Source organism: Vampirovibrio chlorellavorus (genome assembly GCF_003149375.1).
GTDB lineage: Bacteria > Cyanobacteriota > Vampirovibrionia > Vampirovibrionales > Vampirovibrionaceae > Vampirovibrio > Vampirovibrio chlorellavorus_B.
The window spans coordinates 115,344-228,990 of record NZ_QFWH01000004.1; the positions used below are offsets into that span (position 1 = coordinate 115,344).

The 113,647-nt window shown below is 54.7% G+C and carries 112 protein-coding genes and 5 tRNA genes (1 of these 117 running past the window's edge); 50 read left to right on the top strand and 67 right to left on the bottom strand.

The window, feature by feature from the left end; genetic code table 11:
* The first annotated feature begins 237 nt into the window (after nt 1-237).
* A complete protein-coding gene (locus DF283_RS06660) occupies nt 238-1,488 on the top strand; it encodes a trypsin-like peptidase domain-containing protein (protein ID WP_303673956.1) in 1,251 nt (416 codons plus the stop codon).
* Between the two features lie 31 nt (nt 1,489-1,519).
* Here DF283_RS06660 and nadE read toward each other — a convergent pair whose 3' ends face one another.
* Together nadE and DF283_RS06670 are read right to left on the bottom strand one after the other, a co-directional pair.
* Complete coding sequence (nadE, locus tag DF283_RS06665; protein WP_303673957.1) at nt 1,520-3,520, bottom strand: NAD(+) synthase; 2,001 nt, start codon at nt 3,518-3,520, stop codon at nt 1,520-1,522.
* Between the two features lie 29 nt (nt 3,521-3,549).
* Nucleotides 3,550-4,218: a phosphomannose isomerase type II C-terminal cupin domain gene (locus DF283_RS06670; protein WP_303673958.1), complete on the bottom strand. Its 669-nt coding sequence runs from the start codon at nt 4,216-4,218 to the stop codon at nt 3,550-3,552.
* 227 nt (nt 4,219-4,445) lie between these two features.
* Here DF283_RS06670 and DF283_RS06675 point away from each other — a divergent pair, with 227 nt between their 5' ends.
* The 3 genes from DF283_RS06675 to DF283_RS06685 all read left to right on the top strand — a co-directional run bounded on the left by DF283_RS06675 (nt 4,446) and on the right by DF283_RS06685 (nt 7,810).
* Entirely contained in the window at nt 4,446-5,162 is a 717-nt protein-coding gene (locus tag DF283_RS06675; protein WP_303673959.1) for a M23 family metallopeptidase, read from the top strand.
* 153 nt (nt 5,163-5,315) lie between these two features.
* Nucleotides 5,316-6,938, top strand: a complete 1,623-nt coding sequence (locus DF283_RS06680; RefSeq protein ID WP_303673960.1) for a hypothetical protein — start codon at nt 5,316-5,318, stop codon at nt 6,936-6,938.
* Between the two features lie 146 nt (nt 6,939-7,084).
* Nucleotides 7,085-7,810 carry a class I SAM-dependent methyltransferase gene (locus DF283_RS06685; protein ID WP_303673961.1) on the top strand — a complete coding sequence of 242 codons (726 nt, stop codon included), beginning with the start codon at nt 7,085-7,087 and terminating at the stop codon, nt 7,808-7,810.
* A 181-nt stretch (nt 7,811-7,991) separates the two neighbouring features.
* Here the strand turns inward: DF283_RS06685 and DF283_RS06690 are convergent, their stop codons facing one another.
* The 6 genes from DF283_RS06690 to rpsF form a co-directional block, all read right to left on the bottom strand.
* Nucleotides 7,992-8,510, bottom strand: a complete 519-nt coding sequence (locus tag DF283_RS06690) for a hypothetical protein (RefSeq protein ID WP_303673962.1) — start codon at nt 8,508-8,510, stop codon at nt 7,992-7,994.
* A complete protein-coding gene (locus tag DF283_RS06695; protein WP_303673963.1) occupies nt 8,467-10,395 on the bottom strand; it encodes an HsdM family class I SAM-dependent methyltransferase in 1,929 nt (642 codons plus the stop codon). Before DF283_RS06695 ends, DF283_RS06690 begins: the two co-directional genes overlap by 44 nt.
* A gap of 170 nt (nt 10,396-10,565) precedes the next feature.
* Nucleotides 10,566-11,057 carry a hypothetical protein gene (locus DF283_RS06700; protein ID WP_303673964.1) on the bottom strand — a complete coding sequence of 164 codons (492 nt, stop codon included), beginning with the start codon at nt 11,055-11,057 and terminating at the stop codon, nt 10,566-10,568.
* 364 nt (nt 11,058-11,421) lie between these two features.
* The gene (gene rpsR, locus DF283_RS06705) at nt 11,422-11,646 is read right to left on the bottom strand and encodes a 30S ribosomal protein S18 (RefSeq protein WP_303673965.1); all 225 of its coding nucleotides are present in this window, start codon (nt 11,644-11,646) and stop codon (nt 11,422-11,424) included.
* 53 nt (nt 11,647-11,699) lie between these two features.
* Entirely contained in the window at nt 11,700-12,188 is a 489-nt protein-coding gene (ssb, locus tag DF283_RS06710; RefSeq protein WP_303673966.1) for a single-stranded DNA-binding protein, read from the bottom strand.
* 41 nt (nt 12,189-12,229) lie between these two features.
* On the bottom strand, nt 12,230-12,640 hold the full coding sequence (gene rpsF / locus DF283_RS06715) for a 30S ribosomal protein S6 (protein WP_303673967.1): 411 nt from the start codon (nt 12,638-12,640) through the stop codon (nt 12,230-12,232).
* A gap of 480 nt (nt 12,641-13,120) precedes the next feature.
* On the opposite strand from rpsF, the gene DF283_RS06720 reads away from it, so the two are divergent.
* Complete coding sequence (locus tag DF283_RS06720) at nt 13,121-14,251, top strand: zinc metalloprotease (protein WP_303673968.1); 1,131 nt, start codon at nt 13,121-13,123, stop codon at nt 14,249-14,251.
* An 85-nt stretch (nt 14,252-14,336) separates the two neighbouring features.
* Here the strand turns inward: DF283_RS06720 and pckA are convergent, their stop codons facing one another.
* Together pckA and DF283_RS06730 are read right to left on the bottom strand one after the other, a co-directional pair.
* Complete coding sequence (gene pckA / locus DF283_RS06725) at nt 14,337-15,920, bottom strand: phosphoenolpyruvate carboxykinase (ATP) (protein ID WP_303673969.1); 1,584 nt, start codon at nt 15,918-15,920, stop codon at nt 14,337-14,339.
* Nucleotides 15,921-16,046: 126 nt separating this feature from the next.
* Nucleotides 16,047-16,424 (bottom strand): flagellar basal body protein, encoded by a 378-nt coding sequence (locus DF283_RS06730; RefSeq protein ID WP_303673970.1) that lies wholly within the window; start codon nt 16,422-16,424, stop codon nt 16,047-16,049.
* 203 nt (nt 16,425-16,627) lie between these two features.
* On the opposite strand from DF283_RS06730, the gene DF283_RS06735 reads away from it, so the two are divergent.
* Nucleotides 16,628-16,891, top strand: coding sequence for a hypothetical protein (locus DF283_RS06735; protein ID WP_303673971.1), 264 nt, complete (start codon nt 16,628-16,630; stop codon nt 16,889-16,891).
* A 37-nt stretch (nt 16,892-16,928) separates the two neighbouring features.
* Here the strand turns inward: DF283_RS06735 and DF283_RS06740 are convergent, their stop codons facing one another.
* Entirely contained in the window at nt 16,929-17,471 is a 543-nt protein-coding gene (locus DF283_RS06740) for a hypothetical protein (RefSeq protein WP_303673972.1), read from the bottom strand.
* A gap of 149 nt (nt 17,472-17,620) precedes the next feature.
* Here DF283_RS06740 and bioB point away from each other — a divergent pair, with 149 nt between their 5' ends.
* Nucleotides 17,621-18,595 carry a biotin synthase BioB gene (gene bioB / locus DF283_RS06745; RefSeq protein ID WP_443083000.1) on the top strand — a complete coding sequence of 325 codons (975 nt, stop codon included), beginning with the start codon at nt 17,621-17,623 and terminating at the stop codon, nt 18,593-18,595.
* 183 nt (nt 18,596-18,778) lie between these two features.
* Nucleotides 18,779-19,672 (top strand): hypothetical protein, encoded by an 894-nt coding sequence (locus DF283_RS06750; protein WP_303673974.1) that lies wholly within the window; start codon nt 18,779-18,781, stop codon nt 19,670-19,672.
* A gap of 112 nt (nt 19,673-19,784) precedes the next feature.
* Here the strand turns inward: DF283_RS06750 and DF283_RS06755 are convergent.
* Nucleotides 19,785-19,859, bottom strand: a tRNA-Lys gene (locus DF283_RS06755).
* Nucleotides 19,860-19,949: 90 nt separating this feature from the next.
* The gene (locus DF283_RS06760) at nt 19,950-21,290 is read right to left on the bottom strand and encodes an adenylosuccinate synthase (protein ID WP_303673975.1); all 1,341 of its coding nucleotides are present in this window, start codon (nt 21,288-21,290) and stop codon (nt 19,950-19,952) included.
* Between the two features lie 324 nt (nt 21,291-21,614).
* On the opposite strand from DF283_RS06760, the gene DF283_RS06765 reads away from it, so the two are divergent.
* A tRNA-Ser gene (locus DF283_RS06765) sits at nt 21,615-21,705 on the top strand.
* A 74-nt stretch (nt 21,706-21,779) separates the two neighbouring features.
* Here the strand turns inward: DF283_RS06765 and DF283_RS06770 are convergent.
* The 4 genes from DF283_RS06770 to DF283_RS06785 form a co-directional block, all read right to left on the bottom strand.
* Nucleotides 21,780-22,139, bottom strand: a complete 360-nt coding sequence (locus DF283_RS06770; RefSeq protein ID WP_303673976.1) for a phage holin family protein — start codon at nt 22,137-22,139, stop codon at nt 21,780-21,782.
* A 436-nt stretch (nt 22,140-22,575) separates the two neighbouring features.
* The gene (locus DF283_RS06775; protein ID WP_303673977.1) at nt 22,576-22,761 is read right to left on the bottom strand and encodes a hypothetical protein; all 186 of its coding nucleotides are present in this window, start codon (nt 22,759-22,761) and stop codon (nt 22,576-22,578) included.
* A 152-nt stretch (nt 22,762-22,913) separates the two neighbouring features.
* Nucleotides 22,914-24,005, bottom strand: a complete 1,092-nt coding sequence (locus tag DF283_RS06780) for a zinc-dependent alcohol dehydrogenase (protein WP_303673978.1) — start codon at nt 24,003-24,005, stop codon at nt 22,914-22,916.
* A 2-nt stretch (nt 24,006-24,007) separates the two neighbouring features.
* Nucleotides 24,008-25,042 (bottom strand): alcohol dehydrogenase catalytic domain-containing protein, encoded by a 1,035-nt coding sequence (locus tag DF283_RS06785; RefSeq protein WP_303673979.1) that lies wholly within the window; start codon nt 25,040-25,042, stop codon nt 24,008-24,010.
* 143 nt (nt 25,043-25,185) lie between these two features.
* Between DF283_RS06785 and DF283_RS06790 the strand changes: the two genes are divergently transcribed.
* The 9 genes from DF283_RS06790 (at nt 25,186) to DF283_RS06825 (ending at nt 32,523) form a co-directional block, all read left to right on the top strand.
* Nucleotides 25,186-25,644: a YceD family protein gene (locus DF283_RS06790; RefSeq protein WP_303673980.1), complete on the top strand. Its 459-nt coding sequence runs from the start codon at nt 25,186-25,188 to the stop codon at nt 25,642-25,644.
* 107 nt (nt 25,645-25,751) lie between these two features.
* Nucleotides 25,752-25,946, top strand: a complete 195-nt coding sequence (gene rpmF, locus DF283_RS12790; protein ID WP_443082993.1) for a 50S ribosomal protein L32 — start codon at nt 25,752-25,754, stop codon at nt 25,944-25,946.
* 46 nt (nt 25,947-25,992) lie between these two features.
* A complete protein-coding gene (gene plsX / locus DF283_RS06795; RefSeq protein ID WP_303673981.1) occupies nt 25,993-27,024 on the top strand; it encodes a phosphate acyltransferase PlsX in 1,032 nt (343 codons plus the stop codon).
* Nucleotides 27,011-28,150 (top strand): beta-ketoacyl-ACP synthase III, encoded by a 1,140-nt coding sequence (locus DF283_RS06800; protein ID WP_303673982.1) that lies wholly within the window; start codon nt 27,011-27,013, stop codon nt 28,148-28,150. Before plsX ends, DF283_RS06800 begins: the two co-directional genes overlap by 14 nt.
* Before the next feature lie 21 nt (nt 28,151-28,171).
* Entirely contained in the window at nt 28,172-29,122 is a 951-nt protein-coding gene (gene fabD, locus DF283_RS06805; RefSeq protein WP_303673983.1) for an ACP S-malonyltransferase, read from the top strand.
* 53 nt (nt 29,123-29,175) lie between these two features.
* Nucleotides 29,176-29,910: a 3-oxoacyl-[acyl-carrier-protein] reductase gene (gene fabG / locus DF283_RS06810; RefSeq protein ID WP_303673984.1), complete on the top strand. Its 735-nt coding sequence runs from the start codon at nt 29,176-29,178 to the stop codon at nt 29,908-29,910.
* A gap of 124 nt (nt 29,911-30,034) precedes the next feature.
* Complete coding sequence (locus DF283_RS06815; protein WP_303673985.1) at nt 30,035-30,283, top strand: acyl carrier protein; 249 nt, start codon at nt 30,035-30,037, stop codon at nt 30,281-30,283.
* Between the two features lie 82 nt (nt 30,284-30,365).
* Entirely contained in the window at nt 30,366-31,628 is a 1,263-nt protein-coding gene (fabF, locus tag DF283_RS06820) for a beta-ketoacyl-ACP synthase II (RefSeq protein ID WP_303673986.1), read from the top strand.
* 169 nt (nt 31,629-31,797) lie between these two features.
* The gene (locus DF283_RS06825; protein ID WP_303673987.1) at nt 31,798-32,523 is read left to right on the top strand and encodes a class I SAM-dependent methyltransferase; all 726 of its coding nucleotides are present in this window, start codon (nt 31,798-31,800) and stop codon (nt 32,521-32,523) included.
* On the opposite strand, the gene DF283_RS06830 is transcribed toward DF283_RS06825, so the two are convergent.
* From DF283_RS06830 to DF283_RS06840, 3 genes are read right to left on the bottom strand one after another with little or no spacing between them, the layout of a single operon-like run.
* Entirely contained in the window at nt 32,510-33,064 is a 555-nt protein-coding gene (locus DF283_RS06830; RefSeq protein ID WP_303673988.1) for a hypothetical protein, read from the bottom strand. The genes DF283_RS06825 and DF283_RS06830 overlap by 14 nt on opposite strands.
* 9 nt (nt 33,065-33,073) lie before the next feature.
* Nucleotides 33,074-33,859 (bottom strand): MlaE family ABC transporter permease, encoded by a 786-nt coding sequence (locus DF283_RS06835; RefSeq protein ID WP_303673989.1) that lies wholly within the window; start codon nt 33,857-33,859, stop codon nt 33,074-33,076.
* Nucleotides 33,860-33,899: 40 nt separating this feature from the next.
* Nucleotides 33,900-34,874 (bottom strand): branched-chain amino acid transaminase, encoded by a 975-nt coding sequence (locus tag DF283_RS06840; protein WP_303673990.1) that lies wholly within the window; start codon nt 34,872-34,874, stop codon nt 33,900-33,902.
* Between the two features lie 38 nt (nt 34,875-34,912).
* Here DF283_RS06840 and gpmI point away from each other — a divergent pair, with 38 nt between their 5' ends.
* Complete coding sequence (gene gpmI, locus DF283_RS06845) at nt 34,913-36,472, top strand: 2,3-bisphosphoglycerate-independent phosphoglycerate mutase (RefSeq protein ID WP_303673991.1); 1,560 nt, start codon at nt 34,913-34,915, stop codon at nt 36,470-36,472.
* Between the two features lie 133 nt (nt 36,473-36,605).
* Here gpmI and DF283_RS06850 read toward each other — a convergent pair whose 3' ends face one another.
* The 3 genes from DF283_RS06850 to prmC all read right to left on the bottom strand — a co-directional run bounded on the left by DF283_RS06850 (nt 36,606) and on the right by prmC (nt 41,900).
* Nucleotides 36,606-38,906, bottom strand: coding sequence for a ComEC/Rec2 family competence protein (locus DF283_RS06850; RefSeq protein ID WP_303673992.1), 2,301 nt, complete (start codon nt 38,904-38,906; stop codon nt 36,606-36,608).
* A 163-nt stretch (nt 38,907-39,069) separates the two neighbouring features.
* Nucleotides 39,070-40,917: a molecular chaperone DnaK gene (gene dnaK, locus DF283_RS06855; RefSeq protein WP_303673993.1), complete on the bottom strand. Its 1,848-nt coding sequence runs from the start codon at nt 40,915-40,917 to the stop codon at nt 39,070-39,072.
* 125 nt (nt 40,918-41,042) lie between these two features.
* Nucleotides 41,043-41,900 (bottom strand): peptide chain release factor N(5)-glutamine methyltransferase, encoded by an 858-nt coding sequence (prmC, locus tag DF283_RS06860; protein ID WP_303673994.1) that lies wholly within the window; start codon nt 41,898-41,900, stop codon nt 41,043-41,045.
* A gap of 208 nt (nt 41,901-42,108) precedes the next feature.
* On the opposite strand from prmC, the gene DF283_RS06865 reads away from it, so the two are divergent.
* Both DF283_RS06865 and DF283_RS06870 read left to right on the top strand, forming a co-directional pair.
* Nucleotides 42,109-43,905 (top strand): GspE/PulE family protein, encoded by a 1,797-nt coding sequence (locus DF283_RS06865; protein WP_303673995.1) that lies wholly within the window; start codon nt 42,109-42,111, stop codon nt 43,903-43,905.
* A gap of 3 nt (nt 43,906-43,908) precedes the next feature.
* Nucleotides 43,909-45,150: a type II secretion system F family protein gene (locus tag DF283_RS06870; protein WP_303673996.1), complete on the top strand. Its 1,242-nt coding sequence runs from the start codon at nt 43,909-43,911 to the stop codon at nt 45,148-45,150.
* Here DF283_RS06870 and DF283_RS06875 read toward each other — a convergent pair.
* From DF283_RS06875 to DF283_RS06885, 3 genes are all read right to left on the bottom strand, one after another.
* Nucleotides 45,147-46,175 (bottom strand): glycosyltransferase family 9 protein, encoded by a 1,029-nt coding sequence (locus DF283_RS06875; RefSeq protein WP_303673997.1) that lies wholly within the window; start codon nt 46,173-46,175, stop codon nt 45,147-45,149. The two genes, DF283_RS06870 and DF283_RS06875, sit on opposite strands and share 4 nt — an antisense overlap.
* A 12-nt stretch (nt 46,176-46,187) precedes the next feature.
* Nucleotides 46,188-46,631, bottom strand: coding sequence for a J domain-containing protein (locus tag DF283_RS06880; protein WP_303673998.1), 444 nt, complete (start codon nt 46,629-46,631; stop codon nt 46,188-46,190).
* Between the two features lie 78 nt (nt 46,632-46,709).
* A complete protein-coding gene (locus DF283_RS06885) occupies nt 46,710-47,552 on the bottom strand; it encodes a M23 family metallopeptidase (protein ID WP_303673999.1) in 843 nt (280 codons plus the stop codon).
* A 319-nt stretch (nt 47,553-47,871) separates the two neighbouring features.
* Between DF283_RS06885 and DF283_RS06890 the strand changes: the two genes are divergently transcribed.
* The 3 genes from DF283_RS06890 to thyX all read left to right on the top strand — a co-directional run bounded on the left by DF283_RS06890 (nt 47,872) and on the right by thyX (nt 50,578).
* Complete coding sequence (locus DF283_RS06890; RefSeq protein WP_303674000.1) at nt 47,872-48,585, top strand: pyridoxine 5'-phosphate synthase; 714 nt, start codon at nt 47,872-47,874, stop codon at nt 48,583-48,585.
* A gap of 187 nt (nt 48,586-48,772) precedes the next feature.
* Entirely contained in the window at nt 48,773-49,645 is an 873-nt protein-coding gene (locus DF283_RS06895; RefSeq protein ID WP_303674001.1) for a tetratricopeptide repeat protein, read from the top strand.
* A 198-nt stretch (nt 49,646-49,843) separates the two neighbouring features.
* Nucleotides 49,844-50,578, top strand: coding sequence for an FAD-dependent thymidylate synthase (gene thyX, locus DF283_RS06900; RefSeq protein WP_303674002.1), 735 nt, complete (start codon nt 49,844-49,846; stop codon nt 50,576-50,578).
* Between the two features lie 86 nt (nt 50,579-50,664).
* On the opposite strand, the gene DF283_RS06905 is transcribed toward thyX, so the two are convergent.
* The 16 genes from DF283_RS06905 to DF283_RS06980 form a co-directional block, all read right to left on the bottom strand.
* Nucleotides 50,665-51,333, bottom strand: a complete 669-nt coding sequence (locus DF283_RS06905; protein ID WP_303674003.1) for a RibD family protein — start codon at nt 51,331-51,333, stop codon at nt 50,665-50,667.
* 504 nt (nt 51,334-51,837) lie between these two features.
* The gene (locus tag DF283_RS06910) at nt 51,838-53,967 is read right to left on the bottom strand and encodes a flagellar biosynthesis protein FlhA (RefSeq protein ID WP_303674004.1); all 2,130 of its coding nucleotides are present in this window, start codon (nt 53,965-53,967) and stop codon (nt 51,838-51,840) included.
* Nucleotides 53,967-54,689 (bottom strand): FliH/SctL family protein, encoded by a 723-nt coding sequence (locus tag DF283_RS06915; protein ID WP_303674005.1) that lies wholly within the window; start codon nt 54,687-54,689, stop codon nt 53,967-53,969. The genes DF283_RS06910 and DF283_RS06915 overlap by 1 nt, the downstream gene beginning before the upstream one ends.
* Before the next feature lie 3 nt (nt 54,690-54,692).
* Entirely contained in the window at nt 54,693-55,814 is a 1,122-nt protein-coding gene (locus DF283_RS06920) for a hypothetical protein (protein ID WP_303674006.1), read from the bottom strand.
* Between the two features lie 120 nt (nt 55,815-55,934).
* Nucleotides 55,935-56,447 (bottom strand): hypothetical protein, encoded by a 513-nt coding sequence (locus DF283_RS06925; RefSeq protein ID WP_303674007.1) that lies wholly within the window; start codon nt 56,445-56,447, stop codon nt 55,935-55,937.
* Nucleotides 56,448-56,538: 91 nt separating this feature from the next.
* Nucleotides 56,539-58,221, bottom strand: a complete 1,683-nt coding sequence (locus DF283_RS06930) for a flagellar M-ring protein FliF C-terminal domain-containing protein (protein ID WP_303674008.1) — start codon at nt 58,219-58,221, stop codon at nt 56,539-56,541.
* A 145-nt stretch (nt 58,222-58,366) separates the two neighbouring features.
* Entirely contained in the window at nt 58,367-58,687 is a 321-nt protein-coding gene (gene fliE / locus DF283_RS06935) for a flagellar hook-basal body complex protein FliE (protein ID WP_303674009.1), read from the bottom strand.
* Nucleotides 58,688-58,749: 62 nt separating this feature from the next.
* Nucleotides 58,750-59,406 (bottom strand): lytic transglycosylase domain-containing protein, encoded by a 657-nt coding sequence (locus DF283_RS06940; protein WP_303674010.1) that lies wholly within the window; start codon nt 59,404-59,406, stop codon nt 58,750-58,752.
* 81 nt (nt 59,407-59,487) lie between these two features.
* Nucleotides 59,488-59,934: a flagellar basal body rod protein FlgC gene (gene flgC, locus DF283_RS06945; RefSeq protein ID WP_303674011.1), complete on the bottom strand. Its 447-nt coding sequence runs from the start codon at nt 59,932-59,934 to the stop codon at nt 59,488-59,490.
* A 23-nt stretch (nt 59,935-59,957) separates the two neighbouring features.
* Nucleotides 59,958-60,467: an RDD family protein gene (locus DF283_RS06950; RefSeq protein ID WP_303674012.1), complete on the bottom strand. Its 510-nt coding sequence runs from the start codon at nt 60,465-60,467 to the stop codon at nt 59,958-59,960.
* Nucleotides 60,468-60,497: 30 nt separating this feature from the next.
* Nucleotides 60,498-60,845, bottom strand: a complete 348-nt coding sequence (locus DF283_RS06955; protein ID WP_303674013.1) for a flagellar basal body rod protein FlgB — start codon at nt 60,843-60,845, stop codon at nt 60,498-60,500.
* Between the two features lie 30 nt (nt 60,846-60,875).
* Complete coding sequence (locus tag DF283_RS06960) at nt 60,876-61,580, bottom strand: flagellar hook-basal body protein (protein WP_303674014.1); 705 nt, start codon at nt 61,578-61,580, stop codon at nt 60,876-60,878.
* Nucleotides 61,581-61,677: 97 nt separating this feature from the next.
* On the bottom strand, nt 61,678-62,379 hold the full coding sequence (locus tag DF283_RS06965; RefSeq protein WP_303674015.1) for a flagellar basal body rod C-terminal domain-containing protein: 702 nt from the start codon (nt 62,377-62,379) through the stop codon (nt 61,678-61,680).
* A 179-nt stretch (nt 62,380-62,558) separates the two neighbouring features.
* Nucleotides 62,559-62,975: a hypothetical protein gene (locus DF283_RS06970; RefSeq protein ID WP_303674016.1), complete on the bottom strand. Its 417-nt coding sequence runs from the start codon at nt 62,973-62,975 to the stop codon at nt 62,559-62,561.
* A 213-nt stretch (nt 62,976-63,188) separates the two neighbouring features.
* Entirely contained in the window at nt 63,189-63,563 is a 375-nt protein-coding gene (locus DF283_RS06975) for a hypothetical protein (protein ID WP_303674017.1), read from the bottom strand.
* Nucleotides 63,564-63,660: 97 nt separating this feature from the next.
* The gene (locus tag DF283_RS06980; RefSeq protein ID WP_303674018.1) at nt 63,661-64,761 is read right to left on the bottom strand and encodes a hypothetical protein; all 1,101 of its coding nucleotides are present in this window, start codon (nt 64,759-64,761) and stop codon (nt 63,661-63,663) included.
* A gap of 347 nt (nt 64,762-65,108) precedes the next feature.
* On the opposite strand from DF283_RS06980, the gene DF283_RS06985 reads away from it, so the two are divergent.
* Together DF283_RS06985 and DF283_RS06990 are read left to right on the top strand one after the other, a co-directional pair.
* Nucleotides 65,109-65,993, top strand: a complete 885-nt coding sequence (locus tag DF283_RS06985) for a ferredoxin reductase domain-containing protein (RefSeq protein WP_303674019.1) — start codon at nt 65,109-65,111, stop codon at nt 65,991-65,993.
* Nucleotides 65,994-66,029: 36 nt separating this feature from the next.
* A complete protein-coding gene (locus DF283_RS06990) occupies nt 66,030-67,763 on the top strand; it encodes a 4Fe-4S dicluster domain-containing protein (RefSeq protein WP_303674020.1) in 1,734 nt (577 codons plus the stop codon).
* Nucleotides 67,764-68,374: 611 nt separating this feature from the next.
* Here DF283_RS06990 and DF283_RS06995 read toward each other — a convergent pair.
* The 3 genes from DF283_RS06995 to DF283_RS07005 are packed head-to-tail and all read right to left on the bottom strand — an operon-like array spanning nt 68,375 to nt 71,697.
* A complete protein-coding gene (locus DF283_RS06995) occupies nt 68,375-68,818 on the bottom strand; it encodes a diacylglycerol kinase (RefSeq protein WP_303674021.1) in 444 nt (147 codons plus the stop codon).
* A 37-nt stretch (nt 68,819-68,855) separates the two neighbouring features.
* The gene (ybeY, locus tag DF283_RS07000) at nt 68,856-69,413 is read right to left on the bottom strand and encodes an rRNA maturation RNase YbeY (RefSeq protein ID WP_303674022.1); all 558 of its coding nucleotides are present in this window, start codon (nt 69,411-69,413) and stop codon (nt 68,856-68,858) included.
* Nucleotides 69,406-71,697 carry an HD family phosphohydrolase gene (locus tag DF283_RS07005; RefSeq protein ID WP_303674023.1) on the bottom strand — a complete coding sequence of 764 codons (2,292 nt, stop codon included), beginning with the start codon at nt 71,695-71,697 and terminating at the stop codon, nt 69,406-69,408. The genes ybeY and DF283_RS07005 overlap by 8 nt, the downstream gene beginning before the upstream one ends.
* Nucleotides 71,698-72,052: 355 nt before the next feature.
* Between DF283_RS07005 and DF283_RS07010 the strand changes: the two genes are divergently transcribed.
* Nucleotides 72,053-72,271 (top strand): hypothetical protein, encoded by a 219-nt coding sequence (locus tag DF283_RS07010; RefSeq protein WP_303674024.1) that lies wholly within the window; start codon nt 72,053-72,055, stop codon nt 72,269-72,271.
* A gap of 53 nt (nt 72,272-72,324) precedes the next feature.
* On the opposite strand, the gene DF283_RS07015 is transcribed toward DF283_RS07010, so the two are convergent.
* The 4 genes from DF283_RS07015 to DF283_RS07030 form a co-directional block, all read right to left on the bottom strand.
* Nucleotides 72,325-73,284, bottom strand: coding sequence for a hypothetical protein (locus tag DF283_RS07015; RefSeq protein ID WP_303674025.1), 960 nt, complete (start codon nt 73,282-73,284; stop codon nt 72,325-72,327).
* A gap of 172 nt (nt 73,285-73,456) precedes the next feature.
* Nucleotides 73,457-73,540 (bottom strand) — tRNA-Leu (locus DF283_RS07020).
* Nucleotides 73,541-73,612: 72 nt separating this feature from the next.
* Nucleotides 73,613-74,002, bottom strand: coding sequence for an HNH endonuclease (locus DF283_RS07025; RefSeq protein ID WP_303674026.1), 390 nt, complete (start codon nt 74,000-74,002; stop codon nt 73,613-73,615).
* Nucleotides 74,003-74,014: 12 nt separating this feature from the next.
* Nucleotides 74,015-75,160, bottom strand: a complete 1,146-nt coding sequence (locus DF283_RS07030) for a helicase HerA domain-containing protein (protein ID WP_303674027.1) — start codon at nt 75,158-75,160, stop codon at nt 74,015-74,017.
* A 151-nt stretch (nt 75,161-75,311) separates the two neighbouring features.
* Between DF283_RS07030 and DF283_RS07035 the strand changes: the two genes are divergently transcribed.
* The 4 genes from DF283_RS07035 (at nt 75,312) to DF283_RS07050 (ending at nt 79,198) form a co-directional block, all read left to right on the top strand.
* Nucleotides 75,312-75,578, top strand: a complete 267-nt coding sequence (locus DF283_RS07035) for a DUF5069 domain-containing protein (RefSeq protein WP_303674028.1) — start codon at nt 75,312-75,314, stop codon at nt 75,576-75,578.
* Nucleotides 75,579-75,725: 147 nt separating this feature from the next.
* Entirely contained in the window at nt 75,726-76,595 is an 870-nt protein-coding gene (locus DF283_RS07040; protein WP_303674029.1) for a hypothetical protein, read from the top strand.
* The gene (locus tag DF283_RS07045; protein WP_303674030.1) at nt 76,596-78,413 is read left to right on the top strand and encodes a fumarate reductase/succinate dehydrogenase flavoprotein subunit; all 1,818 of its coding nucleotides are present in this window, start codon (nt 76,596-76,598) and stop codon (nt 78,411-78,413) included. It abuts the gene before it with no gap.
* Nucleotides 78,413-79,198, top strand: coding sequence for a succinate dehydrogenase/fumarate reductase iron-sulfur subunit (locus DF283_RS07050; protein ID WP_303674031.1), 786 nt, complete (start codon nt 78,413-78,415; stop codon nt 79,196-79,198). The genes DF283_RS07045 and DF283_RS07050 overlap by 1 nt, the downstream gene beginning before the upstream one ends.
* A gap of 114 nt (nt 79,199-79,312) precedes the next feature.
* On the opposite strand, the gene DF283_RS07055 is transcribed toward DF283_RS07050, so the two are convergent.
* From DF283_RS07055 to DF283_RS07070, 4 genes are all read right to left on the bottom strand, one after another.
* Nucleotides 79,313-80,653 (bottom strand): 2-oxoglutarate and iron-dependent oxygenase domain-containing protein, encoded by a 1,341-nt coding sequence (locus DF283_RS07055; RefSeq protein WP_303674032.1) that lies wholly within the window; start codon nt 80,651-80,653, stop codon nt 79,313-79,315.
* A 181-nt stretch (nt 80,654-80,834) separates the two neighbouring features.
* Nucleotides 80,835-82,103: a glucose-1-phosphate adenylyltransferase gene (glgC, locus tag DF283_RS07060; protein WP_303674033.1), complete on the bottom strand. Its 1,269-nt coding sequence runs from the start codon at nt 82,101-82,103 to the stop codon at nt 80,835-80,837.
* Nucleotides 82,104-82,241: 138 nt separating this feature from the next.
* Complete coding sequence (locus DF283_RS07065; RefSeq protein WP_303674034.1) at nt 82,242-82,934, bottom strand: hypothetical protein; 693 nt, start codon at nt 82,932-82,934, stop codon at nt 82,242-82,244.
* Entirely contained in the window at nt 82,882-83,463 is a 582-nt protein-coding gene (locus DF283_RS07070; RefSeq protein WP_303674035.1) for a lysophospholipid acyltransferase family protein, read from the bottom strand. Before DF283_RS07070 ends, DF283_RS07065 begins: the two co-directional genes overlap by 53 nt.
* A 388-nt stretch (nt 83,464-83,851) precedes the next feature.
* On the opposite strand from DF283_RS07070, the gene DF283_RS07075 reads away from it, so the two are divergent.
* The 3 genes from DF283_RS07075 (at nt 83,852) to DF283_RS07085 (ending at nt 85,817) form a co-directional block, all read left to right on the top strand.
* Complete coding sequence (locus DF283_RS07075; RefSeq protein WP_303674036.1) at nt 83,852-84,409, top strand: KdsC family phosphatase; 558 nt, start codon at nt 83,852-83,854, stop codon at nt 84,407-84,409.
* A 150-nt stretch (nt 84,410-84,559) separates the two neighbouring features.
* Complete coding sequence (locus DF283_RS07080) at nt 84,560-85,408, top strand: alpha/beta hydrolase (protein ID WP_303674037.1); 849 nt, start codon at nt 84,560-84,562, stop codon at nt 85,406-85,408.
* Between the two features lie 115 nt (nt 85,409-85,523).
* Nucleotides 85,524-85,817, top strand: coding sequence for a peptidylprolyl isomerase (locus tag DF283_RS07085; protein ID WP_303674038.1), 294 nt, complete (start codon nt 85,524-85,526; stop codon nt 85,815-85,817).
* A 77-nt stretch (nt 85,818-85,894) separates the two neighbouring features.
* Here the strand turns inward: DF283_RS07085 and DF283_RS07090 are convergent, their stop codons facing one another.
* The 3 genes from DF283_RS07090 to alr form a co-directional block, all read right to left on the bottom strand.
* Nucleotides 85,895-86,680: an ABC transporter permease gene (locus tag DF283_RS07090; RefSeq protein ID WP_303674039.1), complete on the bottom strand. Its 786-nt coding sequence runs from the start codon at nt 86,678-86,680 to the stop codon at nt 85,895-85,897.
* Nucleotides 86,681-86,802: 122 nt separating this feature from the next.
* A complete protein-coding gene (locus DF283_RS07095; protein ID WP_303674040.1) occupies nt 86,803-87,729 on the bottom strand; it encodes an ABC transporter permease in 927 nt (308 codons plus the stop codon).
* Between the two features lie 78 nt (nt 87,730-87,807).
* Nucleotides 87,808-88,965 (bottom strand): alanine racemase, encoded by a 1,158-nt coding sequence (gene alr / locus DF283_RS07100; RefSeq protein ID WP_303674041.1) that lies wholly within the window; start codon nt 88,963-88,965, stop codon nt 87,808-87,810.
* 184 nt (nt 88,966-89,149) lie between these two features.
* On the opposite strand from alr, the gene DF283_RS07105 reads away from it, so the two are divergent.
* From DF283_RS07105 to DF283_RS07145, 9 genes are all read left to right on the top strand, one after another.
* Entirely contained in the window at nt 89,150-90,130 is a 981-nt protein-coding gene (locus DF283_RS07105) for a Gfo/Idh/MocA family protein (RefSeq protein ID WP_303674042.1), read from the top strand.
* Between the two features lie 150 nt (nt 90,131-90,280).
* Nucleotides 90,281-91,276: a hypothetical protein gene (locus tag DF283_RS07110; protein WP_303674043.1), complete on the top strand. Its 996-nt coding sequence runs from the start codon at nt 90,281-90,283 to the stop codon at nt 91,274-91,276.
* A 122-nt stretch (nt 91,277-91,398) separates the two neighbouring features.
* A tRNA-Gly gene (locus DF283_RS07115) sits at nt 91,399-91,470 on the top strand.
* A 180-nt stretch (nt 91,471-91,650) separates the two neighbouring features.
* Nucleotides 91,651-93,051, top strand: coding sequence for a trigger factor (gene tig, locus DF283_RS07120; RefSeq protein ID WP_303674044.1), 1,401 nt, complete (start codon nt 91,651-91,653; stop codon nt 93,049-93,051).
* 111 nt (nt 93,052-93,162) lie between these two features.
* Entirely contained in the window at nt 93,163-93,792 is a 630-nt protein-coding gene (gene clpP / locus DF283_RS07125) for an ATP-dependent Clp endopeptidase proteolytic subunit ClpP (protein WP_303674045.1), read from the top strand.
* Nucleotides 93,793-93,878: 86 nt separating this feature from the next.
* Complete coding sequence (gene clpX / locus DF283_RS07130; RefSeq protein WP_443083001.1) at nt 93,879-95,186, top strand: ATP-dependent protease ATP-binding subunit ClpX; 1,308 nt, start codon at nt 93,879-93,881, stop codon at nt 95,184-95,186.
* Between the two features lie 131 nt (nt 95,187-95,317).
* Nucleotides 95,318-96,061 carry a WecB/TagA/CpsF family glycosyltransferase gene (locus DF283_RS07135; RefSeq protein ID WP_303674047.1) on the top strand — a complete coding sequence of 248 codons (744 nt, stop codon included), beginning with the start codon at nt 95,318-95,320 and terminating at the stop codon, nt 96,059-96,061.
* A gap of 81 nt (nt 96,062-96,142) precedes the next feature.
* Nucleotides 96,143-97,033: a transketolase gene (locus tag DF283_RS07140; protein ID WP_303674048.1), complete on the top strand. Its 891-nt coding sequence runs from the start codon at nt 96,143-96,145 to the stop codon at nt 97,031-97,033.
* A gap of 32 nt (nt 97,034-97,065) precedes the next feature.
* Nucleotides 97,066-98,037 (top strand): transketolase family protein, encoded by a 972-nt coding sequence (locus DF283_RS07145; protein WP_303674049.1) that lies wholly within the window; start codon nt 97,066-97,068, stop codon nt 98,035-98,037.
* A 653-nt stretch (nt 98,038-98,690) separates the two neighbouring features.
* Here the strand turns inward: DF283_RS07145 and DF283_RS07150 are convergent.
* From DF283_RS07150 to holA, 6 genes are all read right to left on the bottom strand, one after another.
* Nucleotides 98,691-98,774: transfer RNA gene (locus DF283_RS07150), tRNA-Leu, on the bottom strand.
* 98 nt (nt 98,775-98,872) lie between these two features.
* The gene (locus tag DF283_RS07155) at nt 98,873-99,058 is read right to left on the bottom strand and encodes a Flp family type IVb pilin (RefSeq protein ID WP_303674050.1); all 186 of its coding nucleotides are present in this window, start codon (nt 99,056-99,058) and stop codon (nt 98,873-98,875) included.
* Between the two features lie 120 nt (nt 99,059-99,178).
* Nucleotides 99,179-99,385, bottom strand: coding sequence for a Flp family type IVb pilin (locus DF283_RS07160; protein WP_303674051.1), 207 nt, complete (start codon nt 99,383-99,385; stop codon nt 99,179-99,181).
* A gap of 298 nt (nt 99,386-99,683) precedes the next feature.
* A complete protein-coding gene (locus DF283_RS07165) occupies nt 99,684-100,157 on the bottom strand; it encodes a hypothetical protein (protein WP_303674052.1) in 474 nt (157 codons plus the stop codon).
* A gap of 165 nt (nt 100,158-100,322) precedes the next feature.
* Entirely contained in the window at nt 100,323-101,387 is a 1,065-nt protein-coding gene (locus DF283_RS07170) for a hypothetical protein (RefSeq protein ID WP_303674053.1), read from the bottom strand.
* A 5-nt stretch (nt 101,388-101,392) separates the two neighbouring features.
* Complete coding sequence (gene holA / locus DF283_RS07175) at nt 101,393-102,358, bottom strand: DNA polymerase III subunit delta (protein WP_303674054.1); 966 nt, start codon at nt 102,356-102,358, stop codon at nt 101,393-101,395.
* Nucleotides 102,359-102,855: 497 nt separating this feature from the next.
* Here holA and DF283_RS07180 point away from each other — a divergent pair, with 497 nt between their 5' ends.
* The 3 genes from DF283_RS07180 (at nt 102,856) to dapA (ending at nt 105,612) form a co-directional block, all read left to right on the top strand.
* Nucleotides 102,856-103,320: a HEAT repeat domain-containing protein gene (locus DF283_RS07180; RefSeq protein WP_303674055.1), complete on the top strand. Its 465-nt coding sequence runs from the start codon at nt 102,856-102,858 to the stop codon at nt 103,318-103,320.
* A gap of 234 nt (nt 103,321-103,554) precedes the next feature.
* Complete coding sequence (locus DF283_RS07185) at nt 103,555-104,646, top strand: aspartate-semialdehyde dehydrogenase (RefSeq protein WP_303674056.1); 1,092 nt, start codon at nt 103,555-103,557, stop codon at nt 104,644-104,646.
* 57 nt (nt 104,647-104,703) lie between these two features.
* Nucleotides 104,704-105,612, top strand: a complete 909-nt coding sequence (gene dapA, locus DF283_RS07190) for a 4-hydroxy-tetrahydrodipicolinate synthase (RefSeq protein ID WP_303674057.1) — start codon at nt 104,704-104,706, stop codon at nt 105,610-105,612.
* Between the two features lie 84 nt (nt 105,613-105,696).
* Here dapA and DF283_RS07195 read toward each other — a convergent pair whose 3' ends face one another.
* The 3 genes from DF283_RS07195 to DF283_RS07205 all read right to left on the bottom strand — a co-directional run bounded on the left by DF283_RS07195 (nt 105,697) and on the right by DF283_RS07205 (nt 107,827).
* Nucleotides 105,697-106,593 carry an SseB family protein gene (locus DF283_RS07195; protein ID WP_303674058.1) on the bottom strand — a complete coding sequence of 299 codons (897 nt, stop codon included), beginning with the start codon at nt 106,591-106,593 and terminating at the stop codon, nt 105,697-105,699.
* 189 nt (nt 106,594-106,782) lie between these two features.
* Nucleotides 106,783-107,232, bottom strand: coding sequence for a hypothetical protein (locus DF283_RS07200; RefSeq protein WP_303674059.1), 450 nt, complete (start codon nt 107,230-107,232; stop codon nt 106,783-106,785).
* 175 nt (nt 107,233-107,407) lie between these two features.
* Entirely contained in the window at nt 107,408-107,827 is a 420-nt protein-coding gene (locus DF283_RS07205) for a Crp/Fnr family transcriptional regulator (protein WP_303674060.1), read from the bottom strand.
* Nucleotides 107,828-108,232: 405 nt separating this feature from the next.
* Between DF283_RS07205 and DF283_RS07210 the strand changes: the two genes are divergently transcribed.
* Complete coding sequence (locus DF283_RS07210; RefSeq protein WP_443083002.1) at nt 108,233-108,730, top strand: HNH endonuclease; 498 nt, start codon at nt 108,233-108,235, stop codon at nt 108,728-108,730.
* 53 nt (nt 108,731-108,783) lie between these two features.
* Here DF283_RS07210 and DF283_RS07215 read toward each other — a convergent pair whose 3' ends face one another.
* Nucleotides 108,784-109,209: a hypothetical protein gene (locus DF283_RS07215; protein ID WP_303674062.1), complete on the bottom strand. Its 426-nt coding sequence runs from the start codon at nt 109,207-109,209 to the stop codon at nt 108,784-108,786.
* A gap of 117 nt (nt 109,210-109,326) precedes the next feature.
* On the opposite strand from DF283_RS07215, the gene DF283_RS07220 reads away from it, so the two are divergent.
* Nucleotides 109,327-109,794, top strand: coding sequence for a nucleoside deaminase (locus DF283_RS07220; RefSeq protein ID WP_303674063.1), 468 nt, complete (start codon nt 109,327-109,329; stop codon nt 109,792-109,794).
* A 97-nt stretch (nt 109,795-109,891) separates the two neighbouring features.
* On the opposite strand, the gene DF283_RS07225 is transcribed toward DF283_RS07220, so the two are convergent.
* Nucleotides 109,892-111,091 (bottom strand): peptidylprolyl isomerase, encoded by a 1,200-nt coding sequence (locus DF283_RS07225; RefSeq protein WP_303674064.1) that lies wholly within the window; start codon nt 111,089-111,091, stop codon nt 109,892-109,894.
* A 303-nt stretch (nt 111,092-111,394) separates the two neighbouring features.
* Here DF283_RS07225 and DF283_RS07230 point away from each other — a divergent pair, with 303 nt between their 5' ends.
* Nucleotides 111,395-112,369: a DnaJ C-terminal domain-containing protein gene (locus tag DF283_RS07230; protein ID WP_303674065.1), complete on the top strand. Its 975-nt coding sequence runs from the start codon at nt 111,395-111,397 to the stop codon at nt 112,367-112,369.
* 43 nt (nt 112,370-112,412) lie between these two features.
* On the top strand, nt 112,413-113,647 hold the 5' portion of the coding sequence (gene mutL, locus DF283_RS07235) for a DNA mismatch repair endonuclease MutL (RefSeq protein WP_303674066.1). Its footprint extends 793 nt past the window's final position; only the first 1,235 of its 2,028 coding nucleotides appear in the window; its start codon is at nt 112,413-112,415; its stop codon lies beyond the right edge, outside the window.

The following is a 113,647-nucleotide window of genomic DNA, read 5'->3' on the forward strand; positions in this document are numbered from 1 at the left end:
GAGATGGACCCAGTGCAGTCTACTTTTTCCAAGGATTCCCGATATGGTAAACTTTACTTCAAATCGGGCCTTTTCTCAAGCGAATCATCCCCAAAGGCATCGATGGTGTTGGAAAAAGCCCTGAGAACTGAAATCCTGAGAACCGGAACCCTGAGAACCGGACTCCGTGGGCTCAGGATACTGGCGGTCATTCCGCCAAAGATTGATTCAGTTGCATATTTGGAGGAGGTTTTGACCATGTTGACCCGTTGGCAGGTTTTCGGTTCAAACGGAAGCCGCTCAAAAGGAACCCAATTGGCCGCTTCGGTCATGGTAACGGCCTTGCTGGCGTCCGGTGCGTTGGCTGGACTGGAAGCGGCTCCGGCCATGGCGCGCACCCTGAACTTTATGCCGCAAACGTTTTCTCCCAATCTGGTGGCCGATGTGGCCGAGCTGGTGGCTCCCTCGGTGGTGAATATCGACATTGAGAAAAACGCCTCGGTCGTGGCCCCCAATTTGTCCGGCTTGCCCTTCAGCGATGACCTATTGCGCCGCTTTTTCGGGTTTGACGCAGGCAGCGGCAGCCCCTTTACCCCCTTTGGCGGGGGCGGGACACAATCTCAGGTCATCACCGGCAACGGCTCCGGGATGATTCTGAGCAAGGACGGCTATATCCTCACCAACAATCACGTGGTGTCCACGGCGGATAAAATGACAGTGACACTGAACGACGGACGTCAGTTCCCGGCCCGATTGATCGGTCGGGATGCGGTGTCCGATGTGGCGGTGATCAAGATTGACGCCCCCAATCTGGTGCCGGTGAGCTTGGGAACCTCCGATAAGCTGCGTCCCGGCGAGTGGGTGATTGCCATTGGCAGCCCCTTGGGCTTTGATCATACGGTGACCCTGGGCATCGTTAGCGCCCTGTCCCGGCGCGTCCCGGATCTGAATACCAACATGTCTTTTATCCAGACGGATGCGGCCATCAACCCCGGCAACTCCGGCGGCCCGCTTGTCAATCTCAAAGGGGAGGTCATCGGCATCAATACCGCCATCTCCGGCCGGGGGCAGAACATTGGCTTTGCCATCCCCGTGGATACGGTGAAGCCCATTGCCGACACCCTGATCGCCGGGAAGCAGGTCATTCGCCCGTGGGTGGGCATCTCCATGGTGGATTTGAACCCCGATTTGGCCAAGCACGTGGGCTTACCGCCGGAAACCCAAGGCGTGGTCATTGCTCAGGTCATGCAAAACTCCCCGGCCTACAAGGCGGGCCTCATGCAGGGCGATGTCATCCAGAAAATTGACGGCAAGCTGGCCACCAAGGCCGATGTGGTGCAGGAAAGCATTCGGCAGAAGCCCATTAGCACCAAAATTAATCTGGAGATTTTGCGCAACGGGCACCGTATTCAGGTGGGGGTTCTCAGTGAGCCGCTTCCCACCAATACGGACGAGGCTTTGGTTCCGGCTAAACTGCGAGTGAAGCCCTTGTATCCCGGCAAGCCATAGTTTTTCGACTCCGCTTGGCTCTGGAATCCGATTATTTTTCTGTATTTTCGCTCAGGAAGGTCCTGATTTCCCTTGGGCTGTGCCCTTGCCAGTGAATGCGATTGGCCACAATGGGGTGGTGATAGTCGCTTTTGGCGATGGAGCCGCCACCTTCCACTATTAAAATGGGCGGGGCCACAAACCACTTGAACACGGCCTTGGACATGCGGTCAAAAAACTTGTCCAGCCATTCTGCTTTTTGGGCGGGAGGCAATGGGTTTTGCTGCTCATAGTAAAACGGAGTGTTCAGTAGCTGGGCATGGCTCTGGTTCAGGGTTTCCAGCCGCCAGATCACTTCATCGGCAAATTCGTAGGGCATCAACTCCGCTTCGGCGGTGATTAGTTCGCCGGTGGTAGGATCTCGCTTGAGATCCGCCCCGGAGGGCTTCGTGATGACACTGAGTGGCAATACGTTTTTGGGCGTTTTGACCGTTTCTGGGCGGTGTTCGTTCAACCATCGGGCCAGGGCCCGCACTTTGGTCTTGCACACATCGCCAATGGGGGCCAAGGCCCCCGACATATCCCCGTTGACTGTGGCGTAGCCCATGTAAAACTCGGACTTATCGGAGGTGGCCACCGGCAGGGCCCGAAATTCGTTGCCCAGTTGGCGCAAAAGGGTGGCTCGGGAGATGGCCTGCACGTTGTCCGCGGCGTTGGAACGGGCATCCACAGCCCCCCAAATGCCTTCCACAGACGCTCGAATCGTACTCAGCTCTTGGGTAAAAGCCTCGGTGATCGTTCCAATGGGGATTTCAATCCAGGGACAGCCCAAATTTTTGGCGATGGTTTGGGTGTCCGAGCGGTTTTCATCCGGGGTAATGGCTGAGGGCATGCTGACGGTCAGTAAATTCTCCGGGCCCAGGGCATCGGCCACCAATACGGCTACCACGGCGGAATCTAGCCCACCAGAGAGGCCCAGGACGGCCTTTTGAAATCCGGTTTTGGCAAAGTAATCCCGAATCCCTTGCAGCAGGGACTGGTAAGTGCGGGCCAGATCGCTGGTGTCATTGGCTTGAAACGCAGGCGCAGCCGGTGAGGCCTCTGATGGCTGGCCCGGCAATGGGGCGATGTGGCCCTGACCTTTGAAGGGGTTGAGGATTAGCAGCTGCTCCTGAAAACTCTCCGCTCGGGCCAGTAGTTGGCCGTGGCCGTCATAGGCCCGACTGCCCCCGTCAAAGGACAGTTCATCCACGGTGCCCACCTGATTGACGTAAACCAGCGGCGTGCCATGCTTTTTGGCCACAAAACCGCACAACTGATGTCGCACAGACTCCTTGTGAGCGCGACTGGGCGAGGAGGACAGGTTGATCAAGACCTCCGGGCGTTGGGCCAGTAGGCCCGCAATGGGATTGTGCGGGTAGTGGGGATGTTCAAAAAATTCGGGATCGTTCCACAAATCTTCGCAGATAGAAACGGCGTAGCGGTGTCCGTGTACCGTGATCAGCCCGTGCCCGTCTTGTAAGGGGGGATGCAGGGTCACGTCCGTTAGCCATTCCGGGGCAATAGCCCCACTGACCGGTGAGGATTCAAACTGGCGATAATCCTCAAACTCGTTGTAGCCGGGAATCAGGCTTTTGCGAAAGATGGCCTGAATTTTTCCCTCGCCCAGTAAGGCGGCGGCGTTAAAGGCGGCCTTGCCAATGCGTTGTTCCGAGGGCTTGGGTAGGAGGGGCTCCACAAAACCCACCAAGGCATAGGTTTTTCCAGTGGCTTCGGCAATCCCCCTCAGCCATTTCAGGTTTTCCGCCACCAAAAACGGATGCCGCACAATGACATCCCGGGGGGGATAGCCCATCAGGGCCAATTCCGGGAAAATCACCAAATCTACCTGCTGTTGCTCAGCCAAGCGCAAGGCGGCTATGATTTTGCGGGCGTTTCCGGCCAAATCCCCGGGGGAGGGATTGATTTGGGCCAAGGCCAGGTTCCCCTGACCGTAGCCGGGGACAAACCCGGAAGGGATGCAGAGGGGGAGAGATTGGCTGTTCTGGGTCATGGACGGGAGTCCCCTATGAAAAGGCGGGCTTAGCGGCGTCCGTAGTCATCCTGACGACGCTCAATGTCATCTTCCCCAAAGTAGTCGCCCAGTTGTAGTTCAATAATCTCAACAGGGACGCTATTTTCCGCCGGGTTGGTAATGCGGTGCCAGTGGTGCAGGGGAATGTGAATATATTCGCCCGGGGAAAGCTGGATAATACGGTCTTCCAGGGTGACGGCTGGTTGCCCTGCAGTCACGAACCAGTGTTCCTCCCGCTTTTGGTGACGTTGCAGGCTCAGGCGGTTTCCGGGCTTGACGGCCAGTTGCTTCAGCTTGTAATCGGGCTCGTCCTTCAGCACCGTAAAGCTGCCCCAAGGACGTTCTTCGGTAATTTCGGCCAACGGGACCGGGGTGAGGTCATTGGCCCACCGGATCTCCAAGACCAAAGCCGGTTGCTCACCGGGATTGGAAAGGCTGATGGATTGCTGGTTGCTGAGGGTCAGGCGCTGGCCTTTATGCAGCGTTTTAGATTTTTGAGCGTGGCTATTCACTTGCAAGGTGCCGTTAACCACTATGAGATCAGCCTTGCTGAACGCTGCTTGGGGAGCTTCGGGCAGGCAGGCGCCCGGCATCAACTGAGACAGTCGCACCTGATAGGTGTCTGTGCCGTATAAAACTTCGGTGAGGACAGCGGTGGAGGAATGTGGGGAAGTCACGGACGTGGGGATCTTGCTTGCGGGTTGCTAAAGTTCTGCGATTATACCCCAGACCCCGGCCATGTGCAGTGGGTTTGGCCGTAATTTCTGAAAGCGGCGCTGGGTGGCATGCCCTGGCCTGCTCCTTGGGCATCAGCGGAATGCCAACTGAATAAAGGATTCAATGCCCGGCCAGAGGGGTTATAACCAAAGAAGCGGTCCTGTCCCGGTCAACCTTGAGTGAAGCCATGCGCCATATCCTGAACATTGTCCCTTCCCGGTCGGGTCGAAATCGATCCCGGGCTTGGCTTGCCTTGGCCTTGTTTTTAGTCTGTTCTTGGGGAACACAGGCCGGTTGGGCGGTGGAATATGGTTTTGCCCCGGTCAGTGGGCAATTAACCTCCCATTTTGGCTGGCGGGTAGATCCCCTGACCGGTTCCCAGCGCTTTCACGGGGGAATTGATCTGGCGGCGGCCAGCGGTACACCGGTCTATGCCCCGCAGGCCGGGCTGGTCATGTTCAGCGGCTATTACGGCGGCTATGGCAATGTGGTGGTGCTTAGTCACGGCAATTCCCTGTTTACCCTGTACGGTCACAATTCCCAGTTGTTGGTCAGACCGGGGGATGTGGTGTATCGGGGGCAGGTGATTTCCAAGGTGGGCTCCACAGGCCGTTCCACCGGGCCGCATTTGCATTTTGAGGTGCATCACAACGGGCAGTACGTAAATCCCGTGACCTACCTGAGTTATTTACAACCGGGCTCCGGGGCGCCTCTTATGGCACAGGCCCGCCCTTTACAAACGAGTAGGGTCGTCGCCTCAACGGCCGCCCAGCCCATGGATTCCGATAGCGGGGTGCAGACCCTGACGGTCAAGCATGTTAACCGTAAGTCTCACAGGAATTACACCACCGGGAAGTCCGTGGAGCTGGTGAGCGGTAACCGGGTACAAACGGTTCAGTTTTAAGGCGTTTCTGGCCGTACGTAGGCAATCCGGAGGTGGGGCTTGCATACCCCGATTGCATGATTTCTGCTATGATCGGCTATGCTTGGCTGAATTAATAATGTCAACGCGCATGCACTGGAATTATGCAATGGAATAAGGGATAGAGTTTAGCAGATGGCGGATTCGGGAAGACCGTTTCACCAGGAAACCTGGTTTGAGGTCGTATTTGTGGCAGCTTGCTTTGTGGCCGGCTATTTCCTGTTTAAATACCTGATGCCTGCCGTGGAGATGGATCCCAATGCCATTCAGGCGGTGTCCATGGCCAAGCTGTTTTCGGAAGGCCGCATTCTGGAAGCCTTTTCCCGTTTTAATTTGCCCCCGGTGTATCCCGCTTTAATGGCCCTGGTCATCAAGCTGAAGCGCACCACCGAATTGCCCCGGCTCATTGAGGGGTTTCACATCCTGAATCTGGTGCTGTACTTCCTGTCCACGGGGTTGGTCTACTTCTTTGTGCGTCGGCAAATTCCCAAGCCCTATACCTTTATTATTACGGCCTTGTACGTGGTGGCCCCCGCCACTTTGGGGATGGCCTGGGCCATTAACCCGCAAATGATTTACGTGGTTTTGTCTTTGGCCAGCCTGATTGCCATTGACATCAGCCTGAGCAAAGAGTCCGCCCTGGGGGGACAGCTGTCCCGGGGAGAGATTATTCTGTGCGGGACCCTGATGGGGCTCAGTATTTTGAGCTGGCAGGTGGGTTACACCCTGCTGTTTGCTTTTTTCTTTGTGACGGTGAAGCGGTTCGGGCTGAAAAAGAGCGCCACCATTTTGTCTGTCATTATCCTGTGTTTAAGTCCCTTTGTGGGACGAGACCTGTTTTACGTGGTGCGCAGCCCCCAGCCTTATGTAGGGCCTTCCACCACCATTGTGCAGAACATTGCCGAGCAAGGTTTTTTCCGTACTTTTGAGGCCTACGCCGATCGCATCATCCTCAATATTACCGATCACACGCTGGGCGATCTGAACCTGGCCTCCGTGGATCGGTTGGCGCAAACCCCCAGTGCCAGTGGGCCTGCCCGCATTGATGTGGAGAAAAAGCCCTGGGTTCGCTGGTTGATTGCCTTTGTGGCCATTGTGGGCGCTGTTTACGGATTGTACCAGTACACCGGCATTGGTACCCTGTACCTGTGTACCTATGTCATCACCGCTCTGGCCCTGCTGCCCAGTGCCGGGCTCAGTTTATCGCCGGTGATGCCCCTGTTGCTGTTTTACCTGTATTTTGGGCTTTTGCGGACGGGCCAGTGGTTCCAGCGTCTGGATATGCCCTTGCTGACCCGGGTGGCGGTGCCCATCCTGACCGGCTGGATTTTACTGGCCACCCTGACCAGTCATCTGGGCATGGCCCGGGGGCTGGGGAAAGCATCGTCGGTGGAAAAGTCCCGCAAGCCCAAAATTATGTACATGAGTACGGCCAAGGAACCCGAGAGCCGTCTGGAGGGCGCCCAAACCGTTAGCGCCCACCGGCGGGCCATGGACTGGCTGAAGGAGCATACTGAGCCCGGCGACAAGATTGCCACCCCCAAGCCCGGTGCTTTAAATCGTCTGAATGACGGGAGCGGAAGCGATGGCCCTGCCCAGGAGCAACTGACCAGCGAGTTGGGGCAGTATAACTATCTGGTGGAGGAGGGGGCCGCCAAGATTTCTCCAGCCCGCACGGTGGCCAGCAAGGGCTTGAAAATGGTTTACGAGGATGTGCCGGGTCGGATTCGTATCTGGCAGGTCAATCCCACCCGCTGAGTTTTGTCTGGGTTCAGCGGGGTTTGATCCGGTTTGCGAAGATGGGCGCTTTTCGCTTTAATAGGTAGCAGTAAAAGCGGCCCTCGTATTCTTACAGTCAGCCCGGTTGTTATGGCTCCTCAGGCTGGCGGAAACGGATGAAACCCATGAACTGCGACTCTCACCAGCATGCGACTCCTTTAATGGACTCCCCGTTGGGTTCCTGTGGAAAGCCCTGTGATCAGACCTGTGATGAGCCTTGTGCCGATAAACCGGCCCCCCCGGCCAAGTCTCGCTGGGCCCACTGGCTGAACGCCAGCCTGTTTAACACCCTGGATCTCTGCTTTGATGAGGTGTACGAGGAGCCTAAAAAGATTCTGATTGTGGGCGGTTGCCGCCAAATGGACTGGGCCCAGCACGTGGCCCTGTTGTTGCCTGCCGCTGAAATTCATCTGGTAGACCCCGATGAGGCCATGGTGAAGCGGGCGCAGGAAGAGATTTGCTGTCGCTTCAAGTTTGTGACCGCCTCCCTGGAACAGTTGCCCTACGAAACCAACCAGTTTGACCTGACGTTGGCCCATAACCTGTTGGCCTTGCCGCAGGCGGATTGGGAGCGCAGCGTGGCCGAGTTGTCCCGGGTGACCCGGTCTAACCTGATGGTGTCGATGCATCGTCCCCTGCTGTGGGCCATGGCGAATCGGGTCAGTGGTTTCGCCAACGCCGTTCAGGAGTTAGGGATTGAGGTGCCCGCCCAGCTGCCCGGCAGCAACGATTTTATCAGCCAGCTGAGTCGCCACGCCAAGATTAAAGCCAAGCTGGCCCCGTTTCCCTGGACGGTGTATATGACCGCCGTACGCCCCAAGTGGGATGAAAAGCTGACCCTGGCCTCATAAGCGGCTGTGCGGGAGCTGTTTTGTCAGCCCTCGATGCCATCTCGCCCTTTTTGTAAAGAAGTTTGAAGCGTTTGCTGTTAATCAGCAATTCTGTCCGATTGATTGTTTTTATTAAAGCATAGGGAGCGGTGGCTGAGTGGTTCAATACACAATCATCCATTGACTTCTCTATCACGGGAAGTTATTTGACGTTGGGCTGGAGTTTAAATGGGTATGCGGGGTTTATCAGCAGAGCATGACGCTTGTATTCAAGGCCAACTGGCGTGATTCCGTATGTTCTGACAAAAACCGATTTGGACGATGGCTTGCGGTTTAAAGACTTGAGGTTTAAGTAATGGTCGCCTTCCAGGGCCGGGTTCAACACCCACTGCTTTTGGAACCGTGACGGGCGGCACACTTGAAGTTTTGACATGGGATGGAGTGGTTCAATTTTGTTGAAGTAGATGAGTAATAGTAGGTAGTAGGAGGAAGTGGAAGCCGGGAGTATGGATTTTTCTCCAAAGAGGCGGCCCTCGGGTCGTTTCTCTCTCTCTCTCTCTCTTTCTCTTCTCTCTCTCCAATCAACAGGCAACGCAAGTTGCCTTTTTTTTTGAGTTTTTGGCAGCCTTACCTTTCTGTTTAAAGTCTGTTTAAAGGCGTCTTTCTTGACCGAGGTTTCAATTCTTTCCTGAGCGGTTGCGGGCCATTTGCTGGCGCTCACGCAATCGTTGCAGGATAGACTCCCCCAGTTCCTGCCGTAAGCGCTCCACATCGTCCTCAGCGGGCGCAGGCTGTCCCTTTTGGGCCAGCAGCCTCCGCAGCACCAAATGATCCAGATGGACACGGGCCGGGTGATTCCAGGTGGCGGCCCAAGGGCCCACTGGTATTTCGGACAGCGCCTCAAAGGCCGCTATTAGCTCAGTTTGTTCGGTGTGGGCGTATAAGTCGGGATCGGGTATCGGGAAGTGATCCAGATCGCAGCGGGCGAATTGCAAAACGCCTTCCCCCAAGCTGCCCCGACCCAGGTAGGCCAACAGGGAACAGCATATCGTGCTATTCAGCAGCGCGGCGATGAAGGCAGGGAGATGCCGGGCGGGCTTGTGCAGGGTCAGGCCGTAGAAGGTCTGATCCTCGATGAACGCGCCCTGGCACAGGGCAAAAAAGAAGCGCTGATCCACAAAGCGATTGCACAGAATATGGGCGGTGGGCAGGGGTTTTTGCACATACCAGGCGGGCTGGTTGTATCGAACGGATTTGACCTGCGGCCAAGGGACGGGCTGATTGCGTTTTTGACGGGGCGTTGCGCTTTGTTGCTCGCCCCACAGAACGTAGGCTAGAGCGCCCTGTTTGTCCATTCGCTCCAATTCCACCTTGCGGTAGGGGCAGCAAAATAAAAACTCCTTGAGATCCTCGGAACGCACCATTAGGCCCTTCAATTTTTTGCTGGAGCGCATGACCGGGATCAGGAACTCCGGTTCAATGCGCCATTGCGCCGCCTGTGCGTGGGAGAGGTAGAAGAATTGGTTAATGCCGGTTTTTAAGGGGTAGCGAATGGTGCCCACAGCGCTCAGCGGCTTCCATCGCTGATATTGCTGGTAAAGGGCCAGCAATGCTTGGGGACCCCTGAGGTACAGGTTACAGTGAATGGATTGCGGCCAGGGCTGGCTATTGCTGATGGCTTGCCGGTTTACGCCCTCCTGCACGGTTTCTGACTCAGCTGCCTGCCCACAAAGGGCTTGTACCTGGGTGGCCAAGGCCTGCCAATAGTCAGGCTGATTGGTGGAGGGCAACAATTGGCGCAAAGGCCGGTATAACCGAAGCCACTGACATTCCGGGACGTTGTCGGCATTGTTGCCGGGCTTTTCTTTTTTTTGCAGAATGACGATGACGGGGTGGATGGCCGCGTCCGGGAACCAGCGTTCACAGGCGGATTCAACCAGATACAGCCAATCAAAATGGTGCCACAGGAAATGGCGGAAATACTGCCCGAAGACCGAGTCCAGCCAGCTGTTGCTGACCACAAAGGCCAGCGTGCCCCGGGGTTTGAGCAGCCCGCAAGCGTGAATAAAGAACCATTGGTATAAATCCGCTTTTTGAGAGAATAATTTGTCCTGCTGGGGAAATTCCCTTAAATAAGCCTCAAATAAGCGTCGGTAATAAATTAACCGGTTCTTTTTGTCCTCTTGGGTTCCGCTCTTGTCTATTTCCGGGCGAATATAAGGTGGATTGCCAATGATTAAATCAAAATTTCCCAGGGTTTGCGGTGTCAAAGCCAAAAAATTGCCCGGCCGCAAGTCCAGTGTGACAGAGGGTAGCTTATGCACAGCAAGCTGGCTTTTTGCTATTTCCAGCGCTGCCGGGTTTTGCTCAATGCCCACGAGTTGTACATGGGGTGTATTCAAGCCCCGGGCTTGGGCAGCGGCTCGCTCTAAAAAAATGCCAGCACCGCAAGCGGGCTCTAGCAAGCGGGACGGGGAGGCCTGTTGCGTGGCCAGGGCCAGCATGAAATCGCATAAAGCGGAGGGTGTGTAGAACTCTCCTTGCGAAAGCCGAGCCTGCCTGTTTGTCAGGGTTGTTGTTATTTCTGATTTAACGGGCGGTTCCAATAAAGCCCCTCTTTTATCACTGAATTGCTGTGGATGACTACCAACGCTGTGGAAGATGCCTCTCTTTCTCTATTGTAGTGGAAGCGGTTCCTGTACGGGGATTGTGAGCGCGTATGCAAAAAATCCGCCCTGAAAAAGACGGATTTTTTACAAGCCTGAATTTTGAAAGATCAGGCGTTATACAGTTTGACCGGACGAGGGCCATTGCCGGGCCGCTCTGTGACTGAAATATCGCTGAAGGTGCTGTTCATTTGCTTTAGCACGGAGGTAATCACTGACTGCTTGTTGATTTCGGGCTCTTTTTTGGACAACACATCATAAATGTCATTGGCCGTAAAAGAACCACTTTTATTCAGGTATCCGCGAATGGCGTCCTGAATTTTGGCGGTCAGGGTGTTACTTTTATCCCGCTTGGGTTTGACCAGGGCCAGCTTTTTAGCGCCAGGAGCCTTGGGTTTGGGCCCGCGCTTCTTGGGTGTTTTTTCTGTGACAGCCTGTTTAATCAGGGTTTGACCCGGCTTTCTCCCTCTCTTTTTAGGCTGGATGATCTCGGGCTCACTCTGTAAACCCGTTTTACTCCGGCTGCTGGTTTTTTGCTCTTCCAGGCTAAAGGCGCGATAAAACGCCTTTAATTCATCAAGCGTGTCAAATGTAATTGGCATACTAGGTCCCTATCTAACATTTGGTTTAAAAGTCATTACGCAAAAAATAGGATAGAAAGCGTGGTTGAGAAAAGGAAAATATATCGTCTGATATATTAAGTAAATCATTAATTAAAAATTAGGTCAACTCTTTTCTCTGTGTCAGTGGGCGTGCTATTTTTTACGCTGGGTTGAGTGCGACTGGTTGACTGTAACTAACTGTTGTTCGTTTGCCGTCAAAAGTTTACAGTTAAGAATTGGATTGCGCAGTGGGTTTAGCCGCTACTTTATTTTAAGTGGCGAATCATGAAAAAAAATAACCCAAAAGCGGCAAATTTGCTCGACACTTGGGTTATTTTAAATCAAAGTATAAAAAAATTAAAAGTTAGCCTTCCATAATGTATGGAATCAGCGCTACCTGGCGAGATAATTTGATGGCGCTGGCCAGGTTGCGTTGATGATAAGCGCAGGTTCCGGTAATGCGACGGGGAAGAATTTTTCCACGGTCAGTCAGGTAACGACGCAGCTTTTGAGCATCTTTAAAGTCAATTAAAATTACTTTGTCTGCGCAGAAATTGCAGACTTTCTTCTTCCGGGGATCGGGCTTCATGGAATACGTTTATCCTTCCTTACTTCGTGTGGGGCAAATGAATGGTGTTTAACCTAAAACGGAATGTCATCTTCCGTCAAGAGATCTTCCGAGCTGAAGTGATTGCTGGAACCACTGACCGGAGCAGCAGCGCTGTAAGCCGGTTGCTGGGCGTTTCTGGACGCACCGGCCTCATAAGAACCACCGCCGCCTTCACCAGCAGCAGGAATAATGGCTTCCGGTTTGCCAGGCAGTTTGTCCACAGTGCTGGCTTCCACTTCAAACAGTTTTTTCTGGACGCCTTCCTGGGTCTGGAAACTGTTCATAATCAGTTTGCCATCCACCAGAATCGAGTCTCCCTTTTGCAAAACCGTGACCGCTTCGGCCAGATTCCGCCAGCAGGTAACCTTCACCAGAAAGGGCTCACTCGTCACAGCCTTTGCCCCTATGGCCGGATTTTCAACCTGAATGTTGAAACTGGTTACCGCAATATTATTGGGCGTAAACCGTTTTTCCGGTTCACTGACCAATGTGCCTGATAAGGTCGCTTTCGCAAAACTCACAATTGGGCGTCCTTCTTTTCCCTGTTAATACGGTTGATACTCTAGTCAGCCGAACGAGGAGCTACGGGACGACGAAACTCACGCTCGCCGCGCTCACCGCGTTGTTCCGGGCGATCCCGATCCTGAGGGCGTTCACGTCCGTAGATGCTGGCATCGGTAATATCCACATTGCTGCGGTTGACCAGGGTTAAACGCAAAATATCCTCGTTCAACTGGCAGGTGCGCTTGAGCGACAGCACGGAGGCTGGGTCCAGCTTCAGCAAATAGGTGGTGATAAAACCATCTTTGAACTTGTTGATTTCATAAGCCAAACGCTTACGGCCCAATTTGTCCTTTTTGACGACTTTGCCATTCAGGCTTTCAACGGCGTCTTCAATGACTTTCAAGACGTTGTCGGAGTTGTCAACGTCCAGGATGGGCTTGAGAATGACGAACGCTTCATAAGTGTTCATTGGTAAGAAAAAACCTCCGGGTCTGATACATCTCCACTGGAAGAAAAGAGTGAGGGAGAATACATATTGGTTTAACAAGCTAACACAAGGGAAATCAAATTTGAATAGTGAGCATAAAACACTCAGGAAGTCATATCAAAAGTACAAACCGTCTCACGGCCCCCAACGGGTGGATGGTGATTCAGGACGCATGGCCACCGGAGGCTTTGGATGGCGTACAATAAAACAGCGGAGACGGTAGTTCGTCGGTTCAGGTGTTCTGCTTGGCTCCACTGTTTTTACGTGCTTATTGCGGATTTAGCCGGAACGTTGTCCCAGGTGCGACTGATTATAATGAACATTCGAAACCGGATTTTGAAGGGTCTTAGGGGCTTTTGCCCCGGGTTGTCGCTCTTTTGCCTGATGGTTCTGGCTGGAATGGCCTCCGCAACGGTTTGGGCTCAGCCCGTCAGTTCTTCCGGGCCGCCAAGAATGGCCCCTTTGCCGATTCATGAGGTGGAAAACCAGCTTTATGGGCATACTTACATGAGCCAGCCCACCGTTGAACGGTTGAGCCGGATTGAGCGAACCCTGTTTGGAACCACCCAGCGGGGAAATATGGAGACCCGGATGTGGGCCATTGACGCCCGGGTACAGCAGAAAAAAGCGCAACAGGCCCTGGTGGCACAGGGCCCCTTGCTGGATTACCTGGAGTCCAAGCTGTTTCAGCGCACTTACCCCGAGTTGGCCATGGCAGACCGGCTTCGGCGTCTGGAGGTTCAGGTCTTTGGGCATGCCTTCGAGAATTATCCCTTGCCTGTTCGGATGAAAAAGCTGACTTACGCCATGCCGCTGGTGGCCAAGGAGATTCGACTTACCCAGGGTGGCCCGGAGGGGGATGTGGTGGTGGCCAGCACCCGCCGCAAGTCCAGAGTGGTTCCCCGAACATCGCAAAAGGTGGAGCTGGTCCAGTTGGACGCCACTTCGCCGGTTTCGTTTTCCAGCCCCATGGACCCTGCAGAGAATCTCAGCGTGGGGGATTATAGCCAGTCCATTTACCGGGATGGCCGCGGTTCTGCCTTGCGATGGGACAAGTTGCCCATTCAGATATACGTCAAAGGGAGCCCGGCTGAGGTTAGTGTAACCAATCAAGTTGTGCAGGCCTGGCAGCGATCGCTCTCCCTGCAAATGGTCAATAATTCTGCCGCCGCCGATGTGGTGGTGACCTGGGACAAAGGGACGTGGGCCCAAAACACCACGGGGTTACTCACCAGGCCTGTGGTACAGCTGGATCAACAGCGTGCCATTCGCACGGTGATCCTGATCAACCTGTTTCCGTTTGCTGGGCAGCCACCTGCGGTTCAACGCCGGGCCCTGAGCCACCAGCTGGGTCACGCCATGGGCTTATGGGGGCATAGCGAAGACCCGGACGATGTGATGTATCCGGCTTTCTCTCAGGAGTTGAATGACTTTCCCAGTAAATGGGCCTGGCGATCGGCACCCAACAAGATCCAACCCATTCCGCCGATGGAGGGACAGGAGGCTTATGCGCCGTCTCAGCGGGATATTAACACTCTGATTAAGATTTACGCCCAGCCTGCCAACAGTTTGAGCGATTACAGCCCTTATTAAACGCCGGTAAGAATCCCTTTAAACACCGGAGCCCTGAGGACTCCGGTTTGACGGTTTGTAGTGGTTTGCCCAGAAAGCGCCTGGCCTACTGGATGGTGGCGGGCACTCTGGGGCCAGCGCTCACCAAATGCTCCACGCCGTGGAATTTTTTGAAGTTTTCCACAAACATGTGGGCCAGCTTGGCGGCTGTCTGGTCATAGGCGGTTTTATCCGCCCATTGCCCACGGGCGTCCAGCACTTCGGCAGGTACACCCGGACAAGCCTTGGGCACCAGCACGTTGAAAACGGGATGGATTTCAAAGGTCTGCTGATCCAGACTACCGTTGAGGGCGGCGGTGACCATGGCCCGGGTGTGGGGGATGCTGACCCGCTTACCCAGGCCGTAAGGTCCGCCTTGCCAGCCGGTGTTAATCAGGTATACGCTGACCTGGTGCTGACGAATCCGCTCGGTCAGCATTTGAGCGTAGACGGCAGCCGGACGTGGCATAAAGGGCGCCCCGAAACAGGTGGAAAACGCCGCCACCGGCTCGGTGATGCCTTGTTCAGTGCCAGCCACTTTACTTGTGTAGCCGCTAATAAAATGGTATTGGGCCTGTTCTTCGGTGAGTTTGGAAACCGCCGGTAGAACGCCAAAGGCATCGGCGGTCAGGAAAATAATGGCGCTGGGGTGCCCGGCCACGCCTTTGGGATCGGCATTGTGGATAAAATCAATGGGGTAGGCCACCCGGCTGTTTTCGGTGTATCGGGCATCGTCGTACTCGAACTGGCGGGTGTTGGCGTCAAGCACGATATTTTCAGTGATGGCCCCAAAGCGGATGGCGTCCCAGATCTCCGGCTCATTCTCTCTGGAGAGGCGAATGGTCTTGGCATAGCAGCCGCCCTCAAAATTGAACAGGCCCTTGTCAGACCAGCCATGCTCGTCGTCCCCAATCAGGGTGCGTTCCGGGTCGGCGGAGAGGGTGGTTTTGCCCGTGCCGGACAGGCCAAAGAAGATGGCGGATTTACCGTCGTTGCCCACATTGACCGAGCAGTGCATGGGGAACACCTGCCGTTCCGGCATCAGGTAGTTCATCACGCTGAAAATGGATTTTTTCATTTCCCCGGCGTAGCGGGTACCGGCAATCAGCACCATCTTTTTTTCAAAGTTCACCAGAATGACCGCCTCGGAGTGGGTGCCTTCCGTAGCCGGGTCCAGCTCCAGCAAGGGGGCGCAAATCACGGTGAACTCCGGGGCAAAGCCTTCCAGTTGGCTGGGTTCAGGGCGCACGAACATTTGATGCACAAACAGGTTGTGAGAAGCCAACTCGTTGATAAAGCGGACTTTCAAGGCGTAATGGGGGTCAGCCCCGGCCAGCCCATCAAAGATAAACACGTTTTTGTCGCTGAAATAGGCCTGCATTTTTTTCAGCACGTTGTCAAAGACTTGGGGGGATGTGGAGACGTTCACTTTGCCCCAGTCGATTTCGTTGTGGATATCGGGGGTGTCCACAATAAAGCGATCGTTGGGCGCCCTGCCGGTAAATTTGCCGGTGTTGACCGAGAGCGCCCCCGTTTCCGACAAGAGTCCTTCACCATTGGCCAGCGCCAGCTCCACCAGTTTACTGACGGGCAGTTGATAAGCCTGACATCCTGTGGTTTGAATGCCTGTATAGCCAATGTAATCGGTCATGTGAGAACTCCTTTGAGCAAACCGTACCAGAGTTGATATTACCTTATACAAAACCGGAAACCAACTCTAACGTGCCCGTCAGGATTCTATTTAGCCCCGACCTTACGTGTTTTTCTTAAGGGCTCACTAACCCGGTATATTCAGCGTGGCCTCGTCCGCTTCTCGTTGGGACTGTATGGCTTTCAGGTTGGCTGTAAAAGCCCGACGCGCCAGGGTCAGGTTGATAGCCTCGGTGGCCGCGTCGGTTTGGGATGCCTCTTCTGGGCCTAGCACCATGGCGGCATTGGCCTCCACCACCATGCCCCGGACACCGCCCCGCCGCTCCGCGGTGGAATCAACCCGATCCGGACGAAACCCCACTGTGCTGCTATTGGCTATATTGTTGGCCACCGCTTGTAGCCGCAAGTCGGCATCTCGTAGCCCACTGAGGCTGGTATTGTAAGTGCCGCCGTAATTTCCACTGATGGCTGACAAATCCACATCTCCGGCTGAGTTCCCTAACACCTTTATCCCCCCATGGTTCTGGTTTTAAACAGCGACTAGCTGGTTGTTAAGGATTCTTATTATTTCAGCTCAGGCTTTCTTTTTTAGCGTTATGGTTTTTTATCGTCAGGCTTTTAATTGCTCCGGGACGTGGCCTTTGGCTTGAAGCCGATGACTGGAAGGGGTAAAGTAGCTCTATAGTCGTAATATCGGGAGGTTGACTGATGGATATTGAAGATCCACGCTGGGAAGAGTACGAAGCCCGCTTTCGGGCCTTGGCCGAAGCAGTGGGCGTGGCTAAAGGGCCACAGCCGGAACTGGCCTCCGCGGAGATGATGTTATTCCTGTACGGGGAAAACGGACTTGCTCCCGAACAGGAATTTGACATGCTGGCCAAACTGGAGGTCAAAGCCGCTGACTTGAAGGGCACCGAGATGCAAACAGCCTATTGGGAAGATATTGTGCTGTATTTGCCGGACCCCTCCTGAGCGGACGGTGTTACACCCAGGGCTTGGGAAGGCTTGCTTACTGGTTTGATTTGAAGGTGTTTCCGCCCAGCGAGTTGTACAAGTCTTGCCCGACCAAAGTCACTAAAATTTCTTCAGCCTCCTGAGTGCCGGTGTTTAAGGCGGTGGTAGCGATGCGGGCCATTTCTTTCATATTGGGCGGTTGATCCAGTTGGTGGCATACCACCCCATAAATCTGGAGCAGCCCGAAGGTGTCGCCCAGTTTAAAGCCTACCAGCCCCAGTCCTTCCGGGCTTAGGGTATAGAAGTTCCCCGTGGCTTTGTGTAAAACCGGATCTGTGTCGTACCAGCGCCGTTTTTCCTCGCCATACCGATACAGGGCGTTGAGCCCCTGCTGGCCAATGGAGTTGACGGCCAGATTGCGCTTATCCCGTTCGTTGATTTCTTTTCGTACTTTCTCGCCAAAGTTAATCAGCACCCGGGCGCAAAATTCCCGGATTTCGGGCTGGGGGATCTCCCGGATTTGTTCCAGAAGCCGGGGACAGGAGGCTTCTTGATCGTACCAGCGTCGATTCATAGATTCCTTTACATGTTTTGGCATTGGCCTGTATTCATTTTATTATGAGACCTGAGAAAGCAGATGGTTTCATTTGCTACCAATTGTTAGTAACCATAATGTTCTGTGGCCGTTCATTTTCTCCGAGACCACTAGAAATACGAAGGTGAGAGGTTATGCCGACTGAATCCGTGATGCAAAATAGCACAGCGCCAACCAGCGCCCAGTCCCAGGACTTACTGGAGCGCATCCGGCAGTGCTATCATCAGCCGTTTCTGGATCTGGTGTTTCAGGCCCAGGACATTCAGCGGCGTTTCCATCCCCGCAATGAATTGCAACTGTGTACGCTGGCCAATATTAAATCCGGCAATTGCCCGGAGGATTGCTCCTATTGCCCGCAAAGCGCCCGTTATAACACCGGTATCGAAACCTGGGAACTGCCTTCTCTGGAAGAAATTCGAGAGCAGGCTCAGGAGGCCAAGGCCAACGGCTCCACCCGCTTCTGTATGGGCGCGGCCTGGCGCACTCCGCCCCACCAAAAGGCGTTTGATCATGTGGTGGATATGGTTAAAACAGTGGTCGATGAAGGTATGGAGGCCTGTGTGACCTTGGGTATGATCAACGCCGAGCAGGCCAAAGCCCTGAAAGAGGCGGGTCTGAAAGCCTACAACCACAATATTGATACCTCCCCCAATTTTTACCCGGAGGTGATTTCCACCCGCACCATTCAGGATCGCTTTGATACCTTGAAAAACGTGGCCAACGCGGGCATTGATGTCTGCTGTGGCGGTATTCTGGGCATGGGGGAAACCCTGGAGCATCGTCTGGAGTTTATCAAAACCCTGTGCGAGCTGGATCACCCGCCGGAATCCGTGCCGGTGAACTGTCTGGTGCCGGTGGAAGGGACGCCTCTGGCCAATCAGGCCCCCGTGGATTCTTTCGATCTGGTACGCACCATTGCCACCGTGCGCATTTTCTTGCCGGAAGCCAAGGTGCGTTTATCCGCCGGTCGCTTGAGCATGAACGATGAGACGCAGGCCTTGTGCTTTATGGCCGGGGCCAATTCCATTTTTACCGGCGAAAAATTGCTGACCACCGATAACCCGGGCATGAATCGGGATCGGGATTTGCTGGAAAAACTGGGTTTAAAGCCGCAGGCAATGGCCTAAAGCCCTCCAGTCCGCCTGAATGCCCTTTCAAAATCTCTTCTCGGCCAGCAGAGGCGTTCTATGGTTTTGGCTTTCAGGGATGCTCAGGGCCGTTTCCGGATCGGAGGCTGGCTTTGGGGCAATCGGACGTTCTCAGGTGTTTTCTGCTTTTAGCAGGTTGTTTATTGAAGATAGAGGTTTTCTATGCTGAATTGGGACGCTTTGGGAAAAGGCGGGTACCGGGACAAAACCGGGAAGCAGGTGCCCCCGTCCACCTTACCCGGCAACGCTCAACCAGCCGGAAGGCCCGCCAGCCAGTCCTCCCATCAGTCGTTGCCAGAGGCCGCACCCCGAGGACTGGCGATCTTGCTGCCCAAACGTCCGCCAGAGTCCGATTCGCTGGAGCTTTCATCCCCGTCAGCCGCCATTTTCCCCAACCCTCACGATGATCACCTCAATGGTTCCCTTGATGACTCCCTCGATCATCCTGCTGATAAGGGGCTGCAGCTACTGGCAGAAGCCGCGGTGACGCAGCAGCCCCGCTCTATTCTGAAGCGAAGTTCCCCCGCTGGCTCGGCGGAGCGGGCCCCCGTTCCCAAGAGGGTCAGGTTCCAGGAGCCTTTACCCGTCATGACGGTGGAGGGCCATCCTGTATATCTCAGTCGCAAGGCTTATGCCGATTTGCGGTCATCCCAGCGACAGCTGTCCTGGCGGTTTAACGCCTTGGAGGGGGCTTCGATGATTGTAAACGGGACTCCGGCTGAGACCGCCTTGACGCCCATCATTAACCTATACTACGGACAGATCGAGCCTCATCAGGCGCGGCTCAATCAGCGCTTTCGGACGTTGATGCGCAGTCAGCCGGGAGAGGCCGTTCCCTGGTCGGCGAAGGCCATGCTGAACGATTGGCAGTGGCAAAAAATGCTCACGGGCTTGATGGAGCGCTGTTTAAAGTCAACCCGGCAAGTGAAGGCCATACAGGATAACGAATTCCTGGAAAGCGATGTTCAGGATGTTCTGACGCTTGTGGAGGCTCAAAGGCAGTCGCTTGCCGCTATCTTCTCTCACTCTCCCGAGGAGGCTGCCGAGACTGAGTAGTGCTTCAGGGCTCATACTGGCTTGAGCGGTAAGGGCCTGGATTTGATGTGGAAGGGCTTCCGGCTTTTTTCCGAGAAGAAGTAAAAAAGAGGACACAATTTGTGTCCTCTTTTGGTGCGAGTTCTGGGATTCGAACCCAGGACCTATCCCTTAAAAGGGGAGTGCTCTACCGCTGAGCTAAACTCGCAAGCTGGGTGGGGTGACGATAATCGGAGCCGCAACTCAGCTTCGATACTTTCAGTATTTTAAGGGTTCAACCGCCAGCGTCAAGAAAAGATTACGCATGGATTTTTTCTGTGGCCCCAAATAAACGTTTGGAGGCGGTCATGGGGTTCTCCACGATAATAGTCTGATTGCGCTCGGGGCCAACGCTGACAATGGTCACCGGGCAACCGATCAGCTGGGCGATGCGGTTCAGGTAGGCTTGCGCTTCAGCGGGCAACTCCTGAAAGGTGCGGGCTTCTTTCACAGAGCCTTGCCACCCCGGCCAGCTTTCGTAAATGGGTTCCACGGTGTTCAGGACGTTCAGTTGGGCGGGGAAGTGGGTGATGGTTTCCCCGGTTTGGCGGTTTCGGTAGCCCACCCCGATTTTTAGTTCCGACATGCCATCAAACACATCCAGCTTGGTGATGGCCAAGCCATCCAGGCCGTTGACCTGCACGCTGTACTTGGCAATTATGGCGTCAAACCAGCCGCAACGGCGGGCCCGGCCCGTGGTGGTGCCAAATTCCTGTCCCACTTCGCCCAGATGGGCGCCAATGGCGTCTTTCAGCTCGGTGGGGAAGGGGCCTTCGCCCACCCGGGTGGTGTAGGCTTTCATGACCCCAATGACCCGATCAATGCGGGTGGGGCCAATGCCCGATCCGGTACAGGCCCCGCCTGCCGTGGCGTTGGAACTGGTCACAAACGGATAGGTGCCGTAGTCCACATCCAGCAGGGTGCCCTGAGCCCCTTCAAATAAAATCTTCTTGCCCTCGGTCAGTGCTTGATGGGCCAGTGCGATGGTATCGGCCACCACGGGGGCCAACTGCTCCCGGTATTGCAGGCACCACTCAAACAGATCCTCGACCGTGAGGCGGGGCAGCGTGGGGTAGCATTTTTCCAGCAGTTCGTTTTTGTGGCTGACGATCTGGCCCAAGCGCTCTTTTAGCACAGCGTCCTCAAGGTACAAGTCGCCCACCCGCAGGCCATAGCGACCCACTTTATCCATATAGGTGGGGCCGATGCCACGCCCGGTGGTGCCAATTTTTTTCTCGGCCATGGCGTTTTCCTGGGCCTGATCCAGGCTGGTGTGAAAGGGCAGGGTTAGGTGCGCCCGATCGCTCAGTTTGAGATTGGCTGTGGAAAAGCCTTTGCGTTGCAGTTCCTCGATTTCATTCAGGAGGACTTGTGGGTTGATGACCGTGCCGTTGCCGATAATACACAGCTTGTTTTCATACAGCATCCCGGAAGGAACCAGATGAAACTTGAACACTTCATTGCCGTGGGTCACGGTGTGCCCGGCGTTGCATCCGCCTTGGCAGCGAATGACCACATCGGCCTCCGCGGCCAACAGGTCGGTAATTTTTGCCTTGCCCTCATCACCCCATTGGGCGCCGACGATCACTACATTGGCCATAACCTTGCGTTCCTCCTGGGGGATTGTGTGTGGGGCTTGAGAGGGTCCGGACATGCAAACCCGCCGGGGCGAACCGGCATCGGGAAATTTGCACTGAAAACCGCTTTTACAAAAGCAATGGGCAGTATAGGATAAGCCTCCAGCAGAGTCAATTTTGGAGTCCGTTTTGGTGGCTGTGGCGTCCCTCGGTGCCGCGGGGCGTCTGGCCCTGAGGCCCGCCATTTAAAAACTTGACTTCTCAGAAACTTGACATCCCTGTGCTTGCGATATAATTAAGAGCATCAATTCAGGGTCAACTTCTTCCCTTTATTGGTTCTCTTTTCTGGAGAGGTGGCTGAGTGGTCGAAAGCGGCTTCCTGCTAAGAAGTTAGACGGGCTTAAACCTGTCTCGAGGGTTCGAATCCCTCCCTCTCCGAATTAAAAAGCCTTCCAGTCTGCTGGAGGGCTTTTTAATTGCTGATTGGCCACCGCTGTCGGGAGGAGAGCCAATCAGGCAAATCGGCTGCGATCGCCCAGAACCAGGCTGAGTACGCTGGTCATAATGGCCATGAACAGGGAACCCAGCAGGGCGCTCAGGAAGTTGCTGACCTCAAAGCCGGGAATGAGCCAGGCCACCAGGGCAAACAACAGGGCGTTGATCACAAAGGAAAAGAGTCCCAGTGTCAGCAAATTGAGCGGTAAGGTCAGCAACATCAGCACGGGGCGGATAAAAAAATTAACCAGACCCATTACAAATGCCGCTAACAGGGCGGTGCCAAAGCCGCTGATATGAATGCCGGGGGTGATGGCGTCCACCAGCATCAGGATGGCGGCGGTCAATACCCAGTACAAAAGCGCCGATAATATCATAAAATGTCTCCCTTCAGTGGATTACTACCCATCGGGGCAGGATGACTATTGATTTTCAGGGGCGGTTGAACGGGCCAGTGTTTAAAAAAAACAGGGTGAATTCCGGTTTGGACGGGGAAAGATACTGGGTTTGATTATGCGCTTCTTTGGCGTTTGGGACAATTCATCAAGTGGCTAACAGGGTCGCTGATGGGCTTAAGACTCAGGGCTCAATGCCGGGTTCCGCATAGCAAAAACCCGACTCCAGCCTGTCGGCAAGATTCGGGTCTCAGGAAGGAAGCCCCTGACAAACAGGGGCTTGTGCGCTTTAACGCGTTTCGGTTGCGTATGGGGGTTGTGTGTGTGTTTAGTGAGTGAGGGGAGGGATGTTCGGGAGGAGGGAGGACTAGAAGGGAAACTGTCTGGGGAATCAGGGAGGGATGCTGTGGGGGGGCGGTTAGCGGATTTGCTTGTAAATATAGCCATTTAGCCCGGCTTTTTGCTCATTGGCCTCTAGCCATTCCAGATACTGAGCCTGAGACTGCTGGAGGCGGACAAAATTTTCCAGTGCGGCCAGTTCCATCAGGGGAACGGAGAGAGGAACGCCGTTTTGGGTGTCAGTGTTGGGCTCTTGGGGCTTCATACAAAGGAACTCACTTTTGGGTTGGATTTGTATCTTAATGATATAAAACCCGCATAAAGCTCAAAATTGCCTGGCCCCAACATTTTTTCCTTTTTGGGGAAGGGAATCCTCACTTTTTATTAAAAAGCGATGCTTTTGCTTTGAAGCAAGCGTTACTGATTTTTAAGGGCGATTTTGATGGCCTGCCCGGCTTCCACCTGTTGCAGGGCCGATTCAAAGTCGGCCATGGAGGCTGTTTTGCTGATGAGCGGGCGGGGATCGACCTGCCCGCTGCCAAGCAGCTCCAGGGCAGCTTGAAAGTGGCGAGGGGTGTGATGAAAGGAACTGACCAGGGTGATTTCATCGTAATGCAGGCGACGGGTATCGAAAGTGACGGAACTGCCCCCCGGACAACCCCCGAATAAATTGACGGTGCCCCCTTTGCGCACCAGCGCAACCGCTTTTTCCCAGGTTTCTGGTTTGCCAATGGCTTCAATGACTACATCAAAGCCACGCCCTTGCTCGGTAAAAGCGGCCCGTAGGGCCTCAGGGTTTTCGTACTCCAGTAAGTTGACTATCTGATCGGCCTGACCAAACTGCTGGGCTAGCGCCAGTTTGTTGGGGGTTCTGGCCATGGCGGTGACCTTGGCCCTTTTCAGTTTGGCCGCCCGAACCATCAACTGCCCTATGGGGCCCAGGCCCATCACGGCCACATGATCGCCCGCCTCAATGCGGGATTGGGCCAATCCGTGCAGGCACACCGCCAAGGGCTCGCTAAAGGCGGCAATTTCAAAGGGCAAATGGTCTGGCAGCCGGTAGGTGTTGTGCCGGGCGATTTGGGCGGGCACCCGGATGTATTCGGCGTAGGCCCCGTTCAGCAAATCCAGACGCTCACACAGATTGGTTTGCCCTTTGTGGCAGTAAAAGCATTGATAGCACGGGGCGGAGTTGGCCGACACCACCCGATCGCCCACCTGAAAACGCGGGGGTTCTGCTTCCGTGGGCTGCGCTTGCACAACCGTCCCGGAAAATTCGTGCCCAAAGGGGGAGGGAAAGTTTTTGAGCAGCACCGGATGGCCCCGGCGATAGCATTTCACATCGGTGCCGCAAGTCAGGGCGCTTTCCACCCGAATCAATAACTCACCCGGGCCAATGGCCGGAATGGGCGTCTCTTCGTAGCGCACATCGTTGGGCTGATAGAACAGGGCCGCCTTCATGGTGCCAGTCAGGGCATGGGTGTTTTCAGGGGTGGTGGAGTGGCTCATGATTAGGCACCGTCCATATGTATAAACACTTTAATGGCCTGTCCCTGCTGGTATAGATCCACGCCTTGCTGAATGTCCCGCAGGGAAAGTGTATGGCTGAGCAGGGGTTGTAGGCGGATTTTTCGGTTGAACACCAGTTCGGCGGCGTTCTTTAAATCCCGCAGGGCCGGGGAGTAGGTGGTAATCAGGTTGATCTCCCGAAAGTAAAGACGGCTGGGGTCCACGCTGGTTCCGGCGGGGCCGCTGGTAAAGACAATGATGTTCCCACCGTCCCGAACCAGCTCCAGGGCCAAGTCCAGGGTTTTGTTGTTCACCACGCTCAAAAAGACCGTATCCACTTGGCCGGTGGGGGTGTCCGTGGTCAGGGTCTCCTTGATTTCAGCCGCCTGCTGAATGGGGTGAAAGGCCTGTTTCACAAAGCCCTCGGCTTGGGCCAGCGTCAGTCTGCTTTCGACCAGATCGATACCGTAAACGGTGCTGCCCTCATTTTGGTAGACCTGGGCCGTCATCAGGCCAATAAAGCCCAGTCCCACCACGGCCACAGACTTCTGGTGTTGCCGCTGACCCCGGCGAATCCCCCGCAGCACGCAGGCCAAAGGCTCCACGCAGGAGGCTTCGGCGTCGGTAATGCCACTGGGGACTTTAAAGGCGGTTTTTTCCAGGTGTGGGCCGGTCAGGCTGAGATATTGGGCAAAGCCACCCGGCACGAAATTGGTGGCCTTGAATTGGCGACACATGGACTCACTGTCGCTCAGGCAGTAGTGGCAGGTCCCGCACGGCACATGGTGAGCGCTGACCAATCGATCCCCAACCGACCAGTGCGCTGGGGCGTTGGGCGCCAGCGCTTCGATGATGCCCACGATCTCGTGGCCCAGCACAGTGCCAGGTTGGGCCTTGCTGTGAATGACCTTATCCAGATCGGAGCCGCACAGCCCACAGCCCAACACCCGAATTAAGGCCCCGTCGTCGGGTATCGCCGGAATGGGAAGCTCGGACAAGGCCAGCTGGTAATCGGGTTGAACGGTGGCGGCTTGCATCAATAACGGGCCTTTTGCTTGGGGCGCAATAGTATGAAGATTGAAAATGGGCTTTTTATTTTGAGGTGCTATCCTTTATAAAAAACCAAACTACCCCGGCTTGCCAAGTCTTACAAGGCACCGGTCTGGTCAGGAGAATCAAGATGATGGAACCCTCACCCGATGTCCCCGCGTCCGCCCAGTCGGTAGAGCGTGTTAAAGTGCTGGAGATCAGCCGGCAGAAACACCCCATTACCCAGCTTCAGGCGCAATACAGCTTTGCCGATATCAAGACGGATGGCCCGGTGCAGTGCCACTGGCGTTTTCACAAAGAGCATGTGGGGTTGACCGTTTACGGCCAGCTCAAGGGCTGCCTGAATCTGGAGTGCGCCCGCTGTCTGGAGTCTTATCAGGTGCCCATTGACCTGCAAGTGGATGAGCGCTTTGTGTTTGAAGAGTCTCTGACCGCCAAGGACAAGGAACGGGAACTACAGTCCGATGATTTCTACGAGGTTTTAGACGAAGAAGGGGAGCTGGATTTGAAAGATCTGGCCCAGCAGTTTTTGATTCTGGAATCCCTGAATCATCCCAACTGTGAGCGTCCAGAGTGCCGATTTGCCTGAGCCTCTTGTAAGCCAAGCGCTTTTTTGTAAGAATCATCACCACGTATTTTTGTGCCCAACGATCTGTCTACCAGATCTCAATTCATTAACGCTAGAGGTTTATCCCCATGCCAGTTCCCAAGAAACGAGTCGGCCATTCTGATCAGGCGCACCGTCGTGCCAACTGGAAAGCCACTCTTGCTGCTCGCACCACCTGCCCTCACTGCGGCGCCGTTAAAATGCCTCATCACATGTGCGTTGCCTGTGGTTTCTACAATGGCCGTGTGGTCAGTGAGAAATTTCACGCTCATCACGAACATTAATCAAAGCGCTCGGTTTTAGTTTTTGATTTTGTAAAGAATTAATCTGATGGCCACTTCTCCCATTCGAATCGCCGTTGATGCTATGGGTGGCGATTATGCGCCCCATGAAATTGTTGACGGTTCTGTGCAGGGCGCACGGGAACATGGGGTTGGTATCCTTTTGGTGGGCAAGCCCGATGATGTTGAGCGTGAGCTGAAAAAGTACGACACCCGGGGCTTGAGCATTGAAGTGGTACCCGCTTCCGAAGTCATAGAAATGGGCGAGTCTCCCGCCACCGGTTTGCGCAAGAAAAAAGACGCCTCCATTATCGTAACGGCCAAATGCGTCAAAAATGGACAGGCCCAAGGGATGGTGGCTGCCGGTAGTACCGGGGCGGCCATGGCTTCGGCTTTGCTTTACGTGGGCCGCATTGATGGGGTGGAGCGTCCGGCGATCGGGGTTCGCCTGCCTTCATCGACCAGCACCCATTGTTTGTTGATTGATGCCGGGGCCAATGCCGATTGCACCCCGGAGATGCTGATCCAGTTCGCCGTGATGGGCAACGTGTTTATGCACAACGTCTACAACGTGGAAACACCTCGGGTGGGCCTGCTGAACATTGGTGAAGAGCAGGGCAAGGGCAACGCCTTTGCCCACACTGCCTTTCAGTTGCTTGAAAAGGATGAGCGGTTTCAGTTTATCGGCAACGTGGAAGGCAAAGAGCTGTTTAATGGTTCTGCCGATGTGGCCGTGACCGATGGCTTTACCGGAAATGTGGCCCTGAAGTCCGCGGAAGGGGTCATGCGTATGTTTGGCTCCGTGTTGAAATCGCAGCTTAAAAGTAGCCTGAGAACCAAAGCGGGTGCTTTATTGGCGGAGCCTGCCCTGCGTGGCGCCATGAAAGAGGTCGATTCCGAAGAATTCGGAGGGGCCTTGCTTCTGGGCATTAAGGGCATTTGCGTCATCAGTCACGGGGGTAGCCGTGCGCGGGGCATTAAAAACGCCATCCGGGTGGCCAAGGAAGCTGTGTTGGCCGATGTCCTCGGGAAAATCAGCAAGCAGATACAGGAAGGGATTGAAGTTCATGACCACGCCTAATAGAGAGTTGAATCAGAGTGCGTTAAACGGACAGGCGTCTTTAACCAACCCCTTTGGGTACGGGATTAGTCTGGCTGGTATCGGTGCGCACGTCCCTGCCCGCTGCATTAGCAACGATGACATTGCCACCCTGGTTGATACGTCTGATGAGTGGATTCAGTCCAGAACCGGAATCAAAACCCGTTACGTGGTTTCCGGGGATGAAAGTGTGGCCGATCTGGCCATCGAGGCGGCGACACAGGCATTAGCCAGCGCGGGCATGGAAGGTTCCGAGGTGGAGCTGATTATCGTGGCCTCTTCAACGCCCGATACCATTTACCCGGCGGTGGCCTGTCAGGTGCAAACCGCTATTGGCGCTACTAACGCCGCTGGTTTTGATATGGCTCTGGCCTGCTCCGGTTTTGTTTATGGCCTCATTGTAGCCCAGCAATTCCTGAAAACAGGCATGTGCAAGACGGCGCTGGTGATCGGGGCCGATATTCATTCCCGGTATACCAACTGGCACGACCGTAATACCTGCATCCTCTTTGGGGATGGGGCCGGTGCGGCCTTGCTAAAGGCCGAGCATGGGGCTCCCGACAACATTCTCGCCAGCGATCTGCATCTGGATGGCGCCAAGGGTATGGAGCTAACCCTGTTCACTCAGGCGGAGAACTGCCCGTTGGTGGAGCCGAAAACCCCGGTGAACGATTATGTTTATATGAATGGCCGGGAAGTCTTTAAATTCGCCGTGGGCGTGGTGCCCAAGTCCATTCAGGAGGTGCTGAATCGGGCGGGGCTGAAGATTGAGGAAATCGATCACGTCATTCTGCACCAGGCCAACATTCGCATTATGCAGGCTATGTCCGAGAAGTTGAATATTCCGGAAGAGCGTCTGATCGTGAATCTGGATCGCTTCGGTAATACCTCGGCCGCCTCGATTCCCATTGCCTTGAATGAGGCGGTGTTGCAAGGACGGGTGAAACCCGGGGATTTAATGGTGATGTGCGGTTTTGGGGCAGGGTTGGCCTGGGCCACCAGCGTCATGCGCTGGACAGCGGTGGATCAGCGCTTGCCTCAGCACCTCAAGGATGAGATGAGTCAGCACTGCAACAACCTGAAACAGCGGGAAGCCGCTTCAGTCTAGTCTGGAAAAGGGTTTAACGTGATGAGTAAAGTTGCCTTTGTGTTTCCCGGTCAGGGTTCTCAGTCGGTGGGCATGGGTCGGGATTTCGCCGAAACACCCACTGGCCGAAACGTTTATGAAACTTTTGACCGTATTGTGGCTCCCAACCTCAGTCAGGTTTGTTTTGAGGGTCCGGAAACGGAGCTGCGACGCACGTTGTACACTCAGCCAGCCATTTTGGCGACTGCGATCGCCGCTTTGGATTTATTCCGGGAAAAATGTCGGCTCCAGCCGTCCGTGTTGGCCGGGCATAGCCTGGGGGAATATGGCGCTCTGTACGCCGCGGGCGTGATTTCTCTGGAAGCGGCCGCGCAGCTGGTGAAACGGCGTTCCGAATTGATGGAAGCAGCTCCCACTGGGGCCATGAGTGCCGTGTTGGGTCTGGATGGAGACGCGGTGGATGCCGTGGTGGCCGCTTATCGCCAGGCCAGCCAGTCGGTCATTGCCGTGGCCAACTACAACACCGATGGCCAGGTGGTGATTTCCGGTACGCCGCAAGCGGTGGAAGAGGTCTCCGTGAAGCTCAAAGAAGCTGGGGCCAAGCGGGTCATGCCGTTACCGGTGGGCGGGGCCTTTCACTCTCCGTTGATGACCCCGGCGGCCGAGTCTTTTGCGGGCTACTTGAGCGATTTTACGTTTGAGAATGCCGCTGTTCCTGTGATTACCAATGTGGACGCCGCCTTGACCACGGCAGGCCCAGAGGCTCAGAAAAAACTGGGTCAGCAAATTGACCACTCGGTGCGTTGGACCCAGACCATGACCCGCATGATTCAGGCCGAGGGTGTGGATACGGTGATTGAGTTCGGGCCGGGCAAGGTGTTGACTGGCATGGTCAAAAAAATGTTCCCCGACGTACATATTTACAACGTGTTGGACATGGCCTCTCTGGAGGCGGTCAGTGCCGAGCTGAACGCGGCGTTGGTTAGCGCCTAGCTTGAGTTTCGGCCACTTTTAATCAAGTTTGTCAAGGAAAGCAGTTCAAGAGTATGAGCAATCAATCAGGTAAAGCAGCCATTGTGACCGGTGGCAGTCGTGGCATTGGCCGGGCTATCGTAAAGGCACTGGCCGAGGCGGGCTACAACGTGGCTTTCAGTTATGCCTCCAATCAGGCCGCCGCTGAGGAAGTGGAGGCCATGGTCAAGGGCTTTGGCGTGGATGCGTTGGCTGTTAAATCAGATGCTGCCAGTGTAACAGACGCCCAGGCTTTGATTGAGCAGGCTCACAAACGCTTTGGACGCATTGACGCTCTGGTCAACAATGCCGGTATTACCCGTGATGGCTTGTTGATGCGCATGAGCGATGAGGACTGGGCCAAGGTCATCGATACCAACCTGGCGGGGGCCTTTTATACCTGCCGGGCCGCTTCTCGCATTATGTTGAAGCAACGCGCAGGGGCCATTGTGAACATTTCCAGCGTGGTGGGCGTGTTCGGAAACGCCGGTCAGGCCAACTATGCCGCCAGTAAGGCCGGATTGATTGGCTTTACCAAGTCTCTGGCCAAGGAGTTTGGGAGTCGTGGGGTGACCGCCAACGTGCTGGCGCCGGGTTTTATTGAGACCGACATGACGGAAAGCGTTCCCAAAGAGCAATTGTTGCAGCATATTCCACTGGGTCGACTGGGCGCGCCGGAAGATATTGCCAAGGCTGTTCTCTTTTTGATAACATCTGGGGATTATATAACCGGCCAAGTCATCCACGTGGATGGCGGTCTGGTTTTCTAAATCCACGCAAAGGTCTTTATTTTACTGAGCTTCACGTTGGTAAAAGCCAGTCAAATTTTTAATTTTACTCATACCAACTCGTTAGGTTTTACTGTTAATAATCTGTAATTTGGAGACTAAGACAATGGGCAACGCCACTCAGACCGTTTTCGAGCGTGTTAAAAAAGTCATCGTTGAGCAATTGAGCGTTGATGAGGCTGAAGTCACCCCGGAAGCCAACTTTAGCCAGGACTTGGGTGCTGACTCTTTGGATACCGTTGAATTGGTAATGGCTTTTGAAGAAGAGTTCGGTACCGAAATTCCGGATGAAGAAGCCGAGAAAATCCAGACCGTTCAAGACGCTGTCAGCTATATCGAAAAAAATCAGAAGTAAGCAACACTTCTGCGCGGTCGAGTTCGATTTGAGCTTGCACCGACTGTATTGCACATCAACGATAAGGTCCTGTTAAAAGATCATGGCAAACTTTGGAAAGCGCCGTGTTGTGGTAACCGGTATGGGTGTTGTGACCCCGGTTGGCAGCACTCTGGAAACCATGTGGGATAATCTGGTCAATGGTCGCTCCGGGATTGGGGAAAACACCCTGGTTCCCCCGGAAGAGATGACCTGCAAAATTGCGGGTATTTGTACAGATTTTGTCCCCGAGAATTACATGGACAAAAAAGAATCCCGGCGTATGGATCGTTACACCCAGTTTGCCGTTGCCGCTGCCAAGATGGCCTACGAGCAGTCAGGGCTGTACGAAGGCGCTGTGGATCCCAACCGTTTTGGGGTCGTGGTCAGTAGTGCCGCGGGTGGAATCGGCACAATTGAAGTCCAGATGAAAAACTCGCTGGATCGGGGCTTCAACAAGTGCAGTCCGTTTCTGGTTCCCATGATGATCTGTGACATTGCCGGTGGCTGGATTGCCATTGAGTACAATGCCAAAGGGCCAAATCAGTCTGTGGTTACCGCCTGTGCCACTGGCGCAAACTCCATCGGTGATGCCTTCCGCATGATCCAGTATGGAGAAGCGGACGTGATTATGGCCGGTGGTGCGGAAGCCCCCATTACCTCCCTGTCCGTGGCCGGATTTACTACCATGCGGGCCTTGTCTCAGCGGTACGATGAGCCCTTGTTGGCCAGTCGCCCGTTTGACAAGGATCGTGATGGCTTTGTGATCTCTGAAGGCGCAGGCGTGGTGGTTCTGGAAGAACTGGAACACGCCAAGGCTCGGGGCGCGACTATTCTGGGTGAAATTATTGGTTACGGGCGAACCGCTGATGCCAATGATATCGTGGCTCCTTGTGCCGATGGAAACGGGGCCGCTCGTGCCATGCAGCTCGCTTTGCAGGACGCCGGGCTGGACGCTGAGAAAGTGGATTACATCAATGTTCACGGCACCAGCACACCTTTGGGTGATGTGGCTGAAACCCTGGCTGTAAAACGGGTATTCGGTGAGCATGCCCAGCAGGGTTTGGTCCTCAGTTCTACCAAGAGTATGACGGGCCACATGTTGGGTGCCACGGGCGCGGTGGAAGCGGTGATCTCCATGATGGCCATTTCCAACAAAACCGTACCGCCGACCATTAACCTGGATAACCCCGATGAGCAATGTGATCTGGATTACACCCCGCACAAGGCCCGTAAACTTGATACGCTGGACGTGGCCATGTCTAACTCCTTCGGATTTGGGGGGCACAATGCGTCCCTGATTTTCAAGGGATACTCCGGTAACTAGGTATCCTTTTCAAAATCATTAGGCCCAGATTAAATAGACAGAAACCGTCTGCCTGATACAAAGTGCAGGCGGTTTTTCTGTGATCTTGCGCTTAAACCCGGGCAAGGCTACTATGAAAATGGGGCGGGCCAGAGATAAGATGCCCAAAAAATGAAGGAAAGTATCATTCATGACAGCGGATTTTCCAGGGCCATTGCAGTTTAATTCTGTTTCCGTAGGGAACTTTTTCGATCAAGTCAGTCAGGCTTATGACGATAGTATCCGCAAGGCCATCCCGCCCTACTTGGAGATGTTTGACGCCCTGTTGGGGTATTGTTTTTTTGCCACGGATAAGCCGCTTCACATTCTGGAATTGGGCTGTGGCACCGGAAATTTATCGATCTTGCTGAAGGAGCGCTTTCCGCAGGCGCAGTTGACCCTGGTGGATTTGTCGGCGGACATGTTGCAGCAGGCTTCGGACAAACTGGGTGGGGAGGGCGCACAAATCCGCCTGGTGCAAAGTGGTTTTATGGACTTGTCCCTGGAGCCGGGGCAGTTTGACATGGTCATTTCCAGTGTGGCCTTGCACCACTTGAAGGACGACGAAAAGCCGATTCTGTACCAGCGCATGTTTCACTGGCTGAAACCGGGCGGTCTGTTTCGTTGCGCCGATGAAACCCTGAACGTGCCGCTGGCCATTCAGGATGAAAATATGGCCCGTTGGGAGGTTTGGGCTCGCCAAAATGGGGCTCAGGACAGTGATATTGCCCTGTGGACCGCGCATGCCGAGCAATATGACCACTATGCGCCGTTGAGTGAGCATTTTACCTGGCTGACCCAGAGTGGATTCATCAATGTGGATTGCTATTGGCGCAAGTTGATGTGGACTGTGTTTGGCTGCGCTAGGCCTCTATAGCCCGCCCTGCAAAACCGGGCAGGCTGGCTTCCGCTTTTGAGAACAAGGGTAAGCGGATGGGGCCTCGGATCTGTCTGTTGAATGTGACGGTTTTTGAGCCGTTGTTAACCTTGATGTGAATTTCCAGACCGCTTTCCGTCTTCAGGTAGCGGGTTTGTGCATTCAGGCATCGGGTACGCCACGCTTCCAGCACTTTTTCCTGTTTCAGTTTGCCCGGCGGCCCGTAGTAGACCTGATCGTTCTGGCTGATGACACAGGCTTTTCCGTTCATTAACAAGGCCGCATGATAGGGTCTATCGCCCTCTTTGCCCAGTTGATACAAAATCCAGCTGCCTTCCGCCGGGTGAATTCCCGCGCCCTGTAAGGCCAGCAGCATGGGCAGGGGCTTGGGCACCGGGCGCGATTTGGAATTGGGGCTTTCATAACGCCAGCAGGGGATGACCTGCACCGGCGAAATGGAAGGACGGGCATCGTAGGCCGTGTAGGAAGGATGCGGTTTCTGGGCTTGGGGGGAGGTGGGTATCAGGAGAATGTGATTCATCGCCTTGCTTCATCCATTGTAAGAGGTGCCAAAGAAAATCCAGGTCAGGAAAAAGTCGGCCACAATGATGGTAATGGCGATCCAGACCACGGCCTTGGTGGTGGATAGCCCTACTTCCCGGGCCCCGCCCTTGGCGTTCAGGCCCACCGTGCAACTAATGGCTGCCAGAATGATCCCAAAGATAAGGGATTTGAGTAAACTGACCCGGATGTCGTAGGGTTTTACAAATAACCATACCGATTCCAGATACATATGATAGTGCAGATCCGAGACCCAGTAGGCGACTTGCATTCCCCCCAGAATGGCAGCCACCTCGCCGACAATGGTCAGCATGGGCAGGGCAATCATGCAGGCCAGGAGCCGGGGTAAAAACAGGTAGCGTATGGGATTGACCCGCATGACCCGCAGGGCGTCCACCTGGTTGGTGACTTTCATATTGGCGATTTCCGCGGCGATGGCCGTCCCCGCTCGTGCGCCCACCGACAGGCAGGTGAAAATGGGGCCCAACTCCCGAACCACGGCCAGGGCCACCAGCCCGCCCACATAAAAATCGGTGCCGGTCTGGGCGAACTTGGAGGCCGTTTGCAGGGCCAGCACGGAGCCGGTGATCACGCAAATCAGTACGCTCATCCCCAGGGAGTCAAAACCCACCATGGCCGTTTGCACCAGCGTTTTTTGCCAGTCCGTTTGTCCTTGCAGCAAAAAACGGGCGCTGTCTTTCAGGTTTAAAAACAGCTCGCCAGCTTCGGCCAAAAACTGAAGAATGGGCTTGGGAATCCAGGGCGTATCGCTCATGGGCCTTTGGTTCTTCCTGTCTGAATGAATCAACCGAGTGTTAGGCGTCTACAATCGTACACCAATGGCTGTACTGGGGCAGTTGGTTTTTGACCACTTTAAAGTACAGATCCTGAATCTGTCGGGTGATGGGGCCGGGCTTGCCGCTGCCCACCGGACGATTATCGATATGCCCAATGGCCGCCACCTGCGCCCCGGTGCCACAGAAGAAGGCTTCATCGGCATGGTAGAGTTCTGTGCGGTCAATGGTGCGCTCTTCGGTTTCCAGCCCCAGTTCCTGCTTGGCCAGAGTCATAATGGTGTGGCGGGTGACCCCTTCCAGAATGTCCTCGGTCTTGCTGGGGGTCAGCAGCTTGCCATCCCGAATCAGGAACAGGTTCATGGCGCTCCCCTCGGACACTGTGCCGTCCCCGGTCAGAAAAATGGCGTCATCGTAGCCCATTTTGCGGGCATCCGTGACCGCCAGCGCCGTGTTCATGTAGGCCCCACCCGCTTTGGCCCGGGCCGGAATGCTGTTATCCGGGATGCGTCGCCAGTTGGAAACGCAGACGCTCAGGCCCTTTTCCAAATCAAGATACTCGCCCATGGGCTTGGTCCACAGGCAAAATTCGGTGCTGGTGTACTCCAGACTGGGGGTGATGCTTTCCCCGCTTTTGTACAAGGTAGGGCGAATGTAAATATCGCTGTCATGCTGGTTTTTGCGGATCAGATCCAGCGTCAGCTGGCACAGTTCGTCCAGACCCAGTTCGGGGGTCATGTAGAACACCTTGCTATTTTTCAGCAGGCGCTCGTAATGCTCTTTCATACGAAAAACGGAAATCTGGCGTTTTTCTGGCACCCAGTAGCCACGAATGCCCTCAAACAGGGAAATGCCGTACAGGAAAGCCGGATTACGCAGATCCAGTGTGGCGTCTTGAAACGGAACCAGTTTTCCGTGAAAATAAGCGTACTCCAGTTTTTGTTCGCTGATTGGGCTTACTGCCCCGGCGGCGCTGGATTTCAATTCGTTCGTCACTTTTATTACCCGTTTCGTCTGTGCTACCCTACCATTATATGAAAAAAACCGTTGCGCTTCTGATTTTAGACGGCTGGGGCATCCGAGAGGAAGTTCCTGGCAACGCCATTAAGCTTGCCGAACCTTCTTATTACGATGGCCTGTTGGCCAAGTACCCCAACATTGCCCTGGATGCTTCTGGGGAGGCCGTGGGCCTGCCGGACGGGCAAATGGGCAATTCCGAGGTCGGTCACCTGAACATGGGCGCCGGGCGGGTGGTGTATCAGGAAATCACCCGCATTAACAAATCCATCCGGGATGGCGATTTTTTTACTAATCCGGTTTTTTTGTCCGCGGTGAATCACGTCAAACACAGCGGCGGTGCCTTGCACCTGATGGGTCTGGTTAGCGATGGCGGGGTGCATAGCTCGCTAAATCAATTGATGGCTTTGCTGGATTTCTGTAAACAGCAATCTGTAGAAACTGTGAAGGTTCATGCCTTTCTGGATGGCCGGGATGTGTCTCCCCAAAGTGCCGAAAAATACTTGCAGGAAGTGGAAGCTAAGCTGCTGTCACTCGATTTTCCGCAAATTGCCACCATTAGTGGCCGCTACTTCGCCATGGATCGGGACAATCGCTGGGAGCGCACCCAAAAAGCCTATGAGAATCTGGTGTCCGCCACTGGTCGTAAGCACCCCTTCAGTGTGGATTCCCTGCTGTGGAGTTACCGTCAGGAGCGGTTCGATGAGTTTGTAGAGCCTGCCGTTTGTGACTTTACCTATGAGGGCATGAACGATGGCGATGCCATCCTGTTTTTCAACTTCCGTCCTGATCGGGCCCGGCAGTTGACCCGGGCATTCACCCAGCCTGATTTTACGGGCTTTGATCGCGCCAAAACGCTGCAAAATCTCTACTTTGGCTGTATGACCCTCTATGATGAAACCTTTCATCTGCCGGTGGCCTACCCCAAGCAAAAGCTGGATAAAATTCTGGCGGAAGTTCTCAGCGAGCGGGGACTGACCCAGTTCCGCACCGCCGAAACCGAAAAATACGCCCACGTCACCTTCTTTTTTAATGGTGGCTTTGAAAAGCCCTATCCCGGCGAAGATCGCCACATGGTGCCTTCACCGCAAGTGGCCACTTACGACTTGCAGCCGGAAATGAATGTGTCCATCGTGGCCGACGTAGTGTGCGATGCCTTGGCCAGCGGGAAGTATGACTTTTTGGTGGTCAATTTCGCCAACCCGGATATGGTGGGCCACACGGGTATTTTACCCGCGGCGGAAGAGGCGGTGAAGGCCATTGATCACGCCATTCAGCGGGTGGCCGAAGCCGTGTTGAAGCAGGACGGCGTGTTGCTGCTGACAGCGGATCACGGCAACTGTGAAATGATGGTGGATGAAAATGGCGGTCCGCACACGGCCCACACCACCAATTTGGTGCCGCTGATTCTCATTTCCAACCGCCCGGAACTGGATCTGGATCGCAGTCGCCAATATAGTTTAAGCGATATTTCCCCCACCATTCTCAGTTTGATGAATATTCCCCAACCGCCGGAAATGACCGCCCCTTCCATCCTGAAGGTGCATGCCACTTCGGTTTCTGAAACGGGTCGCTGAAACTGGCTTGGGATAGTGGGTCTGCACCCGCCCATTTGGGTTCTGCTTTGCGCATCTTTGGGAACGTCTGGTGCCCATTACGCCCACCGTCAGGACACTGAGAGTGCTATATTAAAACGGCGGGCCTGGCTGGTTAGTAGAGTTTGAGGGTGTTGCCCTCATACGCCAGTTGGTAAAACCGTTCTGACTGCAGGGGAACAGGGCCTAGCAGGCGAGTCCCGCTGCGTTGTGTGATGAGCCGGAGGCCACAGGCATGGGGGCTGGTTGCGTTCAGCTCACTCTGAATGGTCAGTAAACAACGCTGATTCTCCAGTAGGTGTAGTTGCTGCCCGGGTTGGTTCAGGAGGCCTTGCAGTTGCCACTGCTTCACTTGCAAAACGCCCCCGCCGCGAGGAAAGTCATCATATTGCCGGGCGTTTACCTTCGGGGGGATGTTTGCACCGCTAGCGGCGATGAGCCGATCGATGCGAGTCTGTTTGAGGGCGGTTTTCCAGCTATTACTGCCGGAGGAGGCGTCGCTGTCTGGTTGGGGTAACAATACTAAAGCGTCCAGCTGGGTGATTTGATGGTGCCGAAAGTAATCGCTCAAGGCACGGGCCTCAAAGTACCCCAGGCTCTCTGGGGCGATTAAAACGTTGGCGTGACTATGGGCCGGTTGAATCAAAACGGCCTCGGTGCGGTAGGACAAGGGCAGCAGGGCCAGCCGGGTTTGCTGATTGATCTGCTGGCTTTGCGCCCAGCTGCCTGTTAGAAGGACGCATAGGGGAAGCAGGATGGCCAGCGCCTTGATCCGCTTGGGCCACTGCGGAGCCTGATGAATCAGCCAAATCAGCCCAAAGAGTGACAGGTACAGGCCTAAAATCTGCCACGGGGCCGGAGAGGCCAGCATCCACTGGGCCCAGCTTTGCGCTTGCCCCCATTGGGCCAGGCTTAACAAACCGTTCAGAAAGGGCAAGGCCACCCAGCTCAGCAGGCCTCCGAGCGCAGGTGCGATCAGATTCAGCACGCCTGCGGTAAAGCCCAGCACGGTCAGTGGCGTAACCATCACCAGCGCGGCAATGTTGAGGGGGATGGTATGAATGGGAAACTGGTTGAAATAGGCCACCGACAGCGGCCACACCCACAATTGGGCCACCAGTGGCACCAGAATAATTCCGGCCAGCCAGCGGGTGATGTAGTAGCCGATGGCCTCCTGCAGCGGGGGCACCATGCTCAGCAGGCCGAAGGTGGTGAGTACCGAGAACTGAAAGCCAATGCTGCCAATGCAATCGGGGTTCAGTCCCACCAGCAGGGTGCTGGCCACGCAGAGCAGAAACACGGGGCTTAACTCCCTATTGAGCAATTTGAGGGCCAGGGCGATTTCCAGCATGGCCGAAGCCCGCTGGATGGAAGGTGGCAGCCCGGTGAGCAGGCTGTAAAACGCCACTGCCCCCATGGCCACCCCAATGCGTACTCGATAAGGCACCTTCAGTAAGCTCATCAGCCATAACACCGCCCCGGCGATGATGCCCACGTTCATCCCGGAGGCGGCCAGCAAATGCACCAGCCCGGTCTGAATAAAGGCCTGCTTGACGGCTTTATCCACGGGGATGGCCTTGTCACCCAGCACCAGTCCGCCTAAAATTTCGGCTTGAGGGGATGGCAGTTGTTGGGTAAAGGCCTGGGCGATGCTGTCCTTGAAGTGATCGGTGATCCGTTGCAGCACAAATGGAGGCTCATTGCGGGTTTCAAAGGCGATCACCCGCAAGGGTTTTTTGAGAATGGCGGTAATGTGGTGGTTTCGCAAGTAATCCGCCTGATTAAAGGCCCCGGGGATGTGGCTTTCATAGGGGAGGGTCAGTGTTCCACTAATGAGGAGCCGGGTTCCCGCCGCCACCGCTTCGCCCCGTTCATCGGCGGGCCAGCTGACCTGAATGCGGCCACTGGTTTTTTGGCCGTTCAGGGCGGAAACTTCCAAAACGCCTCGGTGTGGTCCGGTTTGAGACAGCAGGGTGCCCATCACCTCGACCCGCTGCAAGGGTGCCAACCGGGAAACATCCTGCGCTGAGGGGGTAAATTGCCGGTACTGGAAGTGTAAACTGCCTGCCACCAGCGCAATCAGCCACAAATTGAGCTTAACGGCCCAGCCTTGTCCGGTTTGGCCGATGGCGTAACTGGCAATGCCCAAAAAAGCCACACACAGGGAAAGTCCAATTTCCAGGCGGGCAAAGGCCAGATTGGGTAAGGCATAGGCCAGGGCGTTGCCCGCCAAAAAGAGAATCAGGGCGGGCACCAGAAACCCTTCATAGGTGGCCAGCAGCTTTTTAGGCCCTTTTTTTTCGCTGGGAGTAGGGGCTGGTTTCAGCGCTTGGGTCAGGTTCTGGGGAGCCTCGGGGGCGGACGGGTTCAACGGGACCGCATGGGGCGGTAGGGGGGATTCAACGGTGGGGGCCATTGTGGGTTAAAAATTCCTGTGTTGATGGTGGATGAGGTTCCCAGCATTATACCCGGCCCAAGCAAGAGGCCCAATAAGGCCAAAAGACCCGCCGGTGAGCGGGTCTTTTAGAACGATGCGCCGGTGGACGGGTCTTTTCAAACACGTTCACTATGTGCGGCGATTACTTGTTGGCGCCCACCCCTTCATCGGAGGGGCGGAATTCGGCATCAATAATGTCCTCATCCGCAGCACCGGCGGAAGGGCCTGCGTTGCTTTCGGCTTCGGGGGCCGCACCAGCCTGCTCGTAGGCTTTGGTGGACAGGCTGTACAGCGACTGTTGCAGCACTTCCTGCAGTTGCTTGATCTGATCGGTATCATTGCTTTGAATGGCCGCTCTGAGATCATCAATCTGCTTCTGGATGGTGGCTTTTTCGCTGTCCGGGCACTTGTCACCCAGATCTTTCAGCATTTTTTCGGCGCTGTGGCACAGGTTATCGGCCTGGTTTTTGGCTTCTACCTGCTGCTTGAACTTCTCGTCCTCGCTGCGGTGAGCCTCGGCTTCTTTCACCATTTTCTCAATTTCGTCTTCCTTCAGGTTAGACGTATTGGTAATGGTGATTTTCTGCTCCTTGCCGGTGGCCTGATCCTTGGCCGTCACGTTCAGAATGCCGTTGGCGTCAATGTCGAAGGTCACTTCGATCTTGGGCACGCCTCGGGGCGCGGGCATAATGCCTTCCAGTCGGAAGTTCCCCAGCGATTTGTTGTCACGGGCCATGGGGCGTTCGCCTTGCAGTACGTGGACATCCACGCTGCTCTGGTTGTCATCGGCGGTGGAGAAGGTCTCGCTGCGACGTACCGGGATGGTGGTGTTACGTTCTACCAGCTTGGTCATCACGCCGCCCAGGGTTTCAATCCCCAAGGACAAGGGTGTAACGTCCAGCAGTACGATGTCTTTGACTTCACCGGCCAATACACCCGCTTGCACGGCGGCACCGATGGCCACCACTTCATCCGGGTTTACGCCCTGGTGGGGTTCTTTGCCGCCAGTCAGGGATTTAACCAGTTCCTGCACAGCGGGAATCCGGGTGGAGCCGCCCACAAGTACCACTTCGTCAATTTCGGAAGGGCTCAGTTTGGCGTCTCTGAGGGCTTGTTCCACCGGGCCCCGGCAACGCTGCACCAGGTCTTTGGTGATGGCGTTGAAGTTGGCTCGGGTCAAGGTCAGTTCTAAGTGCTTGGGGCCATTGGCATCGGCAGTGATGAAGGGCAGGCTGATGTGCGATTCCAGCAAGGTGGACAGTTCGCACTTGGCTTTTTCTGCGGCTTCTTTCAAGCGTTGCAGGGCCTGTTTGTCGCCTTTCAGGTCCATGCCTTCCTGCTTGCGGAACTCTTCAGCCATCCATTCCATCACGGCTTCGTCAAAATCGTCGCCGCCCAGTTTGGTGTCGCCGCTGGTGGATTTCACTTCGAATACGCCGTCGCCCACTTCCAGAATGGACACGTCGAAGGTGCCACCGCCCAAGTCGAAGACCAGGATTTTTTCGTCGCTTTTCTTGTCCAGACCGTAGGCCAGAGCGGCCGCGGTGGGCTCGTTGATGATGCGCAGGACTTCCAGACCGGCGATTTTACCGGCGTCTTTGGTGGCCTGACGTTGGCTGTCGTTAAAGTAGGCGGGAACCGTGATCACGGCCTGAGTTACTTTTTCGCCCAGATATTTGGAGGCGTCATCGGCCAGTTTGCGCAGAATTTGCGCGGAAATTTCCTGCGGGGTCCAGTCTTTACCATCGATGGCCCATTTTTTATCGGTACCCATGTACCGCTTGTTGGAAGCGATGGTGCGATCCGGGTTGAGTACCGCTTGGCGCTTGGCCAGCAAGCCTACCAGGCGCTCACCGGTTTTGGAGAAGCCCACAATGGAAGGGGTGGTGCGATTCCCTTCGGCGTTGGCGATAACGGTGGGTTTTCCACCTTCCATAACGGCCACAACCGAGTTGGTTGTCCCTAAATCAATACCGACGACTTTAGCCATAACAATAAACCTCTTGAATTGACTGATAGGTTGCTACCCAACAATTTATCCGAAAAACGGGCAAATTTAAGCATCCTTTAGATTCTTTTAAGAATTGAGAGCCCGCTGCTTAAGGCCTTTTGAGGCTATAACGAAACGGCGATCACCCGATCCAGCCCGGCATAATCCCGGGTGGTCTGAATGTGGGTGTATCCGTGTAGCAAAAAGATCTGGGTGATGTCGGGCCCCATGCCCGCCCCGCACTCCATCAGGATGTGGCCGTTTGGCTGGAGGTGGGCTTTTCCCTCTACAGCCAGCCTGCGGTAGAAGTAATAGGCATCTTCCGAAACAGGCGGGAATAGGGCCATATGCGGCTCATGATCCACTACTTCCGGGGTCAGGGTGGATTGCAGATTGCGGTCTATATAAGGTGGATTGGACACGATCAGGTCGAATTGTTCTGTTCCCACCGGGGTGAATAAATCGCCCGCTGGTAACAGGCGAACCTGTGTATTCAGTCGTTTTTGATTGATACGGGCCACTTGCAGCGCTTCCGGCGATACATCCACGGCGGTGATGGGAACGCTTTGGTCTAATCGGTGGGCCAGACTCAGGGCAATGGTACCGGGGCCGGTGCCCACATCCAATACCCGCTTGCCCGGCTTTAGCAAGGTCAGGGCTTGTTCCACCAGAAGCTCAGTTTCCGGGCGAGGAATGAGGACATGCGGGTTGACATAGAACTTCTGGCCGTAAAACCAGGCCTCGTGCAGCAAATACTGAATGGGGATGCGCTTTACGGTGCGCTGGTATAAAAAGTCCTGAAGCTGGGCCCATTCCGATTCGCTGAGGCGCTTATCGCCCTGCGTGTATAGGGCTTCCGGGCGCATGTTCCACAGGGTCTCCAGTGTCCAGTCGCTTTCCGCCCGGGCTTGTGGCAGGGAAATGCCCAGCCCCAGCAGGCGGGTTTGGATTTCTTGGTGGGCTTCTGTAAAGGTGGCGGTCATCTGAATAAAGGATTTTTCAATAAAAAATTTTGTCGATTCAAGAATTATAAGGAAATGCCGACATAAACAAAACAGAAGACCGATTGAATGTATTTGGTTTGAATGACTGCTACAGCATGGAGTTTGAGCATTGAGTTCCCCCTTTAAACCGCCGGAAAACTCAAATCCAGGGCCCAACGCACTTCCGTCAAATCCCGGAAGTGCCACATTGTCATCTGCTCCACCTGTGGCGGTTACCAGTACCGGGCAATCGGTTGCCCCGGTTTTACCGGCTGTCCCGGGAGTGCGGAAAGGCCCCAAGCGCATTGGGGATGTGTTGATTGAAGAGGGGTTTATCAACCAAAAACAACTGGAGCGGGCCTTGCAGGAGGGCAAAGCCACCGCAGCCCCCTTGGGCTCTGTCCTGATTAAGCTGGGCTTCATCGATGAAGTTCAATTGGGCAAGGGGCTGGCCAAATTGCACGGCCTGCAATACATCGATACCAGCAATATCGAGTTGATTCCTGAGGTGATGAAATTGATTCCTCAGGACTTTATGAAGCGGCATATGATCGTTCCCCTGCGGGTCAGTCAGGAGTACCGGCGTCTGGAAGTGATCATGGCTCGTCCGGATAACTTGCACGTGCTGGATGAAATTGCCCTGTTGACAGGGTATCGGCCCATTCCCCGGGTTTCCACCCACAAGGAAATGGTGGCCTTGCTGGATAAATTCTATGGTACCCACACATCTTCAGATGAAGTGCTGGCCCGGCTGGAGGAGGATTTATCCAACGATAGCACCATGTTCACGGAAACCACCGCCTCCGAGCTGGAAGCGGAGATGGCCGCCGATGACGCCCCCGTGGTGCAGTTGGTGAATTCCCTGTTGCTGGAAGCCATTGAATGCGACGCCTCCGACGTGCATATTGAACCCCAGAAGGAGCGGTTGCTGATTCGCTTCCGCATTCATGGCATTTTGAAGGAAGTGAAATCCATTCCCCGGAAAATGGCCGGGGCGGTCACTTCCCGGATTAAGGTGGCCAGTGGTATGGATATCGCCGAGCGGCGTCGTCCGCAGGATGGCCGTATGAAAATCAAGGCGGGGAGTCAGGAGATTGATATGCGGGTCAACTCGCTGGCGGTCCAGTTCGGCGAAAAAATCGTGATTCGTCTGCTCAAACCCAACTCCACCACCGGCGGCCTGGAAAAACTGGGCTTGCCCGCCGAAGAGGTCAAGCGGATCAACAAAATGATCAAATCCCCGCACGGCATCATTCTGGTCACCGGTCCCACCGGTTCCGGTAAAACCACCACCTTGTATTCCTGCCTGCGGGAAATTAACTCTCCCGAGCTGAACATTACCACCATTGAAGATCCGATCGAGTACCCACTGGCGGGTGTGAACCAGACTCAGGTCTCTCACAAGGCCGGGTTGAGCTTTGCCCTGTGCTTGCGGGCCATCCTGCGCCAGGACCCGGATGTGGTTATGGTGGGCGAAATCCGGGATGAGGAAACCATGGAAGCTGCCATTCACGCGGCCTTAACCGGTCACCTGGTGTTTAGTACCTTGCACACCAACAGTACGGCCAAAACGGTGACCCGCCTGCTGGAAATGGGAGCCCCGTCCTATCTGGTCAGCTCCGCGGTGATTGGTATTTTGGCCCAGCGACTGGTTCGCCGGAATTGCTCCAAGTGTAAGGTTTCTTATGAGGCCAGCGAGGAAGAATTGCAGATACTGGGTATTAAAAACCCGGATAAGCCCGTGATTTTACAAAAAGGAACCGGTTGTGACCGTTGTGGCGGCAGTGGCTACCAAGGGCGTATCGGGCTTTATGAAATTATGAACATGAACCGGGAAATCGGTGAATTAATTGAGGCTCAGGCCTCCACCTTTGTCATTCAGGACGCCGCGGTGAAACATGGCATGCTGACCCTGGCCATGGATGGCAAGCGCAAGATATTCGCCGGGTTAACCACGGTGGAGGAAGTCACCCGTGTTCTTGGTCTGGATTTGGAGGAGTCATAAGGCATGGCGGTATTTATTTATTCGGCGATTGATCCGGCGACCAGTAAAACGGTTGAAGGAAAAGTGGAAGCGCTGAACCTGCGGGAAGCCAAGGATATCCTACGCAGTCAGGGCCATATTCCCACCAGGATTGAGCAGGATGAGCAAAGTGCCGATTTGGGGGAGCTGCTGCAAAAGGTGCCGCTGCTGGGCGATTTACTGGGACCCCGGGTGGGGCAAAAGGATATTTGCCTGATGACGCAGCAAATGTCCACCTTGCTGAATGCCGGGATTCCCTTGATTGAAGGGCTGTTTTTGCTGGAGCAGCAAAGCGAGAACAAGGCCCTGAAAGAGATTTTGAAGAAGGTGCGGGCGGATGTCATTGCCGGGGATTCCTTTAGCGCGGCCATTACCCGTTATCCCAAGCTGTTTTCGCGTTTGTATGTCAACATGATTCGCTCTGGCGAGGTCAGCGGAGAGCTGGAAACCGTGTGTAGCCGGTTGGCGTTTTTGATGGAAAAAACCATGGCCTTGCAGGCGACCATTCAGGGCGCTTTGGTGTATCCCGCATTTACGGTTCTGGTGATTGTGGCTGTGATTGTGGTGATTATGATTGTGGTGGTGCCGCAATTTCAAGCCATGTTTGCTAATTTTGGGGCAGAGCTGCCCTTGCCTACCCGGATCCTGATTGACGCCAGTAATTTCACCCTGAATTTTTGGTGGGCAATTCTGGTGGGCTGCGGGACGTTTTTCTTCTGGTTCAATATGTTTCGCCTGGGGAAGGGAAAGCCCCTGGTGGATCAGTGGCTGCTGACCATTCCACTGATCGGGACCCTGTTCCGCAAGGTCTATGTCAGTCGGTTTGTGCGAACGCTGGCCAGTACGGTGGGCGCCGGTATTGCTTTGGTGGAGGCCCTGGTGACCGCCTCGGCCACGGTGGACAACTACGTACTGAGGGCCGCCTTTGATAAGGCCAAGGAAAGTATTTTACAGGGGGGAACGCTGGCCCGGCCTCTGGAGCAGACCAACGCCTTTCCGATTATGGTGGTTAAAATGATCGCCATTGCCGAGGAGACCGGGCGGATGGAAGAGATGCTCAATAAATCCGCGGATTATCTGGATGTCGAGGTGGATCGGGCGGTTGATACGCTGACCACCATGATTGAGCCCATCATGATTATTGTGTTGGGTGGATTGTTGCTGGGCGTGGCCCTGGCTCTCTACATTCCGCTGTTTGATATGAGTAATATCGTTGCGGGCAATTAGGTCAGTTCAGCAACGGCCTGGGCGATTTGGGGGCCGCTGAGCAGCACTTTGCAGTTGTTATGCTCGCAGACCTTGGCGTAGCAGGGACGGCAGGGTAAGTCCTGAAACACAGGCCTAAAGTTTATGTTCGCGTTGTGCGCCCCCCATTGCTGGTGGTTGGTGGGGCCAAAGACCCCCACCATATTGGGGACGCCAGCGGCGGCTCCCATGTGAATGGGGCTGGAATCCACGGTTAATAAAAACTGGATGCGTTGATACAGGGCCACTGTCTCTCTCAGGCTGGTTTTCCCGGCCAGATTGTGGAGGGTCAGGCCGGTGGTTTCGGCCAGCGTTTGGTACAGTGGATAATCGCCCTGGGTGCCGGTGGTGATGAGTTGGTACCCTGCTTGATGCAGCCTGTGAAGGCTATCGGAGAATTTGAGCAGATCGATTTGCTTCCCGTGAGAAGCGCTGGCCACATGTAGCACTGCCATGGGCCGATCGGCGTTAATGCCGTTTTGCTGGAGAATGTTCGCAAGGTTCCGCTGATCCGCGTCAGTGGCCCACAGTTCCAGATGATCGTCCGTGTACTTTAGGCCGGTTGCGCTGAGCAGAGACAGGTGGCTGACCGCTTGAGGAATGTCTGTGTTCAGGGACGGGTAGCGGGCTGTAGCGTCCAGAAATAATCCCCAGCGTTTGTAGCCAAAGGGAAAGCGTTGCTTGTCATACCCAATCAACTGAGGAACGCTAGCCAGTTTGCAGACCAGCGCTGTGGTCACCGATTTGCGCAGCGTGTAAACCTGATTGTACCGTTCGGATTTTAAAAGCCGCCACAGGGCCATGGTGCCCTTGGGTTCAATTATCACCGAGCGGACATAGGGGCAGGGCTCTAGCAGGGGGGCGGCGGTCTGGCTGCACAGCACATCAATCTGCGCCTGCGGGAAAAGTCGCTTTAAATTGCGAATTAAGGGCACCGTCAGAATGGTGTCGCCAATGTAGCGAAGGGGAATGACCAAAATCTTCTGAGGAGGGGTAGGGGCTGGCACAGTTTGGACGTCTTATGATTTGGGATATTTTTGCTTGCGGTAAATATGCACGAAAAAGGCGATTAAAGCCAGCCCCAGAAAGAATTTGACCAGCGGACTGCTCAACAGCGGTTTAATCAGAAAGGTCAGCGCCATATAAGACAGGGTGGTCCACAGTAAAATACTGCGCAGTTGGGTGCGCAGGCTGTAAGGGGCCTTGGGGGGAGCGGGTCTGGATTGCCGATGGCCGGCGGGGCGGTGCCGTCGATCAAATTCGGCCCGGCTGGTGGGGTTGCTGAGGATTTGGTAGGCCTCATTGATCTCCCGCATTTTTTCGTTCATCACCGATTTTCGGCTGGTGTGAAACTGATCCGGGTGACACTGTTTCACCAGCGAACGATAGGCCCCGTTCATAACTTCCAGACTGGCTTCCGGGTCTATTTGCAGGATTTTGTAATAGTCTTTCATACTGCTCATTATACAGACTTATCGCTGTATTCGGCGCTAAAAAGCGCCTGCCAGTGACAGACGCTTGAAGCTGAACTTTGCTTTTGACTATTGGGCTTGCACCACCACGGTGGTCTGGTTGAGAAACTTGGCCGGGTTGCGATGCACACCGTTGGCCATGACCTCAAAGTGCAGGTGGGGGCCGGTGGAGTGACCCGTATTGCCCACTTTGGCGATTTGCTCGCCTTTGTTGACCGTTTGCCCAATGCGCACCAGCAACTTGGAGCAGTGGGCGTAATGGGTCTGAAAACCATGTCCGTGATCAATGGCCACAAAGTTTCCGTAGCCCTGCTTCCAGCCACTGTAAACCACCTTGCCAGCCTCGGCGGAGCGAATAGGCGTTCCCACGGGGGCGGCCAGGTCAATCCCTTGATGAGGACGTCCCCACCGGAAACCAAAGGGGGAAGTGACCAAGGCGTTTTGAACGGGCTGCAGGAGCTTCAGGAAAGGCTTTGCGCTGATGGGCGAGGTGATTTTTAAATTTTTGAGGGCAGGGCGATCCTCCAGGTGAGGGGTGACCATGCCATCTTCATCGCTAAGCCCGGAGGTGGAGGCCATCCAGGGTTCATCCAGAACGTCCGCATCGCTGGGGAGTACGGATTTGGGTTCATAAATCATGGCGGCCATGTAGTTTTTAAGCTGTTCGGCGGTTTCTTCCCGACTGACGGAAACCTGTTCTTTTTGCAGGGCCGCTGCCGCTTCAAACGCTACAAAAGAGGCCCGATCCAGAATCTCACGGGCCTTAGTGGCTGTGGGCGTGTTTTGGGATTTTGCGTCGGTGTCCGGTTTGCTCATGTTGGCCAAAGCGCTGCTTCCTGTCAGGATTAACGCGCTGATTGCCAGAACACCGATATTTCGTGCCAGTTTTAAATTACTTGGATTATTTTTCATTATTCTCAAACTCTTTGCGCACCGGGAGGGTGCTTGAGCGACGCGGTTCCACAATGCTGTTTGGGCTGTTTGGCCGGACGGTCATTAAACTTTTGCTTCATCAACATAACGACTGAAACTATGCGAGGGATGCTAACAAAAATCGATGGCTGAGGCAATCCAAAAAGACAATCAATGTCTTTCGTATTTGAAATGTCTCACGGCCAAAGTAAGGGCTACTCTGCCGTCCACGGATCGGAGTATAGTGTAAAAAATACTCTTAAAATCGTTATTTTTTTATTTTTATTTTATTTAAAACTTGAATAAAAGGTGTAAAATCATGGCTCTGCTGGGTGTCAATATTGATCACGTGGCCACTCTCAGAAACGCACGCGGTGGCAGTTACCCGGATCCCCTTACTGCTGCGCTGATTGCGGAGGCCCATGGGGCGGATGGCATCACGGCTCACCTGCGGGAAGACCGTCGGCATATCCGGGATGAAGATATCAAGGCCTTGAAGGCGCAAATTAAAACCCGACTGAATCTGGAAATGGCCAACACCCCGGAAATGGTGGAAATTGCCCTCAAGGCAAAGCCATACATGGTGACTTTGGTGCCAGAACGTCGTCAGGAGCTGACCACGGAAGGGGGGCTGGATGTGGTTCATTATCTGGACCGTCTGAAAGACAGCACCACCCAGTTACAAGCCGCTGGCATCAAGGTTAGCCTGTTTATTGATCCCGATCTGCGGCAGTTAGAGGCCTCCCGTCAAACCGGGGCGGCCATTGTGGAGTTCCACACCGGGACTTATTGCGAGGCCTTTGGTGGCCCGGAGCAGCCTAAAACCCTGCATGCGCTGATGCGGGCCGCTGAGCAGGCCGTGGCCTGGGGCATTGAAGTGAACGCCGGCCATGGCTTGAACTACGAGAACGTACAACCGGTTTTGGCCATGCCGGGGCTGGTGGAACTGAATATCGGGCACAGCATTATCGCCGAGTCGGTGTTTACCGGGCTGGCCAGCGCCGTTTCCCGCATGAAAGCCCTGATATCCTGATCGGCTTTGCGACTGTCGTCCCGAATGACAGGATGCCCCCGATTCAAAAGTCATTCGCCTGAAGGCTGATTTTGCTGGCAAACTGCCTATACTGAACAATATGAAGTATTGTTTTTCAGTAGAGATTCCATGCCAGTGGACAGGCCAGCGCCTGCTCGGGCTTGCTCGGGGTGCCCTGCCAGGGGCTTTGGCCCTGGCGTTGAGCGGGGCCGCTTGGGCCGATCGCTTGCCGGTTTTGTCCCCATTGCCAGACGCCATTTTCTCTGCCTCTCAGCAGGAGGCTCCTGCGACCGGCCGATTGTCCCCACTGGCCCAATCGGCACCGGCCCCCTCCGTGAACTCGGCGACCCCGGAGCGTTCTATTCAACGCCTCAATACGGAACGGCTTACTGAGCGTGGGCCGGACTTTTACGCCGGGATTAAAGCCTATCGGGAGGGCGATTACCGTAAAGCGGAGCAGACTTTTGAGGTGTTGCACCGTCAACAGCCGGAGAACACCCAGATTACCTATTATTTGGCCATCACCCAGGCCCAACTGGGCCGCTTCCAGAAGGCAGAGAGTTTATACAGGGAAATTATTCAGTTGGAGCCCAAGGGCAAGGCGGCCAGTCTGGCCCAAAAGGGGCTGGACTATCTGCCCAAGGAAGACGATCTGGATCAGCCGCCCCGCTTTTCAGCCGCTACGGATGCTGCTGCCCCTTCTGCTGCCGCTGGCTCTTCTAGTACTGATAAGCCCGCCACTGCCAAATCTGCCGCTGCTTCCCCGCCAGCTTCCGCCGCCGCTCAAACCGCGGCCATGGCTGAGGCCATGCGGCAGAGCATGCAAGCGGGCATGCAGGGCATGTCTCCCCAGGACTGGATGATGATGCAGATGTTGCAGGGTCAAGGGGGCAATAATGGCAACGGGGCCAATATGAACCCCATGAGCTGGATGATGATCCCGGGGATTATGGGCAATACCGGTAATTCGGGTTACGATCCCGGGGTGATGAGCAATATGATGATGAATCAGATGATGCAGGGCTTTGGGCTGGGTGGCGATTCTGAACAGAATCCGTAGATCATCTTAACGCTTGTTCATTCTGTAAACATTGTCTTAAGCGGGGAAAGCTGGATTGGATGCCTTAATCGGCTAAGATTGCGTATCTGCTTGTCTATTTCTCATTGTCAGCTTTATCGGCCATGACTATGATCGATCTTAAGAGAGCATTCGGTAGGCAATCAGGCCGTCCGAATCGGTAGAGAAGGAGCGTGGCCCATGAGCCCTTTGGCAGAGAATGACAGTCCGGCAGTAGAAACCGAAAAGCACATTTCCGTGCTGGATCACGGGTTTGTAACGCTGATTGACTCCATGGGCTCGGATCTGACGGTGGTCAACTCCGCACGGGTGTCGTTCGGCAAGCGCAAGACCACTCTTTCGGAAGGGGATAAGAAGCTGATCCGCTATCTGGCGGAACACAAGCACTGGAGTCCCTTCCGGCATGTGCAGTTCCAGTTCCATTGCAAGGTGCCGGAATTTGTGGCCCGCCAGTGGTACAAGCACGTGGTGGGCATTGCCTACACCGATGCGGCCACCGTGGATCACGCCTGGAACGAGATCAGCTTGCGCTACGTGGATGCCAGCGAGTTCCATTTTTACACTCCGGATGGCTTCCGTAAGCAATCGGAAGATAACAAGCAGGCGTCCACCGATGACTTGGTGAAGGATCCCGATGGTTTGCTAATGGCCGAGTACCAAAACCATTGCCAAAAGGCCCTGGATTTATACCACCGGCTGCTGGAGCATGGGGTGGCCCGGGAACAGGCCCGTGGGGTGCTGCCTTTGAATATTTACACCGAGTTTTACTGGACGGTGTCTTTGCAGGCGCTGGTCAATTTTATTCACCTGCGGACTCATGCGGGCGCCCAGTATGAAATTCGCCTGTTTGCCGACGCGTTGCATCAGTTGGCCCAAGATGTAGTGCCGGTTTCTTTTGAAGCCCTCATGAAATAAGGCTTGAAAGCAGCAATCGCAGAAGCAGCGTTTAAAAGCGTTCAAACGAGCAACGCTCCTCGAAGCCTTTGGTATTTAAAAGAGAGTCAATCCGCTTCAGCGGGGCTTGGGTACTGCAGTTTCAGGTGCAGGTACAACTCCTGCCCTCGCCAGTCGGCTTGAATGACTTCCGTGCGTGGGGCTTGCCCCACGGGAAAGCCCAACCCTGTCACAAGCCCCGGATCGCTTTGGCCCCCCAATAGCAGCGGGCAGATCGTCAGGTACAGTTCATGAATGGCTTGTGCTTGTAAAAACAGGTTCATAATATGGCCGCCGCCTTCCACCATAAGGGTTTCAACGCCTTTCTCAGCGAGTGCTTTCAGGATGGCGGGCACGGGATTACTGTTGCCGGTGGTCAACCATTCCACATGGTCGGGGTATTGGCTCTGGATTTCCAGTGGGGCTGGCTGGGGGGAGACAATTAGGATGGGGGTGGGTGGATCGCTGCTAATGCTTTGTTGAAACAGCCTGGCCTCGGGGGGAAGGGCAAAACGCCGGGTCAGGATGCACTGGAGCGGGGGCCGTTCCTGCTGATTGCCTTTGCGGATGGCGGCGTGTTGGCGGAAGGTTTCGCCCCCGCATAGAATGGCGTCTGCCTGATTGCGCACGGTCAGAAGGTGTTCCAGATCGGCTGAGGTGCCGATGCGGTCTTTCAGGTTGGTGGCGGAGCCAATGCGGCCATCCAGGGAGGCGGCTAGACAAGCGATAATTCTCATAGTGTGCTTATCATAGCAAGGAATAAGGGGGATTTTAAAATCAATGGGTAGAACAAAACGCATGGGAGGTTTTGCCCGAGTTCTTTTCGTTTTAAAGTGCGCTTTTTGGGGTTTATTATTCTTGCTCAATAATGATAGGAGGCAGTTAAAGTGCTTAGGCCAGCCCCTTTCGGGCCATTTTCCCTGGATTCCCACTTTCGTGGGAGTGACAGTACGGCTTGATGCGGGTGTGGCAGGGTGCTTTGCCGGGTTGATAGGGGTAATGAAGGATTGAGATAGTGGGTTTTTGGGCGCAATGGATGCCCCCTTTTGTGGGAATGACAGGAGGGCTTGATGAGTGTGTGGCAGGGTGCATTCATAAGTATGATGAAAAGGAATGGCGAGGGAGGTTTGGAGGGGGACAGCGCCTGCGCTGGACTCTGTCCCCCTCCAACGGGGAGCGAGAGGGGCAGAGCCCCTCTGAAATCAGTCATAAAAACAGCGATTCAAAAAGCGGCCGCTTTTTTACGCCGAATACCCATAGTTATCGGCAAAATCGCTGGTGCCAATGGTACCCACGGCTTGCACCTGAATATCGGGAATCAGCTCGCTGTAGGACATGACGGTGATGATAGGAATGTGTCGATCCAGCAATTGGAAGAGGGGCAGACGAATGCGCGGCGAACAGAGGATGACCGGCACCCGATCGTAGGTTTGCTGCACCCTGCGCAGGGTTTCCCCGGTGATTTCAATGAGTTCCTGCACTTGCAGGGGGTTCAGCAGGAACATGGTGCCCAGTTCGGTCCGCTGGCAACTGTCATCCAGAATTTTTTCCCATTCATTAGAGAGGGTCACGGCGTACAGGTTTTTATTTTTATCGGCGTGCAAGAGGCAGATTTGCCGACCCAGAGCGGCCCGCAGACGCTCGGAGAGAATATCGGGCTCTTTGCTGAAGCGGGCGTAATCGCTCAGGCGTTCAAAGACAAACATGATGTCTTTGATAGACACTTTCTCCCGCACCAGATTGACGAAGATTTTGCGCAGGTCGTTGGGGGTCAGGATGTTGGGCACCAGTTCCTGAATGATGGATTGATCCTGCTGGCGCACCAGCTCCATCAGCTTTAACACGTCCATTTTGGCCATCACTTCATCCACGTGCTTAATGACCACTTCTTTCAGATGCTCAATGAGGGCGTCGGTGGCGTCAATGGCGTTTTTTTGCAGTTGCTCGGGGATTTCCTGGGGCAGTAGCCAGTAGGCTTCCTCAATGCCAAAGGTGGGCTCCATGTCCATAATGGCGTTTTTGGGCGGGGTCAGGTTGTACATCTGGAACTGGCTGGCCGGAATCATATAGCGACCGGGATAGACGTTGGCGGAGGCCACCGGGTTGTTGCGGATGGAAATGAGGTACTCGTTGGGGCCAATGCTGACGCTGTCCATAATGCGGATGTTGGGCAGGATAAAGCCCAGTTCATCGGTCATGCGGGAACGCAGACCAGCGATTTTACCTAACAGTTGCCCATCCTGATCGGGATCGGCAATGACCAGCAGATCGTTTCCCACTTGCAGGCTGAGCGGGTCCACGCCCAGTTTTTCGTACATGCGGTTGGGGTTAATCAGCTCGCTCATGTTTTCTTTGACCTGATCCAGCTGGCCCAGTTGCTGTTGCACATCGGTGGTTAAAAATACGCTGAAAGCAATGGCTCCCAGTCCCAAGGCAATGGGCAGGAAGGCCCAAATGGGCATACCGGTGCCAAAGAGTCCTGAAATACCAATAAGGCCCAAAAATACGGCAGAAAAGATGAGGCCGTAGGGCTTGCCTTGGACTTGTGCGAATAAATCTTTGGCCAAACTGCCTTCATTGGCGGTGGAACGGCTCATCATCAGGCCGGAGGCCACGGACATCAGCAGGGCTGGAACCTGAGCGGCCAAGCCATCCCCCACCGTAAGAATGGTGTAGTGTTGCAGGGCTTCATCAATGGCCATGCCGTTCATCAGCATGCCAATGGCCAAGCCGCCAATGGCGTTGATGACGGTAATGATGATACCGGCGATGGCGTCCCCTTTAACGAACTTCATGGCACCGTCCATGGAACCAAACAGGGCCGATTCCCGTTGCAGGTCTTCCCGCTTTTTAATGGCTTCTTCCGGGGAAATCAGACCGGCGTTAAAGTCGGCGTCAATGGTCATCTGTTTGCCGGGCATGGCGTCCAGGGCGAAGCGGGCGCCCACTTCCGCAATCCGCTCGGCGCCTTTGGTAATAACCATAAACTGAACCAGGGTGATGATGATAAAGATGACCGCCCCCACAATCAGGTTGCCGCCGGTCACCAATTCACCGAAGGCGTGGATAATCCCCCCGGCCTCCCCTTTGGAGAGAATGGAGCGGGTGGCGGCGATGCTGAGGGCCAGACGGAACATGGTGCCCACCAGAATAATAGAGGGGAAGGCGGCCATATCCAGTGGTTTTTGCACGTACAGGGACATCATCAGCAAGATGACGCCCAGCGAGATGTTCATGGTCAGGATGACATCCAGCAGCCAGACCGGCATGGGCAGCAGAATCACGATCACCAGAGCGCAAATCATAATGCTCATGGTTAATTCCGAGGCGGAAGGCAGGGTAAAGGTCTGACCGCCCTGTGGTTGCGCCATCAGCCACCCCCTTCAACGCCGGTGCTGACCAGTCGCCGTAAAATGCCTAGCTGGGTGCTGAAGGACGCATCGATGAGACCACTGTTGGTTTCCACAATGCAGCTGCCCAGATCCACACTGGCGTCTTCCATAATGATCATTTCCGCGTTCAGGTTGGGGATGGGGTCGCTCTTTAAAAACTGGCGCACGCTGGCGGCATCATCCGGGTTGACTTTGACCAGCACGCTCTTGGGGTTGCGTCCCAGTTTCTGAATGGTGTCTTTCACCAGCCCCATCACCAGCGAATCATCGCAGCTGACTTCGGTTTTGATAATCCGGGCGGCTACTTCCACGGCCAGCGAGCCAATCTCCCTGGCTACGGATTGCAAGGCTTCTTCCCGCCCACTCATGAGCTGGGCAAAGTGGCTCCGTAACTCTTCAATGGTGGCTTCCGCTTTGGCCAAGCCCTCTTCAAACCCCGCTTCCTCGGCCTGCTCTTTAATGGCCACTGCTTCCAGATGGGCTTTGCTGATGAGATCCTTGTCCTCAATGCGACGGTAACCCCGGCGACGATCGTTGCGTCGATCGTCCTGTCGCCGTTCCGGAACCAGACCTGCCTCAATGGTCTCCTCACTCCACTCCACCGGCGGAGGGGCTGGAGGAGGGCCTGGATCGACCATGTTTACCTCGGCCTGATCGCCGGGGTGGGGCTGGTTAAGTGTGCGACGCTTCTTGATGATCATCGTTCAGGGGCTTCCTGTATTGGGAAGGCTTTGCTCTCGTTCCGGGGCAAGGCGCTTGCTCAGGTACTGGTAGAGAATGCCCTGCAGACGGGGGGATAACGATGGCGCTGTCCATTCCTTTGCTTCCTGATGGTAGTCCGCAGCCCCTGAATGATGGGCAATTACAAAGCGTTGCACCATTGGACGCTCATCTTTTAAACATGATAACAGTTTTTCCCGGGAGATCTGCTCCACCAGCGCGTGGATGCCTGGATGGGCAGCGCTTTCCGTTTTCTTGTTTTTGGAAACCAGTACGCTTTTCAGTTTTTTTAGTTCGGCGGCCACTTTTTGAATGTCCAGATGGGCTTCAATATTGTGGGGGTGGCTGTAAAAAGTAATCAGCTCCTTTTCGTCGCTGTCAAAGGTCTGCATCAGTCGGGCCCGCTTGGAATGGGGGAGGGTGTCCAGCAGCAAGGCCACCGCCGCGTATTTCTCGGCGTTCTGAAGTGGTGGGGGGCTCTCTGGTAAAACGGCTGCGGGCTGTGTAGGGGGCGATACACTCTCTGGCCCCGAGGGATTGGCTGGCGGCTCCTCAGGGAGCGTGGCCGCCTGTGGCTGTTGTTCTGCCTGGGGCAGCTCGGATTCGGGCTCGGGGTTGATGGGCCCATAGGCTTTTTCATATTCGTTGATGTAGTGAATCAGGGCGCTTTCGGCCCCCTGCGTGACGAATTCGGCTTGCTGCGCCTGGGTAAACTGGAACTCCGGGGTGCGCTCCTGACCGTGCGTAGCCGCCACCACCTGTTTGGCCTGCTCGTAAACGTGTAATGCCACCTGCTGGGTGAACTGCTCAGCCATTTCGCCCGGCAGGTTGTAGTCCCGGCAGCGCAAAATACAGTAGAGAATTCCCTCTCCAAACAGGCTCAGGGCCTGCATGGCTTTCTCATCATCAATGGCTATGGGCTCAGCCCCTTCTTGCAGGATGATGCCCGTTTCCTTGGCCAGCTCCGTAATGGCCACCTGATTGAAACTGGCCACGAACTGGGCGTAGCCGGTGGCTTCCTCCTCGCTCAGGTCGTAGCTTTGCGCGCGAAGAAAGACCAACTGGTTGGCCTGCTCTAGGATGGCTTGTTCGTTGAAGTTGCTCATGGGTGAATGGTTGGTCGTTAGGGGGGCTGATGAATCCGGTTACAATGGTTTAACCTGTTGACTGCAACCTTGTGAAAACGTCTCTTCCTTCAATAATAAAACCGAAAAGAACGGGTCGATTTATGGCTGCCAGGGTAGAGGTAGGGCGCCTCCCCTGATGCCGGTGGTTTCCTCCCGTAGTAACACATCGGCGCTTTGTTTCATCATCAATTGCAAATCTTTGGGGTCCTGCAGGGGCATGGGCAGGTTTTCGGGAGGATATTGCAAAAGGCCGATCATTATTTTTGATAAATTGAACAGCTTCCAGGCCAGCGTTTCCAGAATGGCTTTTCGACGCTCCCAGTCCAGGCGGGAATCCCGAAGTTTTTTGGCGCAATGGTTGATACCCCGCAGGAATAAATCGATGATTTGATGCGCGGTGGTCGCGTCCACGGTTACTACATTGTCGGTGTAGGGCAATTTTACGGTGCGATCCTTGGACAGTTCATCGGCGGCAATGCGGGTGAAGGCAAAGATGATGTTGCGGGTTTCCTCGATTTCTTCTCTGGGCACGCCGACTTTATCCAGTCGGTCGCAAATGCGAGAGGCCCACTCGGCGGCAACTTGTTCGGAATGAAATAAAGGCTGGCTCATCGTTCGTCTCGTTTTAAACTGTTAGCACAGGGACTTTGAATAATCGATGGGACTTGTGCAATGGGGTGTGTCGGCTTTTTGCTTTTTTTCTTCAGGAAGATTCAATCCAGTTTTTAATTTCCAGATCGAGAGCCTCATCATCCAAATCCTCCCCGGCCACTTCTTCTTTAAGTTCTTGCAGAACCTGTTGAATCCCCCCGCCAGTGCCCAGGCGTTTCTGGGATTCCATGAGCTTGCTTTCCAGTTCCTGAGCCTGCTGCATTTGTTTTTGCTGGGCTTCCAGGATCATTTGGGTCTGTTGCTGGGTGGCTTGCAACTGGGCCTGTTGCTGGCTAGCGAATTGTCGTAGCTGTTGTAATTCCTGCTGGGTGTAGGCCATGGCCTCTTCCGGCACTTTGCTGCCGCCTTTCTGCATCATGCCGATCAGCACAATGGCCAAAACGCAGAGCAGGATGGTGCCGCCGGCCCAGTATAGCCACGTTAAATCGGAGCTGCCGCCGCCGCTGGCATCCGCGCCTTCCAAACTGTTAACCGGGGTCAGTTTGCGCATGTTGCTTTGGGCAATGCTCACGTTCTCCGGGCGCACTTTGGGGCTGGCCGCCTTGGCCAGTAAAACCTGTAGCTCATTCACGCTCATGCCCTGCGGGAAATGACTGCCATCAATGGTCACGGCGATAGAGATATCTTCCACCATGCCCACCGGGCGGGTTTCCACCCACTGGGTTTTGGAGTTGCTGTAAGTAACCTCCACGCCGTTGCGGTTGTAATCCTTGTTGCTGCTTCCCCCACCGGTGACAGCGCTTTGCAGGCTGCTGGGCAACAGGCTGCTGGTGGGGCCTCCGGCGCCCGGGCCTGCGCCGTTTGAGTTCAGATTTTCGTTAAAGGCCTGTTTGGTGGTGACCACGGCCCCTTGCGGATCAAATTCCTGGGTCATGGTTTCCCGGGTGGCCTGCCGTACTTCCGTACTGACGGTGACCACGTAGTTACCGGCGCCCACCAAGCGATCCAGCTGGGTGGCCACTTTTTGCTGCATGTAGTTGTCTTGTTCTTCAATTTTGTCGGTGATTTCCGTACCGTTATCCAGCACGCTGCTGTAGGTGTTGCCGTTGGTATCGGTCACCGTGACGTGAGAAGCGTCCAGCCCCTGCAGGCTGCCCACTACCAGATTGGTGACCGCTTTGACCTGCGCCTTGGTCAGGCGGCTGCCAGTGGGTAACGTCACTTGCACGGTGGCCGACATGGGCTGCATTTCGCTGCGGAACAGGGTTTGTTCCGGGATGGCGATATTCACGGAGGCGTCTTCAATGGGATCAATTTTTTTAATCAGCCGGGCGATTTCCCCTTGCTGGGAGCGGATGAGCTTAATCCGTTTTTCCTCCCGAGAAGCGGTCAAGTCGCCTTTATCGAAGGCTTCCAGGCCCACATTTTTATCCATCAAGCCTGATTGCACCAGCGAAATCAAGGCCTGATCCCGCTGGTTGTTGGTGGTGTCCGGCTCAAAGTACAGGGTGATTTTATCGCCGTCGCCCTTGCTGTATAAACGCACGTTTTCTCGGGCCAGCATGGCCTGAATTTCAATGGCTTTGCCGGTACTGTTGACCAGCGCCAGTTTGCGGTCCTCTTCTTTGGAGGGCAGCTTTTGCTGGCCCATGTCCTTGGGGGCGCCGCTTTGGCTGACCAACACCACCGCTCCAATCAGAATCAAGCCCAAAACGCCAGCCACAATGGCCAGCATGCGCTTGTTTTGCAGTAGGGCTTGTATTTGGGGGGGCATTGGTTTGTGCTTCCTGCGTCCAATAGGGACCCATTGCGATGGAATGAGCCACTGTTATCTTACGGTGAAACGGCAGTGCCTTTTATCGGTTGGCTGATGGATCTTCCAGAGCCCGCTTTCCTGAGAATGGAGGAGTTGAGGCTTTTTAAATCTGAATTTGCAGAATGCGGTCGTACGCTTGCACCACTTTGGTGGCTACCTGCGTGGTCACGCTCATCACCAGTTCGGCCTTGGCGTTGGCCACCATCACGTCGTGTACGTCCACGCCGCCGGTGGTCATGGCCTCATGCATCAGGGCGTCCGGGGCCTGGGCGGTTTGATTGACAGTGTCCAGGGTTTTCATCAGGGCGTTCTGGAAATCGGGCTTTTGTACTTCGCCCTGCAATTGCAGTTTGGGCATGGCCGCCTGAAAGGGGCTTTTTACCCCTTCGGTTATGGAGAGCTTGGGAATGTAGCCAATGTTCATGGGTTAAACTCCGTTGTTATAAGCTGGGTTCAGTTGGAAGCGTGGCTACCGCCGGGCGCTGCTTAAGTGTTTGGCGTGGCGGTCTGCTGATTTTGAAGGTACAGGGACAGGATATTGCGCACGTAGTTCTGGGTTTCCTTGTAGGGAGGAATGCCCTGATGGCGGTTGACCGCTCCCGGCCCTGCGTTGTAAGCGGCCAAGGCCAGCGGGATATTTCCGTTGAATTGATTTAAGAGCCCCTTCAGGTAGCGCATGCCCCCTTCCAGATTCTGGGCCGGATCCTGAGGGTTGGCGACCCCCAGTTGCTGGGCGGTGCCGGGCATCAGTTGCATCAGCCCCATGGCCCCGGCTTTGGAGACGGCGTTGGGATTGAAGCCCGATTCCTGCTGGATGAGGGCGTTGACCAGATTCTTATCCAGCCCGAACCGGCTGCTCAGGGTTTCCACCAGCGGCTGGACTTCGGCTTTGCGCTGATTGACGCTGGCCGCTCCGGCTTGCTGCAGGAAAAACTGAAAGGGCTTGGGCTGGTTGGTTGCTCCTGCTGGCAGGCTATCACTCAGTGGATTGGCGGGCAAGGCCGGGGCGTTACCGGGGGCAAGCGGTTGTGGCCCCCGCACGGCAGTAATCATGCCTTCAATCTGGCGCATGCGGCTTTCAATGGCATCAATGCCGCCGCCTGCCATCATGGTGGTATTTCCGCTGAGTCCGAACAGGGTCATTTTCTCTTGTCCTTTTTCTGATGGTTTTTCTTATTTTTTTCGGAAGGGCTTGAGTCGCCGCTTGCCCTGGCGGTTCAGGCGTTAGCCGCCCCGACCAATCTCCAGCGCTTTGTTGGCCATGTTCTTGACCACGCCGATTACGGCCAGGTTGGCCTCATACAGGCGGGAGGTATTGAAGGCATCGGCCATATCGGTCATGGGGTTTACGTTGGAGAGGGTCACGTAGCCGTCTTTGTCGGCTTCCGGGTGACCCGGTTCGTAAATGCGCTTGCCCGGGGTTTTATCGGCCACCACCCCGGCCATCAAGGTTCCGCCGGGCCCGTAGGAAACCCCGGTGGTAATCACCCCTTTGCGCATTCCGGCAATGACATCCTGAAAGGCCATCTGCTGGTTTTCCATTAGTACCGGAATTTTGCGCTCGTAAAAGGGCGTGTTGACGTTGGCGATGTTGTTGGCGTGGACTTTCATCCGCTCGGATTGAGCGCTTAAACCTTGGACGGAAATATCAAGTGATCCGGATAATGTCATGGGGGTTCAATCCTCGGGTTGGCTCAGGGCGTGTGATAGCTTGAATCAAGTCGATAAACCAGGGTTTGCTGGGGGGCGTCCCAGCTGGTAAAGCCGCTACGACACAGGCGTTGTTTCTGGTAGACCAGCAGGACAAAAGGCATTAGGGGAATCAGGGCTGAGAGGAACAGCAGGCCGTTCACCCAAACGGAGCGGGCGAGAGAGGATTCCCAGGAGAGCGGGTTTTGGTGTTGGGTTTGAACAGTCAGGCCCCACAGCCGTTTGCCCGGTGTGGTGCCCCAATGGGTCAGGAACAGGGTGTCACAGGCGATGGTGCTGAGGGCCAGACAGGGCAGTACCGTGCTGGCGTGCAGGGCTTGGGGCTGCCCGATGAGCGTGATGAGTCCAGCCGTTATAAGGCCAGCCAGGCTAAAGTCCAGCGCTTTGGCCCACAAACGACGCCAGGGATTGCGCAATTGTAGACACTGCGCCTCTGCCGTCCAGGCTTGTGGACGAAAGCGAAAGGCCGGGTTGTGGGATTGGGAAGTAGGCATGGCGATGCTTCTCTGGCTCACGGGGCTTGTTTATCTGCCGACCTGGCTGGCGCTTTTGAGGACGGTCACAATACTGGCGGCTCGCCGGGTGGTCATACTGTAGAACAGCAGGTTTTTCTGCATGTCGACCAGCTCTTTTTGCAGATTCACCGGGGTGCCGGTGTTGTGGTTCATTTCGCTGAGCTTGCTGCCCATGCGCTGGGACAGGTTGGTTTCAAAGGGGTTCTCCGCTTTCAGCACTTCGGCGAAGCTGGCGCTGCGAGCCGTGTAGCCGGGCGTGTGGGCATTGGCGATGTTGGCGCTGGTCAGCTTTTGCCGGGAGGAAATGGCGTTCAGATACTGAAGCGAGGGGCCTAGCGCGTTGTCTAAAAAGTCCACGGGGTTGCTCCTTTAGTACGAGTCATTCAATTACTGTCTCAGGTTGACGGACTGACGGTAGAGTTCGTCGGCGAATTTGATAATCCGGAGGTTGGAGATGAGCGAGGCGTTCAGTCGCAGCACTTGGTCAATTTGCATGTGGACGCTGACATTGGATCGCTCCAGGGTGCCTTGCTTGATTTTGCTGTTGATGTCGGCAATAGGCTCCCCAGAGTCGGGGGTGGGGGCCAGCTTGTTGTAGCCCAGATTTTTCAGTGCTTCCGGGTTGGGGAATTTGGCCAGCGTGATTTTGCCAATGACGTTGAAATCCTGATTTTTAGGCGTTTTAACCCGAACTTCCCCGTCTTCCCGGATTTGAATTTTTTCGTAATCGATGGGCACTTGAATGCCATCGGCCACAATATCGCCCCGGTGATTGACAATGTAGCCCTTGCTGTTCAGGGTCAGGCTGCCGTCGCGGGTGTAGGCCACCGTGCCGTCCGGTTGAGTGACCGGAATGTAGCCAAACCCGTCCACGGAAATATCCAGTTCCCGCTTGGTAATCATGGCCAGCCCTTTGCTGGCGTCCACTTTTACGGTGCCTTCCAGTCGATCATCGCTGGTCAGGTACTGCTCAAAACGTTGGGCTTTGTAGCCGGTGGTGTTGAAGTTGGCAATGTTGTTGGAGATGGAACCTAACGACTGAAACTGCTTGCTGGCGTTGCTGGCAGCCAGTTTCATAATCACATCAAGCATAGTCGGACTCCTTTAAACAAAGTTTTGAAAAGTGGGATCGGAACTTAAAAATCGGATGAAAATCAGGGCTGGAAAAGCCTTGGGTTAATGGGACTCATTACTGGGCTCGGCCCAATTCCTGAATCATGCGGGACAGGTTGTCGTTCTGCACAATAAACATTTGCCGGTTGGCTTCAAATTCCCGCCGCAGGGGCATAATGGCCATGTACTCATCCTGCAGCATCACGTTGGAATCTTCCACGTAGCCCTGTTTCATATCGACTTCGCTGGCGGCGGAGCCCTGTTCGTTGGCCACACCGATGGTGGCCGCCGAGGTCACACTGCCTTTTTTCAGGTTGTAGAGCATTACCTCGCCGCTGGGCGTTATTTTCAGTTCTTTTTCCAGATTCTCCGGAATGTAGGGCAGGCGGATGGGTAGACCGGAGGCGGATAAAATCCGTTTGCCATCCAGTGCTTTCAAGTACCCGTCCTTATCCAGCTGAAAGCGGCCGTCCCGGGTCAGATCGACTCCGCCATAGGCGTTCAGTTTTTGAAAATAGCCTTTGGTGTTCAGGGCCACATCCAGCGGGTAGCCGGAGCGACGCAGGCGACCAATGTCCGTATTGGTGGCGGAATCGACGGCGTTGGGGCCCAATACTTCGGCAAAGGAGGTGATGACCGGGCTTTTTTTCTGGTAGCCGGGAATGCCGTAGTTGGCGATGTTGTCGGTATGCACGTTGAGCAGGGACATTTGGGTGTGCATGGCCTTGATGGAAATGGTCAGCCCATCATTGGCGTAAACGTAACCTTTCAGTTCCATGGCTGCTTTCCTTCTTGCGTTAAAGCGCACTGTTGGGATTGTGCATGGCTTTTGGCCAAATACAATGTCGCCTGATCTGCATTTCGGTAAAGCGGAAATAAAATGAAGAATCCCCCACCCAAAATCCTCTGGATGGGGGACTGCTCTCAAAAAATGGGAGGTTGGCTAAAATCGACTCCCTAAAAACGATCCCACAGCTGGTATCCGGCAGTGCCTCCCTGGGCTGCCCCCTGAGGGGCTCCGGTGGCTAACCCAACCGGTACGGCGGCAATGGTGCCAATGAGACCCACCGGCACCAGCAATGGATTTTGTTCCGCTTCGCCAAAGGTGCCTTGGGCAAATTGCTCTTCTGTGGCCACCACGCCCTGTAAGCCCCCGTGAATGGCCCCAATGGCCAAGCCTGTGGCCCCGGTCACCAACCGCAAGGGAATGCTGACCATCTGCCAGGTCTGGTTGCCGCTGCGGGTCATGGGCCCGCTGTGCGGGGTTTTCGCTGGAGGGGTCTTGCCTGCGGATGCGGCAATGCCCCGGCCGCTGACTAACACGGCTACAATACTTGCCGCCACCAATAGCACGGCAAAAATTCGCCTAAACACTACGTTCTCTCCTACGCTCTATCCGATCTCTCTAACTGGACTGACTCATTCGACTGAATCTACGGGCACAAGCCTTTACCACAACAACGGCTGGCCACGTTGATCAATTGCCTTCGATGCCATCATTCTAAAAGATTTTTGCGGATTCGCCTACTAAAAAAATCCCAGCCGTAAAGCCGGGATTTTTGAGATTTTTAAAAGAAGGGGCTGGCCCTAAATTTTGACGGCATCCACCTTGAAGGTTTCGGGATGCTTGATGACGGTCTGGATGATTTCCAGGGTGGCGGTAAAGGAAATCAGCTTGTCCATACGGCTGACCGCTTTGGCGCCCGCTTCGGTCAATAACTTTTGCAGTTCTTCGGCCCCGCCGGTGGTACGGGCTTCCAGCGTAGCGCGCAAGTCGGTTTCCCGAATAAACGTCATGTCCTTGCGGTTGTTGTAATAAATGTACCAGGCCTTGTGCGTAAAGCGGGCCGTGCTGCTTTGCAAATCATCGGTAGTAAAAGGCGGTTCTGCGGGGGGAGCCGGTTTTTCGGCGGTGGCTGCGGCGCTGGCCGCTGGCTTTTCAGGTTGAGTTGCTTCACTCATAACAGACAATCCACTCCAAAGCATTGTTGATTCAATGTGTTGCCATCTTAGCAGTCGCACACAGTAGTGACAAGTTTAGTGAGCCCCAGTGAGAAGTTTAGTGAGCCAACAGGCTCTTCTGAAAACGCCGGGTTCCCTGCGGGGTCGTTTGCTGTGTGGTTTGCTGGCTGGCCAGCGGCAAAGGGGCTTTGGTGTCCGCCTGCCGGGGGGCGGTGGATTCGGAGGGGCTGTAGGAGCCTTTCAGGCCGGTGGGGCCATTCAGGATATCCGGGACGTCCCGTGTCTCGGGACTGGGTGGTGCGGGCGTGTTGACGCTGCCAAAGATCACGTGCAACAGGATGATGGCTTCCGCCCGGGTGGCTGGCCGGGTGGGTTTAAACCCGTCTTCAACGGTCAGTTGGTTGGCGTTCACATGAAAGGCTTTTTGCAGCAGGGCGTCCCGATAGGCCACCGCCACAAAGGGTTTGGCCCATGCACTGATGGCGGCGTAATCCTTGAACAGGGACAAGGCTTCGTCACCGTTGGTGTCGGTGGCGCCCGGGGTCATGCCCTCCACGGCCTGCGGACTCAGGCTCAGGGCATCGGTGTATTTTTTTGCCAGAAAAACGCCCAGGCTGCAAAGGGTCTCCCGGCTTAAGGTTTCGGTATCGGCAATGCGATGGGTGCCCAATTGCATGTCCGGGGCGATCAGTTCCAGTTGTTGCGGGTTCATGGGGCTGCTCAGGTCATCGGCTTTCCCGTTGATCTTTGTGGGGGCTGGCTGGCTGATGACCGGGCTGTTCCCGTCCTGTGGAATGGGTACGCCGGCTTGGGCGGCCTGAAAGGCCGTGGCCCAGGTTCTGAACGTTTTCAGGTCAATGGGCTTTTCCGGATAAAATTGATCCAAGGGGCCCGCGGGTTTGAGTACCCCCAGGCCAATGGCCTGACTGACCGCGGGAAACAGGGCAGGGTTTCGTGTGCCTCCCTGCTCCCGCAGTCTGGCGATATCGGCATAGGTGCCCACGAACAGAGGCAGCTGGCCCTGGTCGCTTGAAACTTCCGCTGCCGGGGGTGCTGGAATCAGGGGCGGCTCTTTGACCGGTTTCTCCCGCTGGAACGGGTTCTGCAAACAGCCGCTCAGCAATAGTGTGCCTAAAATGGCCATAGCGCCCAGAACACGCTTATTGAAAGCTGAATGATTGAACGGCGGGTTCGGCATGATCAAAGAACGCCCGTACTTTCTCTCTCGTTTTTCTACCTGTTGTTGACGGTTTGTGGCTTTTTTCCAGTTTCTTCCCCAGCGCCCTTTAATGACCTTGGGGCGCGTGGATTCGCTGAAAATGCTTTATTTTATGTTACAGTATTTTTATCAAACCATTGGTAGTTAATGCGAACAAGGGCAGTCGTGGCTCCGGTTTATCCCCTCTGCATCATCCCTTGGGTCCCTGATGTTGATTTGCGGGCTGCTTGCATTGAATGATTTTGATTGCGCGTTCGACTTGGGCGCTGACAAAATGACGCTGACAAAATGATCAAAAAAACGTAGGTAAGAGGCTTGAGGTACTGATGAGCATTCCTTCCACTGCCCAGGAAATTCCCTCCAACATTTATAAGCCCAACGCGCCACTAACCGCGCGCGTAGTGGCCCATCACCGCCTGACCGCCCCGGATTCTCCCAATGATGTTTGCCACATTGTCTACGACATTTCGGGCAGTGACTTGCGCTATGTGGAAGGCCAGAGCATCGGCATTCTGCCGCCCGGTGAAGACGCCAACGGCAAGCCCCACAAGCTGCGCTTGTACTCCATCGCCTCACCCGGGGTGGGGGATGATGGCGAGGGCAAGACGGTGACCGTTTGCGTAAAACGGGCCATTACCGTGGATGAAGCCACCGGCAAAGAGTATCATGGGGTCTGCTCCAGCTACCTGTGCGACTTGAAGGTGGGGGATATCTCCCAGTTGACCGGGCCGGTGGGCAAGGCCTTTTTAATGCCCGAGCAAGCGGACGCCAATATCATCATGGTGGCCACGGGCACCGGAATCGCTCCCTTTCGGGCCTTTCTCAGCAAGCGCTACAAGCAGTTGAAGCATGAAAAAGGCCAAAGCTGGCTGTTTTTTGGGGCCCAAACCCGCAAGGATTATCTGTATCAGGATGAGCTGGACGCTTATGCTCAAAATGAAGGCTGCCACATTGTCACTGCCTTTAGCCGGGAAGAGCAAAACGCCCAGGGTGGGCGCATGTACGTGCAGCATCGCCTGATTGAGCATGGGGAAACCCTGTTTAACCTGCTGAAGCAGCCCAATACCTACCTGTATATCTGCGGTTTGCGGGGCATGGAAGCGGGTATTCTGGAAGGCTTCCAGGAAATTGCCCAGCGTCAGGGCATTGATTGGACTGTGTTTTTTGATACATTGAAAGCCGAGAAGCGTTGGCACGTTGAAGTGTACTAGGGCCACGCCGACTATCAAACAAGAGGGGGGCTCGGTATGTCTGATCGGGTGGAATATGATGTGCTGTTGGTCGGAGGGAGTCCGTCCAACCTGATTTTGGCCCATCGCTTGGTGGATTTGGCCATTGAAAGCGGTACGGCTTTTACCTTTGGTATTCTGGAAAAGGGCAAAGACTTCGGGGCCCATATTGTCAGTGGGGCGGTTTCCAATCCCCGGGTGCTGAAAAAAGTCTTTCCCAACCTGGAGCAATCGGATTTTCCGCTGGAAGGCATTTGCCGGGACAGCCATTTTTCGGTGCTGGGGGCCCAGAATGTCTGGCACGTGCCCCGTCCCCTCATGCCGGAGGGGGTGAAAAAGGAAGGCTACTATATTCTCACCCTGAGTGAGGTGGTGAAGTGGCTGGCGGAAAAGCTGGAAGAAAAAGTCAGTGCCGTAGACCACATTCATGGCGATTTGTTTCCGGCCTTTGCCGCCCATGCCGTGGTTTATGAGGGCGACCGGGTCACCGGGGTGCAAGTGGTGGAACAGTCCACCGGCAGCCCCGATGAGGATAATATTTACGGGCGGGTGGTGTGCTTTGGAGACAAGGGCTTTGTCTCCCGAGACCTGATTGCCAAATTTACTTTGCGAGACAATCCCCAAAAATGGTCGGTGGGGGTGAAGGAAGTTTGGGAACTGGCTGAGGGCCAAAGTTTTGAGGGTCAGGTCTGGCACACCATGGGCTATCCGTTGGTGGATGGCACCTTTGGGGGTGGCTTTATCTATGGCATGAAGGGCAATAAGCTCACCGTGGGCCTGATTGCCTCTCTGGACAGTCCCAATCCCAATCTGAACCCGCAGGAAAAATTGCAGGACCTCAAAAAACACCCATGGCTTCAGGGCATGCTAAAGGGCGGGAAATTGCTCAAATACGGGGCCGCCTTGTTACCGGAAGGCGGGTATTACAGCCTGCCCAAGCAGTTTCAGGTGGATGGGGCCTTGATTCTGGGTGATGCCTTGGGCGTGCTGGATGTCAGTTGCCTTTCCGGGGTGGATAAGTCTATGGAAACGGGCTACATCGCCGCTCAGGTGATTCACGACGTTTTAAAATCCGGCGGAGACTTTACTCAGGCCGCTCTGGCTCCCTATCAGCAACAGGTCATGGATGGCTTTATCGGGCAGGAGCTGAAAAAAGGCCGGTACTTCCGCCACGCCTGGGAGGAAAACCCCCGCTTGCTGAATGCGTATTTGCCGGAAGTTCTACAGGGCATCGATACCAGCAGTCCCTATGCCGGGTTGATCAGCGTGGGCCTGAAAAATAATCCCATCACGGCCTTGACCGACGCTTTGCGTCTGAAGGGCTTTATTGAAGGCACCGCTGACATTGGCCACTTGCGCTACAAGCCGGATTATCAGCATATTATTCCCAATTACAAACCGGCCAGCCTGACCCCGCCCCAATACGATGAGGCCACGGTAGTATCTCGCCCTGATGCGGTGTTTTACGCCGATCCCAAATACCATGAAGGCAACATGCACATTGACGAGTTCAATGCCGATGTGTGCGTAAAGTGCATTAGCAGTTACGAGGCCCTGCAAAAGACCACCCCCTGTGTCTCCGACTGCACGGCGGAAGTGCATCGGGTGGATGATCTGGCCGGGGTGCGCAAGCACGGCATGTCTCTGGAAAACTGTATTCAGTGCCGTACGTGCGAAATTGTGTGCCCGGAAGTGAATCTGAAAGTGCGGGCGGCGGAGCAAGGCTCCGGGCCGGACTTTATGGGTTTGTAAGGGTCGACTTTCATCGTCATGGCAGTGGAGGAGCCCGTTCCTTCCGGGGTCCCCTTGGGTGCCTGTGTGTCTGTGCGCTGATACGATTGATACGCATGATACGAAGAAAAAAGCTGGAGGGCCTGCGGGCGCTGACGGAATTTTGTCACGGAATGGTCACAAATGCCCGTGGGGCGATCCGTTTGGGGGCTGCGCCTTTTCAGGATTGGTGGGTTTACAGTTCTTAACAATTGAGGGTTTCTCATTGACTCAGGGATGATAGTGTCGATAATACACTAGAACAAAGTGTAAAAATCACACTAGCCCAAATGGCCTACAGTTGTCGGTTTCGCATTTAGTTTTAAAAAATGAATCGAGCGCGTGATGCCCATTCCATTTTTTTCTTCAACCCATAACACCCCTCAAATCGCAAACCCTGGAGTGCGTAACATTTTTCGCAGGAATCAGGAACCGGTTCGTTCACAGGTCTTGGATCTGTGGGTTCACCCGGAAAAATACCGTTTCTACGAAGAATCAAAAAATTACCCCTCTCTGGATATCTTGGCTTAGACCCCTTAAATTTTAGCCAAGTTAAAGCGAAATGGACCTTCGGGTCCTTTTTTTTGCCTTTATTACTGGGAGAGGAAGTGGCGCAGAATATGGGGCAGCAACACGCAGGCCCCACTCAAGCTCACCCCGACGGCTGTCACCAGACAGGCGCCTGCCGCAATATCCTTGACCCGCTTGGCCCGTTGTCGAAAGGCCCCATCGGCCCACAGATCCACCAGATATTCCAGTGCCGTGTTCAGGGTTTCCATGGCGATCATCACGGTCATGCACAAAATCAAAATGGCCCATTCCGTGGGACTCACCTGCAAGAAAGCCGCCAGCAAGCTGATGAGGACCGTCAATAATAAATGGGTACGAAAATTCCGCTCGGTGTAAAAGGTGGCTTTAAGCCCGTTCAGGGCGTAACCCAGGCTATGCCAGAAGCTGCGGGATTTGAACGGATGCTCCGGTTTGAGGGGGGAGGGCATAGCAGGCTCGGTGGATGGCTCAATGGTTTGGATGGTCATAACTCAGGGTTCGTCGGTGAGGCTGAAACAAAGGGACCTAGCCAAGGGCCAAGGATCGCACCTTGTTTTGAATGTTGACCACTTTCTGGAACTTCTCCATCGTATCATGATGCATGCCCAGCAGGTGCAGCATCCCGTGGATAAAGCGCTCCAGCAGGTAAGCCTCCAGGGTCAGCTCCGGAGAGTCGGCCACGGCGTTTTCCGCGTATTCAACGGAAATAAAAATACTGCCCAGTTGCAGCACGGGTAGACTCATCCACAGTTCGGGATTTGGGGCATCGGCCAGCAGGGTGAAGGTCAACACATCGGTGGGGCCTTCTTTTTGCCGGTATTGCCGGTTTAAATCCTGCATGCTGGGGTTGGTGGTCCAGGTCAGCTCCACTTCCAGAATTTTATCTTTCAAATTCAGAGCCAGATGCTCATAGATGTTTTCCTGTTCAGCCACCATCAGAAAGAAGGGCCAGGCTTTTTGAATGAGTTGAGACAGGCTTTGCAGCCGCTCCTCAGGGAGTTCTGCGTCCGCGAACACTTCCAGGCACAGAAAGGGCAGACTGAGGGTGCCCAGGTGATTTTGGGTGAGCGCGCGTTCAAGCATCCTTGGTGTGTTCTCCGCGGGTTTGTTCTCCGGTGGGGGGGGCTTCAGTGGCTTGTTCCCCAGTGCTGGCCCTGGGGTGTGCCTGTGCCTGATTGAGGGCGTTATGCAGCGCCGCCTGATCCGGTAAACTGGTGTGCGGCAGGCGGCGTCCCAGTTCCCGCATCATGTTTTGCTGGTATTCAATGCGGTTGTGCTGAATGCCCCGCAGAACCCGCACAAAGGTCTGCTTGATTTTGTAGATGTCTTCAAAGGTAATGGGGCAGTTGTCAAACTGGCCGTCCTCAATGCGTTGCTGAATAATTTTATCAATGCGCTCTTCCACGGCGCTGACGGATGGCGTTTTAAGAGCCCGAACGGCCGATTCGCAGGCATCAGCCAGCATGACGATGGCCGTTTCCTTGCTGGCCGGTTTGGGGCCGGGATAACGGAACTGCGATTTGTTCACGTTTTCCGCCCCTTCTTCAATGCAGGCCTTGTTGTAAAAGTACCCGGCGGTCAGGGTGCCGTGATGTTCGGTCATAAAGCGCATTAAAACTTCCGGCAGTTTGTGCTGTTTGGCCATCTCAATGCTGTCCCGGGGATGGGCGGTAATCACCATCTTGCTCAGCCGGGGGGTCAGCTTGTCATGCGGATTTTCCACCCCAAAGTAGGCCTGGTTCTCGATAAAAAACAGGGGGCGCTTCATTTTACCGATGTCGTGGTACAGGCAGCCCACCCGGGTGAGCAGGGCGTTGGCGTCAATGGCCTCGGCGGCGGCTTCCGCCAGGGAGGCCACCATGAGGCTGTGGTGAAACGTCCCGGGGGCTTCAAATTGCATGCGCTTTAGCAGGGGCTGATCGTGGTTGCCCAGTTCCATCAGCGTGTAGGGGGTAATCAGGCCAAACAGGGTTTCCAACAGCGGAAGCCAGCCAATGGTCAGGATGCCTGACAGAACGCCACTGAAAAAGCTGAAACCCAGCATTTTGAGGTTAAACAGGCTCCAGTCCATGACATCGGCGGCGGCGGGCAGGCCGGAAGCGTCCACGTAAGCCGGACGCAGCAGGCTGAGGGCCAGTAAAACCAGCATGTTGGTGGCGCCGACATAAAACCCGGCGTACATCAGTTTGCCCCGGTCGCTGAACTGAATGCGTTTGCCCACAATATAAATACCCATGTAACTGCCGAACAGTAAGACCGACAGGCTGGCGAAATCCGCCCGCAGGGTCAGGGCTAGCAAAAACACCAATAGGGTGGTGGCCAGCACGCTGAGCAGTGGGGTCATAAAAATGGCCAGACTGAGGGCCACCGTGGCCAGCGGGAAGGCAAACAGGGGAATATGACCAAAGGCCCCGGCTTCTTGCAGGTTGAAGAACACGGTGGTCAGCAAAATCAGGGTGCTGATCAGTGCTGCATAAGAGGGGCGAAAGAACTGGTGATTCCGAAAGTTGTACAGGTAACTCCACAGGGTAAACACAAACAGCAAGTTCAACAGGAACACGCCTAGTACGGCCACCCAGTTATTGCCGCCAGAGAGTTTTCCCATGCGCTGGAGGGCCGCTAATTGCACGGCTGAGGCTTTTTCTCCCTTGCTGATAATTTTTTCCTTGCTGCTGAAAACCTTGATTTCCGGTTGCTGGTTAACCTGGGCGCTGACCTCTTCCTGTTTGCGCTTCATGGCAATTTCATCCAGAATCAGGTTTGGTTCCAGTGAGGCATCCAGTAGAAAGTAAACCAGCCCACGATAACGGGGGTTAAAGCCGGTTTCCGGGATGCTGTACTGCAGGGTGGCCCCTCGTTTCAGTTGCTCATCCGCTTCCGTAAAGCCCGCTTTCAGGATGCGCTCCATACCAATGCGGCTGGCCTGAGTGATTTCCTCCCAGTCCTGGGCCGGAATGGGGGCCTTGAAATATTCCGTGTAAATATTTTCCGCATTGGGCGCATCCGCGGTCAGTTGCTGATATCGGGAATAACGTGCTTCGGCAGGAAGGGCCGTGTTGGTGACCACGGCACCCAGTTGGGCGGTCAGTTTGTCCAGCGCCCCGAGGATGTCCTGATTATGGGGTTCATCCGGCTGGTAAATGGGGGGAATGGTTTGCTTGGCCCGGTCGATTTTTCGCTGGGTGGCTTCGCGATCCACAATTTCCAGGCGGCTGGTGGCGTAGAAGTCCGCCTGACTGATGCCGCTTTTATCAATGTTGCGGGAGCGCTGCAGGTAGTCTGCGCTGATCAGCCCAGTCATCAGCACAATGAGACCCAGTCCAATGACCACGGTCAGACCGTTGGCTGAAAAAACAGTGTGAATCACCCTTTTGAGCACCTTAAGATACCAGGGCAAGCGTGCCTGCAACGAGTCTGGCAGGTGATTGTCGGTGTTATCCTGTAGCAGTTTCAAAGCCGATATCCTTTTAGAATGCTCTTTTTGAGCATTTTTGACTGAAAACGCACTCAGGGCATTTTACTTTGAATCATTTTAGCGTGGGCAACCCAATTCGTGGAGAAAAATCATATATCCAGCTTATACAGAATTGCGCCCGGTGAGCGATATTCAGGAAAAACGATGGTAGAAAAACGGAATCATGCCATCACACTAAAATTAAATACGGTCTGTGGGTCTTTCTTGGTGAGTTATCACGATAATTGTAAGTGGGGTAATCTTGACGATGGACAATCCAATCATTCCGCCAATTCAAGCGGCTGAGTTGCCGCCGCAAATACAAGCGCACCTGACAACGCAAGGTCTACCCGGGCAGGATTATTTTGTGGCCCAGTTTGATACATCCGTGGACTTTGTAGCCGGGGATTTTTCAGCCATGAAGCGCTTACAAGATCCCGCTAAATTTAAAAAAGCCCGATTTAATACCCGACTGTACCAAAAGTAGGTAGGGCGTTTTCTCCGTTTCTATCGCTCGGGCGATGTTGAAACCCGAAGAGGTTAGGCCACCCACTGACGGGTTACAGTGTGGGTAACGGCTGGTTGCGCCAGAGTGGGTGAGGGTTGTAACAGTTGCTGAGTGACCAGTCTCAATAAATCGGGCCTGTGATAAATCTGCTCAATATAAGCCTGCTGCTGGCGGTAGGACTGCGTGAGAGCCTGGCTTTCCGGGCGGTGATACAGGTTTCGAAACACGGGCGCTTTAATCGGGCTTCGGTCGCGTTCGTTCTCAGGCGGCCAACCGGTAAAAACCTGAACCAGCTGATCCAGCTCCGCTTGCGCTGTATTGAATCCGGGGCCTGGTATAGCTCTGGGAGCGGCCAAGTAGCGTACTTTTCTGTTGCCCTGCGTGATCCACACTTCATGGGAAGGGGTTGGAGTGTTCAGAGTCGCTTTGGGCAAAATATCGAAGCTGACCAGTTGGGTGAAACGCTTATAGGCTTGACTGTTGGCGGTGCCAAAACCGAATAAAATACCGTATAGCATGCAATCACCCAGTAGCTCCCGTGGGCTATCTGTTGCCTCAAGTAGTTTTAATATGGTTTGAGGCGTTGCGTTCGGCCCAAAGCGAGCCCGGAACAGGGGCAGGTTTTTACCGATGACGCCCAGACATGCGGTTCGATTGAGCATCATGAGATCGCAGAGGGCAGGATCTTTTTCCAGTGTGTGGTAGAAGGGCTTTACTATTTTTTTGAATACAAAATTGGTATTACCAAACAGCGGTTGGTACTTCAGGAATGTCAAGGTGTTTTGAAGCAAGTCGGGCATTGGTTTCTCGGTGTTGGTGCCAGCATCGTATTGGTATAGAGCGTGAAGCGTCATGGGTTTATTGCCAAACAAGGTAAAGCCAAGAGGCTCTCCTCCAGACAATAGAAAATTCTTGAAAAAATGGGCCAATATAACCTGATCCGCCGGGGGGATTTGGGCCAAAACCCGATCCGCCGGGCTGGCTTGAGACACGGAAAACACACTGCCCCTGAATAGTGGTTGAACGGGTGTAGACGGTGGGCGTTTTTGACTATTCACGCCAGTATAACTGACGTTGAATGCCTTGGGCGATGTGACCGATATCTTTTTGGAAACCCTGAAAAATAAATAAAATCAGGAGTGGTGGGTAAAAACTGGAATGGAATGGTGGGCGAGAAGGGACTCGAACCCCCACGGATTGCTCCACTAGTTCCTAAGACTAGCGCGTCTACCATTTCGCCACTCGCCCGGCGATGTGTACTGAGGTTGGTTTTCATTGTACGGGAGGCCATGCGTTTCGGCAACCAACACGGCGGAGCGACTATTCCAAAGCGCCGTAAAAATGCTGGTAGAGATGCACCTGAGTTTGGCAGGCACGGCAACGGTACCAGCCGCAGTTCATTTCAACGCTTCGGCTCTCCAGGCGGCTCTGGCATTGCCAGCATAAAAAGGAGGCTGGCGGAGTGAGATCCAGAACGCACAAGCGCTCGCTGTGAGACGCTGGCGCCTTGTGCCCTACCTGATGACAGGCGTGGCAAAGTAGCACGATATTGTCCACTTCATCCGATCCGCCCAGACTTCGGGGGAGTCGGTGATGGTACTCAAAGCCCTGATGATAGCCCTCTGGGCCTTGCGGCACCTTGTCGCATTGCCTGCAACGCAGGGCATCCCGCAGGTTGACCAGAAAGCAGACCCGATTGGACAGGGGCACGGGACAGGTCTCCTAGGAACTTTCCAGAATAATCTTTTCCGGGCCCGGTTTGTCCAGATCGGCCAGGCGGGATTTGCGCAGCGGTTTGGGACTGCTGGTAGCCGGGGTAGAGCCCAGACGTTCAATGACCTTGGTGGCCATGCGCTCTTCTTCTAAATCTTTGGCCAGCTTTTTGTTTTCCTGCTCCAGCTCTCGAATGACCTGCTTCAGGCGGGCAATTTCCGAATCTTCTTCCCGCTTTTGCACGGTGCGCTTGTTAATTTCCTGAATGAGGGCCTTCATGGTGTCTTCCATCTGCCCGTCGGCCATGGCGCTAAAGGTTTGCCCGGCTTCCGGGGTGGCCCCGGCGTGCTTGCAATGCCGCTTGCGAACTTTCAGGATGTGAGTCTCGCCCTTGGCGTAGTAGTAAAACTCGCCGGGTTTCAGGGCTTTAATGGCGGCAAAGGAAATACCCGCTTCATTCAAAAAGGGCTTGATGGCCTTATAATCCTGCTCGGACTGAATGCCCCCGAACCAGAAGCGGTTGCACTGGCTCAAAATGTCCTTACTCAGGCTGGCAGGGCGCTGGGTGGCCCACAGGCTATCGATGGCCCGTTTGCGGCCCCGCTTGGCAATTTTTTGGGAGGCCTGCACCGGGTCAATGCTTTTCTTTTTGCCCCGTTTGGCCGGAGAGCTGCCGCCCGCCATGCGCTGGGGGGCGTAAATCTGCGCTTCTTCCACCACCAGGCGAATTTTGGTGCGGTACTTTTGTTCCGCCTGAAACAGGCAGTCCACAATCAGGCCGTATAAATGCTGTTGCTCTTCATCCAGATACTCGGATAAATCGAACACCGCCGACAGTCGGTTTTGCAGCATGGCTTCTATATAGAGATCGATACCCTCTTCATCCAGCGGCAAGCTGCCGTGTTCTCCGCCAATAATCAGCATGGGGTAGCGTTCAGCCAGGGTGAAATGCTCACCTTCCGGGTCAATGACCAGCACCAGACAGCCATTTTCCAGGGTTTCTTCCAGTAAAACCCCGGTTAAGTAGGATTTCCCCATGCCAGAGGAGGCCAGAATGGCGTCCCGCTCGCCGGTAGTGGCAAAGCTGTCCAGCGGGATGCTGAAGTTCTTGGAAACCTGTAACGCTCTCTGTCCGGGGATGATTTGATTTTTCAAAAATCGGAACATAGGGTCATTATAGGTCAAACGGGTGTCACTGTGCAGTGTGTAATTTCAAGCTGCCGGGCGTAGATTGCTTGTTTTCTTTTCGGTAGGATAGGAGGAGTGTCTTGTGTACTTGATAAACAAGAGTAATAAGGAGGCTATTATGGCGGAGCCAAGAAGTGGCAATTTACAGGTGGGTGGCATTGGCTGGCTGGCCCGGATGATTGACAAGGCCCGGCTGGAAGCCGCTGGCGAGATTGAGCAATACGACCTGGAGTACCCTTGCCCCATGGATCGTGGCCTGCTGCGGGAGATGAACGTGGATTCTGAGACGTTCCAGAAAATTGCTGTTTCGGCCACCACCGACGAGCAGGTGTTGTTTGAGCTGGAGCGCATTGGGGCCAATTTGCCTGGCAAGCCAGTTCAATAGCTGTTTGTTTTCGAGTCTCTTTTCCAGCTTTCTTTGAGAGAAATCACAGAAGCCTGTTTAGTCTTCGCATAATATGGAGCTAAAGGTTGCATCCTGTGCGATTCTTCTCGCACTCAACTGATTATTAAATTATAGGAACTTTGAAGCGTGGCTACAACTGCAACGAGAAATCAGGGGACCGATCGCGTCGATGGGTGGCAAGTTGAGCCCATACTGGCCGGTCTGGCTCTGGTCGTTTTTATTATTTACGCGACTTTCCGGGCATTGCAAAATGACCCCAGCCAATTCCCCGGCACTCACTATATCTCTCCCCTCTACACGCCGTATTTGCCGCATTGGGCTGAAATGTTCGGCTTGCACCTTCCCTTTCTGGAAAAAGTTCCTGGCAATGGCAATATGGGCTGGATTTTGTCTCCGGCCTTGTTCATTTTGTGGGTGCCTGCCGGTTTCCGGGCCACCTGCTATTTCTACCGCCGGGTCTACTACCGTTCCTTATTCACGGCCCCGGCTGCCTGCGCCGTGGATGTGAACCCCAAAAGTCCCCTGATTGCCCTGTTGGGCAGTGGCAAAAAGTACATGGGCGAAAAAGCGTTGCCCATGGTGCTGATGAACTTGCACCGCTACTTTTTCTATCTGGCGGCGGCTTTCATTGGCCTGCACTCCATTGACGTGATTTGCTCCTACTTCAGCCCCGGCTTTACTGGCCTGCGGCTGGGTGTGGGGAGTCTGATCATCACGCTGGATGTGGTCTTGCTGTCCCTGTACGTGTTTAGTTGCCACTCCTGGCGGCATATTCTCGGTGGGCAGATCGACTGCTTCTCTTCTTGTCCCATCAACGAGGCCCGTGGCCACGCTTTCCAGCGCCAGAGCATCCTGAACGCCAAGCACGGTCTGTTTGGCTGGATTAGCTTGGGCTTTGTGATTGTGGCGGACATTTATTTAACCGCATTGTCCCGTGGTATCATTCCGGCCAACTTTGACCGGATTTTTGAATTTTCTTGGAAAGGTATGTTCTAGATGAGCGTGACTTATGAAACACACACGCACGACGTGCTGGTCATTGGGGCCGGTGGTGCCGGTCTGCGTGCCGCAATTGAAGTATCGGCCCAAGGCTTGTCCGTGGGACTGGTCTGCAAGTCCCTGTTGGGCAAAGCCCACACCGTAATGGCTGAAGGGGGTGCCGCCGCCGCACTGGGGAACGTTGATCCGCAAGATGGCTGGCAAACCCACTTCAAGGACACCATGAAGGGTGGCAAGTTCATGAACAATTGGCGTATGGCTGAGCTGCACGCCAAGCAAGCCCCCGATCGCATCAACGAGTTGCAGCAATGGGGCGCTGTGTTCGATCGTACCAAGGATGGCAAAATCAGCCAGCGGGCTTTTGGGGGACACACCTACAAGCGTCTGGCCCACGTGGGTGACCGTACCGGTTTGGAAATGATTCGCACCCTGCAAGACAAGGGCGTTCACTCCGGCATTGATGTGTACATGGAATGCACCGTCAGCCAGTTGCTAAAAGATGGCGATGGCCGGGTCAACGGTGCCTTTGGCTACTGGCGTGAAAGCGGCCGCTTTGTGGTGTTCAACGCCAAGGCGGTCATTCTGGCCACTGGCGGGACTGGCAAAGCCTGGAAAATCACTTCCAACTCCTGGGAATACACCGGCGACGGCCAGACACTGGCCTATGACGCCGGCGCCGATCTGCTGGATATGGAGTTCATTCAGTTCCACCCCACCGGGATGGTCTGGCCGCCTGGCGTCCGGGGTATTCTGGTCACCGAAGGGGTTCGCGGCGAAGGCGGTATTCTGCGGAACAAGGATGGCAAGCGCTTTATGTTTGACTACCTGCCTCCAGAGACCAAGCACACCTTTGCCGAAACCGAGGAAGAGTGCGAGCGCTGGGTGAAGGCCACGTTGGCCAACGAGCAAACCGATGCCCGTCGTCCACCCGAACTGTCCACCCGGGATAACGTGGCCAAGGCCATTTACTACGAAGTACAGGCCGGTCGTGGAAGCCCACACGGTGGCGTGTTCCTGGATATCAGCTATCAGGACGCCGACCGCATCAAGCGTAAGTTGCCCAGCATGTACCACCAGTTCAAAGAGCTGGCCGATGTGGACATTACCAAGCAGCCCATGGAAGTGGGCCCCACCATGCACTACACCATGGGCGGCATTCGGGTGAATCCTGAAACCCAAATGACCGCTGTGCCCGGCTTGTTCGCCGCGGGCGAATGCGCCGCGGGTCTGCACGGGGCCAACCGGTTGGGTGGCAACTCCCTGTCGGATCTGGTGGTGTTTGGCCGTTTGGCCGGTCTCGGTGCCGTGGAGTTCGCTAAGTCCGTGGAAGGAACGCCCAAGGCTGATGAAGCGCAGGTGAAAGCCGCCGCTCAGGAATTGCTGGCGCCGTTTGAACGCACCGGTGAAGGCCCTTATGAAGTTCACCGTGATCTGCAAGAAGTGATGCAGCATAAGGTGGGCATTATGCGCACGGAAGAAGATCTACAGAAAGCCCTGGTAGAATTGGATGCCATTGAGCAGCGGGTGGCCAAGGTCTCCGTGGAAGGCTCGATTCAGTTCAACCCCGGCTGGCACTTGGCCCAGGATCTGAAGAACATGATCGTGGTTTCCAAAGCGGTGGCCAAATGCGCGCTGGAGCGTCGTGAAAGCCGTGGCGGCCACACCCGTGTGGATTTCCCCAATTACGATGAAAAACTGGCCAATGTTAACGCCCTCATCCGCAAGGGAGAGGACGGCAGCATGCAATATCGCACCGAGGCCACGCCGGAAATGCCCCCTGAACTGAAGAAGCTCTTTGAGGAGGAGAAAAAGTAATGGCCCAGTCAGCGACTCATCAGACGTCCACCAGTAATGGGCAGGCCAAAACGGCTACTTTTCGGGTCTTCCGAGGAGATGCTCAAGGTGGGCAGGTTCAGGACTATCAGGTGCCGGTAGAGTCCGGCATGGTGGTACTGGATGCCATGCACTACATTCAGGGCTTTCAAAGTCCTGATTTGGCCGTTCGCTGGAATTGCAAGGCGGCCAAATGTGGCTCTTGCAGCGCCGAAGTGAACGGGAAGCCCAGCCTGATGTGCAAAACCCGGCTGGATCACCTGGATCTCAGTCAGCCCATCATGGTACAGCCCCTGAAAACCTTCCCCCTGATTCGGGATTTGGTCACCGACGTGTCCTGGAACTACGAGGTGAACAAGACCATTCAGCCCTTCACCCCCCCGGATGAAAACGCCAAGGATTGGCGCTACTTCCAGAACGATGTGGATCGCCCGCAGGAGTTCCGCAAGTGTATCGAATGCTTCCTGTGTCAGGATGTTTGCCACGTACTGCGGAATCATAACCAGAAGGATCAGTTCTATGGGCCTCGCTGGATGATTCGTTTGGCCAGTCTGGAAATGCACCCCATGGATCGGGCCGATCGAATTCCCTTCATCAAGGAAAAGGCGGGCATTGGTCTGTGCAACATTACCAAGTGCTGTACGGAAGTCTGTCCGGAAGAGATCCGCATTACCGATAACGCCATTATTCCGCTGAAAGAACGGGTGGTGGATCGGTATTATGATCCCATGATGTGGTTCCTGCGGAAGTTGGGCTTCATCCGTTAACTTGTAGAAAATTGCCAATGAAAAACGCTCAGGTGGTATGGCCTGAGCGTTTTTTTAAGTGGTTGGTACCGGTTCTTATTCCCGTTTTTCAATTTTGAAAACAGTTGGATTCCGCTATTCCAGCGGACGGAGCATGGGGGCGACGTTTTGTCGGAAGTCGCCCAGTGAGGCGTTGCTGAGGCTACCGTGCCCGTTCAACCGTCGATACGAGAATTCCACGGTGGGAATTTCCTCGCCGGTTTTGAGATTGCGCAGGGGTTTATCATAATGCGGCGTCACAAAAAACGGAATGGAGTATCGTGGCTTGTCCAGCGTGCTTTCATCTCCCACCACCTGATGGCGAATGGACGGAATGGTCCCGTGTTTGACAATGCGTCCCTGCTCATTAATGCTGCCCCCGGTAATAAAGGACAACATATCGCCCACGTTCATAATCAGGGTGCCAGCCTGGCTGTGGATGGGCAGCCATTGGCCGGTTTCCTGGCCATTTTCCCGGGGCATGATCTGTAATCCGGCCTCCGTAGCCTCCGGCAACAGGGTGAACAGGTTCATATCAAAGTGCTGACCGGCCCGAATGACCGGCTGCCCCGGCTGGGCGCTGCCTCGTTCTTTTTCGGGCACGGCGGGATAATGAATGCTGCGCATGAGGTGGTTGCCGATGGGTCGTTGCCGATGATCCACCAGGGTGGACTTGAGATAGCCCCGATCGTTCAGTCCCATGCTGTCCAGATACTCGCCCAAAGCCTCTGCCAGTAGTAAAGCGGTTTTTTCCATATTGTTAAACAGGAGGGCGTTTTGCCGGGGGAAACTGCGAGGGCCTTCCGCTGGGAAAACATTCAGGGTGTCCGGCGCGCCGCTGTGCCAGTTTTCTTTTTTGTCGGCCATCCGGGGGCCACCCTCATAGACGGATTTGGTCTCTTGGCCCAACTCATAATACCCTCTGCTGCGACCCAGATCCGACCGAACGTACTGCGTTTTCACCGGCATGGGCAAGCTGAAGACTTTGGGGATGGTGTGGTAGTAGTTTTTGACCAGGGTGGATGGGACGGAGTGGCCGCTGATGGATACAAAGCCAAAACGGGACAGGCTATCGCCCATTTTTTGTACAAAGGCGGCCCGCTTGGCCGCATTGCCGCCGGTAAAGTCTTCCAGGTTCACGACCGGCAGTTCCTGTCCGGCTTTGCCCCAGCCCTGAAAACGTATGGACTGAACCGCTTTGCGGTTGAGCAGATGCCCGGCGAAGTGATGGGCGGTGGCGGGTTGTTTTGCAGGTGATTGCGGCGGTGTTTCTTGCAGGCGCTCGGCAGATGCGGACCGGCTTGGGGGAGACAGAAACGGGTTTCTCTCGGTCTGGTTTGCTTTGACATCTGGTGCATGTTTCGCTTTGGATTTGGCCGCCGGAAAGGTAATTGGCATGGCCATCCCCTGGGACGTGCGCACGTAAATGGTGGACATTCACTAGTCTCCTCTTTCCCTGTCTAAATTTTTTGTTTAAATTCCCACTTGAAATAGAGCCACTTGAAAAAAATAAAATTTAAAAACCCCTGCGAAAGGCACAAGGCGCATCGCCGGATGGTGTTTGTTTATGGTTCTGTTTTATTGTAAAGACAAGGAAGATGCAAGCGATTTCTGGGGCTTACAGGCTGCGTACTTCCACGGGTTCCGGTTGGGAAGAGAGAATGGCCCCTTTGGGCACCACGGTCACCCCGCCTTCGGATACGAAGAAGCCCCGGGCCTCGTCTTCGGCCCGGTCATAGCCAATGCGGCTGTGGGGGGGGATCTCTACCCCCTTATCAATAATGGCCCGGCGAATTTTGGCGTGCCTGCCCACATGCACCCCATGCATCAGGATGGACTCTTCCACCAGTGAGTAGCTGTTAATGCGGCAAAAGGGAGACAGTACACAGCGAATCAGGCGTCCCCCACTGATGATGCAGCCATCGGCCACAATGGAATCCGTGGCGAAGCCCCGTCGCTCTTCCTGATCGAACACGTACTTGGCCGGGGGCGCTTGGTAGGAGAAGGTTTTAATGGGCCACTCCCGGTTGTACAAATTGAAGATGGGAGATGGGGTGACCAAGTCCATGTTGGCTTCCCAGTAGGCGTCAATGGTGCCAACATCCCGCCAGTAGCCCTGTTCAATGGGGCTTTGAGCCGGCACGGTATTGGTGGCAAAGTCGTACACAAAGACCCGACGCCCTTTTTGAATCATATCGGCAATCACGTTTTTGCCAAAGTCGTGGGCGGACTGCTCATTGGCGGCGTCCAGTAACAGTTCTTCCACCAGCACGGTGCGATTGAAGATGTAATTGCCCATGGAGGCCAAGGCCCAACCGGGCCGACCGGGAATTTCCCTGATGTTGTGCCTGGGTTTCTCCTGCCAGCCGGTGACCCGAAACATGCTGTCCACTTCGATAATGCCAAACTCGCTGGCCTGGCTGATGGGTACTGGGATGGCGGCAATGCTGAGATCGGCGGCTTGCATTTTGTGGTAATCCACCATCTGGCTCACGTCCATCTTGTAGACGTGATCGCCGCCAAAGACGGCCACCAGCGAAGGATTTTCGTCTTCAATGATGTTCAGGTTCTGGTAGATGGCATCGGCGGTGCCCCGGTACCACTCCTGTCCCAGGCGCATTTGAGCCGGTACCAGATCCACAAATTGGTTCAGAAAGGGGGGCATGGGCCAGCAGCGGGCCACGTGGCGGTTCAGGGAGTCAGACTTGAACTGGGTCAGGATCTTGATTTTGTAATATTCGGAGTTGATAAAGTTGTTCAGTACAAAGTCGATAATGCGGTACTTGCCGCCAAAGGGTACCGCCGGTTTGGCCCGATCCAGCGTCAACGGGTAAAGACGTTTGCCTTCTCCCCCGGCTAAAATCATGACCAGTACATTTTTTTTCATTTGGAATGCCGCCCCTTCGTCTTATCAACCCCGGCCCTTGACTTATGGCCCTAACCGAATCGCAATGCCGAGCCCACAAACAGTGTTTACGAACGCTTGCGTGTGACTGTCCTGATGTTTACCCGGCTACCACTTTTATTATACCGGGTTGGGGCTGTCACTGAAACTATGGCTTCGGGCCTCATCCACGGTTTTTTGTAATTCCTGTTGCAGTCGGGCTGTCAATTGGTTAGCTTGCGTAATCAAAGACTGACCCTGATTCAGCGCTGAGGGGCTCACCACGATAGGCTCCCCTACCTGCATTTGGGCTTTACAGTTGCGCACAATGCTTAAAATACTGGGACGTTTTCCGTGGATCAGGCAAAACAGCTTGATTAACGCTTCCATTTGCTGACTGATATCGTTTTCCAGTTGCGCCGGAGATTCAAGGCTCAGAAGGATTTCCAGGTCTCCAAGGGTTTGAATGTCTGACTGGGTTTCCTGTCGGGCTTGCTGATAAGTTTGACGAGCTTTGGACCATGGGTTGAGTCTGGCCCAGCCTGTTGGCGGCCTTAATTCAATTTGTCCCTGATTGATGGCCTTGAACAAGTGACGCATCTGTTGGGTGGCATGTTTTTCTGGGGGGAAAGGCAGTTTATACTTCACACTCAGTTTTTGGATGGCCGCTTGCTGGATGTATCCCAACCGTTGATGCCAGGGCCGGTGGGCTTGCCAACCCAGCTGGTAGGTTTGTTCCTGGCTTTCCAGTACGGTGTTTAACAGGTGCGTAATCCGTCGCTCAATCGGTTGGTAGGTATTGGGGGGGCTGGCCCTTGAAGCATTTTTTCTCATTTTGGGTCAGCAGTTTGAGCACTTGACCCTTGGCTTGTGGCAAATAGCGGTAGCCAATCCCAACCGGGAGGATACGAACGGTTTGTCCTTTATTTTGGCTGGTTTGCAGGGCCAGTCGAAGGGCTCCAGTCTGGCAGGCGCCCACCTGATTATTTTGCCAGCTAATGCGCCCTTCCGGGAAGATAAGTAACGGGTTCTTGCCCTTGCCCAATATTTCTTGCACATGATCCGTGCTTTTCTGGATACTTTGGTTGCCTCGGTTGACGGAAAAGTACCCCAGACGTCTGGCAATGGGCCAAATAATTTGGTAGGGGATGTTGGCGATTTTTCGATCGAAGTTTTTCAGGGCGGCCATGGTGACGGGAGTCAGTCTGGCCTGGTAAGCCAGTGCCTGAATGCTGAAAGAGTCCGCCAGACTGGAGTGATTGAGGGCCAGCATGGTAGCGCCCCCTTGCTGCTGGATGGCCTGCAGGCGATTGATTTCTGCCGCTGGGATGGCGCAGTGGAAATTCAGAAACCTTGCACTCACGAATTGCATGCCCCCCTGAAAATTCAGAAACCTTGCACTCACGAATTGCATGCCCCCCTGAAAATACCGGGTCAGCCAGGGGATGGGTTTGGCGCTGTAGAAGTCGTTGCAGGTCTGAATGTCGCTGGCGTCTCGGGGGTGGCGGCCTTGGAAGCGCACTGACTGTGATATGGTATTTAAACCGGGCTGCCTGAATCTTGCGACCGTTGGGCCGCTTGCGTACAATACCCTGTGGTGTGAGCCGGACGGCCCAATAACGCTCATAATAAACAGGCTAAATCGGGGAATGATTCTTTAAACGCCCCTGCCCATGAAATCTTGCGTCCGCTCAAACGACCACGTAACTGACCCCATAATCCGCCCATAATCCGTTTGGATGATTGCAAACATGACCACCCTCCCTGACCGTTCTGATACGTTGCGAGCGCAAGCCGGTCGCATTCGGCTGGTGGTGATGGATGTGGACGGCGTATTGACCGATGGCAAGATCAGCTACACCTCCGCCGGGGATGAGATTAAAAGCTTTAACGTCAAAGACGGGCTGGGCATCTCTCTGGGGATCCGACACGGGCTGCAATTTGGCATCATCACCGCCCGGGAGTCGATCATGGTCACCCGTCGGGCCGAGGAGTTGGGCATTCAGCACCTCATTCAAAAGACCAAAACCAAGTTGCCCGCCTTGCAGCAACTGGTCAGCGATTTGGGCCTGGGTTTTGAACAGGTGGCCTACGTGGGAGACGACTTGCCGGATATGCCCTGTATGGAGCAGGTGGGTTTTGCCGCTTGCCCGGCGGATGCCGCCCGGGAGGTGTTGGCAATGGCCCATTTTGTCTCCCGCTATAACGGGGGCGGCGGCGCGGTGCGGGAGATTCTGGAATTGATTCTGGACAGCCAGAAAAGCGAGAGTGGCGACAATTCACCAGACGTTGGTTCAGGCTGTCAGTAAAGCATTTTGTTCAGTGGGATGGGGTACACTAGGAGGGAGTCATTTGGGTTGTGCCTTTTTGGGTTATGCCTTCAAGGGGCTTGGGTTGAAAGGCACAATTCGCTGAGATTTTGGCGGCATTTTCGTTTGTAACCTCTGGGAGTTCCGGCTTTGGGTCGTATCGTGCTGAACAATGAACCGTTTTACTTGCAACCGGCCCAAGGCAGTCCGGAGGCTTTTTTGTTTCTGCATGGGTTGGGCGGTGGGGTATATGAAATGCGCCCGCTGGCCGAGCAGTTGCTGCAGCAAGGCTATGGGGTCGCCGGGTTTAACTATCCGGGCCACGATCAACCGGCCCCCCGCATGCCCGCTTCCACTTGGCAGCAGTGGTATCAGCGGTCGGAGGAACAGTATCAGCGCCTATTGCAAGCGCATGATCGGGTCTCCTTGGTGGGTTTTTCCACCGGATGCCTGCTGGCCCTGCACTTGGCCGCCCGGTATCAGCAAACAGAGCGCATCCATCAGCTGGTCTTGCTCAGCCCCTTTCTCAAGGTACGAATGGAATGGTACTATCTGCTTCAGCCGGAGCGCTACGTGCGGGCCCTGGGGGGGATCATCCGGCACGTGCCCCGCTGGCGGCTGCCCATCCGGGATCGGGAAATGCAGGCCTTGGCCCTGGAGGCCGCTTACTTCAAGACGTTTAATATCCCGGCGGTGCGCAGCGCCCTGGAGTTGATTCAGGTGGTGGACGGGGAGCTGGAGGCCGTGAATCGGCCTACCCTGATTGTGCAATCCACCGGGGACCGGGTGGTGTGCGCCACGGGGGCCAAAATCCTGATGGAACGGCTGGCCTCTCCGCAAAAAGAGGTGCTGTGGCTGGAAAAATCGGATCACGTGATTTTGCTGGACAGTGAGCGGAAGCAGGTGGCCGAGCGGATTGTGAAATTTGCCACGGGGAATGAAACGCCGAAAGGCTTCCTCGGAGGGGCCAGTCTGGACGGTGCCGCGGGTAGCCCTTGACTTGCGGGCGGGAGTAAGGAATAGTTTGGGGGAACCTGTTGAAAGGAATCCCTGAATGTTCAACCTGTTCAATATTTTTATCAGAAAGCCCAAATCGGGAAAAAGGAATGCATCCATGAGCAATACCTCTGCGTTGGAAGTTCGGGCCAGCCACTTGTTGGTGGGCACCCGGGAAGAAGCCGAACAGTGCCGTCAGGAAATTTTGGAAGGCAAGACCTTTGCCGAAGTGGCCAAGCGGGTCTCCAAGTGCCCCTCAGGCGCTCAAGGTGGAGATTTAGGCTTTTTTGGCCGGGGCCGCATGGTGCCTCAGTTCGATAAAGTGGCCTTTGAACTGCCGGTGGGTGAATTGTCCGAGCCGGTGCAAACCCAGTTTGGCTGGCACATTTTGACGGTAACCGAGACGAAGTAACCGCCCGTCTTTCGGTGACCCCTCATGACTTGTAAACGCTCCGGGTGTCAATCCGGGGCGTTTGCGTTTTTTACGGGTCAGTTTTCCTTTTTGGGGTTGAAGTATTCCCGCAAGCCATCGCCCAGCAGGTTCAGGGCGATCATGGTGGTAAAAATAAAGAGGGCCGGGAAAAACAGCATGTGCGGGGCCACCCGCACCAGTTGCCAGCCTTCTCCCGCCAAAGTCCCCCAGCTGCTTAAGGGGGGCTCCACGCCCAGGCCGATAAAACTCAGGGTGGACTCGGTGAGGACGGCCCGAGGCACGGTGATGGTGGCGGTCAAAATAATCAGGCCCAGGGTGTTGGGGATAAAATGCTTCCAGATGAGCAGCGGGGCACTGCCCCCAATGCTGTGAAAGGCCTCCACAAACTCTTCCCGCTTCAGGCTGAGAATTTGCCCCCGAATGATGCGGGCGGTATCCGGCCAACTGAACAGGGACAGGGCCAGCACCAGACTGACCAGCCCCCGGCCCAGAAACACGCTGAACAGGATGACCACCATCAGGGAGGGCAGGGCGTACAGAATATCAATGATGCGCATCATCAGCGTATCGGTTTTGCCTTCGCACAGGGCAGAAACCGTGCCGTACAGGGTGCCAATAATGACGGCCACCACAGCGGTGGATAAGCCAATCAGCAGGGAAATGCGAGCCCCCACCGCCGTGCGGCTGAGCAAGTCCCGGCCCAGATCGTCGGTACCAAACCAGTGGCCCATCACATTTCCAGCCAGCGGCCATGGCGGGGCCGTGGGCAAGTCCGGCATAATGGCCGTGGGATCGGGACCCAGCAGGGGGCCGAGTAAGGCCAGTAGTCCAATTAGTCCCAAAAATAAGCCACTCCAGAATGGTTTGGGCGCTTTGAGCCATGGCGGCTTTGCTTTTCTCCGGTTGGATGGGCTCGAAGCGTTCCGTTCTGGGACGTTCAGGCTTGCGGCGGTCAGGCTGTGGTTCATCGCTTGGCTTCCTCTCGCAGGCGGGGATCCAGAAGCCCGTAGACGATATCGGTCAGGGTGTTAAATAGAATGAGGGCCAGCCCGTAAATAATGGTAATGCCCATTACCAGTGTGTAATCCCGGTTGCTGACGGCGGTCACAAAGTGTTTGCCCAGCCCGGGAATGGCAAAAATGTATTCCACGGCAAAGGAGCCGGTGATAATGGCGGCGGCTATGGGGCCTAAAATGGACACCAGCGGGATAAGAGAATTTCTCAGGATGTGACGCAGGGCAATGGTGCTTTCTGCCAAGCCCTGACTGCGCTTGATGAGAACGTACTGCTGAGAGCGCACTTCTCGCACGGTGGTACGCACCAGCAGAAAGGCATACGAGAAGGGGGTCAGGGACAACGTTAAGACCGGTAGCAGGTAATGCTTCGGGCTTTCCAGCGTGGCGGCCGGTAACCAGCCCAGCGATAGCGAGAAGAGCAGCACCAAAAAGCCCCCAAAGATGAACAAGGGGGTGGAAATACTGGCCACGCCCGTCAGGGTCAGCAGGCCATCCCAGAAGCGGCTGGTACTGAGTCCGGCCAGGGTGCCCAGGGTGGTTCCCAGCAAAACCCCCAGCGTCAGGGCCATCAGACCCAGTTTGGTGGAGGTCAGGGTGGCCTCGCCCACAATGTCCCGGACCGAGCGGGACTTGTATTTGAAGGAGGGGCCCAGATCTCCCCGCAGGATGCCGCCGATGTAAATGCCGTATTGCTGCCACAGCGGCTTATTCAGATGGTAGCGGGCCTCAATATTGGCCTGAATGGCCGGGGGCAGCTTGCGATCCTGATCAAAGGGGCCGCCCGGCATGAGTCGCAGCAGTAAAAAGGTCAGGCTAATCACCACAAACAGGGTGACGAAACCGGTCAGTAGTCGTCTTAAAATCAGGCTGGGCATACCGATATCATAGACGAGAACGGGAAGATTGTGTGAGGGACTCTGCGCAAGTCTTTTGCTAGTCTTACTAGAGAGCGCTTATCGGGTGTAGGTTTTGGGCAGGCGCACCCGCAGGGCGCACATTAATTCGTATTCAATGGTACTGGCTTTGCTTGCCCAATCGTCCAGCCAAATGGCTGTTTGGGGCTGGCGGGCATCGCTACGGCCAATGAGGGTGATGATATCGCCCACCTGTGCGTCGGGAATGGCGCTCACGTCAAACATCATCTGATCCATGGTGATGCGGCCCACCTGAGGCACTTGCTTGCCCCCAATCAGCCCATGAATTCGCCCGGACAAGATGCGGGGCACCCCGTCGGCGTAGCCCAAGGGCACTGTGGCAATGCGGGTTTCTCCTGCTGCTGGGGTGTGATAGGTGTGGCTGTAGCTGACCCCGGTATTAGGGCCAACGGTTTGCACGTGAATAATCCGGGCTTTCAGGCTCATGGCTGGTTGCAGTTTGATGCCCTCCTGCTGAGGGTGATTTCCGTACCCAAAAAAGGCAATGCCCAATCGGGCCAGAGTGTTGGGAGTCTGGGCTTCCCACGCGGCAGGGTTCAGGGCGTGTCCGGAGTTGGCGATATGCACAAAGCGGGGCAGGGGGTCGAGTTGCTGGCACAGGGTGTGCCAGCGTGCCAGTTGGGGCTGGGTCAAAGCCTCATCATGGCTGTCGGCCAGATGGGTAAAAACGCCTTCCACTTGCAAAAAGGGCAGGGTCTGGCACTCCCGGATGAAGTTCAGGGCCTTTTCCCAGCCAATGCCAATGCGGTGCATGCCGGTATCCACCTTGATATGCACTTTAAAGGGCTTTTTATCCTGCTGATAGGCTTTGCGCAGGCTTTCCACGTGGTGCGGGGCGAAAATGGTGAGCTGGATATCGTAATCGCTGGCGTACTGCACCGACCAGTCCGGCACCACCCCAATCACCAGAATGGGCAGTTTAATACCGGATTCCCGGATGTGGATGGCCTCATCCATGGAGGCCACCCCGGCCATACTCACCCCGGAGGCCCCCAGTGTGTTTAACACCATGGCCGAGCCGTGGCCGTAGGCATCCGCCTTGACCACCGCCATCAGGGCCACTGACGGGGGCACCACTTTGCGGATGGCCCGGGCGTTGGCCTCAATAGCCCCCAGGTTGATTTCCACCCAGGCATCCCGGCGGGTTTGGACAGGTAAGGTTCTCAGGGATTTCATCAGGTAATCCAGCGCTTTCGGATTCGGGGACGGGGCTTTGGATGGCGTGTTGACGCCTTTTGGTTTATTCTAATCTCAAACACTGCGTAAGCCCAAATTATAAAATGCCGTTATTAAAAACAATCTTAGGCAAACCATTCGTGTTTTATGACTGTCAATTAAGTCTTTGGAATACACGCCCCCTATGACCCCACTGTTTGATATGGACAATGCCCAGCAGGAAAAAATTGCCGTCATCGGTTGCGGCAATTGGGGTAAAAATCTGGTTCGTAATTTTGACAATCTGGGCTTTCTGTATCGGGTGTGTGACCTGAATCCGGAAACCCTCAACGCCTTGCAGAAGCAGTATAAGCACGTGCAGGCCAGCAATCGCTTTGATGACGTGTTCAACGATCCGCAGGTCAATGGCGTGGTGATTGCCACCCCCAGCTTTACTCACTATGAACTGGCCAAGAAGGCCCTGCTGGCTGGCAAGCACGTGTACGTGGAAAAACCGGTGGCCACCAGTTCCGAGCAAACTCTGGAACTGAACGCACTGGCCCGTGAGCTGGATAAGGTGTTGATGGTGGGCCATTTGTTGCTCTATCATCCGGCAGTCAACCGTCTGAGGCAGCTCATCCGGGAAGGTTATCTGGGGCAAATTAAGAATATTTCAAGCGATCGCCTGAATACGAATAAGTTTCGGCCCGATAAAAGCGTTATTTGGGACTTGGCCCCGCATGACGTGTCCATGATGTCTTACCTGATGGATCAGGAGCCTGAGGATATTGTCTCAGTCATTGGCTATCAGAACCGGGAAGATGGTTTGGTGGACGATGCGCATATCGATATGGTTTTTCCCAATGATGTAGCCGGGCATATTCACATTAGCTGGGTGCATCCCATCAAGCAGGTCAAGCTGGTGGTTCGGGGCACCGAGCGCGCCGCCATGATTGATGATACGTTGGGCGAAAACAAGTTGCACATCTTTAACAAGGACGATGTCAGTAGTCCCATTGAGGAGTTTCCGGATTATCTGGATATTGAGCCCCTCAAGCTGGAGTGCCAGCACTTCATCAATTGCATTCGGCACGGCTACGACCCCAAAACCAATGGTATGAACGGCTACCATGTGGTGCGGGTGCTGGAAATGGCCGAACGCAAGATGGAGATGATCTCCGTATAACGAAACGGGGACGCTTTGCGGGTAATGGGTGGGAACAGGAGAGGGAAGGCTTGCTTTGCGGGTTGTTTCTTGTAAGCTGTAGCGCAAATAGACTTTAGTTTTTGCGAGTGTATCGGGTTTCAGGTTTTTAGATTTTGAGGAGGGTTTTCCGTGGGGATTAATATGCCTTATTTGAGTCCGGCTGTGCGTTCCGGGCAGGCTGTTCGCTCCATGGATAGGTCCAAACGGCCCGCGTTGTCGGTGGCGTCAGGATTGGCCCATCCGGGTTCGTTGCAGCGCAAGCCAGCCCTTCGCTTTGCCGGAAGTTTGGATATCCAGTTGCTTTTGCAGCAGGCCAAATTCCCCACCGTCCTCAGCGATCTGCCGGTGTTTGACCCTGCCAGTCCGGAGAGCGTCAAGACCTATCAATCCGGTTTGGCTTTGGCTCAAAAGCTGGCTCGCCCCGAGGTTTCCAAAATGCCGGTTGGGGCCATTGCCATTGGGAACAGCGGCAAGGCTTATCTGGGGGCCAACCTGGAATTGAAAGGCGGGCTGCCCAACGAGACGGTGCATGCGGAGGTTTTTGCGCTGCTGAATGCCAGGGCCCACGGAGAGTCTGGCATTCAGATGATGATTCAGAGCTTGCGACCTTGCGGCTCCTGTCGACAGGCGCTGCTGGAGGCTGGAAATCCGGATCTGCCCATCCACGTGGTGGATATGAAGCGCGGGGAGGTCGATACCAAAACGGCTGGCGCGTACCTGCCCAATAGTTATCACTATGCTTCCGGGCAAAAAAACTGGTTTCAATCACCACGTCTGGATATTACGGAACCCGCCGATGCTCGCTTTCGGCCTGCGTGGCGGGCGGCTTTACAGTCATACCTCCCCAACCCCAACCGAAAAACCTGGGCCGGGTTATCGGTGCAAACCAGCGACAAAAAGCAGTTTGAGGGCTGTGTCCTGACGGTTCCGGCGCCCAATAACACCATTTCTCCGTTACAGGATGTCATGGTGCGAATGGCCGCAGCCCATGAGCCGGTGGCGGGTATTCAAGCTGTCACCATGGTGGAGCCTGCCGCGCCAGACTATTCTTTCAGCGCCCTGATAGCCCAGACCTTGAAACGCCTGGCCCCCCAGGCCACCTTTTCGGTTTTGAGCCAATCCTAGCCCACGCTTCAGCTTGCGTTTGCGTGTTCCAAATATTTGAGGTAAAAAATTATCAAATCCCCTGTTGCAATTCTGGAGCGGTTTACCTAGAATCTATTTCATCCTCAAGTTTTCCGGTAAATGCGGGAGTAATTCAGTGGTAGAATGCTTCCTTGCCAAGGAAGATGTCGCGAGTTCGAATCTCGTCTCCCGCTAATTTTTACCCCGGAAAACACAAGCAAGTTGCAGAATATCAAGTTGCTAGGTAAATTGAAAAGCTCCGCATCAGAGCGTTCCGTACAAGGGGTTGGTGCAAAATCGCTGAGAGAACTGAGTCTCTTTAGCGATTTAAATGCCGTTTACAGTATTTTGAAGGAATGGGCTAAGGCAGACGCATGAAAGTAGAAGTCTTAAAAGAAGAACAAAACTTGGCGAAAATTAACCTGGAAATTCCCGCCGAGCAAGCCAACCAGGAATACAACAAGGCCTGGAAACGTCTGGGTCAGCGTCTGAATATCCCCGGTTTTCGCCGGGGCAAGGCTCCTCGTTCCATCGTGGAGAAAACCGTGGGCGTGGATCGCATTAAGCAAGAGGCCATGGATCGCCTGTTCCCCCACTTGTTTGCCGACGCCATCAGCGAGCATCAGCTGGATATCGTGGCCCCGCCTCAAATTGAAAATCTGAAATTTGACCTGGGCGAAGGCATCGCTGTGAAGGCCACCGTGGAACTTCGTCCGGAAGCCCAGTTGCCTGATTTAACCGCTCTGAAGCTGGATGTGGCCGAGTACAAGTTGCCTGCCGATGCTGAAGAAAAAGAGCTGGCCTCTATCGTAGAACGTTTGACCACGCTGGAATCTGTGGTGGATCGTCCCTCCGAGAAGACCGACATCGTAAACATCGACTTTAACGGCTCGGTGAACGGTGAGGCCATCAAGGGTGGTTCCGCTAAAAATTACCGTCTGGATTTGGCCGATAACAACTTCATCGAAGGCTTTGCCGACCAGCTGGTGGGCCACAAAATCGCTGAAGAATTCAGCATTAACGTGACCTTCCCGGAAGGCTACCACGATGCCACCCTAGCTGGTAAACCGGCTGAGTTCAAGGTGAAAATCAACGATATTTCCAAAAAAGTGGTGCCTGACCTGACCGATGAAGTGGCCAAAAAAGTGGGTCCTTTTGAAACGGTTGAGCAGATGAAGGAAGAAGTTCGCAATCTGTTGAAGCAAAGTGAAGATCAGGAAAACACCTTCCGCAAGCAAAAAGCGGTGGTGGATTACCTGTTGGAGAAGTCCACGGTTGAGATCCCCGACAGCATGGTCAATCGGGAAGCCAAGTTGCTGATGGACGAAGTGCAGCAGCGCCTGAAAAGCCAAGGCTTGTCCTGGGAAAAGTTTCTGGATTCCGAGGGGCATGAAAGCACCTGGCAGAATCTGCGCAACGAAGCCAGCAAGCGGATTAAAACCAGCCTGATCTTCGGGGCCATTGCCAAGCAGGAAGGCATGCAGGTTAATGAAGAGGAGTTCTCGGCGATGGTTAGCCAAATGGCCGCCATGCGGGGAATGGAAGAGAAGCAGGTGATGCGTCAGTTGGGCAACAACTTTGCCGCCGCTCAAGCCCTGTCCGATCAAATCCTCAGCCAGAAAATCGTGGATTATCTGGTGGAGCGGGCCGAGTTCAATTATGTCCCTGAAGAGCAGGTGGAGCAGCAGAAAGTCAGCTCTGACAAGCCTGAAGGTACTGAAGTGGCCGCCGCTATTGAAGGCGAAGAGTTTGACGTTTTAGACGCTGAAGTTTAGACTTATAAACCATAGACGATCCTTCCATCCCTTGGGAGGATCGTCTAAAATAAACTAAGGTCCAGAAAACCGAAATATCCTGTTTGTGCTGAAGTGAAAGAGGCAACACAGATGCTGTATGTACCGAACGGCGATCCTCAAGCGTATATGCCGGTTGTTATCGAGCAATCCAGTCGTGGAGAGCGTTCATTTGATATTTTTTCCCGCCTGCTGAGAGAGCGGATCATCTTCCTGGGTACGCCCATCGATGATATGGTCGCCAACCTCATTGTGGCGCAGCTGCTGTTGCTGGATTCCGAGAACCCTGAAAAAGATATTATGCTGTACATCAACAGCCCGGGCGGCTCAGTGACGGCCGGTTTTGCCATTTACGACACCATGAAGCACATTCGCGCTGATGTGGCCACCATTTGCCTGGGTCAGGCCGCGAGCATGGGCGCATTCTTGCTGTCCTCTGGTACGCCCGGCAAACGGATGGCTCTGCCCAACTCTCGCATCCTGATTCACCAGCCTTTGGGTGGCGCTCAGGGTCAGGCGACCGATATTGAAATTCAGGCTGCCGAAATCAACCGGATGAAGAAAAACCTGAACGAAATTCTGGCCAGCAATACAGGTCAGTCGATCAAGAAAATCGAACGGGATACCGACCGTGACTACATCATGTCCGCCGAAGAAGGGGTGGCTTACGGTATGGTAGACAAGGTTATTACCAAGGCCGAGGAAGCCAGCAGCAATAAATAGTATTATAATGAAGATGGAATGGTGGACTTTCGCTTCCTGCTACCCACAGGAAGGGGTTCATGCAGACTCAATCTGGAGGGCTAGACATGGCCAAGCATGAAGATAGCCGCTTAAAATGTTCTTTTTGCGGTAAAAGTCAGGATCAGGTTAAAAAACTCATTGCAGGGCCTGAAGTCTACATTTGTGATGAGTGCGTGGATCTCTGCAACGAGATTCTCGACGAGGAATTCTTTGAGGCCGAAGAGGGTGAAAAAAGCACCACTTTGCCGGAGATTTCGAAGGTGCCCAAGCCGCAGGAAATCAAGGGCTTCCTGGATGACCACATCGTGGGTCAGGAAGACGCCAAACGGGTTTTGTCCGTAGCGGTGTACAACCACTACAAGCGGGTCAACCACAACTTGTCCAACAAAGAGAAAGAGGACAAGAAGGATCTGGTGGAGATTCAGAAGAGCAATATCTTGCTGATTGGCCCCACCGGTTCCGGGAAAACCCTGCTGGCCCAGACTTTGGCCAAGTTCCTGGAAGTGCCTTTCGCCGTGGCCGACGCTACCACCCTGACCGAGGCCGGTTACGTGGGCGATGACGTTGAGAACATTCTGTTGCGCTTGTACCAGGCCGCCGATTATGACGCGGCCAAGGCAGAGCGTGGCATTGTGTACATTGACGAAATCGATAAAATTGCCCGCAAGTCCGAAAATCCCAGCATCACCCGTGATGTTTCCGGAGAAGGCGTGCAACAGGCGTTGTTGAAGATGATCGAAGGCACGGTGGCCAATGTTCCCCCGCAGGGTGGACGGAAGCATCCGCACCAGGAGTTTATCCAGATCGACACCTCCAATATCCTGTTTATTTGCGGTGGTGCGTTTATCGGGCTTGAAAAAATCGTGGAAGGCCGGATTAACTCTGGCAAGTCCGTCGGTTTCGGGGCGAGCTCTCCCAAGTCCCAGTACGAGCGTGATTTGGAAGCGGCCCGCATGATGAAGCAGCTTCAGCCGGATGACCTGATCAAATTCGGGATGATTCCCGAGTTTATCGGTCGGGTACCGGTCACTGCCGTCCTGGATCCGCTGGATGAAGCCGCTTTGGTTCGCATCCTCACCGAGCCCAAGAACGCCGTGTTCAAGCAGTACAGAGAGCTGATGGCCATGGACGACGTGGAACTGGTGTTCGCTGAAGGGGTGGCCGAGGCTATCGCCAAAGAGGCCATCAAGCGCAAAACCGGCGCCCGGGCTCTGCGGAGCATTGTGGAAGAGTTGATGCTGCCCATCATGTTTGAAGCGCCTTCCCGTGAGGATCTGAAGGTCTTTGAATTGACCACTGAAATGGTCGAGAAAAAGAACAGCGCCGAAGTGCTGATGCTTCCTGATAAAAAGCCTAAAACGGAGATTGCCTGATTCGTTCAGGTAAACCCAATCGAAAAGCGTCTGGCCCCTGTCAAGCCAGGCGCTTTTTGTGTGCGGCTCTTTTCAGGCGGGGGGAAACCCCCTACAATGGGAGATATCAGGGTTTAAAAGGTCATTTTGGAGTGGATACTCATCTCAAGGAAGCCCGGTTGTTTGATTACCCGGTGCATTTGACGGAAACGGCGGAGGCGTTGGCCTTTGCCTCATCCCGGGTAGCCCATGGGCAGACGGTGCAGGTGGTCACCCTGAACCCGGAGATGATCATGCAGGGGGAGCAAAACCCTGATCTCGGTCGCGTTCTGAAAAAGGCCGATTTGGTCTTGCCAGATGGGGCTGGTTTGGTGTGGGCCCTGCGCAAGAAGGGCTGTCAGGTCAAACGTTTGCCGGGGATTGAGTTCTCCGAGGCATTGCTGGCCTGGGCGGCGGAGACGGATCAACCGGTAGCCCTGGTGGGGGCTGCCGAGGGCGTTTTGACGCTGGCGGTTGAGAAGCTCACTGGGCGCTTTCCCGGTTTGCGCATTGTGTATCAGCACCATGGGTTTTTTAAAGCGGGTGAGGAAGAGGCGCAAATCGCCGAGCTCTGCGCTCAGGCCCAGCCCAAAGTGGTGCTGGTGGCTTTGGGAGTCCCTCGGCAGGAGTTGTGGATTGAACGCTACAAGTCCCTGTTTTCAGGGGCTATACTGGTGGGCGTGGGCGGCAGTCTGGATGTGTGGAGTGGTAAAACCCTGCGGGCCCCCGCCTGGATGCGGCGTGTGAATCTGGAGTGGCTGTACCGGATTACCAGCGAACCGTGGCGAATTCAGCGAATTTATAAAACTTTGCCAATGTTTGTAGTAAAAGTATGTTTAGCTGGGCCCAAGGCCTGACGTCCCGGTTTTAGACGATGAAGGGGCTACACGATGAGCGCTACGCTAAACCCAACACCCCCCAATGAAAGAACGGATTCCATGACTGTATCGACCAACCAAGCCCGTGTTTTACCGGCTGGCCTACCCCGCTTAACCATTCCCCAGCTGCAAAAGCTGGCCGCCAAGCTGCGAATTGACATTCTGGATATGATTTACGAGCCGCAGTCCGGGCATCCGGGCAGCTCCCTGTCTTGCATCGATTTACTGGTCAACATCTGGTTTCACTACATGGTTTGGGATCCGGCCAATGCCGACTGGAAAGAGCGGGATCGTTTCATCATGTCCAAAGGGCACGGAGCCCCTGCTTACTATGCCACGTTGATGGAGGCAGGCTACATTCCCTGGTCGGAGAAAAACACTCTGCGCAAGATTCACTCCAATCTGCAGGGCCACCCGGCTTCCAGGTACATTCAGGGCTGCGATATCTCCACCGGGTCCTTGGGACAGGGCTTGTCCTGCGGGGTGGGCATGGCCCTGGGTCTGCGGCTGGATCACATCGACAGCCGGGTCATTGTGCTGATGGGTGATGGCGAGTGTCAGGAAGGCAACGTGTGGGAGGCGGTCCTGAGTGCCGCACATCACAAAGTCAGCCGTGTCACGGCCATTGTGGATCGCAATCATCTGCAAATTGATGGCGACACCGAGAAGGTAAAGGCGCTGGGTCAGATGGCCCCCAAGTTTGCCGCCTTTGACTGGAATGTTATTGAGATTGACGGTCACGATTTCGCGCAGATTCAGGACGCTCTGGCGCAAGCGGATCGCTTTGCCGAGGAGACGGATCGGCCCACGGCCATTATTGCCAACACCGTGAAGGGCAAAGGGGTCAGCTTTATGGAAAATCAGGCGGGCTGGCACGGAAAAGCCCCCAACAAAGAGCAGTACGAGGTCGCTCGTGCTGAATTGACCGCCGCTTACGATGCCCTGTCTTAACGGGCGCTGTGATTTTAAAGGAACCATTTTCCATGACTGCCATTAATCTTGAAAAGCCGGAACTCAAGGCCCTCAGAAACCAATACGGCGAAACGTTGGCCGCTTTGGGCGCTGAAAACCCCAACATCGTGGTGCTGGACGCTGATTTGGCCTGCTCCACCCAAACCCAGAAGTTTGCCGACAAATTCCCGGAACGCTTTTTTAATCAGGGGATTTCCGAGCAGGATCTGATCAACACGGCAGCGGGGCTGTCCACCGCTGGCAAAATTCCGTTTTGCAGCACCTTTGCCCTGTTTGCCGCTGGCAAGGGCTGGGATCAAATTCGCAATACGGTTTGTTATTCGGGCTTGAACGTGAAAATTTGTCCCACCCATAGCGGGTTAAGTCTGGGCGAAGACGGGGCCAGCCACCAGTCCATTGAGGATATTGCCCTGATGCGGGTCATTCCCGGGATGACCGTCATTGTGCCATCCGACGCGGTAGAAACGGATCGGGTCATTCGCTGGGCGGCTGAGTATTATGGGCCGGTGTACGTGCGTCTGGTGCGTCCCAACTGCCCGGTGATTCATGATGACGCTTCGTACCAGCTGGATGCGGCTATGCCCCATCGCATTCGCATTGAGCGGGGAGGCGATGACATTACTCTGGTAGCCACCGGGGAAACCGTGTATCACGCCCTGCTGGCTGCCGAGCGCCTGCACAAGGATCATGGCATTCAGGTTGAAGTGCTGAACTGCCTGTTTATCAAGCCGTTTGATTCGGAAACCCTGGCCAAGAGCGCCCGCAAGACCGGCAAGGTCATTACCGTGGAAAGCCATCAGGTGATGGGTGGTTTGGCCGGTGTGGTCTGCGAAGAGTTAAGTACGCATCAGCCCACCCCGGTGCGTCGCTTGGGCACGCAGGATCGCTTTGGCCAAAGTGGCACTGGCGATGCCCTGTTTAAAGAGTACGGCATCGATTGGGAAGCCATCTACAACGAAGCAGTTTGCTGGCTGAAAAGTTAGGGTTTGCTTTTTTCCTGTTCTAAAAGCCCTTTTCTCATTAAAGAAGAGGGCTTTTATTTCATTTCAAGAGTCCGTCTTGATTGAAGAGGCCTCTGTTTTTCAGTCAATACTACCTAATCCAGAGGAAAACAGGATGAAGTTGCAATAGGTGTAGATAAACAAAGCACTTCCTATGAAAAATAAAATGGAGCTCATTATACCTTTTATAAAATACGTTTTTGGCTTGTTGAACCGGGGTAAAATCCCATGCTTTAATTTGACTCTAAGCATTATCAGGATGACAACCAAGTTTAGGATTAGAATCACTGGAACTGCAATAGGTAAGAGCGTGAGGAACAGCAGAATGCATATTGGGGGAATTAATGGAAATAGAGTTGATAAGATGCCTATTTGCATCTGCTGAATTAACGAGATGATGATGAGCGATGTAATGAGTGATAAGAGGCTTCCCCAGCCTAGGTAATTACCGATCATATTCCAGAAAAAGGCAGTATCGATCGCTTTAACAAGCAAAATTTGTTCTTTGTGGTTTGAAGAATTGTTTATGCTCATTCACTGGAGTGACCATAACATAAAAGACAAACCTAAAATCAATTCGTATACGGGTCGATTATAGGTTTGTCTTTTAACTGGGATAGGATCTGTGAATTAAATGGTGTCGAGAGAGGGACTTGAACCCTCACGGATTGCTCCACACGCCCCTCAAACGTGCGCGTCTACCATTCCGCCACCCCGACACACCGGGTAGATAAACATCATAGTGACAAGGCAATGGCATTGTCAAATGAATACTACAAACGGGCCCCTGAAAAATGAAATTTGTACGCTTTGTGCTTTAAGGTGTGGTTTTGGTATCGGCAATGGTTTGGGCAAAGGAGATCAGCCGGTCCCGAATGCTTTCACCCAGGCCGGTAATGGCGGCAATGCAGAACAGGGTAACTAACGCCAGTATCAGGGCATACTCTGGCAACGCTTGCCCCATTTTCGCGCTATGTCGGCGTTTAAGATTCAAGCTATTCATAGTTTCATCAACTTTATATTTCTGGTTCCACAGTCTGGATTCAACCGGTTGGGCTCAATCGGGTAAAAATCAGGCCAGATTGACCAGCCTGATTTCTGAGACCCGGAAGCGCGCTATTTTTTACCCGCCTGTGTTTACGTTACCGATTGTAGCGCCCAATTCTGTGAGCATTTTGGAAATACTGCCGCCCAGGGTGGTCAGGGCCATGATACAAAATACTGCAATCAGGGCCAGAATCAGACCATATTCCGCCAGGGACTGGCCTTTGCTTTTGCCATTTTTGTGGGTTGCCAGCCAAACTTGGAAAGAAATGTAATGCTTCAACATAGGCCATCATCCTTTTCTAGTGCGTGGTACCGATTACCGATTTCAGTGCTTGTATATTCATAGTATATTTTATTTATTTTGTTTTTATCACTCTGCGGGGTGATATTTTGAAATGCCTTCAGTCGTCCTTCCTGACACTACGGAGAATACCCCTGCGCAGGCAGTCAGGGTGTTTGCCGACCTGCCCACATGCTTGGTAACGGCATCACTGGGGAAAACTTTAATGTTTTTGAAGAAATTCGCCCACTTTCTTAACGAAAATGGGCGAATGTGGCTGTGGAGTGTGTGTGGTGGAATCTTATTGAATTTTTTTCAATCCGGCCTGCAGTACCCGTGCTGGCGTGGTCAGGCAGTCCGTAAATCCTTTGACCAGGGTCTTGCGGCAATCGTGAAAGACCACCCAGCTTTGTTGCACGAGTTGCTGGTTACGAGCCCGCTTAAAGGTCACAATAGCCAGACTGGCGGTCAGCATTCCCACCACGCCGATGCAAATTTGCAGCGGGCCACGAATGAGGGCTTCCAGCATCCGGGATTGCCGGGTGGCCTGGGCCGGTTTGGCAGCCGGTTGGACGCCAGCCGCCGGGTGCGGGGTCAGGTTTAAAGGCGCCGTAAAGCCATGGCTGACGGGGCTCATCACGTTTCCCTGAGGGTTATATAGTTTGTTCATGTTGGCGGTTTCAATGGCCCGAATCAGTTCGGCTTCGTTGCCACCATCAAAACGGCGTTTTGCGTACTTTAAAACCAAAGCGGATTTTTGCTGACGTTGTTCCATCCCTAAACACTCCTATTGTCGATCCCTATGCCAAACGATGTTTGTGTCCCTATCCCATATAAGACGATTGTTTGTTCACCCAACCGATGCCTTCCACTTGCATAAACGAATTTGATTGTTTTTTTGTGTCAGAAGTGTAAACGATTTTTAAAATTAACCTGCTTGTCAGGGGAGGGGGGCTGATTTCAGCTGCTTGCTCAGTTCAATAAACAGGTTTAACAGGCTGGCGTTTTCATTGGCTTTGGCTTCCACAAGGCCAATGGTCTTTTCCAGCGTTTGCTGCAGGATGCGGTAGCTGGCAAAACGGGCCGTATCCACCGGAGCGGTGACAAACCTTTGTCGTAAAAACTGCTGAAATCCGCTGAGGGCTTGAGAGGTGCTAAGGCCTTGCTCTTCTATAAAAACAGCCTGAAATTCGGCCATCAGCTGATAAATGTCGCCTTTGCGTTGCAGATGCTTGCCCAGTTTCTCATAAAAATCCGCAAAGGCCGCAAGGCTGATGTCTTCCTGAACGGGGTCTTGCGGGGCTTGGCAGGGTACCACTTGGCAACGGGACACAATGGTGTCCAATAGTTGTTCCTCGGTTTCCGTCAAAAACAGAAACAGGGTCTTGGGCGGCGGTTCTTCCAGCGTTTTCAGGAACTTGTTGATGGCATAGGGATGGAAAGCTGAGTGGTCCAGCGGGCGCACGTGGAAGCTTTTTTCGGCGTTGGCCTCGATACACTGCCATTCATAGGGCGGCGGCACCGGGCTGGGCTGGCTGGCCGGGCGTTCTTCCACATCGGTAAAAATAACCACCCGACAGGCTTCCGATGACACCCCCAAGTGATGAATCAGCTGCCCGATTTGAGCGGTCTTGATCTGGGTGGGGGCACTGGCTTTTTTGGCTTGTTTTTCCAGCTCCTCAGGGGGCATTAACTCCCCTTTTTCATTGACCTGATAGGTCAACCGGGACACCGTCACGACTGTTGGATGAGCGTTTTGGCTGATCCAGCGGCAATCCTTGCACTGTCCGCAGGAAAGCGATGGCAGGGTTGACGGGGCTTCAGTGCCGACCGGCTGCTGAGGCGGATTGCTGCAGTTGAGGGCCTGCGCGATGCTGAGGGCCAGCTGGTACAGGGTGCTGGTGTTTTTTCCTTTGAGGACGTAGCCGTGGGCCAGCGTTCCGCCGGTAATGGCCGCCGTAAAAAATTGCTCGGCGATATTAGAGACTGGTGCGGTGGCGTGCATGGCGGTCAGCATCCCATTAACAGTTCAAGGGCCAGCTTTGGATTGAGCCCCCCGGTCTTGGCCTGAGCTTCTAGTTCCAGCAGCTTGCCGCGCAGAGTTTCCATTCGGCTGAAGGGCACTTGCCGGTACTCCTGCAAATCCTTCTGGATTTTGTAGGGGTGCTTCTTGGTGATTTCGGCAATCTGGTTCTCACTCAGGCCTTTTTGCTGCCAGTATCGCAACTGAAAGAGGTTCCCCAGCCAGGTGTGAATGTGCCCGAACAACTGTACCGGATGCTGTCTCAGCAACAGTTCATCCAGGGTGTGAAAAACCTCGGCCCGGTTGCGCCCTTTGAGCCAATCGGCCAGCATGCGGAACGTGTTTTCGTTGTGGCTGGACAGCAAGGCCACGTCCTGCGTGGTAATGGCCCGGTTGGCCGCGTAGACGGACAGCTTTTGCACCTCGGTCATCAAGGGCTGCATACTCACCCCCATGTGTTCCACCAGCAGGGCCGCCGCTTTGGGTTCAATTATTATGCCCTGCCGCTTGGCCTCTTGCACCACCCGCTGGATGGCTTCGTCCGTTTGGTAAAAGGCCAGGATTTTGTATTCTTTCCAATCCACCTTGAGGGTCTTGTGACCCGTCAGCCACTTGGGAAATTTAATGCTGCGGTTGATTTTGCCGCTAACAAACAGGATGTGCTTGCTTTCATCGTGATTCTCCAGCAGGGCCATCAGTTCGGCCAGTTGCTTTTCATCGGGGCCACTGGCGGCCTTGCTCAGAAAGGCGAAATCCCGGATTTCGATGAGGGTTTGCCCGCCCAGATTAAAGCAGACCGCCCCCACGGCCTCCAGAACCGCTCCAATGGAGGGGTTCTCCAGCAGCTTGTGTCCGAGACTTCCCATTTGCGGATTAATGACCCGGGCACGCAAGGCCTTGACCGCCTGGGCCATTAAATATTCCTCATCACCGTAATACAGGGAAATGCTCATAAGAGAAGAATGACGACTCTGGGTCAGGGTGTCCAATACGGCACCGGGGGAACCACAGGCTAAAGATGGCCTGTTACCTGTCCATCTTAGTCTTGTTGCTGTCCGCTTTCAAATGGAATTTTGCGGTTGTTGGCGGAGTCATCGAGCGGTTCGGTGATTTGGGGTAAACGAGGCCCCTGTACAGATAAAGAACATGTAAAGAATCTCTAAAAAAACCGTTAAGGATATGTCAGGCTTTTATGGCCCTGGACGTAAAGATTTCATTCAGTCTGAAGGTTTGTAAAGGACGGGTGGCGACTTAAAAGCCTTTGGTTTCAGGGTTTTTCAGAATAGGGGCGTACCCCGTTCTTTATTTGGGTTTAACCTCAGGTAAAGAAAATATTTTTTTTGCCTCTAAATAGGGTGTGGATCGACTCTGGGTGAAATTGCCCCCCCTTGGAAAATCGGTTATAAATCTGTTAATCCGAAACGCGATGGACGTGGAGAGTAGCCAGCCAATGACAACGTCACCAATCAGCCTTGAAACCATCAAATTCCACCTGATCTGGAATAAGGATTTCAGTTTTAACCGTGAAAACCAGACCGTCTCTCTGGAAGAGCTGGTTGAGTTTTTGATTGAGTCCCTAGAGGACGCTGACAAGCAAACCGCCAACAAGGCCGAAAATTTACTGACCCGCATTGGCAAGCCTGCCATTCCTTTTCTGGTTCGCGGGCTCCGCTCCGGGCACAACCGGGTGCGCTCCACTTGCGCCATGGTGCTGGTGCGCATTGGTCAGCCTGCCGTGGCCAGTGTTCAGGATTTCTATGTGCGCAACGCGTCCCGTCCCAAGTTGCGCTGGATTGCCGAATTCATTCTGAGTGAGCTGGGCAGACAGATTCCCCCGGTGGATGCCCGGGAACTGGAAGCCAATCGCCAGGATATGGGTCGTAAAGTGCTTCAGTTCGCCAAAGCGGCTGGTTAAGGTTTCAAAAAATTTCTCTAACAATAACGACTTTCTAGCAAAAATTCCCCTTTTCAATCAAAAGGGGCTTTTTTTTAGGGAAAGCCTCTTTTACAAGGGCATCGGGAAGCGGGCGTTTTTGGAAGGGGCTGTAAGGCGGCTGGGCGAGTCCTGCTGACTCGGCGGCGCTCTTTCGTTTATAATGAGACCGTCTTAACTCACGCAGCGCGTGTGCTGCCCACAGGAGATTACCCCATGACTGCCCCCGCGCAATCCACCGGTTACACTGTTGCCATTTTGGGAGCCACCGGCCTGGTGGGAACACAACTGATGCAAATTCTGGAGGAGCGGCAGTTCCCGGTAAAGACCCTGAAGCCTTTGGCCAGTCAGCGTACCGCAGGCACCACAGTGACTTTTCAGGGGCAGGACTGGCTGGTGGAAGAAGCCACCCCGGAAGCCTTTGAAGGGGTGGATATCGTACTGGCCTCCGCCGGCGGTTCGGTCAGCCAGGCGCTGGTGCCGGAAGCGGTGAAGCGGGGCTGTGTGGTGATTGATAACACCAGTTGCTTCCGGTTGACCGAGGGGGTGCCCTTGGTGGTGGCAGGGGTGAACGATGCCGATATTGAGCATCACCAAGGCATTATAGCCAATCCCAATTGCTCCACGGCCCAGTTAATGCCCGTATTTAAAGCGCTGGATGACGCCTTTGGACTGGAGCGGGTCATTGTCAGTACCTATCAATCCGTCAGTGGCGCTGGCAAAGAGGGTATGGACGAGCTGCTTAACACCACCCGCAGCGTGTTCAAAATGATGGGAGAGTCTGAGATTCCGGCTCCCACGGAGACTGAGTTTAAGGTGTTCGCCCGGCCCATTGCCTTTAATCTGGTGGCCCAGATTGATCAGTTCGTGGAAGGCGGCGTGGAAGACGGCTACACCAAGGAAGAGACCAAGGTCATTCATGAGAGCCGCAAGATTTTACACAAACCCGATCTCAAGGTGACTTGCACGGCGGTGCGGGTGCCGGTTATGGTCGGTCACAGCGAGTCCGTGACGCTGGAGTTCAAGAAGCCGGTGTCTCCCGATGCGGCCATGGCTATTCTGGAGGGGACTCCCGATGTGGTGGTGGCCCGCGATCCCAAGGCGTTTCCCACCCCGGTGGAGGCCACGGGTCAAGATCCCGTCTATGTGGGTCGCATCCGTCGGGACACTTCCAATCCGGAAAACGGACTGAACCTGTGGATTGTGGCTGATAACCTGCGCATTGGGGCGGCCCTGAACGCCGTGCGTCTGGCGGAAGTATTGGTGAAACATAACTGGTTGAAGCCCAGGCAGCCTGCCGGGGTGTAATCTATCCCGGTTTCTGGTTGAGATTCTTCTGTCGCGTTTAATAGAAAGGTCATTGCCATGCCCCACTTACAGGCCGAGTTGATTCCCGCCATGGTCACTCCCTTCCACCGGGATGAGTCCATTGACTTTGAAAAAGCCGAGCAATTGGCCGTGTATCTGGCCGAGAATGGCTGCGATGGCATTCTGGTAAACGGCACCACCGGGGAATCTCCCACCCTCAGCTTTGAAGAGAAACTGGAACTGCTGAAGGTGGTAAAAAGCGCCGTGCGGGGACGCAACGTGCAAATTGTGGCCGGGGTGGGCTCCAACGATACGGCCAAAAGCGTGGAAGAGGCTCGTAAGGTAGCCGCGTTGGGCGTCGATGCCCTGCTGGTGGTGGTGCCGTACTACAATAAGCCCTCTCAGGCGGGCATGATTGAGCATTTTCGCCGGGTGGCCCAGGCCGTGGACACCGAAGTGGTGGTTTACAACATCCCCAGCCGTTCCGTGGTGCTGATGAGTCCGGATACCATGGCCACCTTGCACCAGCAATGCCCCAACATTATGGGGGTCAAACAAAGCCACCCGGACATGGATCAGGTCAGTGAGATTACGGCCAAGTTACCTGCCGATACCTGGCGTACCTGGTGTGGCGATGATACCCTGACCCTGCCCATGATGGCCTGCGGGGCCCATGGCACCTTCAGTGTGCTGGCCCACCTGACCGGGCCCCTGCTGCGGGAGATGATTCAGGCGGTGAAGGCTCAGGAGATGTCCCGGGCCCTGAAATTGCACTTGAAGCAGCTCAATCTGGGGCGGGAAATCTTCTTTTTGCCCAATCCCACCGTCATTAAAACCTGTCTGGCCCGCTTGGGAATGCTGGAGCCGGTGTTGCGGGCGCCCATGGTTTTGCCGGATGAAGCGGAAATGGCCCGCATCGAACAATTGCTGGCCGAGTACAAAAGCCTGATGCCCCAGTCGGTTTGAGACGGACTGGTTGAAATAAAAAGCGGCACAGCCCGTGGAGGGCATAAACTGGGGGTGCTGTCTGCCATTCGGTATGCGGGTGGTTTAACCGGCTTGGGAAGGAAGCTGCTGGTAAACCGGCGGCGCCAGTTCCATTAAATGTGTTTCCAGACTGGGTGCCTCATTCAGCAGAAAGACGTTCACGATGTCCCGCTTTTCCAGCATTTCATACAAAACGGCCTGCAGGTTGGGCCACAGTTCCTGTTCCCACAGAAGGGCCTGCTCCGGTGGCATTTGAATGGCCAGCGCCGGTTGCAGGGGGCCCTGATGAAAGGCGATGCTGAACAGGTAAACCCGTTCAATCAGGCTATCATGGTGCTTGAACAATTCTTGCAGGCGGCTTAGCAGGGGTACGGAAAAGTCCGGGCACAATCCCAGGCGCATGGGGGTTTGCTGGGCAATGACCACTTCTCCGGGTTTCTTGTTGCCCACGGGATCGCCCTGACCGGGGCCGGGTGGGGGAATCAGGCCTTCGGCCAGATAGCTGAAGGTGTGGAAGGGGATTTCGCAGCCATAGGGCCCACCCACATTGATGACCACATAATCCAGCTGGGCTTGCAGGGCAAAGCCGCATAGGGTTTCAAACGGCAGCACCAGGTAGTTGATTGGTTCATCCGTCCACAGGCTGATATGATCCTCATGGGTAAACAGGGGGAGACACCGCTCTCCCGATGGGTTTTCCAGACTCATCAGGGGGAGTTGATGGTTCGCGCTGAGGTGGCTGGGGACTGGCAGCAAGAGATCGCAATTCAGCAGGGTTTCATAGAAGCTGGCCTGGATGGGGTAGCAGGCCGACTCGGGCAGGTGTTCCATCTGTTTGACCAGCCTGGCCAGTTGAGAGTCATCCAGCAGTTTGGGCGGGCCACTGGCTTGTGGCAGGCCCGCGGGCGGGGCGACCCGTTGTGCCCGGTTGGGAAAGGGAAAGTCGGGTTGATTTTGCATTGAATAAAGTCCCGAGTTAATAGGCGGCGTATAATCGGGATCTTCGGCCAAAGCGCGGAATACTTTAAACAAATTCCGCCTGAATTCGTAAAACCAAAAAGAAACCCCGCAGGATAGGACTTGCGGGGATGATTATTGTGTATTGCGAAAGTTAGTACTTCAGGAAGGCATTATCAGGTTAAATTTAAATTAAAAATGGTTCAGGACGCCCAACCCGGTGCCAATGGCGCCACCGACCAGAGCCCCCTGGCCCAGTCTTTTGCCGGTGGCCGCGGAAACACCGGTTCCGGCCAAGGCCCCGTAGGCCGCGGTTTTAGCAATGGGGTGTCTCTGCATGGTACGGCTGTAGCGAACCGCTTGCGTGCCTGCGCCAATCCCAGCACCCACCAGGGCCGTTTTGCCCACCGGACGATCCATCAACAGGCCTGCGCCCGCTCCGATTCCGGCGCCAACGACACCCCCTTTGATAATTTTTCCGGTTTGATAGTCCACCCAGCCATTCCGGCGGGCGTCGTAATAACCGTGGTGCCGGCCATGATTGTGATGACGCTTGGCTTCAGCGCTGGAAAAAGGCGCTACCACACCGGATAGCAGCAAGGCACAACCAAGAAAAACGCTTAGGGCGCCATATCGTTTCATGCTCAACGTCCTTTCCAAGTCATCGGTTTGATTAGCTAGCATCTTACCAATGGCGGCTGGGGTCAGGCATCAGACTGTGGACTCATTTTCAGTCCCCCTCCGTGGAGGGATTGACAGAAGGGCTTCGGTAACCGCAGTGCAGGCTGGTTGTTCTCGCTGCTGGGTGACCCCGCTTTTAATGGCCGTCCACGATTTTTAACGTGCCATCGGGCAGTTCCACAATCATTTTTTCCTTGAACAGGCTGGCAAAATTGTTGGTGGTATTGCGCAGGCGGCTGTTGAAGGCTCTTAGCATCTCCCGCACTTCCGAAGGGGTACTCAGTAGTTCTGACTGGATTTCTTCCTCAAAATAAACTTCTACCCGTATGTCGGTGGCGGCCACCACGGTGGCCGAGCGGGAGCCTTTGCCGTCAAACAGGTACATTTCCCCAAAAATTTCCCCTGTGCCCAGCTTGGCAATGGGGATGGTTTTGCCTTGCTCGCTTCGTTTGCAAATCAGGACTTCACCGGAAACGATTCGGTAAATCCGATCGCCCTTGGTGCCTTCGGGGAAAATGACTTCCCCCCTGCCAAAATGTTGAACGACTTTGTCCATGGGTCTGCTCGCCATCTGAATATGGGTTAGTGCTGATGCGTTTTTGGACTCACTTTATTATACGGGTCATTGTTCAGCGGATATGGTTTTTGTCTTCGGAAAAGCCGGGCATTCCTGAAGGCTGACGGTAGCAGAACGTGATAAAAGTTAACGATCCGGGGAAGGGGAATCAGCGTTTGACAATCGGGCTTTGAAATGGGTGATTGACACTGCGGGCTTGGCCTGTATTAATTGTGTTTGGAAATATACTTTTTCGAGTGAGGAAACGCTAAAAATCGGGTTAGAAAGTAAAGCTATGTAACTATTCTTTACTTTTTGAAGCGAAAAAATCTGGACATTTCCGCAGATGAGGCATAAGATTGTTTATATAAGGGTGATAGCTGAGGGTCTACTTGAGTGAGCAAGGTGCTGCTTTTGAACTCATCCTATGAGCCGCTGCACGTGTGCAGTTGGAAGCGAGCCATCATTCTCCTGATTAAAGGCAAAGCGGAAGCCGTGGAACGAAATGGCAAAACCGTGGGGAACGGTATGGCCTTGCCGCTGGTGATTCGGTTGCTGTATTACGTTAAAATTCCGCACAAGGACATTCCCCTGACCCGCCGCAACATTATGCACCGGGACAATTACACCTGCCAGTACTGCGGTAAAAAGAACGATTTGACCATTGATCACGTGATTCCCCGTTCCCGAGGGGGGAAAGACACCTGGGACAATGTGACCGTAGCTTGCCTGCGCTGTAACGTCAGCAAGGGCAGCCGTACCCCCAAAGAAGCCGGATACGAGTTGGCCAGCAAGCCCTGTCGACCCTTTAATTTCATCCACTTTGAGCTGTCCAAGCAGAACAACCACGTGAGCCGACGGGATTACGAGCGTTGGCGCAAGTATTTATACGAATACGATTAGGCGCTGCGGGCGAGTGTCAATGCCGCCCGGTTCAATGGCTTTACCGACTGGTTTTAAATCCGGGCGTTCAGGCGATAATCCTGAGTGGGCAGCCCGTTGCGGAAGTAGGTGTTTTTGGGGCGTTGGGCATGGCCTTGCTCCGTGCTGTTCCTGGTGATCTGGCGAATGCCGATGGGGCGATCGGGCGGGGCTTCCTCGCTGATCAGGAACCACAGCTTCTGGGTCAGTTGGCCGAAAAAGCCGGGCTTTTTCTGAAAATCCGAATCGGACAAGGGCTCCAAAGGGGGAGGGGCCATCAGCACCGGGGTGTAATACATCGGCTGCCCTGCGGGCGCATGGGGAGGGGCCACTTGTGATTGCGGTTGATCTGCCATATTCGGATCTGACGCAGGTGCTTTGGATTGCTGACTGCTCCGCTTTGGGGGGAGTTGACCACCAGCACCCAGAAACCGATTGTTGAACGAGTTATTGGTCTGCATCCTGGCCTTACCTCACTAATTCCGTTACTCACTCACGGGGAACCCATCTATACCAATGGTAATGATTGTGGTCATTTTGGCAAGCCAAGCCGGGTTATTCGGCGTAAAATCATCTATATGAACGAGACCCGAGCAAATCACCAGACCTGGATGCGGCAAGCCTTGACCGTGGCTGAACAGGCCTTGCCACTGGATGTGCCGGTGGGGGCGGTGTTGTTGCATCAGGGGCAAGTGTTGGCCCAGGCCTATAATCGCCGAGAATTAGATTGTGACCCGGTGGGCCATGCCGAAATACTGGCCTTGCGAGCGGCGGCTCAAAGGCTGGAACGCTGGCGGCTGACGGAAACCATTCTGTATGTGACCTTGGAGCCCTGCCCCATGTGCGCGGCGGCCATTCAGCAGGCCCGGGTGCAGCAGGTCATTTTTGGGGCCTACGATCCCCTCATGGGCGCTTGTGGCTCCCGCTACGATATTCTTCCCCCCACAGGCCCGTTGCCGGTGCTGGGAGGCATTCTGGAGCAGGAATGCTCAGGCTTGCTCAAGGCTTTTTTTCAGGAAAAGCGAGAAAAGCCGGAGCCGCTGTGAGAGTGGTTTTATCGCACCAAAAGGCAGTGGGACTCGGCCAGCGACAGTCTGCTGGGGCGCTGGCCGGTTTGGGTGCTTTCCAGTCAATTTCTCGGCCTTAAAACAGGCTGGAGAAGAACTTCTTCTTGTCGGGGGAGGGATCCCGAACCACTTTGTCCAGATCGACCAGACGAATGCCGTAGAGCATGTTGTCTTTTTCAATCTTGTCCAGTACGTCCATCCCGGCAATGACTTTGCCAAAAATGGCGTACTTGCCATCCAGCGTGGTTTGAGGAGCCAGTGTAATGTAGAACTGGCTGGTAGCGCTGTTGGGATCAGCGCCCCGGGCCATGGCCACCATGCCTTTGGCGTTATGCGATAGCTTGTTTTTGGCTTCCAGCGGAACCCGCTCCTTGGAGCCTCCCGCCCCGGTGCCGGTGGGATCGCCGGTTTGAATGACAAAACCCGGCACCACCCGGTGAAATTTCATGTTGAAGCGATTATAAAAGCCTTCCTGAACCAGCTTGGCAAAGTTTTGCACGGTCAAAGGCGCTTCGTCCGGGAACAGTTCAAACACAATGTTGCCCTTTTCCGTTTCCAGAATGGCCGCCTTGGTTTTTAAATCGGGAATTTGCCGCACCTCCGAAGCGGTTTCCACCACGGCGGACAGGGCCTGAGGGGCCGTATTGGTGGCGGCGCTACTGTCCGTGGGTTTGGAGAACCAGCTCAGCGGGTTCCAGGGAGTGCCGGTGGTGGTAGCGGCTTGCTCGGTGTTGTTTGACTGGGTACTGCTGGTGGCGCTTTCCTCAGGCTGGCTTGTTTGGCTCTGGCCCGCTTCGGTCTGGCTGGCGGATGTCTGCTTTTTATTAGAAGAAAGACCCAGTTTGTACCAGGCTTTGCTGGGGCTGTTGCTCTGGCTATCGGCGGTATTTTCTTCCGTTGCCTGGTTGTCGCTCTGCTGACTGGTTTCTGCCGGATCTTGCACCACTGGCTTTTGAATGCCTTCGGCCTGAATCTTCAATGCCTCTGCTTTGCGTTTGGCTTCCTGCGCTTTTTGCAGGGCTTCCTGGGCGGCTCGCAACGCCTGATCTGCCTGGGCGCTGGCGGCATCCGCCTCTTGCTTCAGACTTTGCTGTTGGCTGGCGGTTGACTGGTTAACTTCATTGGTCTGACTGTCAGTCTCTTTTGCCGGTATCCACTTCATCGGATTCATTTTCTGCATCCAGTCGGCATGCGCCAGGCTGGTGCTACCCAGGGCCAGCGAGACGGCCAAGGTGAGCGCCGCAGTACGAGAAGAACTCTGGAAAACTCGTTTCATTGCCTTTTCTCCAACTAAGTGAATCACCGTTGATTCTGATTGAAAGGATTTTGACTGAAAACCAAGTGCCACGCCGGATCGGATCTCGACGTTATGCTGATTGTAGCGGGAATGTCGGTTCTGGACAAATATTCTGTTAAGCCAGCTCATCTGTTCTGTTCTCTGTTCTGTTTCAGGATGGCCCCAATCTTGCTCACGCCCGGGAACATTAATAGTTCCTTAACAAACTTGGGGACGCTGGACGGACGGTTCTATAATGGTCACTACCATGATGTCGGTGTTGTAGAGGTTCGGCCAGTCGCTATGGGTGTTGAATACAAAGATTATTACAAGATACTGGGTGTGCCCCGCACCGCTTCGGACAAGGAAATCAAGTCCGCATACCGTAAACTGGCCCGGGAGTATCATCCCGATGTCAATCAAGGCTCTGAGGACAAGTTCAAGGAATTGAATGAGGCTTATGAAGCGCTGAAAGATCCCGAAAAGCGGCGCTTGTACGATAGTCTGGGCTCCAATTGGCGGCAAGGGCAAAATTTTAAACCGCCGCCGGGTTTTGATGGCTGGCAAACGGTGAATATGGGCGATATGGGGGGCATGGGTGGATTCTCCAGCTTTTTTGACGCCTTGTTTGGGGGGGGCATGGGCGCTAGTGGATTTGGGGCTCAGGGCTTTCCCGGCGGCGGTGCTGCTGGCTACGAGGATTTATTTTCCGGCATGGGCGCGGGCCGTGGTCAGCGGGCCGGTACCCGGGCTCATTCCCATCCGCCGGAGCAGTTGAACATCGAGCAGGAGCTTTTGCTGGATCTGGAAGAAGGGGCCAAGGGCGTATCGAAAGAGCTGCTAACCCCCAACCGCAAGCGTCTCAGCGTGAACATTCCCAAAGGGGTTCGGGCCGGGGCGAAAATCCGGTTAGCCGGGGAAGGCCAGCAGGGGCAGCGGGGCCGGGGCGATTTGCTGCTGGTGGTTAAGTACCGCAAGCACCCCAGGTTCCAGCTGGAAGAGGATGTTCTGGTGTATGAGGCCCCCGTTCCGGTGCCGGACTTGGTGTTGGGCGGCGAGATTAAAATCCCGACCCTTAGTGGTTCCGAGTTGAGCATGAAAATCCCGGCGGGCAGCCAGCCGGGCCGCATGATGCGCCTGAAGGGGCAGGGCTTTCCTGCCAAGGACGGCAAATCCAGCGGAGATCTGCTGGTACGCATCAAGGCCCTCATCCCAGAGCATCCCAGTGAGCGGGAGATTGTCCTGTATCAGGAATTGCAGGCCCTGCACGCACGCTAGGGCCATCGTTGTATCAGTATTCAGGAAAGTTTGAGGCGGTCCCATGACTTCCACTCCCCCTTCACAGTCCACCCCGGAACGGCCGATTCGGGTGTTGCCGCCGCATTTAATCAACCGCATTGCCGCCGGTGAAGTGGTGGAGCGTCCCGCCTCGGTCATTAAGGAACTGGTGGAAAACGCCCTGGATGCAGGCGCCACCCGCATTGAGATTTCCGCCAGTAACGGGGGACGCAATTTACGGGTGGCCGACAACGGCCATGGCATGACCCCGGAAAACGCGGCGCTGGCTTTTTACAATCACGCCACCAGCAAAATCCAGGATGAGGCCGATCTGGATCGCATTACCACTCTGGGCTTTCGGGGAGAGGCTCTGGCCAGTATCGGGGCTATTTCCAGACTCACTTGCTGGACCCGTCGGGCGGATGCCCCGGTGGGCACCAAAATCACGGTGTCCGAGACCGGGGAGCCGGTGCTGAGCGAGGCCGGTTGCGCCACGGGTACGGTCATGGAGGTGGAGGAGCTGTTCTACAATACGCCTGCCCGATTGAAATTTTTGAAGCGGGCCCAGACCGAGCTGGGGCATATTGAGGAAATCGTGCAGTTTTTGGCCCTGTCTCACCCGGAAGTACGCTTTAGCTTGACCGTTAATGACAAGGTGGTGCTGAAAACCTCTGGGACCAACGCCTTAAAACGGGCCATGGAAGAGGTGCTGGGCCTGAAGGATGAAAAAATCCCGTTGCTGCCCATTGCCGCCGAAGACGCCGAATTGGGCCTCAGTGTGGCCGGTTTTGCCTCCGAGCCGGGGGTGATGAAAAGTAGCAAACGCTGGATCATGACTTATCTCAACGGGCGGCACGTGCGCTGCGCCATTTTGCAAAAGGCCATTGAGGCTGCCTATGAATCCCTGTTGCCGCAGGGGCGCTACCCGGTTTGCGTCATTTTTGTGAGTATGCCCACCAGCGAAGTGGATGTGAACGTGCATCCGGCCAAGCGAGAGGTGCGTTATGCGGCCTCCAGTACTATTTTTGGTTTTGTGCGCAGTGGCATTCGCAATTCGCTTTCGGCTCAGGGTATTCGGCTGGATGTGTCGCTAAATAGCCCGGCTTCGGAACCCTCAGCGTTTCCGGTTTCCCATTGGATCTCGGCACCGGGGGATTTTTTGGATCAGCCCTTCCCCGCCAACCGCCTGCCAGACGCTTCCCGAACCCCATGGTCTATGCCATCTTCAGGGGCTGCGGGGCCAAGCTATAACCCATCTAATTACAACCAGCCTAGCGA

Bases quoted from the DNA above. Each gene is read 5' to 3' on its own strand.
- DF283_RS06660 (WP_303673956.1), top strand. From the start codon at position 238: ATGTTGACCCGTTGGCAGGTTTTCGGTTCAAACGGAAGCCGCTCAAAA.
- nadE (WP_303673957.1), bottom strand. From the start codon at position 3,520: ATGACCCAGAACAGCCAATCTCTCCCCCTCTGCATCCCTTCCGGGTTT.
- DF283_RS06675 (WP_303673959.1), top strand. From the start codon at position 4,446: ATGCGCCATATCCTGAACATTGTCCCTTCCCGGTCGGGTCGAAATCGA.
- DF283_RS06680 (WP_303673960.1), top strand. From the start codon at position 5,316: ATGGCGGATTCGGGAAGACCGTTTCACCAGGAAACCTGGTTTGAGGTC.
- DF283_RS06685 (WP_303673961.1), top strand. From the start codon at position 7,085: ATGAACTGCGACTCTCACCAGCATGCGACTCCTTTAATGGACTCCCCG.
- DF283_RS06700 (WP_303673964.1), bottom strand. From the start codon at position 11,057: ATGCCAATTACATTTGACACGCTTGATGAATTAAAGGCGTTTTATCGC.
- rpsR (WP_303673965.1), bottom strand. From the start codon at position 11,646: ATGAAGCCCGATCCCCGGAAGAAGAAAGTCTGCAATTTCTGCGCAGAC.
- rpsF (WP_303673967.1), bottom strand. From the start codon at position 12,640: ATGAACACTTATGAAGCGTTCGTCATTCTCAAGCCCATCCTGGACGTT.
- pckA (WP_303673969.1), bottom strand. From the start codon at position 15,920: ATGACCGATTACATTGGCTATACAGGCATTCAAACCACAGGATGTCAG.
- DF283_RS06735 (WP_303673971.1), top strand. From the start codon at position 16,628: ATGGATATTGAAGATCCACGCTGGGAAGAGTACGAAGCCCGCTTTCGG.
- DF283_RS06740 (WP_303673972.1), bottom strand. From the start codon at position 17,471: ATGCCAAAACATGTAAAGGAATCTATGAATCGACGCTGGTACGATCAA.
- bioB (WP_443083000.1), top strand. From the start codon at position 17,621: ATGCAAAATAGCACAGCGCCAACCAGCGCCCAGTCCCAGGACTTACTG.
- DF283_RS06750 (WP_303673974.1), top strand. From the start codon at position 18,779: ATGCTGAATTGGGACGCTTTGGGAAAAGGCGGGTACCGGGACAAAACC.
- DF283_RS06760 (WP_303673975.1), bottom strand. From the start codon at position 21,290: ATGGCCAATGTAGTGATCGTCGGCGCCCAATGGGGTGATGAGGGCAAG.
- DF283_RS06770 (WP_303673976.1), bottom strand. From the start codon at position 22,139: ATGATATTATCGGCGCTTTTGTACTGGGTATTGACCGCCGCCATCCTG.
- DF283_RS06775 (WP_303673977.1), bottom strand. From the start codon at position 22,761: ATGAAGCCCCAAGAGCCCAACACTGACACCCAAAACGGCGTTCCTCTC.
- DF283_RS06780 (WP_303673978.1), bottom strand. From the start codon at position 24,005: ATGAGCCACTCCACCACCCCTGAAAACACCCATGCCCTGACTGGCACC.
- DF283_RS06785 (WP_303673979.1), bottom strand. From the start codon at position 25,042: ATGCAAGCCGCCACCGTTCAACCCGATTACCAGCTGGCCTTGTCCGAG.
- DF283_RS06790 (WP_303673980.1), top strand. From the start codon at position 25,186: ATGATGGAACCCTCACCCGATGTCCCCGCGTCCGCCCAGTCGGTAGAG.
- rpmF (WP_443082993.1), top strand. From the start codon at position 25,752: ATGCCAGTTCCCAAGAAACGAGTCGGCCATTCTGATCAGGCGCACCGT.
- plsX (WP_303673981.1), top strand. From the start codon at position 25,993: ATGGCCACTTCTCCCATTCGAATCGCCGTTGATGCTATGGGTGGCGAT.
- DF283_RS06800 (WP_303673982.1), top strand. From the start codon at position 27,011: ATGACCACGCCTAATAGAGAGTTGAATCAGAGTGCGTTAAACGGACAG.
- fabD (WP_303673983.1), top strand. From the start codon at position 28,172: ATGAGTAAAGTTGCCTTTGTGTTTCCCGGTCAGGGTTCTCAGTCGGTG.
- fabG (WP_303673984.1), top strand. From the start codon at position 29,176: ATGAGCAATCAATCAGGTAAAGCAGCCATTGTGACCGGTGGCAGTCGT.
- DF283_RS06815 (WP_303673985.1), top strand. From the start codon at position 30,035: ATGGGCAACGCCACTCAGACCGTTTTCGAGCGTGTTAAAAAAGTCATC.
- fabF (WP_303673986.1), top strand. From the start codon at position 30,366: ATGGCAAACTTTGGAAAGCGCCGTGTTGTGGTAACCGGTATGGGTGTT.
- DF283_RS06825 (WP_303673987.1), top strand. From the start codon at position 31,798: ATGACAGCGGATTTTCCAGGGCCATTGCAGTTTAATTCTGTTTCCGTA.
- DF283_RS06830 (WP_303673988.1), bottom strand. From the start codon at position 33,064: ATGAATCACATTCTCCTGATACCCACCTCCCCCCAAGCCCAGAAACCG.
- DF283_RS06835 (WP_303673989.1), bottom strand. From the start codon at position 33,859: ATGAGCGATACGCCCTGGATTCCCAAGCCCATTCTTCAGTTTTTGGCC.
- gpmI (WP_303673991.1), top strand. From the start codon at position 34,913: ATGAAAAAAACCGTTGCGCTTCTGATTTTAGACGGCTGGGGCATCCGA.
- DF283_RS06850 (WP_303673992.1), bottom strand. From the start codon at position 38,906: ATGGCCCCCACCGTTGAATCCCCCCTACCGCCCCATGCGGTCCCGTTG.
- dnaK (WP_303673993.1), bottom strand. From the start codon at position 40,917: ATGGCTAAAGTCGTCGGTATTGATTTAGGGACAACCAACTCGGTTGTG.
- prmC (WP_303673994.1), bottom strand. From the start codon at position 41,900: ATGACCGCCACCTTTACAGAAGCCCACCAAGAAATCCAAACCCGCCTG.
- DF283_RS06870 (WP_303673996.1), top strand. From the start codon at position 43,909: ATGGCGGTATTTATTTATTCGGCGATTGATCCGGCGACCAGTAAAACG.
- DF283_RS06880 (WP_303673998.1), bottom strand. From the start codon at position 46,631: ATGAGCAGTATGAAAGACTATTACAAAATCCTGCAAATAGACCCGGAA.
- DF283_RS06885 (WP_303673999.1), bottom strand. From the start codon at position 47,552: ATGAAAAATAATCCAAGTAATTTAAAACTGGCACGAAATATCGGTGTT.
- DF283_RS06890 (WP_303674000.1), top strand. From the start codon at position 47,872: ATGGCTCTGCTGGGTGTCAATATTGATCACGTGGCCACTCTCAGAAAC.
- thyX (WP_303674002.1), top strand. From the start codon at position 49,844: ATGAGCCCTTTGGCAGAGAATGACAGTCCGGCAGTAGAAACCGAAAAG.
- DF283_RS06905 (WP_303674003.1), bottom strand. From the start codon at position 51,333: ATGAGAATTATCGCTTGTCTAGCCGCCTCCCTGGATGGCCGCATTGGC.
- DF283_RS06910 (WP_303674004.1), bottom strand. From the start codon at position 53,967: ATGGCGCAACCACAGGGCGGTCAGACCTTTACCCTGCCTTCCGCCTCG.
- DF283_RS06915 (WP_303674005.1), bottom strand. From the start codon at position 54,689: ATGATCATCAAGAAGCGTCGCACACTTAACCAGCCCCACCCCGGCGAT.
- DF283_RS06920 (WP_303674006.1), bottom strand. From the start codon at position 55,814: ATGAGCAACTTCAACGAACAAGCCATCCTAGAGCAGGCCAACCAGTTG.
- DF283_RS06925 (WP_303674007.1), bottom strand. From the start codon at position 56,447: ATGAGCCAGCCTTTATTTCATTCCGAACAAGTTGCCGCCGAGTGGGCC.
- DF283_RS06930 (WP_303674008.1), bottom strand. From the start codon at position 58,221: ATGCCCCCCCAAATACAAGCCCTACTGCAAAACAAGCGCATGCTGGCC.
- fliE (WP_303674009.1), bottom strand. From the start codon at position 58,687: ATGAACATTGGCTACATTCCCAAGCTCTCCATAACCGAAGGGGTAAAA.
- DF283_RS06940 (WP_303674010.1), bottom strand. From the start codon at position 59,406: ATGACCCTGTTCGGACTCAGCGGAAATACCACCATGATGGCAGGCGGC.
- flgC (WP_303674011.1), bottom strand. From the start codon at position 59,934: ATGACATTATCCGGATCACTTGATATTTCCGTCCAAGGTTTAAGCGCT.
- DF283_RS06950 (WP_303674012.1), bottom strand. From the start codon at position 60,467: ATGCCTACTTCCCAATCCCACAACCCGGCCTTTCGCTTTCGTCCACAA.
- DF283_RS06960 (WP_303674014.1), bottom strand. From the start codon at position 61,580: ATGCTTGATGTGATTATGAAACTGGCTGCCAGCAACGCCAGCAAGCAG.
- DF283_RS06965 (WP_303674015.1), bottom strand. From the start codon at position 62,379: ATGGAACTGAAAGGTTACGTTTACGCCAATGATGGGCTGACCATTTCC.
- DF283_RS06975 (WP_303674017.1), bottom strand. From the start codon at position 63,563: ATGAGTGAAGCAACTCAACCTGAAAAGCCAGCGGCCAGCGCCGCAGCC.
- DF283_RS06980 (WP_303674018.1), bottom strand. From the start codon at position 64,761: ATGCCGAACCCGCCGTTCAATCATTCAGCTTTCAATAAGCGTGTTCTG.
- DF283_RS06985 (WP_303674019.1), top strand. From the start codon at position 65,109: ATGAGCATTCCTTCCACTGCCCAGGAAATTCCCTCCAACATTTATAAG.
- DF283_RS06990 (WP_303674020.1), top strand. From the start codon at position 66,030: ATGTCTGATCGGGTGGAATATGATGTGCTGTTGGTCGGAGGGAGTCCG.
- DF283_RS06995 (WP_303674021.1), bottom strand. From the start codon at position 68,818: ATGACCATCCAAACCATTGAGCCATCCACCGAGCCTGCTATGCCCTCC.
- ybeY (WP_303674022.1), bottom strand. From the start codon at position 69,413: ATGCTTGAACGCGCGCTCACCCAAAATCACCTGGGCACCCTCAGTCTG.
- DF283_RS07010 (WP_303674024.1), top strand. From the start codon at position 72,053: ATGGACAATCCAATCATTCCGCCAATTCAAGCGGCTGAGTTGCCGCCG.
- DF283_RS07035 (WP_303674028.1), top strand. From the start codon at position 75,312: ATGGCGGAGCCAAGAAGTGGCAATTTACAGGTGGGTGGCATTGGCTGG.
- DF283_RS07045 (WP_303674030.1), top strand. From the start codon at position 76,596: ATGAGCGTGACTTATGAAACACACACGCACGACGTGCTGGTCATTGGG.
- DF283_RS07050 (WP_303674031.1), top strand. From the start codon at position 78,413: ATGGCCCAGTCAGCGACTCATCAGACGTCCACCAGTAATGGGCAGGCC.
- DF283_RS07055 (WP_303674032.1), bottom strand. From the start codon at position 80,653: ATGTCCACCATTTACGTGCGCACGTCCCAGGGGATGGCCATGCCAATT.
- glgC (WP_303674033.1), bottom strand. From the start codon at position 82,103: ATGAAAAAAAATGTACTGGTCATGATTTTAGCCGGGGGAGAAGGCAAA.
- DF283_RS07065 (WP_303674034.1), bottom strand. From the start codon at position 82,934: ATGAGAAAAAATGCTTCAAGGGCCAGCCCCCCCAATACCTACCAACCG.
- DF283_RS07075 (WP_303674036.1), top strand. From the start codon at position 83,852: ATGACCACCCTCCCTGACCGTTCTGATACGTTGCGAGCGCAAGCCGGT.
- DF283_RS07085 (WP_303674038.1), top strand. From the start codon at position 85,524: ATGAGCAATACCTCTGCGTTGGAAGTTCGGGCCAGCCACTTGTTGGTG.
- DF283_RS07095 (WP_303674040.1), bottom strand. From the start codon at position 87,729: ATGCCCAGCCTGATTTTAAGACGACTACTGACCGGTTTCGTCACCCTG.
- alr (WP_303674041.1), bottom strand. From the start codon at position 88,965: ATGAAATCCCTGAGAACCTTACCTGTCCAAACCCGCCGGGATGCCTGG.
- DF283_RS07105 (WP_303674042.1), top strand. From the start codon at position 89,150: ATGACCCCACTGTTTGATATGGACAATGCCCAGCAGGAAAAAATTGCC.
- tig (WP_303674044.1), top strand. From the start codon at position 91,651: ATGAAAGTAGAAGTCTTAAAAGAAGAACAAAACTTGGCGAAAATTAAC.
- clpP (WP_303674045.1), top strand. From the start codon at position 93,163: ATGCTGTATGTACCGAACGGCGATCCTCAAGCGTATATGCCGGTTGTT.
- clpX (WP_443083001.1), top strand. From the start codon at position 93,879: ATGGCCAAGCATGAAGATAGCCGCTTAAAATGTTCTTTTTGCGGTAAA.
- DF283_RS07140 (WP_303674048.1), top strand. From the start codon at position 96,143: ATGACTGTATCGACCAACCAAGCCCGTGTTTTACCGGCTGGCCTACCC.
- DF283_RS07145 (WP_303674049.1), top strand. From the start codon at position 97,066: ATGACTGCCATTAATCTTGAAAAGCCGGAACTCAAGGCCCTCAGAAAC.
- DF283_RS07155 (WP_303674050.1), bottom strand. From the start codon at position 99,058: ATGAATAGCTTGAATCTTAAACGCCGACATAGCGCGAAAATGGGGCAA.
- DF283_RS07160 (WP_303674051.1), bottom strand. From the start codon at position 99,385: ATGTTGAAGCATTACATTTCTTTCCAAGTTTGGCTGGCAACCCACAAA.
- DF283_RS07165 (WP_303674052.1), bottom strand. From the start codon at position 100,157: ATGGAACAACGTCAGCAAAAATCCGCTTTGGTTTTAAAGTACGCAAAA.
- DF283_RS07170 (WP_303674053.1), bottom strand. From the start codon at position 101,387: ATGCACGCCACCGCACCAGTCTCTAATATCGCCGAGCAATTTTTTACG.
- holA (WP_303674054.1), bottom strand. From the start codon at position 102,358: ATGAGCATTTCCCTGTATTACGGTGATGAGGAATATTTAATGGCCCAG.
- DF283_RS07180 (WP_303674055.1), top strand. From the start codon at position 102,856: ATGACAACGTCACCAATCAGCCTTGAAACCATCAAATTCCACCTGATC.
- DF283_RS07185 (WP_303674056.1), top strand. From the start codon at position 103,555: ATGACTGCCCCCGCGCAATCCACCGGTTACACTGTTGCCATTTTGGGA.
- dapA (WP_303674057.1), top strand. From the start codon at position 104,704: ATGCCCCACTTACAGGCCGAGTTGATTCCCGCCATGGTCACTCCCTTC.
- DF283_RS07195 (WP_303674058.1), bottom strand. From the start codon at position 106,593: ATGCAAAATCAACCCGACTTTCCCTTTCCCAACCGGGCACAACGGGTC.
- DF283_RS07200 (WP_303674059.1), bottom strand. From the start codon at position 107,232: ATGAAACGATATGGCGCCCTAAGCGTTTTTCTTGGTTGTGCCTTGCTG.
- DF283_RS07205 (WP_303674060.1), bottom strand. From the start codon at position 107,827: ATGGACAAAGTCGTTCAACATTTTGGCAGGGGGGAAGTCATTTTCCCC.
- DF283_RS07215 (WP_303674062.1), bottom strand. From the start codon at position 109,209: ATGCAGACCAATAACTCGTTCAACAATCGGTTTCTGGGTGCTGGTGGT.
- DF283_RS07220 (WP_303674063.1), top strand. From the start codon at position 109,327: ATGAACGAGACCCGAGCAAATCACCAGACCTGGATGCGGCAAGCCTTG.
- DF283_RS07225 (WP_303674064.1), bottom strand. From the start codon at position 111,091: ATGAAACGAGTTTTCCAGAGTTCTTCTCGTACTGCGGCGCTCACCTTG.
- DF283_RS07230 (WP_303674065.1), top strand. From the start codon at position 111,395: ATGGGTGTTGAATACAAAGATTATTACAAGATACTGGGTGTGCCCCGC.